Annotated in this window: 81 protein-coding genes and 3 tRNA genes (1 of these 84 cut by a window edge); 41 read left to right on the forward strand and 43 right to left on the reverse strand. The window is 67.4% G+C overall.

The annotated features are described in order from the left end of the window. From ACYU8W_RS01305 to ACYU8W_RS01320, 4 genes are all read right to left on the reverse strand, one after another. On the reverse strand, nt 1-18 hold the beginning of the coding sequence (locus ACYU8W_RS01305; protein ID WP_499466005.1) for a Nif3-like dinuclear metal center hexameric protein. It extends 867 nt beyond the left edge of the window; 18 of the gene's 885 nt are visible here — the first part of the coding sequence; the start codon lies at nt 16-18; its stop codon lies beyond the left edge, outside the window. Nucleotides 19-332: 314 nt separating this feature from the next. Further along, nucleotides 333-405, reverse strand: a tRNA-Val gene (locus ACYU8W_RS01310). A 46-nt stretch (nt 406-451) separates the two neighbouring features. Next, nucleotides 452-919, reverse strand: a complete 468-nt coding sequence (locus tag ACYU8W_RS01315) for a peroxiredoxin (protein WP_499466007.1) — start codon at nt 917-919, stop codon at nt 452-454. Between the two features lie 13 nt (nt 920-932). Further along, nucleotides 933-1352: a DUF3052 domain-containing protein gene (locus ACYU8W_RS01320; RefSeq protein WP_129626654.1), complete on the reverse strand. Its 420-nt coding sequence runs from the start codon at nt 1350-1352 to the stop codon at nt 933-935. Nucleotides 1353-1574: 222 nt separating this feature from the next. Here ACYU8W_RS01320 and aceE point away from each other — a divergent pair, with 222 nt between their 5' ends. Then, complete coding sequence (aceE, locus tag ACYU8W_RS01325) at nt 1575-4340, forward strand: pyruvate dehydrogenase (acetyl-transferring), homodimeric type (RefSeq protein WP_499466009.1); 2766 nt, start codon at nt 1575-1577, stop codon at nt 4338-4340. 73 nt (nt 4341-4413) lie between these two features. On the opposite strand, the gene ACYU8W_RS01330 is transcribed toward aceE, so the two are convergent. Continuing rightward, nucleotides 4414-5535 (reverse strand): glycerophosphodiester phosphodiesterase, encoded by a 1122-nt coding sequence (locus ACYU8W_RS01330; protein ID WP_499466011.1) that lies wholly within the window; start codon nt 5533-5535, stop codon nt 4414-4416. Between the two features lie 103 nt (nt 5536-5638). Here ACYU8W_RS01330 and ACYU8W_RS01335 point away from each other — a divergent pair, with 103 nt between their 5' ends. The 6 genes from ACYU8W_RS01335 (at nt 5639) to ACYU8W_RS01360 (ending at nt 12248) form a co-directional block, all read left to right on the forward strand. Further along, entirely contained in the window at nt 5639-6793 is a 1155-nt protein-coding gene (locus ACYU8W_RS01335; RefSeq protein WP_499466013.1) for a PucR family transcriptional regulator, read from the forward strand. 82 nt (nt 6794-6875) lie between these two features. Then, nucleotides 6876-8051 (forward strand): acyltransferase domain-containing protein, encoded by a 1176-nt coding sequence (locus ACYU8W_RS01340; protein WP_499466014.1) that lies wholly within the window; start codon nt 6876-6878, stop codon nt 8049-8051. Then, nucleotides 8051-9100, forward strand: coding sequence for a beta-ketoacyl-ACP synthase III (locus tag ACYU8W_RS01345; protein WP_499466016.1), 1050 nt, complete (start codon nt 8051-8053; stop codon nt 9098-9100). Before ACYU8W_RS01340 ends, ACYU8W_RS01345 begins: the two co-directional genes overlap by 1 nt. Nucleotides 9101-9189: 89 nt before the next feature. Then, the gene (locus tag ACYU8W_RS01350; protein ID WP_499466018.1) at nt 9190-9438 is read left to right on the forward strand and encodes an acyl carrier protein; all 249 of its coding nucleotides are present in this window, start codon (nt 9190-9192) and stop codon (nt 9436-9438) included. Nucleotides 9439-9555: 117 nt separating this feature from the next. Continuing rightward, nucleotides 9556-10800 (forward strand): beta-ketoacyl-ACP synthase II, encoded by a 1245-nt coding sequence (gene fabF, locus ACYU8W_RS01355; protein WP_499466020.1) that lies wholly within the window; start codon nt 9556-9558, stop codon nt 10798-10800. Beyond that, nucleotides 10800-12248, forward strand: coding sequence for an acyl-CoA carboxylase subunit beta (locus ACYU8W_RS01360; protein WP_499466022.1), 1449 nt, complete (start codon nt 10800-10802; stop codon nt 12246-12248). The genes fabF and ACYU8W_RS01360 overlap by 1 nt, the downstream gene beginning before the upstream one ends. A gap of 57 nt (nt 12249-12305) precedes the next feature. On the opposite strand, the gene ACYU8W_RS01365 is transcribed toward ACYU8W_RS01360, so the two are convergent. Both ACYU8W_RS01365 and ACYU8W_RS01370 read right to left on the reverse strand, forming a co-directional pair. Next, nucleotides 12306-12818: a DUF3145 domain-containing protein gene (locus ACYU8W_RS01365; protein ID WP_129626636.1), complete on the reverse strand. Its 513-nt coding sequence runs from the start codon at nt 12816-12818 to the stop codon at nt 12306-12308. Nucleotides 12819-12992: 174 nt separating this feature from the next. Beyond that, nucleotides 12993-14447, reverse strand: a complete 1455-nt coding sequence (locus tag ACYU8W_RS01370; protein ID WP_499466024.1) for a protein kinase domain-containing protein — start codon at nt 14445-14447, stop codon at nt 12993-12995. Nucleotides 14448-14735: 288 nt separating this feature from the next. Between ACYU8W_RS01370 and ACYU8W_RS01375 the strand changes: the two genes are divergently transcribed. Next, nucleotides 14736-14809, forward strand: a tRNA-Ile gene (locus tag ACYU8W_RS01375). Between the two features lie 157 nt (nt 14810-14966). Here ACYU8W_RS01375 and ACYU8W_RS01380 read toward each other — a convergent pair. The 3 genes from ACYU8W_RS01380 to ACYU8W_RS01390 all read right to left on the reverse strand — a co-directional run bounded on the left by ACYU8W_RS01380 (nt 14967) and on the right by ACYU8W_RS01390 (nt 18900). Then, a complete protein-coding gene (locus ACYU8W_RS01380) occupies nt 14967-16400 on the reverse strand; it encodes an HNH endonuclease signature motif containing protein (RefSeq protein WP_499466026.1) in 1434 nt (477 codons plus the stop codon). A gap of 202 nt (nt 16401-16602) precedes the next feature. Then, the gene (locus ACYU8W_RS01385; RefSeq protein WP_499466028.1) at nt 16603-17790 is read right to left on the reverse strand and encodes a fatty acid desaturase family protein; all 1188 of its coding nucleotides are present in this window, start codon (nt 17788-17790) and stop codon (nt 16603-16605) included. 24 nt (nt 17791-17814) lie between these two features. After that, nucleotides 17815-18900 (reverse strand): ferredoxin reductase, encoded by a 1086-nt coding sequence (locus tag ACYU8W_RS01390; RefSeq protein ID WP_499466030.1) that lies wholly within the window; start codon nt 18898-18900, stop codon nt 17815-17817. Between the two features lie 95 nt (nt 18901-18995). Between ACYU8W_RS01390 and ACYU8W_RS01395 the strand changes: the two genes are divergently transcribed. From ACYU8W_RS01395 to ACYU8W_RS01415, 5 genes are all read left to right on the forward strand, one after another. Next, nucleotides 18996-20180, forward strand: a complete 1185-nt coding sequence (locus ACYU8W_RS01395; protein WP_499466032.1) for a PucR family transcriptional regulator — start codon at nt 18996-18998, stop codon at nt 20178-20180. 114 nt (nt 20181-20294) lie between these two features. Next, a complete protein-coding gene (locus ACYU8W_RS01400; RefSeq protein WP_499466034.1) occupies nt 20295-20849 on the forward strand; it encodes a Dps family protein in 555 nt (184 codons plus the stop codon). A gap of 86 nt (nt 20850-20935) precedes the next feature. Next, a complete protein-coding gene (locus ACYU8W_RS01405; protein WP_499466036.1) occupies nt 20936-22525 on the forward strand; it encodes a phytoene desaturase family protein in 1590 nt (529 codons plus the stop codon). A gap of 36 nt (nt 22526-22561) precedes the next feature. Then, nucleotides 22562-23011 carry an SRPBCC family protein gene (locus tag ACYU8W_RS01410; protein WP_499466038.1) on the forward strand — a complete coding sequence of 150 codons (450 nt, stop codon included), beginning with the start codon at nt 22562-22564 and terminating at the stop codon, nt 23009-23011. 129 nt (nt 23012-23140) lie between these two features. Next, nucleotides 23141-25309 (forward strand): acyltransferase family protein, encoded by a 2169-nt coding sequence (locus ACYU8W_RS01415; RefSeq protein WP_499466040.1) that lies wholly within the window; start codon nt 23141-23143, stop codon nt 25307-25309. A gap of 62 nt (nt 25310-25371) precedes the next feature. Here ACYU8W_RS01415 and ACYU8W_RS01420 read toward each other — a convergent pair whose 3' ends face one another. Further along, entirely contained in the window at nt 25372-27330 is a 1959-nt protein-coding gene (locus ACYU8W_RS01420) for a PhoX family protein (protein ID WP_499466138.1), read from the reverse strand. Between the two features lie 284 nt (nt 27331-27614). On the opposite strand from ACYU8W_RS01420, the gene ACYU8W_RS01425 reads away from it, so the two are divergent. Beyond that, the gene (locus ACYU8W_RS01425; protein ID WP_499466042.1) at nt 27615-28667 is read left to right on the forward strand and encodes a nitronate monooxygenase; all 1053 of its coding nucleotides are present in this window, start codon (nt 27615-27617) and stop codon (nt 28665-28667) included. Nucleotides 28668-28710: 43 nt separating this feature from the next. Here ACYU8W_RS01425 and ACYU8W_RS01430 read toward each other — a convergent pair. The 7 genes from ACYU8W_RS01430 to ACYU8W_RS01460 form a co-directional block, all read right to left on the reverse strand. Beyond that, a tRNA-Asn gene (locus ACYU8W_RS01430) sits at nt 28711-28783 on the reverse strand. Between the two features lie 75 nt (nt 28784-28858). Further along, complete coding sequence (locus ACYU8W_RS01435) at nt 28859-29389, reverse strand: hypothetical protein (protein ID WP_499466044.1); 531 nt, start codon at nt 29387-29389, stop codon at nt 28859-28861. 33 nt (nt 29390-29422) lie between these two features. After that, complete coding sequence (gene dnaG, locus ACYU8W_RS01440; protein ID WP_499466046.1) at nt 29423-31300, reverse strand: DNA primase; 1878 nt, start codon at nt 31298-31300, stop codon at nt 29423-29425. A 97-nt stretch (nt 31301-31397) separates the two neighbouring features. Then, nucleotides 31398-32627, reverse strand: a complete 1230-nt coding sequence (locus ACYU8W_RS01445) for a deoxyguanosinetriphosphate triphosphohydrolase (RefSeq protein ID WP_499466048.1) — start codon at nt 32625-32627, stop codon at nt 31398-31400. Then, nucleotides 32624-33100 (reverse strand): hypothetical protein, encoded by a 477-nt coding sequence (locus ACYU8W_RS01450; RefSeq protein WP_205744736.1) that lies wholly within the window; start codon nt 33098-33100, stop codon nt 32624-32626. The genes ACYU8W_RS01445 and ACYU8W_RS01450 overlap by 4 nt, the downstream gene beginning before the upstream one ends. Nucleotides 33101-33111: 11 nt before the next feature. Then, on the reverse strand, nt 33112-33537 hold the full coding sequence (locus ACYU8W_RS01455; RefSeq protein ID WP_499466050.1) for a DUF3806 domain-containing protein: 426 nt from the start codon (nt 33535-33537) through the stop codon (nt 33112-33114). Further along, the gene (locus ACYU8W_RS01460; protein WP_129625678.1) at nt 33534-33812 is read right to left on the reverse strand and encodes a DUF2277 domain-containing protein; all 279 of its coding nucleotides are present in this window, start codon (nt 33810-33812) and stop codon (nt 33534-33536) included. Before ACYU8W_RS01460 ends, ACYU8W_RS01455 begins: the two co-directional genes overlap by 4 nt. A gap of 69 nt (nt 33813-33881) precedes the next feature. Between ACYU8W_RS01460 and ACYU8W_RS01465 the strand changes: the two genes are divergently transcribed. After that, complete coding sequence (locus ACYU8W_RS01465) at nt 33882-34727, forward strand: sulfurtransferase (RefSeq protein WP_499466052.1); 846 nt, start codon at nt 33882-33884, stop codon at nt 34725-34727. Nucleotides 34728-34730: 3 nt separating this feature from the next. Here ACYU8W_RS01465 and dusB read toward each other — a convergent pair whose 3' ends face one another. Next, entirely contained in the window at nt 34731-35933 is a 1203-nt protein-coding gene (gene dusB / locus ACYU8W_RS01470) for a tRNA dihydrouridine synthase DusB (protein WP_239701658.1), read from the reverse strand. Between the two features lie 75 nt (nt 35934-36008). Between dusB and ACYU8W_RS01475 the strand changes: the two genes are divergently transcribed. From ACYU8W_RS01475 to ACYU8W_RS01495, 5 genes are read left to right on the forward strand one after another with little or no spacing between them, the layout of a single operon-like run. Beyond that, on the forward strand, nt 36009-36332 hold the full coding sequence (locus ACYU8W_RS01475) for a DUF6703 family protein (RefSeq protein ID WP_499466054.1): 324 nt from the start codon (nt 36009-36011) through the stop codon (nt 36330-36332). Nucleotides 36333-36364: 32 nt separating this feature from the next. Continuing rightward, a complete protein-coding gene (locus tag ACYU8W_RS01480; RefSeq protein WP_499466056.1) occupies nt 36365-37333 on the forward strand; it encodes a metal ABC transporter substrate-binding protein in 969 nt (322 codons plus the stop codon). Then, on the forward strand, nt 37330-38166 hold the full coding sequence (locus ACYU8W_RS01485; protein WP_129625674.1) for a metal ABC transporter ATP-binding protein: 837 nt from the start codon (nt 37330-37332) through the stop codon (nt 38164-38166). Before ACYU8W_RS01480 ends, ACYU8W_RS01485 begins: the two co-directional genes overlap by 4 nt. After that, entirely contained in the window at nt 38159-39163 is a 1005-nt protein-coding gene (locus ACYU8W_RS01490; protein ID WP_499466058.1) for a metal ABC transporter permease, read from the forward strand. The genes ACYU8W_RS01485 and ACYU8W_RS01490 overlap by 8 nt, the downstream gene beginning before the upstream one ends. Beyond that, entirely contained in the window at nt 39163-39543 is a 381-nt protein-coding gene (locus ACYU8W_RS01495) for a Fur family transcriptional regulator (RefSeq protein ID WP_129625672.1), read from the forward strand. Before ACYU8W_RS01490 ends, ACYU8W_RS01495 begins: the two co-directional genes overlap by 1 nt. A 105-nt stretch (nt 39544-39648) precedes the next feature. On the opposite strand, the gene ACYU8W_RS01500 is transcribed toward ACYU8W_RS01495, so the two are convergent. Together ACYU8W_RS01500 and recO are read right to left on the reverse strand one after the other, a co-directional pair. After that, nucleotides 39649-40428, reverse strand: a complete 780-nt coding sequence (locus ACYU8W_RS01500) for an isoprenyl transferase (RefSeq protein WP_499466060.1) — start codon at nt 40426-40428, stop codon at nt 39649-39651. Next, the gene (gene recO / locus ACYU8W_RS01505; protein WP_499466062.1) at nt 40425-41183 is read right to left on the reverse strand and encodes a DNA repair protein RecO; all 759 of its coding nucleotides are present in this window, start codon (nt 41181-41183) and stop codon (nt 40425-40427) included. Before recO ends, ACYU8W_RS01500 begins: the two co-directional genes overlap by 4 nt. A 63-nt stretch (nt 41184-41246) precedes the next feature. Between recO and ACYU8W_RS01510 the strand changes: the two genes are divergently transcribed. Together ACYU8W_RS01510 and ACYU8W_RS01515 are read left to right on the forward strand one after the other, a co-directional pair. After that, nucleotides 41247-42797, forward strand: coding sequence for a phytoene desaturase family protein (locus tag ACYU8W_RS01510; protein ID WP_499466064.1), 1551 nt, complete (start codon nt 41247-41249; stop codon nt 42795-42797). Between the two features lie 56 nt (nt 42798-42853). Next, nucleotides 42854-43495, forward strand: a complete 642-nt coding sequence (locus tag ACYU8W_RS01515; protein WP_499466066.1) for an alpha-ketoglutarate-dependent dioxygenase AlkB — start codon at nt 42854-42856, stop codon at nt 43493-43495. Nucleotides 43496-43498: 3 nt separating this feature from the next. Here ACYU8W_RS01515 and ACYU8W_RS01520 read toward each other — a convergent pair whose 3' ends face one another. From ACYU8W_RS01520 to ACYU8W_RS01530, 3 genes are all read right to left on the reverse strand, one after another. After that, nucleotides 43499-44785 (reverse strand): MFS transporter, encoded by a 1287-nt coding sequence (locus ACYU8W_RS01520; RefSeq protein ID WP_499466068.1) that lies wholly within the window; start codon nt 44783-44785, stop codon nt 43499-43501. Further along, nucleotides 44785-45117, reverse strand: a complete 333-nt coding sequence (locus ACYU8W_RS01525; protein WP_499466070.1) for a hypothetical protein — start codon at nt 45115-45117, stop codon at nt 44785-44787. Before ACYU8W_RS01525 ends, ACYU8W_RS01520 begins: the two co-directional genes overlap by 1 nt. Before the next feature lie 155 nt (nt 45118-45272). Then, nucleotides 45273-46511 carry an aminotransferase family protein gene (locus ACYU8W_RS01530; protein ID WP_205744735.1) on the reverse strand — a complete coding sequence of 413 codons (1239 nt, stop codon included), beginning with the start codon at nt 46509-46511 and terminating at the stop codon, nt 45273-45275. 98 nt (nt 46512-46609) lie between these two features. Between ACYU8W_RS01530 and ACYU8W_RS01535 the strand changes: the two genes are divergently transcribed. Continuing rightward, entirely contained in the window at nt 46610-47407 is a 798-nt protein-coding gene (locus ACYU8W_RS01535) for a maleylpyruvate isomerase N-terminal domain-containing protein (RefSeq protein ID WP_499466072.1), read from the forward strand. 1 nt (nt 47408) lies between these two features. Here the strand turns inward: ACYU8W_RS01535 and leuA are convergent, their stop codons facing one another. Then, a complete protein-coding gene (gene leuA / locus ACYU8W_RS01540) occupies nt 47409-49154 on the reverse strand; it encodes a 2-isopropylmalate synthase (RefSeq protein WP_499466074.1) in 1746 nt (581 codons plus the stop codon). Between the two features lie 368 nt (nt 49155-49522). Between leuA and ACYU8W_RS01545 the strand changes: the two genes are divergently transcribed. Next, nucleotides 49523-50167 carry an NAD(P)-dependent oxidoreductase gene (locus ACYU8W_RS01545; protein ID WP_499466076.1) on the forward strand — a complete coding sequence of 215 codons (645 nt, stop codon included), beginning with the start codon at nt 49523-49525 and terminating at the stop codon, nt 50165-50167. Nucleotides 50168-50349: 182 nt separating this feature from the next. Next, nucleotides 50350-51474: a M4 family metallopeptidase gene (locus ACYU8W_RS01550; protein WP_499466078.1), complete on the forward strand. Its 1125-nt coding sequence runs from the start codon at nt 50350-50352 to the stop codon at nt 51472-51474. A gap of 13 nt (nt 51475-51487) precedes the next feature. On the opposite strand, the gene ACYU8W_RS01555 is transcribed toward ACYU8W_RS01550, so the two are convergent. From ACYU8W_RS01555 to hrcA, 7 genes are all read right to left on the reverse strand, one after another. Further along, entirely contained in the window at nt 51488-52225 is a 738-nt protein-coding gene (locus ACYU8W_RS01555; protein ID WP_499466080.1) for a class I SAM-dependent methyltransferase, read from the reverse strand. 7 nt (nt 52226-52232) lie between these two features. Further along, complete coding sequence (gene era, locus ACYU8W_RS01560) at nt 52233-53144, reverse strand: GTPase Era (protein WP_499466082.1); 912 nt, start codon at nt 53142-53144, stop codon at nt 52233-52235. A gap of 78 nt (nt 53145-53222) precedes the next feature. Beyond that, nucleotides 53223-53711: an rRNA maturation RNase YbeY gene (gene ybeY, locus ACYU8W_RS01565; protein ID WP_129625659.1), complete on the reverse strand. Its 489-nt coding sequence runs from the start codon at nt 53709-53711 to the stop codon at nt 53223-53225. Continuing rightward, nucleotides 53708-54763 (reverse strand): PhoH family protein, encoded by a 1056-nt coding sequence (locus tag ACYU8W_RS01570; protein WP_499466084.1) that lies wholly within the window; start codon nt 54761-54763, stop codon nt 53708-53710. The genes ybeY and ACYU8W_RS01570 overlap by 4 nt, the downstream gene beginning before the upstream one ends. Before the next feature lie 66 nt (nt 54764-54829). Then, nucleotides 54830-55576 (reverse strand): 16S rRNA (uracil(1498)-N(3))-methyltransferase, encoded by a 747-nt coding sequence (locus ACYU8W_RS01575; protein WP_499466086.1) that lies wholly within the window; start codon nt 55574-55576, stop codon nt 54830-54832. Then, nucleotides 55573-56691, reverse strand: coding sequence for a molecular chaperone DnaJ (gene dnaJ / locus ACYU8W_RS01580; RefSeq protein WP_499466088.1), 1119 nt, complete (start codon nt 56689-56691; stop codon nt 55573-55575). The genes ACYU8W_RS01575 and dnaJ overlap by 4 nt, the downstream gene beginning before the upstream one ends. A 9-nt stretch (nt 56692-56700) precedes the next feature. Next, nucleotides 56701-57711 (reverse strand): heat-inducible transcriptional repressor HrcA, encoded by a 1011-nt coding sequence (gene hrcA, locus ACYU8W_RS01585; RefSeq protein WP_499466091.1) that lies wholly within the window; start codon nt 57709-57711, stop codon nt 56701-56703. Nucleotides 57712-57843: 132 nt separating this feature from the next. Between hrcA and ACYU8W_RS01590 the strand changes: the two genes are divergently transcribed. The 5 genes from ACYU8W_RS01590 (at nt 57844) to nadC (ending at nt 63122) form a co-directional block, all read left to right on the forward strand. Further along, a complete protein-coding gene (locus tag ACYU8W_RS01590; RefSeq protein WP_499466093.1) occupies nt 57844-58719 on the forward strand; it encodes a DUF3097 domain-containing protein in 876 nt (291 codons plus the stop codon). 27 nt (nt 58720-58746) lie between these two features. Next, nucleotides 58747-59649 carry an NUDIX hydrolase gene (locus ACYU8W_RS01595; protein ID WP_499466095.1) on the forward strand — a complete coding sequence of 301 codons (903 nt, stop codon included), beginning with the start codon at nt 58747-58749 and terminating at the stop codon, nt 59647-59649. A 156-nt stretch (nt 59650-59805) separates the two neighbouring features. Next, a complete protein-coding gene (gene nadA / locus ACYU8W_RS01600; RefSeq protein ID WP_499466097.1) occupies nt 59806-60792 on the forward strand; it encodes a quinolinate synthase NadA in 987 nt (328 codons plus the stop codon). Nucleotides 60793-60801: 9 nt separating this feature from the next. Beyond that, nucleotides 60802-62241 (forward strand): L-aspartate oxidase, encoded by a 1440-nt coding sequence (locus ACYU8W_RS01605; protein ID WP_499466099.1) that lies wholly within the window; start codon nt 60802-60804, stop codon nt 62239-62241. Then, on the forward strand, nt 62238-63122 hold the full coding sequence (gene nadC, locus ACYU8W_RS01610) for a carboxylating nicotinate-nucleotide diphosphorylase (protein ID WP_499466101.1): 885 nt from the start codon (nt 62238-62240) through the stop codon (nt 63120-63122). The genes ACYU8W_RS01605 and nadC overlap by 4 nt, the downstream gene beginning before the upstream one ends. Nucleotides 63123-63167: 45 nt before the next feature. Here the strand turns inward: nadC and ACYU8W_RS01615 are convergent, their stop codons facing one another. The 3 genes from ACYU8W_RS01615 to ACYU8W_RS01625 form a co-directional block, all read right to left on the reverse strand. Then, on the reverse strand, nt 63168-63764 hold the full coding sequence (locus tag ACYU8W_RS01615; RefSeq protein WP_499466103.1) for an MOSC domain-containing protein: 597 nt from the start codon (nt 63762-63764) through the stop codon (nt 63168-63170). A 30-nt stretch (nt 63765-63794) separates the two neighbouring features. Next, a complete protein-coding gene (hemW, locus tag ACYU8W_RS01620) occupies nt 63795-65018 on the reverse strand; it encodes a radical SAM family heme chaperone HemW (RefSeq protein ID WP_499466105.1) in 1224 nt (407 codons plus the stop codon). A gap of 132 nt (nt 65019-65150) precedes the next feature. Further along, on the reverse strand, nt 65151-66188 hold the full coding sequence (locus ACYU8W_RS01625; RefSeq protein WP_499466107.1) for a YeiH family protein: 1038 nt from the start codon (nt 66186-66188) through the stop codon (nt 65151-65153). A gap of 70 nt (nt 66189-66258) precedes the next feature. Here ACYU8W_RS01625 and ACYU8W_RS01630 point away from each other — a divergent pair, with 70 nt between their 5' ends. Beyond that, nucleotides 66259-67161 (forward strand): LysR family transcriptional regulator, encoded by a 903-nt coding sequence (locus ACYU8W_RS01630; protein WP_141928833.1) that lies wholly within the window; start codon nt 66259-66261, stop codon nt 67159-67161. Here the strand turns inward: ACYU8W_RS01630 and ACYU8W_RS01635 are convergent. The 4 genes from ACYU8W_RS01635 to ACYU8W_RS01650 all read right to left on the reverse strand — a co-directional run bounded on the left by ACYU8W_RS01635 (nt 67145) and on the right by ACYU8W_RS01650 (nt 71650). Further along, nucleotides 67145-67609 carry a hotdog fold domain-containing protein gene (locus ACYU8W_RS01635; protein ID WP_141928834.1) on the reverse strand — a complete coding sequence of 155 codons (465 nt, stop codon included), beginning with the start codon at nt 67607-67609 and terminating at the stop codon, nt 67145-67147. The two genes, ACYU8W_RS01630 and ACYU8W_RS01635, sit on opposite strands and share 17 nt — an antisense overlap. A 53-nt stretch (nt 67610-67662) precedes the next feature. Further along, a complete protein-coding gene (trmB, locus tag ACYU8W_RS01640) occupies nt 67663-68469 on the reverse strand; it encodes a tRNA (guanosine(46)-N7)-methyltransferase TrmB (RefSeq protein ID WP_499466110.1) in 807 nt (268 codons plus the stop codon). 4 nt (nt 68470-68473) lie between these two features. Continuing rightward, nucleotides 68474-70318 carry a translation elongation factor 4 gene (gene lepA / locus ACYU8W_RS01645; RefSeq protein WP_129625696.1) on the reverse strand — a complete coding sequence of 615 codons (1845 nt, stop codon included), beginning with the start codon at nt 70316-70318 and terminating at the stop codon, nt 68474-68476. Between the two features lie 102 nt (nt 70319-70420). Then, nucleotides 70421-71650 carry an MFS transporter gene (locus tag ACYU8W_RS01650; RefSeq protein ID WP_499466112.1) on the reverse strand — a complete coding sequence of 410 codons (1230 nt, stop codon included), beginning with the start codon at nt 71648-71650 and terminating at the stop codon, nt 70421-70423. 222 nt (nt 71651-71872) lie between these two features. On the opposite strand from ACYU8W_RS01650, the gene aceB reads away from it, so the two are divergent. The 7 genes from aceB to ACYU8W_RS01685 all read left to right on the forward strand — a co-directional run bounded on the left by aceB (nt 71873) and on the right by ACYU8W_RS01685 (nt 80794). Further along, nucleotides 71873-73471: a malate synthase A gene (gene aceB / locus ACYU8W_RS01655; protein WP_499466114.1), complete on the forward strand. Its 1599-nt coding sequence runs from the start codon at nt 71873-71875 to the stop codon at nt 73469-73471. Nucleotides 73472-73474: 3 nt separating this feature from the next. After that, complete coding sequence (locus ACYU8W_RS01660) at nt 73475-74947, forward strand: FAD-linked oxidase C-terminal domain-containing protein (RefSeq protein WP_499466116.1); 1473 nt, start codon at nt 73475-73477, stop codon at nt 74945-74947. Then, nucleotides 74947-76152, forward strand: coding sequence for an FAD-binding oxidoreductase (locus ACYU8W_RS01665; protein ID WP_499466118.1), 1206 nt, complete (start codon nt 74947-74949; stop codon nt 76150-76152). The genes ACYU8W_RS01660 and ACYU8W_RS01665 overlap by 1 nt, the downstream gene beginning before the upstream one ends. 65 nt (nt 76153-76217) lie before the next feature. Then, the gene (locus ACYU8W_RS01670) at nt 76218-77528 is read left to right on the forward strand and encodes a (Fe-S)-binding protein (protein WP_499466120.1); all 1311 of its coding nucleotides are present in this window, start codon (nt 76218-76220) and stop codon (nt 77526-77528) included. 4 nt (nt 77529-77532) lie between these two features. Continuing rightward, entirely contained in the window at nt 77533-78069 is a 537-nt protein-coding gene (locus tag ACYU8W_RS01675; protein ID WP_499466121.1) for a type II toxin-antitoxin system PemK/MazF family toxin, read from the forward strand. Nucleotides 78070-78210: 141 nt separating this feature from the next. After that, nucleotides 78211-79539 carry an acyl-CoA dehydrogenase family protein gene (locus ACYU8W_RS01680; RefSeq protein WP_499466123.1) on the forward strand — a complete coding sequence of 443 codons (1329 nt, stop codon included), beginning with the start codon at nt 78211-78213 and terminating at the stop codon, nt 79537-79539. 10 nt (nt 79540-79549) lie between these two features. Next, nucleotides 79550-80794, forward strand: coding sequence for an acyl-CoA dehydrogenase family protein (locus ACYU8W_RS01685; RefSeq protein ID WP_499466125.1), 1245 nt, complete (start codon nt 79550-79552; stop codon nt 80792-80794). A gap of 87 nt (nt 80795-80881) precedes the next feature. On the opposite strand, the gene ACYU8W_RS01690 is transcribed toward ACYU8W_RS01685, so the two are convergent. Together ACYU8W_RS01690 and ACYU8W_RS01695 are read right to left on the reverse strand one after the other, a co-directional pair. Beyond that, nucleotides 80882-81247: a GntR family transcriptional regulator gene (locus tag ACYU8W_RS01690; protein WP_168990228.1), complete on the reverse strand. Its 366-nt coding sequence runs from the start codon at nt 81245-81247 to the stop codon at nt 80882-80884. 122 nt (nt 81248-81369) lie between these two features. Next, nucleotides 81370-81516, reverse strand: a complete 147-nt coding sequence (locus ACYU8W_RS01695; RefSeq protein WP_168990227.1) for a hypothetical protein — start codon at nt 81514-81516, stop codon at nt 81370-81372. A 206-nt stretch (nt 81517-81722) separates the two neighbouring features. Between ACYU8W_RS01695 and ACYU8W_RS01700 the strand changes: the two genes are divergently transcribed. Together ACYU8W_RS01700 and ACYU8W_RS01705 are read left to right on the forward strand one after the other, a co-directional pair. After that, nucleotides 81723-83414, forward strand: a complete 1692-nt coding sequence (locus tag ACYU8W_RS01700; protein ID WP_499466127.1) for an ABC-F family ATP-binding cassette domain-containing protein — start codon at nt 81723-81725, stop codon at nt 83412-83414. An 80-nt stretch (nt 83415-83494) separates the two neighbouring features. Next, a complete protein-coding gene (locus tag ACYU8W_RS01705) occupies nt 83495-84163 on the forward strand; it encodes a trimeric intracellular cation channel family protein (protein WP_499466129.1) in 669 nt (222 codons plus the stop codon). Here the strand turns inward: ACYU8W_RS01705 and ACYU8W_RS01710 are convergent. Together ACYU8W_RS01710 and ACYU8W_RS01715 are read right to left on the reverse strand one after the other, a co-directional pair. After that, on the reverse strand, nt 84142-85149 hold the full coding sequence (locus ACYU8W_RS01710) for a helix-turn-helix domain-containing protein (protein WP_499466130.1): 1008 nt from the start codon (nt 85147-85149) through the stop codon (nt 84142-84144). The genes ACYU8W_RS01705 and ACYU8W_RS01710 overlap by 22 nt on opposite strands. A 119-nt stretch (nt 85150-85268) precedes the next feature. Beyond that, entirely contained in the window at nt 85269-86237 is a 969-nt protein-coding gene (locus tag ACYU8W_RS01715; protein WP_499466131.1) for an alpha/beta hydrolase, read from the reverse strand. A gap of 162 nt (nt 86238-86399) precedes the next feature. Between ACYU8W_RS01715 and acmB the strand changes: the two genes are divergently transcribed. Beyond that, complete coding sequence (gene acmB, locus ACYU8W_RS01720) at nt 86400-87602, forward strand: methyl acetate hydrolase AcmB (RefSeq protein ID WP_499466132.1); 1203 nt, start codon at nt 86400-86402, stop codon at nt 87600-87602. The last annotated feature ends 455 nt before the right edge of the window (nt 87603-88057 follow it).

Here is an 88057-nt window from a genome sequence, read left to right on the forward strand (position 1 = left end):
CGTCAGGTCGGAAGTCATGGGTTCCTTCGAGCGGTTCGGGTTTGCGGGCGTCGCCAAGCCTACGGGTCGGGCGGCCGTCGAGTGTCACCGTGGTTTCGACCCTGGACGCTGCTGCTTCGTCGCTGGATCCAGGCTCAACCAGCGGGAAAGGTGGGCCCCTGCGCCACGGAGCAGCGAAGGCGTGTGTAGCGATCGAGGTTGGACCGCGAAGCCGGTGGTGGCACCTGGGCGACCACGCTGGAAGGCTCACGCCGCGGAACGGCGAAGGCGGGCAGCCGCTACGAAGTGAGCGGCTGCCCGCCTTCACGCCGAGGGAGCGGCAAATGTAATTGTGGGCCCGGCCGGTCTCGAACCGACGACACCCGCGGTGTAAACGCGGTGCTCTACCAACTGAGCTACAGGCCCTCGCCACGCACCGTCGGGTGCGGGGCTCGGTCAAGGGTAATGGGGTTCAGGACAGCTTCGCGACGGCCTCGTCGTAGCCGGCGAAGTCGCGGGCTTCGCCCGGACCGTTGACCTGCGACCAGGTGATCGTGGCGCTGCCGTCGATGAGGAAGGTGCCGCGGATGGCCATGCCGGCGTCCTTGTTGAACACGCCGTAGTCCTTGGCGATCGAACCGTGCGGCCAGAAGTCGGACAGCAACGGGAAGTCGTAACCCTGGTCGTCCGCCCAGGCGCGCTGGGTGAACATCGGGTCGCAGGAGATTCCGACGACCTGCACCTTGTCGTTCGCGAAGCGAGACAGGTCATCGCGGATGGAGCACAGTTCGCCGGTGCAGATGCCGGAGAACGCGAACGGGTAGAACACCAGCAGCAGTGCTTTTTCGGAGGTCAGACCGGTGAGGGTCTGCTCCTGGCCGAACTGGTCCTTGGCGGTGAACGCGGGAGCCTGTTCGCCGACCTGCTTGGGGGAAGTCATGTGTCGCCTCTTCTCAGCGTTGCTTCTGGTGGCCGCCCTGGACCAGTTTGGTGGCGATCCAGTCGCCGGCTTTCGCGGTCGAACTCGCCTTGAGTCCAACGGTTTTCGCCGCCTCTTCGATGTCTGCGGCCTGAACGTGTTCCGGGTGGCCGGCCTTCGGCACCAGCACGACCAGGAAACCCTTGTCGGCCAGCATGGCGAGTGCGTCGACACAGTCGTCGATGAGGTCACCGTCGCCGTCGCGCCACCACAGCAGTACCGCGTCGACGACGCCGTCGAACTGGTCCTCCTCGAGGGCCGATCCGATGAGGTCCTCGACGTTCTCCCGGAGGGCGTCCTCGACGTCCTCGTCCCAACCGATCTCGAGTACGACCTGTCCTTCGGTGAACCCGATGCGGTTCGCCCAGGTGCCGCCGCCTGCGTCGTTAGCCATGTTCCTTCCCAGAGTGTTCGATTGCACCGCCCGCTCGATCGTGCGCCGGTGATGCCGCCCCACGGTAGTGGACGAGCGGCGCCGACTGCGATCACCGCACGAATCGGGTCAGATGCGGGCATATGTGCCCACGTACTAGAAGGTAACCGGACTCGCTTGTACGTACATGCCTTCCGCGGTGTTTGATGGAGATTGCGAATCATGTACGCGAAGGAGCCAATCGTGTCACCAAAGCCTGCCAAGGGCCCGATCCTCAACGGTCTACCCAGCCAACTTCCGGACGTCGATCCGGAAGAGACGCAGGAATGGTTGGAGTCCCTCGACGGGATCATCGACGCCGGCGGTCGCAACCGCGCGCGTTACGTCATGCTCAAGTTGCTTGAGCGAGCTCGCGAACGCCAGGTGGGCATCCCGTCGTTGACGACGACCGACTACATCAACACCATCCCGCCGGAGGGCGAACCGTGGTTCCCCGGTGACGAGGAGGTCGAGCGCCGCTACCGCGCCTGGCTGCGCTGGAACGCTGCGATCATGGTGCACCGCGCCCAGCGTCCTGAGATCAGCGTCGGTGGACACATCTCGTCCTACGCATCGGCCGCCACGCTGTACGAAGTGGGCTTCAACCACTTCTTCCGCGGCAAGGACCACCCCGGCGGCGGCGACCAGGTCTTCTTCCAGGGCCACGCCTCCCCCGGCATGTACGCCCGCGCCTTCCTCGAAGGCCGCCTGTCCGAGGACCAGCTCAACGGATTCCGCCAGGAGAAGTCGCACTTCATCGACGGCAAACCGTTCGGTCTGCCGTCCTACCCGCACCCACGGAACATGCCCGACTTCTGGGAGTTCCCGACGGTGTCGATGGGTATCGGTCCGATGAACGCGATCTACCAGGCGCAGTTCAACCGCTACCTGCACAACCGCGGCATCAAGGACACCAGCGACCAGCACGTGTGGGCGTTCCTCGGTGACGGCGAGATGGACGAGCCGGAATCGCGCGGTCTCCTGCAGCTGGCGGCCGGCGAGGAGCTCGACAACCTGACGTTCGTCGTCAACTGCAACCTGCAGCGGCTCGACGGCCCGGTGCGCGGAAACGGCAAGATCATCCAGGAGCTCGAGTCGTTCTTCCGCGGCGCCGGCTGGAACGTCATCAAGACGGTCTGGGGACGCGGCTGGGACCCGTTGCTCGCTGCCGACCGTGACGGCGCCCTGGTCAACCTGATGAACACCACGTCCGACGGCGACTACCAGACCTTCCGCGCCAACGACGGAAAGTACGTCCGTGACAACTTCTTCGGACGCGACCCTCGTACCAAGGCGATGGTCGCCGACTGGAGCGACGAGGACGTCTGGTGGCGCCTCAAGCGTGGTGGCCACGACTACCGGAAGGTCTACGCGGCGTACAAGGCTGCGACCGAGCACCACGGTCAGCCGACGGTCATCCTCGCCAAGACGATCAAGGGCTACAGCCTGGGCACCCACTTCGCGGGGCGCAACGCGACCCACCAGATGAAGAAGCTCACGCTGGACGACCTCAAGATGTTCCGCGACTCGCTCAAGATCCCGATCTCGGACGCGCAGTTGGAGGAGAACCCCTACCTGCCGCCGTACTACCACCCGGGCGAGAACGACGAGGCGATCAAGTACATGCGTGAGCGCCGCGCTGCCCTCGGTGGTGGCCTGCCCTCGCGCCGCACGAAGTCGAAGGAGATCAGCCTTCCGGCCGACTCTGCGTACGCCCAGGCCAAGAAGGGCTCGGGCAAGCAGATGGTCGCAACGACCATGGCGTTCGTCCGCATCCTGAAGGACATGATGCGCGACAAGGAGTTCGGCAACCGGATCGTGCCGATCATCCCGGACGAGGCACGCACGTTCGGCATGGACGCGTTCTTCCCGACGCTGAAGATCTACAACCCGCACGGCCAGAACTACAAGTCGGTCGACGCCGAGCTGATGCTCGCGTACAAGGAGTCGGAGCAGGGACACATCCTGCACACCGGCATCAACGAGGCGGGTTCGGTGGCTGCGTTCACGGCTGCCGGCTCGGCCTACGCGACGCACGACGTGCCGATGATCCCGATCTACATCTTCTACTCGATGTTCGGGTTCCAGCGCACCGGAGACAGCATCTGGGCGGCCGCCGACCAGATGGCGCGCGGGTTCATGATCGGCGCCACCGCCGGTCGTACCACGCTGACCGGCGAGGGTCTGCAGCACGCCGACGGTCACAGCCTGCTGCTGGCGTCGACCAACCCGGCCGTCGTGGCTTATGACCCTGCGTACGCGTACGAGATCGCGCACATCATGCAGAACGGTGTGGAGCGCATGTACGGCGCCGAACCGGAGAACGTCATTTACTACATGACGGTCTACAACGAGCCGATGCAGCAGCCGGCCGAGCCGGACGACCTGGACGTCGAAGGTCTTCTCAAGGGCATCTACAAGGTGTCCGAGGGCAGCACCGAGGGTGTCGGTGACGACGCACGTCGCGTGCAGTTGCTCGCGTCCGGTGTCGGTGTGCCGTGGGCGCTCGAGGCGCAGCAGTTGCTCAAGGACGACTGGGGCGTCGTCGCCGACGTCTGGTCGGTGACCTCGTGGGGCGAACTGCGCCGCGACGGCCTGGCCGCCGACGAGCACAACTTCCTGCACCCGGACGAGGAACCGCGGATCCCGTTCATCACGCAGAAGTTGCAGGGTGCTCCGGGTCCGGTCGTGGCAACGTCCGACTGGATGCGCACCGTGCAGGACCAGGTTCGCCAGTGGGTTCCTCAGGAGTTCGCCTCGCTGGGTGCCGACGGGTTCGGTTTCTCCGACACCCGTCCGGCTGCACGACGTTTCTTCCACATCGACGGTCCGTCGATGGCGGTGCGTGCGCTGCAGATGCTGGTCGAGCGCGGTGAGCTGGACGAGAGCTACCCGAAGAAGGCCGCCGAGAAGTATCAGCTGCTCGACGTCCGCGCGGGTACCTCCGGCAACGCGGGCGGCGACGCCTGACTTCGCGACACCGATCGATGAAGCCCCCCGGCACATGCCGGGGGGCTTCATCATGATCGACCGGGACCGGGGGTCAGGGTGCCTCGACGCCGAGCGTCAGTTCACGCGAGAGCACACCGAGGTCGGGGTTGTCGGTGAAGATGCCGTCGATGCCGGTCTTCCACAGTTGCGCGAAGAAGTCGAGCACGCGACCGTAGTCGGCCGGGTTCGTGCCGGTGCGGTAGTCGGCGGGAAGGAAGGTGTTCTCCGCGCGGACCGTCCACGGGCAGACCGTGAGGCCGTTGGCGTGCGCGTCGGCGACCAGCAAGGTGGGCTTGCCGAGGGTGCCGTCGGAGTTCCAGGCGATGACGCGCTTGGTGTCCGGGCCGACGCCGTCGATGTATTTGGCCCACTCCTTCATGCCCGAGCGGGACAGCAACTGGTCGTAGCTGCGGGTGTCACCGTACGGCGTGCCCTTGACCGTGGCGAGGAAGACCAACGGAGCCTTGACCCGCATCTCGGTCCGCAGATCGATCAGGTTCTGCAGTTCGAACGACTGGATGAAGATCGGGGCCTTGGGCGAGTCGAGACGGAAACGACGGATGAGACGAACAAGCTTCTCCTCCAACGGGTTTCCCATCTCCCGGAAGTACGTCGGGTGCTTGGTCTCGGGGTAGACCCCGATGACACGACCGAGCTCACGCGACAGTTTCTCGCGCAGCTTCAGCACCTCCTCGAAGGTCGGGATCTGCCACAGACCGTCGTACGCGGTGTTCTCCTGCCGCAGTTCCGGCAGGCGCTCCACCGCTCGCAGCGTGCGCAGTTCGGCGAGGGTGAAGTCCTCGGCGAACCATCCGGTGACCGGGACACCGTCCAGACTCTTGGTGGTCTTGCGGGAGGCGAACTCCGGGCGTTCGGCAACGTCGGTGGTGCCACCGATCTCCGGCTCGTGCCGACAGACCAGCACACCGTCCTTGGTGATGACCAGGTCGGGCTCGATGAAGTCGGCGCCCATCCGCGCGGCGAGGGTGTATGCGGCAAGTGTGTGCTCGGGGCGATAGCCGGACGCACCTCGGTGTCCGACGACGATCGGACCCTTGCGGCGCGGTCCACGTCGGCGACCGGAGTCGGCGTACGCGGGGTCGGTCAGGGCGGGGGCAGCAACAGCGGATGAGGCGCCGGCGGCGACGAGGCCGGCGAAAGAACGTCGATTCATGAATACATGCCAGCCCATCAAGTCGCAGTAGGGGTGACATCGAGGTGTCCAATCGACGAACGGTCGCCCGTTTTGGTAAAGGTTCTACAAATAAGCTGGCCCCATGCCCCAGCCCCGCAGCACCCAGCGCCGACTCGAGGCCGCAGCCGGTGGCCTCGCAACGACCGCGGTGCAGCGGATGGAGGACGAACTGCCTTGGTACCGGGCGCTGCCCGCCGAGGACCGGTCCTGGGTGGGCATGGTCGCCCATGCGGGCATCGCGGCCTTCATCGCCTGGCACGCCGACCAAGACACGTTGCCCCCGATCGCGGCCGACGTCTTCGGCACCGCGCCGCGGGAACTCACTCGATCGATCACGCTCCAGCAGACCCTCGACCTCGTCCGCACCACGATCGATGTCGTCGAACAGGCCGTGCCCCAGGTCGCTGAGCCGGACGAACGAGTCGAGATGCGCGCCGCGGTGCTCACCTATTCACGCGAAGTCGCGTTCGCGTGCGCCCACGTGTACGCGCAGGCAGCTGAGACCCGCGGCGCGTGGGACGCGCGACTGGAATCGTTGGTGCTCGACGCGGTGCTGCGCGCCGAGGCCGACGAGGCGTTGCGCTCGCGGGTGTCGGCGCTGGGCTGGGACGAGGTCAAGGACATCGTGGTGATCGCCGGGAACGCACCCCCCGGTGCGGGCAGCGAGACGGTGGACGCCGTTCGCCGGGTCTCGACCCGGATCGGTGCCGAAGCGCTGGCCGCTGTGCAGGGACGCAGGCTCATCGCCATCCTCGGCAATGTCGCCGACCCCATGCCGGTCGCCGGTGACCTGGCCGACCTCTGGGCGCCCGGCCCGGTAGTCGTCGGCCCCCTGGTTCCGCATCTGTACGCGGCCGGACGCAGTGCCAGGGCCGCGCAATCCGGGTATGTCGCGGCGGCCGCCTGGCCGAATGCACCGCGTCCCTGTCACGCCGAAGAATTGCTCGCCGAACGCGCACTCGGCGGCGACCACCGCGCCCGCCGACAGCTCACCGACCGGGTCGACGAAGCACTCGAACGACGTGCCGGCACCCGGGAAACCGTGATGGCCTACCTGGTGAACGGCAGTCTCGAGGCGACCGCCCGTGCGCTGTTCGTGCACCCCAACACGGTCCGCTACCGGCTCGGCAAGTTCGAGCAGGACAGCGGCTACGACATCACCGATTCCCGGGACGCCTTCGCCGTCCGGCTCGGTGCCATGTATGCCGTGTTGCCATCCCCGTCCGAGCGTCGTTGACGATTCCTACAAAGACGGACCGCCGACTTTCGTCGGTTTCGGTGATCTGCTCCCCCACGGTCGGCAAGGGAGAGTTGAGGACGTGCTCGCAATCGTCTGCCCTGGACAGGGCTCCCAGACCCCCGGCTTCCTGGCTCCCTGGCTCGAACTGCCCGGCTTCCAAGACCGGCTGAACTGGCTCTCCGCCGTCGCCGCAGTGGACCTGGTGGAGCACGGCACGAAGTCCGACGCCGACACCATCAAGGACACCGCCGTCGCGCAGCCGCTCATCGTCGGCGCCGGCCTGGTCTCCTTGTTGGCCCTGTTCAGTCACCCGGCCGACGGCTTCCGCCTGGTCGGGGCCGGCGCCGGTCACTCCGTCGGTGAGATCACCGCCGCATCCGCTGCGGGCGTGCTGTCCGCGGAACAGGCAATGGTGTTCGTCCGTGAGCGCGGCAAAGGCATGGCAGCCGCGAGCGCGGTCCAGCCGACCGGGATGGCCGCCGTCGTCGGTGGCACAGAGGATGATGTGTTGTTGGTGCTCGGCAAGCACGGGCTGACACCGGCCAACCGCAACGGTGGCGCACAGATTGTCGCCGCCGGCACGATGGAGCAGTTGGACGCGCTGAAGGCCGACCCGCCGGCCAAGGCTCGCGTGATTCCGTTGCAGGTCGCCGGTGCATTCCACACCGAGCACATGGGGTCGGCCGTCGAACAACTCGGCGGATACGCCCGTGCGATGTCGACCCACGACCCCCGCGTCGCCCTGGTCTCGAACAAGGACGGGCAGGTCGTGCACAGTGGCGTCGACGTGCTGCGCCGCCTGGTGACCCAGGTCAGCAGCCCGGTGCGCTGGGAGCTCACGATGGAGACGCTCGTCGGGATGGGTGTCACCGGCATCATCGAGATCCCGCCGGCAGGCACCCTGGTCGGTCTCGCCAAACGCGGCATGCCGGGCGTCGAGGCACTGGCCCTGAAGTCGCCCGACGACCTCGACGCCGCTCACCGGATGATCCGGGAGCACGGGGACCCGCAGCAGGCGATGGACCCCACCTGGCGCCTGGTCATCTCGCCCGCCAAGGGCACGGTCACGATCGCCGACCTCACCGCCGGCGAGGACGTCCGACCCGGCACCGAGATCGCGACGGTCAACACCCTGCGCGACTCCTACCCGGTCAGCGCACTGCACGGCGGACAGGTGCTGGAGTGGCTGGTCGACGACGGCGATCCCGTCGCACCCGGCCAACCAATCCTTCGCCTCTACCCGACGGAACTGTGATGAATTCCCCTGTGTCCCAACCCAAGAAAACCGGCAAACTCCAGGTCGCCGACAGCGTCCAACACTCGCGCATCCTCGGCGTGGGCGCCTACCGCCCCGACCGAGTGGTCACCAACGACGAGATCTGCCAGTTCATCGACTCCTCCGACCAGTGGATCCGTGAACGCTCGGGCATCATCACCCGACGCATCGCCGGTGACCACGAGACCGTCACCTCGATGGCCGAAGCCGCATCACGCGAGGCGGTCGCGAACGCCGGGATGGACATGAGCCAGATCGACGCGGTGCTGGTCGCAACGGTCAGCCACCCGTACCAGACACCCGCCGCGGCACCGTTGATCGCGACGAACCTGGGAATCAACGGTGTGCCGGCCTTCGATATCTCCGCAGCGTGTGCCGGGTACTGCTACGGCATCAGCCTGGCCAACGACATGGTGCGCTCGGGCAGTGCCCGCAACGTCCTGGTGATCGGCGTGGAGAAGCTGTCGGACTTCACCGACAAGTACGACCGCGGCACCGCCTTCATCTTCTCCGATGGAGCCGGTGCAGCGGTGGTCGGCGCGTCCGACACCCCGGGCATCGGACCCACCGTCTGGGGATCGGACGGGGAACAGTGGGATGTCATCTCCCAGCGTGAGTCCTGGCTCGACATCCGGCGTTCGTGGGAGAACGAACCCGGCGACCAGCGCACCTGGCCGACGATCGGAATGGCCGGCCAGTCGGTGTTCCGTTGGGCGGTGTGGGGCATGGCCCCGGTTGCTCAGAAGGCATTGGACGCCGCCGGCATCACCGCCGACGACCTGGACGCGTTCATCCCGCACCAGGCGAACATGCGGATCATCGACGCGATGATCAAGCAGTTGAAGCTGCCCGCCGACATCCCCGTCGCCCGCGACATCGCCGAGCAGGGCAACGCGTCCGCCGCCTCGGTCCCGCTCGCGACCGAGCGCATGCTGCGCGAGGGCGAAGCCCCCCACGGTGGGCTGGCACTGCAGATCGGATTCGGTGCCGGTCTGGCCTATGCCGCCCAGGTGATCGAACTCCCGTAAACCCCCGTCGGCTCGGCGGGCAAACCGGGTCAGCCCCGAGTTTCCTTGAACCACAAGGAAACACATCACGAAACAAGGAGTTGTCGAAGATGGCACAGAGCGACCAGGAGATCCTCGAGGGCCTCGCTGAGATCGTCAACGAGGAGACCGGCCTCGACACCAAGGAGGTGCAGGTCGACAAGTCGTTCACCGAGGACCTCGACATCGACTCGCTGTCGATGATGACGATCGTCGTCAACGCCGAGGAGAAGTTCGGTGTGCGCATCCCCGACGACGAGGTCAAGAACCTCACCACCGTTGGCGACGCCGTCACCTACATCAAGGACGCCCAGGGCTGACCGGTCGGGGGAGCCGGTCGGCGTCTTCGGGCCGGCTCCCCCACCAGCTGCCGCACCACTCACCGAACCACGCACAGCACTCGCACGCGCGCCACAACCACGAGGAGTACGCACCCCATGAGCGCAGACAAGCGCATCGTCGTCACCGGAGTCGGCGCCACCACACCCCTGGGTGGCACGGCGAGCCAGACGTGGGACGCACTGCTGGCCGGACGTTCCGGAGCCCGCACCATCGAAGCCGACTGGGTGAAGCAGTACGAGCTGCCCACCACTTTCGCCGCGTCCATCGCCCAGGATCCTGGTGAGGTGCTCGCCCGTGTGGAGACGCGCCGCATGGACCCGTCCGCGCAGTACGCACTCGTGGCGACCCGTGAGGCCTGGGCCGACGCCGGCAAGCCCCAGGTCGACCCGGAGCGTCTCGGCGTCGCGATCGGCACCGGTATCGGTGGCGTCCACACGCTGCTGTCGCAGTACGACGTGATGAAGGAGAAGGGCGCGCGTCGCATCTACCCCCTGACGGTTCCGATGCTGATGCCGAACACGGCGTCCGGCAATGTCTCGCTCGAACTCGGTGCGCGCGCCGGAGCACACACCACGGTTTCCGCCTGCGCGTCCGGAGCTGAGGCGATGGGTTACGCCGCGGAGATGATCCGTGCGGGCCGCGCCGATGTCGTCGTCGCCGGTGGCACAGAGGCCGCGATCCACGCATTGACCATCGGCGGTTTCAGCGCGATGCAGGCATTGTCCAAGCGCAACGACGACCCGGCGGCTGCATCGCGGCCGTACGACGTCGATCGTGACGGCTTCGTCATGGGTGAAGGTGCTGCGGTGATCGTGCTGGAGACCTACGAGCACGCGAAGGCACGCGGCGCGAAGATCTACGCCGAGTTCGCATCCATCGGGATGTCCGCCGACGCACACCACATCACCGCACCCGAACCGGAAGGTTCCGGCGCCAGCCGTGCGATGAACGAGGCTGTACAGCGAGCAGGCCTGTCGCACAAGGATGTTGCGCACATCAACGCGCACGCCACCTCGACTCCGGTCGGTGACATCGCCGAGTCGAACGCGATCCGTCGCACCTTCGGCGATGCGACCGACAACATCGCCGTCACCGCCACCAAGTCGATGACCGGCCACCTGCTGGGTGCTGCCGGCGCACTCGAAGGACTGCTGACTGTCCTGTCGGTGCACCACCGCCTGGTTCCGGCCACGATCAACGTCGACAACCAGGACCCCGAGATCGTCCTCGATGTCGTCAAGGGCGAGCATCGCAAGCTTCCGGACGGCGACATCGCTGCCCTCAACAACTCGTTCGGATTCGGCGGTCACAACGTCGCCATGATGGTGAAGAGCCTCTGATGGCACGTCAGCCCAACGAAGCGTCCGCCGCCGCGTCCGCATCGGCCAAGCCGAAAGTCGACCGGGAGAACGATCCCCGTAACCCGCGCAAGCGTCTGGAGCAGTTCTTCGACGCCGGCACGCTCGAACTGATCACCGACGAGGACACCAGTGGTGTGTTGGTCGGTGTCGGTGACGTGAAGGGTGCGCGCGCCGTGGCTTTCGCCTCTGACGCCACCATCCAGGGCGGCGCGATGGGCGTCGAGGGTTGCAAGGCGATCCTGGTGGCCTACGAGCGTGCGCTGGCCGACGAGGTGCCCGTCGTGGGGTTGTGGCACTCCGGCGGCGCCCGCCTGGCCGAAGGCGTCGTATCGCTGCACGCGGTGGGCGAGGTCTTTGCGATCATGACCCGTGCGTCCGGCAAGATCCCGCAGATCTCGATCGTGATCGGTCCTGCTGCGGGCGGTGCCGCGTACGGTCCCGCGCTCACCGACATCGTGATCCTGGGGCCCGACGGACGCGTGTTCGTCACCGGCCCGGATGTCGTGCGTTCGGTGACGGGCGAGCAGGTGGACGCGCTACGCCTGGGCGGCCCGGAGCCGCACGGACGTCGTTCCGGTGTCGTCCACGTCGTCACCGACTCGACCGAGGAGGCGTACGAGCGTGGCCGCCAGCTCGTGGATCTGCTTGCCGCACAGGGCGAGATGGACGTGGACAGCGTGGAGGACCGCGACCTCGCTGCCACGCTGCCTGAGTCTGCGAAGCGTGCGTACGACGTTCATCCGCTGATCGCGGACCTGCTGGACGAGGGTGCCGATTCCCTCGAGTTGCATCCGCGTTGGGCACCGAACATCGTGACGACCCTCGGCCGCCTCGGCGGTCGGACCGTCGGTGTCATCGCGAACAACCCAATGCGCTTGGGCGGGTGCCTCGACTCCTCCTCGGCGGAGAAGGCGGCCCGGTTCGTGCGGATGTGCGACGCGTTCGGCGTGCCGCTGGTCGTGCTGGTCGACGTGCCCGGCTACCTGCCCGGCGTCGGCCAGGAATGGGATGGCGTCGTGCGCCGCGGAGCCAAGCTGCTGCATGCGTTCGCCGAAGCCGTGGTGCCTCGGGTGACGCTGGTGACCCGCAAGACCTACGGCGGCGCGTACATCGCGATGAACTCCCGATCGCTTGGTGCGACAAGGGTTTTCGCCTGGCCCGACGCCGAGATCGCGGTCATGGGCCACGTCGCCGCAGTACGCATCCTGCACCGCCGCCGACTGGCGGAGGTCGACGAGGCCGAGCGCCCCGGCGTCGAGAACCAGTTGGCCGACGAGCACGCCAAGCTCGCCGGCGGGCTCCCCCGCGCGATGGAGATCGGCGTGATCGACGAGGCGGTCGAGCCCTCCGCGACCAGGTCTGCGCTGGCTGCGGCCATCGCGTCCGCACCGGCCCGACGGGGGCAACACGGCAACATCCCGCTCTGAGTCATTGCACACAGAAGCCCTGCACCGGATCTCGGTGCAGGGCTTCTGTTTTCACGCTCAGCTCACGCGGTGCAGCCAGCGGACGGTCGCGCCGTCACCGGCGTACCGGAAGGGTTCGAGCTCTTGGTCCCATGCGACTCCCAGGAGTTCGGCCATCTCGGCACGGAACTGGTCGGGGTCGCCCTTGCTCGCGGCGAGCGCAGAGCGCAGCCGGTCCTCATTGACGACGGCGTCGCCGTTGGCCGAGGTCCAGGTGTGGTGGATGCCGAGGGCCGGGGTGTGAGACCAGCGCGAGCCGTCACAGCCGGGGCTGGGTTCCTCGGTGATCTCGAACCGCACGTGCTCCGAGCCGCGCAGAGCACTGGCGAGTTTGGCGCCGGTACCGGGTTCCCCCATCCAGGACAACTCGGTGCGGACGAGGCCGGGCGCCATCGGCTGGCCGGTCCAGTCGATGCGGACGGCAGAACCGAGGACGTTCTCCAACGCCCAACTGATGTGTGGGCACAACGCAGTCGGAGTCGAGTGAATGAACACGACTCCGCGCGTGACACGCGAATTCACCGCAGACATCCGGGCCTCCTAGCTGTGCGAGGGACGTCTTCCCCAACGGCCTCGCAGTGGCCCATGTCAACGGCAGTGAAGTTGTTGTGGCCATTGTGCCCCAAATTCGTAACTTCCGCACCATCGGTCACAGCCGATGACCTTAACGGCGCTCAGCTCGACGTCCGATCCGGCGCGCCGACGTCAGCGTCGTTTGGCGAGCGAGGCGATGGCGGTGCCGAACACCACCAACCCCGCAATCCCGCAGAACGTGAGTCCGGCCCCGGCATCGAGCGGACTCGGTTCGTCGTCCGTGCCGGTCACGTATCCCATCATCGCCGCCCACAACAGTCCACCCAGCAGGCACACGAACAGCGCGACGATGCCCCACGCCACATGTCCCTTGCCGAGTGCTTGAGGCAGGCCCAGCATCAGCAGAACGACCGTGACGCCGAGTATTACCTCTGCCAGCCCTGCGGACGCCGGCTCGACGTTGTAGTTGAGCTCGGCCCATTCGAGATTGAATGCGTTCCAGCTCTGCCCGTTCATCGACGCCCACGGCATGAAGAGGCTGGCGAGGATCACCACACACATGATGATCCAGGCCCAGCCGATTCCCTTGGCCGTGCCGTCGGCCGGGCGCTCCCCGTTGATCGGTGGAGCGAATCCGTGCGCCGGTTGCCCGTACGGTGCGCCGTACCCGTGGCTCGCAGCGGCCGAGCCGCCGTGCATTCTCGGATCCGATGACGGGCGGTAGGTCTGCGCCGCAGACGACGGCATGGACGGCGGCATGGACGGCGGTCCGGCGTACGGCGCATGGGTCGGCTGAACCGGAAACCGGCCGGGCGTCGAACTGAGGCCACCCCGCAGTGCGCGGGCGTACTCCCCGACCCCGTGTGGACGCTGGTAGGCGCCCTTGGCGAGACCGTGCATGACCGCGTCCCGGACTCCGGACGGGACGTGCGCAGGCAACTGCGGCGGCGATTCGTTGATGTGCTTCATCGCCAGTGTCACAGCCGAATCGGCCTGGAACGGTCGACCACCGGTGAGGGCCTCGTACGTGACGACCGCGAGCGCGTACAGGTCGGCCTGGCCGTCGACGTCGTGTCCGAGCGCCGCTTCCGGCGCGAGGTACTGCGCGGTGCCGAGCACCTCTCCGGTGCGGGTCATCTTCGCCTCGCCGAGTGCGCGGGCGATGCCGAAGTCGGTGAGTTTCACCGTGCCCTTCTCGGTGACCAGAATGTTGGCCGGCTTCACATCACGGTGGACCACACCTGCCTCGTGCGCCGCCTCGAGCCCTGCGGCTGCCTGGCCGACGAGTGATACGACCTGCTCGGGCGGTAGTCCACCTCGACGATCGATGAGGTCTGTGAGGGATGTACCGCGGACGTACTCCATGACCAGGTAGTCGGTGCCGGCGTCACGTCCGAAGTCGTGCACCTGCGCGATGTTGGGGTGGCTCAGCCGAGCGGCGGTGCGCGCTTCGTGATGGAAGCGCTGTGCGAACTCAGGGTCTTCGGCAAGCTCGCGTCTGATGACCTTCACCGCAACCGTGCGATCGAGCACGGCGTCGTGCGCCACCCAGACCTCCCCCATGCCACCGCCGGCGATCCGCGAACGCAACTCGTACCGTCCGCCGAGCGTCTCCCCCGGTCTCACGATCGCGCCTCCCCGTCGTGGCTGTCTTTGTGCCCAAGCATGCACCACGCGGGCGTGCCTACCCGGCGGCACGCTGAGACCGCAAACCGATTGAGCTCCTCCGTTGCGAGCTGTGCTCAACGCCCCGACCCGACGCCGCCTGACCTGGGATCCACCGCACGGCACCGGCTGACGTCCGCCGTCGGCGCTCCCGTACCCTCGTCTACCGGTCAGGTTCTCGTCGGCTCATCAAGGCACCGGCTGTCCCGAGGCGGACGGAGGATCTGACCGGCCCGGATCTCCGGGCGCGGGGCGGTAGCTCAGCCGGTCAGAGCAGCGGACTCATAATCCGTCGGTCCTGGGTTCAAGCCCCAGTCGCCCTACAGACGTCGCATTGCGACGTTTGGTACCTGCCGTGCGGGCTTCGGTTGATGCAAGCAGTTCGACCAGGCCCGGATCTTCGTGCGCGCCGACGAGGCGACCTGGATCAAGGCAGGCATCGAACACAGCGACGGGACGAACTGCGTCGGTGCCGTTGCCCTAAGCGGCGATGTTGCCGTCTTCGTCGACCCAGAGTGCGCCGCCATCGACCCAGTCTCGGAACTGTTGCCAGGCTTGATCGTCTCCTGGCGGCGGTGGGCCGAACCAGGGTCGCTGATCCTGTTGGGCCACAGCCGAATCGGCCTGCAGGTCAGGGGGCGGGTGTTGTTCCCGCCATTCGTTCAAGTGACGGTCGTAGGAGCCGGCGGTGTAATCCCACACCACCTGTCCGTCGATGAGACGGCCGGCGAGCCGGTCGCGATGCACGACCGTGTGGTGACCGCCGCACAGCAGGGCGGAGTTGTCCAGGCTGGTCGGGGCACCGTCGGCCCAGTGGATCAAGTGGTGACCGTCGCACCAGAACGCCGGCGCAGTACAGCCGCCGAAGGTGCACTGCTGATCACGTACCCACAAGGCCTTCAACATCTCCCGCGTGATGTATCGCTGCGAACGGCCCGCGTCCAGAATCCGCCCGAACGCGTCCCGCACCAACGGCATCACGTGACCGTCGCACGCCAGCTTGCGGACGGTCTCCGACCCGAGCAACATCCCGGCATCAACACCGCCGAGCACCCGCCCGGCGCCACGGCCGTCGCGCAATCGCTCCTCGTCCACCACGACAACCACAGTGGACTTCGTCGAGGCTCCCGGTAGCACCGCCGACGACAACCCACGACGCAGAGCCTCGATCAAGGCCTGACCGCGACGCTGGGCGAACGTACGCGTGTCCCGTTCACCATCCGGACCAGGGACCGGTTTGCTCAGCGGCCCTATGGCCGCTTCGAGGATTGCCCGTGACTCGTTGTCGAGCGCCAGGTCGTACTCGGTGATGCCGTCGTTCTCCACACCTCGGCTGAGTTCCACCCGGGTCCGGCGCTTGTCCTGATCCCGCTGGAACTCCCGCGACCCGAACCTGGACAACAGTTCCGGGCGCACCATCTTCACGCCGTCCGGACCGTGCCGGCGCCCCATGATCAACAGAGCTTCGGTGACCGACTCCATCGCACCGGGGATGACCTCGGCCCGCAGCTTCTCCATCTCACGCAGGATCGTCGCGCCCGTCCTGGCAGAGAACGCCGCATCGATCACCGCTGCACCGACGCGCTGCCGATCCCCTCGAGTGTTCGCGGCCAGGGCACACGCCGCCACGTCCGCTGCACCACCCTCGGCAGTCGTCGGTGCGTGTTCCCGCACCCACGCCGTCGTCCCCGGTGAGGTCGATGCGACGATCTCACCCCGCCCCGCAGCCTCCGCCGTAGCAGCGACCCGAGCAGCCGCGGCGACCCGCATCAGGTCGTCGAGGTCGCCGACGAACTCGGTCAGCTCCGCACCCGATGCCTGGAAAAGCCACGACGCGACATCCCTCAGGGCGACCCGGGCATCGCCGATCGAATCGCGTCGATCCGCGAAACCGGTGACCTGTCCGACCTGCATGAAACCACCCTAGGCGTCACCACCGACAACCTCCTGACCTGCGAAAACGCATCTTCACAGCCAAGCTGCGCCGCGCAGGACACCGTCCGTGACTCGTCCCATTTCGGCGTCCGACAGCAGTCGCTCGATACGTCCGGAGTCCAAGTCACCATCGGCGCTCCGTGCTCCACCCCACCCGATCGTCACCGATCACGAGGCCGAATCAGGCTGCGGCTGAGGCGTTTTCGGCATCGCGCAAATGGCTCGGGAGCGCGGTCGGCTCGACCACCGAACGACGCGGCGCCGGGGCGAACTTGGCCGCGATGTGGTTCGGCAGCGACAGGCGGATGACCTTGCCCCACGCCGAGGCGACCTGCTTGTGCAGCGGACCGGTGACGTACTGCAAGCCGTAGCGCTCGCAGATATCGCGGATCTTCGGCGAGATCTCCTGGTAGCGGTTGCTCGGCAGGTCGGGGAACAGGTGGTGCTCGATCTGGTAACTGAGGTTGCCGGTCGCGATGTGCATCGCCTTCGAGCCGTCGATGTTGGCCGAGCCGATCATCTGGCGCAGGTACCAGTCTCCGCGGGTCTCACCGTCGATGGACGTCTTGGTGAACGTCTCGACACCCTCCGGGAAGTGGCCGCACATGATCACCGAGTGCGTCCACAGGTTGCGGCCGAGGTTGGCGATGTAGTTGGCCAGCAGCGTCCGACGCGCCGAGCCGAGCGGCAGTGCGAGCACCGGGTGGATGACGTAGTCCTTGGTCATCTGCTGGCGGATCTTGTTGAGCACCTTGCGACCGTCGGTCTTGAATCGCTCCTTGTCCTTGCGCCCGGCGAAGTACTTGCCGATCTCGAGGTCGTACGCGGCGATGCCGTATTCGAAGAAGCACGCGTTGATGAAGTTCCAGGCCGGCTGGCCGAGGTAGAACGGCGCCCACTTCTGGTCCTCGTCGACGCGCATGATGCCGTAACCCAGGTCGTTGTCGCGGCCGAGCACGTTGGTGTAGGTGTGGTGCAGTTCGTTGTGGCTGTGCTTCCACAGGTCCGCGGGCGAGGCGTTGTCCCACTCCCAGGTGGTCGAGTGGATCTTCGGGTCACGCATCCAGTCCCACTGGCCGTGCATCACGTTGTGCCCGATCTCCATGTTCTCCAGGATCTTGGAGACCGTGAGCCCGACGGTGCCGAGCACGAACGCCGGCTTGTACTTGGAGAACAACAGCAACCCGCGCGAGCCGAGCTCGAGCTTGCGCTGGACGTCGATCGTGCGGCGGATGTACGCGGCATCGCTCGCGCCACGCTGGCAGATCACGTCGTCGCGGATCGCGTCCAACTCCTTACCCAGGCACTCGATGTCGTACGCGGTGAGGTGCGCGATCGGGTTGGTTTCCTTCTTCTGCAGCGCAGTCATGAGTTTCTCCTGATCGTTCGTGGACTAGAGGTCGATGTCGCAGCGCCCGGCCGCGGCCGAGATGCAGGTCTGGACGAGCACGCCGTCCCCGGGGCTCGCCCTGGTGAGCTCACCGGTGCGCAGGTCGCGGACGGCTCCCTCGCGCAGGGGAAGGACGCAGCCGTAACAGATGCCCATGCGGCAGCCGGACGGCATGAGGATCCCGACTTCCTCGCCCTGGTCGAGGATCGGTCGTGCACCGTCACATTCGAGCTCGCGGTCGAGTCCGGTGAAGTGGACCGTGCCGCCCTCACCCGGTTCGACGAGCGCAGGACGGAAGCGCTCGGTGTGCAGCTTGTCGGCGAGTTCGGCCGATTCCCAGTGGGATTCGACCATCTCCAGCATTCCTGCCGGGCCGCACGCCCAGGTCTCGCGCTCACGCCAATCGGGCACGAGACGCTCGAGTTCGTCGGTGTCGAGCATGCCGTGGACGTCGGTGTGCCTCTCCTGCAACGAGATTCGGCCTGATGCAGCCAAGTCGCGCAGCTCGGAGGCGAAGATGACGTCCTCGGGACGCGGCGCCGAGTGCAGTAGGACGACGTCGTCCATCTCGTCGACGGCGTGACGCAGGATTCCCATGACAGGGGTGATGCCGCTTCCACCGGTGAGCAACAGGATCTTGGCCGGAAGCGTCGCAGGGAGCACAAAGGTACCTTCAGCCTGCTCCATCTGGACGATCTGACCGACCCTGAGGTGCTCGACCAGATATGTGCTGACCGCTCCACCCGAGATCGCCTTGACAGTGATCGAGATGCAGCCGTCGGTACGCGGACCGGATGTGATCGAGTACGCCCGCCACATCCGGACGCCGTCGATGTCGACTCCGATACGCATGTACTGACCGGGCGTGTGCCCACGCCACCGCTTGCCAGGACGGATCGTGACGGTCAGTGCGTCCTGGGTCTCCGATCGAAGATCCTCCACCCGCCCGCGCAACACAGTGCTGGTGCGCAGTGGGTCGAACAGATCGACGTAGTCCTCGGGAAGCAACGGCGTGGTGACTGCCTTCGCCAATCGGAAAGCGCGCGAACGCCACGGCGAGGGCGCGGCATCGGGCGTCGTTGTCGGCATAGGTCCAGCCTGCTTGACGATGAGAGTTAATCTCTTGACCAGGAGACGTGAAAACGTCGCTCTGATTTGTTCGAGTCGAACAAGAACGGACCGAAATGGCTCAGTTCAATCCGCCCCGGCTCCCTGATGAGGCTGTTGCCGGCCTTGCCGACCAGCTCCCTGAGGTCGCCGAACGCTGTGTCGCCGCCATCACGGCCGAGGTTCCGGGGTACGCCGGCGCCCTGAGTGGCGAACCCGGCGAAGTCATCGAAGAGGCCGTCCAGCAGGCGCTGGCCGGTTTTCTACGGCTGGCCGGCGGTCCACAGGGCAGCGACCCGTCCACCCCGATGCGCCCGGCCCTCGACGGTGCCTATGCCTTGGGTCAGGGCGAGGCACGCAGTGGTCGTTCGATGGACGCTTTGCTCGCCGCGTACCGCGTCGGCGCCAGAGTGTCCTGGCGCGAACTGTCCACTGCAGCAGTCGACGTCGGTATCGATGCTGCGACGATCGCGCGCTTCGCCGAGTTGGTGTTCGCCTACATCGACGCGCTCTCGGCGGCCAGCGTCGCCGGGCACTCCGACGAACTCGCCACCGAGGGACGTGTCCGCGAACGCAGGCGGGAACGACTGGCGGGAGAACTCCTCGCCGGGCGTGAGCAGGAGGTGCTCGTGACGCTCGCCGAACGCGCTGAATGGCCGCGGCCCCTGTCACTAACGGCAGTCCTGCTGCCGGCCGACGCAGCCGCATCCGTGATGTCGACGTTGGGCGCGAACTGCCTTCGGGCAGCGGACGATTTCTCGGACGCCGACCTCGCCGTCCTGCTCGTGCCCGACCTGCACGGTCTCGCACGTCGGCGCTTGCTGAAAACATTGCGCCACACGTCCGCGGTCGTCGGCCCGACCAGACCCTGGACACACGTCACGTCCTCGTGGCAGCGCGCCGTGAAGGCGCACGAACTCGGTCTCGCCACCGGACAGACACCGCTCGACACCGAGGACCACCTGGCCGACCTCGTCCTCCAGTCGGACCGGGATGCATTGCAGGACCTGAGGATTCGCGCGCTCGCTCCGCTGACTGACCTACCGCCGGCCACCGCCGATCGGCTCGGGGAGACGCTGCGTTCCTGGCTGTTGCACCAAGGACGTCGCGACGCCGTCGCAGCCGATCTGCATGTTCACGCTCAGACGGTGCGCTACCGGATGACACAGATCAGGGAACTGTTCGGTGACCGTCTGGACGATCCGTCAACGGTCCTGGACATTCTGATCGCGCTCCAGCCGAAGACTGTCGACAACCCCTGATCGAGTGATCCCACCCTGATGAGTCAGCCCGGGGAGGCCATGACAGCCGTTCGCGGTGCTTTGATGAAAACAAGTGCCTGACCGGCACCTACGCGATCAACGGAAGGACATCTCGTGGTTGAGAAGTCGACCTTCACATTGCCCGGTCTGACGAAGAAGAAGTCGGACGAGATCATCAAGATCCTGCAGGTGCGCCTGTCGTCCTACAACGACCTGCACCTCACCCTGAAGCACGCGCACTGGAACGTGGTCGGCGCTCACTTCATCGGCGTCCACGAAATGATCGACCCGCAGGTGGAGCTGGTACGCGGGTACGCCGACGAAGTGGCCGAGCGCATTGCCGCAATGGGCGCCTCCCCCGGCGGCCGCGTCAGCGACATCGAGCGCGACCGCACGTGGGACGACTACGCCATCGAACGTGACACCGTCGGTGCACACTTGGGCGCCCTCGACAAGGTGTACGACGGAGTCATCACCTCCAACCGCAAGGCGATCGAGGAACTCGACGACCTCGACCTCGTCACGCAGGACCTCATCATCGGACAGACCGGGGAACTCGAGAAGTTCCAGTGGTTCGTGCGCGCTCACCTCGAGTCGTTCGCCGGAGAGCTCAAGGACGCCGGTACGACCACCGAGAAGGACGCTGCCGCAAAGACCCGCAAGGTCTGAGCACGGCTGATCACGTCTGAGAACCATCTGGATCACCGGTCGCACTCGCGGCCGTCCACCGCCGACCCGATGAGAGTTCGTTCCGCATGAATGCATACGACGCAGTCGTGGTCGGCGGTGGCCATCATGGCCTGGTCGCCGCCATCGAACTGGCCGACCACGGCCGTCAGGTTCTGCTGTGCGAGAGCCGGCCGGAGGTGGGCGGCGCAGTTGCCGACCGGACGATCGGCGACTTCGTCGTGGACGAGTTCAGTGCCTTCCACCCGCTGGCTGCGGCATCACCCGTCCTCCAGGGGCTCGGCCTCGACAAGCACGGGCTGCAGTGGGCGCGCAGCGAGCGGGTCGTCGCCCATCTCGGCCGGCCCGACGACACCTCGGGTGCCTTGCTGCACGCCGATCCCACACACACGGCGGCCCGTCTGGACGCGGACGCTCCGGGTGACGGAGCAGCATGGCTCGAACTGGTCGACAGCTTCGCCTCGCTCAAGGATCCGCTGCTCGACGCCCTCCTGCTGTCCTGGCCGCCGGTTCGCCACGCACCGAAACTGGCGAAGGCAGTCGGCGCGACGAATCTGCTCGACTTCGTCCGCTTCGCGCTGCTACCCGTCGAGCAACTGTCGGTCGAACGATTCCGTGGTCGAGCGGCGCGAGATCTGCTGTCCGGCAACGCGATGCACGCCGACATCCCACCTGAAGCGCCCGGCAGTGGCGTGTACGGCTGGATCATGACGATGCTCGCCCAGGACGTCGGTTTCCCGACCCCGGTCGGGGGCGCCGGCGCCCTGGCCCGCTCACTGCGTTCCCGTGCTGAAGCAGCCGGCGTCGAGATCAGAACCGGTACGCCTGTCGTCCGGATCAGAGCCGAGCACGCACGCGCCTCGGGCGTCGACCTCGCGTCCGGAGAGTTCATCAAGGCACCGGTCGTCATCGCCGACACCAGCGCACCGATGCTGTACGGCACGTTGCTCGAGGACGTACCGGCCGGACTCCGGGCACGGATGGAGCGCTTCACCTGGGATCTGCCCACCATCAAGATCAACCTCGGTCTGTCGGGTGCGATGCCGTGGACCGCGGAAGCCGGGCGGTCGACCTCGGTGGTCCACGTCGGCGGTGGTCACAGCGACCTCGTGCGCTGGAGTGCCGATCTGGGCTCCGGACGCATCCCTGAGCACCCGTTCGCCCTGGTCGGACAGATGACGTCGACCGATCCGCTGCGCTCCCCCGCCGGCACCGAGTCGATGTGGGTATACAGCCACCTCCCGCGCGGCGTCACCGACGACGACGGCACCGAACACTTGATCCGCAACTGCGAGCGCATGCTCGAGGAGTTCGCGCCGGGGTGGCGTGATCTGGTGGTCGAACGCTGGGACCAGACACCGCGATCACTACAGGACTCGAACGCCAACCTGGGTGAGGGTGCAGTGGGCGGAGGCACCATGCAGTTGTTCCAGCAGGCGTTCTGGCGACCCGCCACCGGACTGGGTGGACCCCGCACATTTTTGCCCGGGCTCTACCTCGGCAGCGCCGCGATCCATCCCGGCGGCGGCGTGCACGGCGGGGCCGGCCACATGGCGGCGCGCGCCGCGTTGGCCGACAGCGGTCTCGCCGGCAAAGTTCGAGGCGCACTCGAACGCCGTGTGCGCCGCTCCATCGACACCACCCTGCCCCGATTCTGAACCCCCCCTAAACCACGCTGAACCACAGGAGACTCCATGCGCACCATCTCGGTCGAACACACCACGCCCGCTTCGCCGGAAGCCGTCTGGTCGGTGCTCGCCGACGGGTGGGCCTATCCGTCGTGGGTGGTGGGAGCCTCGCGCATGCGCGCCGTGGAGGCCGGATTCCCTTCACCCGGAACAAAATTGCATCACAGTGTCGGCAACTGGCCGTTGCTGCTGGATGACGAGACCGCGGTACGGGACTGCGAACCGGGCAAGTCCTTACGGCTGGAGGCGAAGACCCGTCCGTTCGGCACCGCCATCGTCGCCATCCACCTCATCGCCACTCCGGACGGTGGCACCGTGATCAGCATGGAGGAGGACGCAGTCTCCGGGCCGCTCGCGCACACGCCCAAGCCCGCACGGCAGGTGGGCATCGCCGCTCGCAACAGGGAGACTCTGCGCCGCCTGGCTCTACTGGCCGAACGCGCCGACCAGGCCTGAACCGAACACGGCACCAGCGGGCGCTTCCGACTACCGGCGCCGGCCGAAAGCCGGCTGCTTGGGCGTGCCGTGATGCGCACGGGTGTGATCTACGTCATCCTGACCTCCGACGTATCGAGGGGGTCATGCATGCAGGACACGTCGAAAACGGCGGCCGCGCGCACGTCGCATCACGAAGGACCGACCGAAGCCGCCGCCACGGCAAGCGCTCTGGCCCACGCCAAGTTCCGGCCGGACATCGAGGGACTTCGTGCGATCGCCGTGGGGTTCGTCCTGCTCGCCCATGCTGGTGTGCCGGGGATGCACGGAGGGTTCATCGGAGTCGACGTCTTCTTCGTGATCTCCGGGTTCCTGATCACCGGACTGCTGCTGCGCGAAGTCGACCGCACCGGTCGAATCTCGTTCGCCGACTTCTGGGCACGACGAGCCAAGCGTCTGCTCCCGGCGGCATCGATCGTCCTGGTGGCATCGATGTTGCTCACCTGGTGGGCAATGCCAGTGACGACCTGGCGTCAGATCTGTGGCGACATCCTGGCCTCGGCTACCTACGTCATCAACTGGCGCTTGGCGTCCCAGTCGGTCGACTACTTCGCCGGCACCGAGCCTTCACCTGTCCAGCACTTCTGGTCGCTCGCAGTCGAAGAGCAGTACTACCTGGTCTGGCCATTGCTGATCGGCCTGGTCGTCCTGGCGACCCGCCGTGCTGTTCACCGACGCCGGCTCGCCATCGGCATGGCCCTGCTGTGCGTCATCGTCCCGTCGCTCGCCTGGTCGATCCATGCGACCACGACCGACCCCGCGAAGGCATACTTCGTCACGCACACCCGGCTGTGGGAGCTCGGGATCGGTGCGCTGGTTGCCGTCACCGCCACGTTCTGGAACCGCCTGCCCGTGCGGGTCGCCACTGCTGTGATGTGGGCCGGTCTCATCGCGCTGGTGGCCGTCGCGATTCCGTTGGCCGACGAGCAGAACTGGCCGGGCTCGAGGGCATTGATCCCGACACTCGCCACCACGGCGGTGATCGCCGGGGGGTCGCGTGGCGTACCTAACCTGCCGTTGCGCCTGCTGGGCAGCAAGCCGTTCCTGTTCGTCGGAGGACTGTCGTACGGCGCGTACCTGTGGCACTGGCCGTTGCTGGTGACGTTCGACGCGAAGTACGGGCCGCTGCCGTGGCCGGTGAAGCTGCTGATCAGTCTCGGGTCCCTCGTTCCTGCCTGGTTCACGTTGAAGTTCGTCGAGAACCCTGTGCGTTTCGCCAGTGTGCTGCGCCGGCCGGCCCGGCGGGCACTCGCGGTCGGCGCTCTGTGCACGGTGGTCGGCATCGGAGCGGCGGGCACCCTGAACACCCTTGCCGTTGCACAGGTCCAGCAGGTCGACACGTCCGAGGCCAGGGGGCTGGGGAGCGCGCAGACACCTGCCCCGACCGTGCATCGCAAGGACGGGGCGAGCCCGAATCCGGACCCCTACCTGCGTCCGCCGGAGCCCGGATCCCTGGATCTGAAGCCGACGTCGATCAGTCCCGACCCACTCGTCGTGAGCAAGAACAAACCCGAGCACACCTGCCTGTCGACCATCGAGACGACCGCGCCGAAGATCTGCACAGCCGGCGATGAGAACAGCAGCACCACGATCGCCCTCGTCGGCGACTCCAAGGCCGACCATTGGGCGGACGTCCTGCACACGGTCGGCAAGGAGAAGGGCTGGAAGGTCGTCGTCATCACCAAGGCATCCTGTCCGCTGACCGCGCAGACCATCTACCGCAGCCGCTCGGCGGGGAACAACTACCGCGAATGCTTCACCTGGAACAAGGCGGTGATGACGCTGCTGACGAAGGACATCAGACCGGCAGCGGTCGTCACCTCGGGGTACGCGAGTGACGCTCTGACGAACGACGGCCGGCCGAGCAGCGAGTTGATGACCGCCGGGTACGTCGCGCAGTGGAACCTGCTGAAGAAGGCAGGCATCCGGGTTGTGGCACTCGCGGACATCCCGAACTCACCGGACGACATCATCGCGTGCGTCGCGTCGGCTCGTCTGACGGCGAACTCCGACTGCGCCTTCGGACGCAACGATGGGAACGGCACCGCCAATCTGAAGCAGGGTGCGCAGCAAACAGCAAGCAGCTTCGTGAACTTCAACGACTGGATCTGCCCCACCGAGAACTGTCCCCCGGTGATCGGGAACGTGCTGGTCTATCGCGACGACAAGCACGTGTCCAAGCTGTTCGCCGACTCGATGCTTCCGATCGTGCGGGCACGGCTGGTGCCCCATCTGGCCGCCGCAGCGAACACTCGCTAGCCCCTGCACCACATGCGTTCGGCCCCGCTCACCACGACGGTGAACGGGGCCGAACGTCGGCCTCAGTGACGTCCCGGCTTGCCCGGTCGCCCCTGCTTGCCCGGCTTGCCCGACTTGTCACGGAACACCTGGATCACCGACGGACGCGGCTGACCGGTGCCGTCGTACGGGAACAGGCTCGCGGGCGCCGACGGGCTCGCCCCGTCGACCTCACCCGGGTGCTGAACCGCGCAGAACACCGTCTTGTCGTCGACGATCAGCGGGCCCGCCGACTCCGCACCGTGAGGCACGGTGTGGAACTGCTTGAGGTGACCAGCGTCGGCACCGTCGAGCGGCATCATGAAGAACGCGTCCGCGTTGCCCAGAGCGTTGCCGTCGGTCGAGATCCACAGGTTGCCCTCGGAGTCGAAGGCCACGTTGTCCGGGCACGAGATCGGGCTGACCTCGCTCTTGTCGAACCCGTCGAAGTACGTGGTCGGGTCCTCCGGGTCACCGCAGATCAGCACGAGCTTCCAAGTGAAGGTCGTACCGGTGTGGTCGCCGCGGTCCTCGACCAGCTCCAGCACCTGACCGTGCTTGTTGCTCGGACGCGGGTTGGCCTCGTCGACCTCGGCGGCGGTGCGCTTGGAGTTGTTGGTCAGCGCGACGTAGACCTTGCCGGTGACCGGGCTGGGCTCGACGTCCTCGGGGCGGTCCATCTTGGTCGCGCCGGCCTTGTCGGCGGCCAGGCGCGTCCAGACCAGGACCTCCTCGACCGACATGCCGGCGATCTTCGACTTGCCGCCGACCACCAGCGGCAGCCAGGTGCCGGTGCCATCGCAGACGCCGTCCTGCTGACCGTCGCCGGTGAACTTGGCGACGTAGAGGTCGCCCTCCTCCAGCAGCGTCATGTTGTGGCGGCGGTCGCCCACGCGGTACTTGCGCTTGGAGACGAACTTGTACAGGTAGTCGTAGCGCTCGTCGTCACCGGTGTAGGCGACCACGTGTCCGTTGCGCGCGATCTGGACGTTGGCGCCTTCGTGCTTGAGGCGGCCGAGGGCCGTGTGCTTGCGCGGGGTGGACGTCGGGTCGGTCGGGTCGATCTCGACGACGTAGCCGAATCGGTTGACCTCGTTGGGCTCCATCGAGGTGTCGAAGCGCGGGTCCACGGAGTCCCAGTTGCGGCCCTTGCTGCCGGTGATGCCATACCGCTTGTACGCGGCTTCCTGCCCGGCCGGCGCGGACGCCGTTTTGAAGTAGCCGTTGAAGTTCTCCTCGCCGGACAGGACGGTGCCCCACGGAGTGGTGCCACCGGCGCAGTTGGCGAACGTGCCGTACACACGGCGGCCGGTCGGGTCGGCCTTGGTGCGCAGCAGCTTGGATCCGGCAGCAGCGCCGGTGATCGCGAACTCGGTGTTCGGGGTGATGCGGCGGTTTTTACGAGCGCCCATCTTGGCTTCCCACTCGCGTCCCTTGCGGGCGACCTCGACCACGGACATGCCGTGCGCGGCCATCGCGATCTTGATCTGCTCCTTGGTCATCGAGGAGTAGCCGGTGAATCCCCGGAACATCAATTCGTCGTTGGTGTACTCGTTGTTGACCACCAGCAACCCGCGACCCGAGCGCCCGTGCCGGACCAGGCCGACGTAATCGCAGTTGTAGCCGAACTGCTTCTCCTGAGCGGCCGCCGTCTGGTTGTCGAAGTCGAACTCCGGCGCGCCGGCGATGATCGGATCGCCCCACTTGACCAACGGCTTCCAGGTGAATCCCTCAGGGGTGACGACCTTGTCGGTCTCGAACGGGATCGGCGGCGTCGACTCGAACTCGTAGACCTTGTGACCGAGGGCGTGACCGCGTCCTTCACCGGCGGCAGCGGGACCCGCGACGGCTACGGCGGCGCCGGCCACGGCGGTGGTGGCACCGACGGCCTTGAGGAAGGTACGGCGGGAGGTGCCGGCGACGATATCGCCGAAGTACTTGTTGTCGCTCTCGTTGGCGACGGGCTGGAAGCAGCTGTCGGCGCAACGGTAGTGACAGGTCATCAGCGACCGGCTGCCGTTGTGGGGGCGATCGGTGGCAAGCGGGATCAGGCGCCGGTGTTCAGGCTGTGCAGGGGTCAAGGTTCACACCTTCCAGGCGGATCGTTCGATGCGTCCGCGGCGGGGTGCACGGACGCGTGGCCGCCGCGAGGACGGGCCGCCTCCCGACGCTAGGAGCGGGTGCCACCGACGGGGTGACGCTCGGGTGAACGAACGATGATGGTTCGGTTAGGAATGGCAAGACCGCCCGGGCTCAGGCGGGATCGCGCCGCTGTCAGGATGGAACGGTGAACTCGTTCGAAACACTCGCCGCCCGTCTGCCTGTTCCGATCGTCGCTGCCCCGATGGCCGGTGGGCCCTCCACGCCGGCTCTCGTCGCTGCTGTTGCCGACGCGGGAGGTTCCGGGTTCCTGGCTGCCGGGTACCGCACCGCGCAGGAGATGAGTGCGCAGATCGCCGAGGTGCGGTCGCTGACCGAGCGCCCGTTCGGCGTCAACCTCTTCGTGCCGAACGACGACCCGGTGGACGATGCGGCACTGGAGGTCTACCGCCGCTCCTTGCTGCCCACGGCGTCCGAATTCGGACTCGACGAGCTCCCGTCCCACAAGGCTGAGACGGAGGACTGGGACGCGAAACTTGCTGCGCTGCAGGAAGATCCGGTGCCGATGGTCTCGTTCACGTTCGGCCTCCCAGATGCGGACGTGGTCGGCGCCTTGCAGGCCGTGGGCACCTGCGTCCTGGCCACGGTCACGTCCTTGTCGGAGGCTCGTGCTGCCGAGCAACTCGGGTACGACGGGCTGGTCGTGCAGGGTCCGGACGCCGGCGGCCACCGGGGCACTCACCACACGTCGACCGAACCCGACAGGACGACGCTGCTGTCGCTGCTCGCGCACATCGTCCAGTCCGTCGACCTGCCGATCATCGCCGCGGGTGGCCTGTCGGCCGGCTCATCCATCGCCGACGCCCTGGCTTTCGCGGACGCCGTCCAACTCGGGACGGCCTTCCTGGACGCCGACGAGGCCGGCACGTCCGCCATTCACCGCGCCGCGCTGCGCGACCCGCGTTTCACCGAGACGGCGGTGACGCGCTGCTTCACCGGGCGCTTCGCCCGCGGTTTGCGCAACGATTTCATCGACCGCTTCGATCACGCCGCGCCGGCGGCCTATCCCGCGGTTCACCAGGTCACCCAGCCGTTGCGGAAAGCGGCAACGGCAGCCAACGATCCGCGGTTCGTCCACCTGTGGGCCGGCACCGGGTGGCGCGACCTGCCGAGCGGCGGTGGCGCGCAGATCACGAACGACCTGTGGCGAGCTGCGCAGGAACAGATGCACGATGCCTAGGCACGAAGAAGCCCCGACCAGCGAACTGGTCGGGGCTTGTGTGCTCCCCCGGTTGGACTCGAACCAACAACCTGCCGGTTAACAGCCGGCTGCTCTGCCAATTGAGCTACAGGGGAATGTGTCCCTGGTGGGCGCGAGACGAAACTCTAGCAAATCGGGCGCCCAACCACCGAATCGAGTCAGGCACCGATTCAGCTGCGCTCCGGTGGGAGTCCTACCTGGTCGCGTAGGTGCGCGCCGACCTGCTCGACAGCCTGCGCGACGGCGGGATCGGACGCTGCGGTTCGGCGTCCGAGGACGACCTGCTCGAACAATTCCCCCGTGCGCAGATCCTTGCGAATCACCACTCGTCCGGACTGTCCCGGACCGGTCGTCGGCAAGGCCGCGGACAGCACGACGGACGCCTGCACGCGTTCGTGGAAGACCTCGGGCAGGCGGGTGTCGGTGTCCTTGAAGGTGAACTGGACACCTTTGCTGCGATCGATCCAGGTGATGGTCAACGTCCAGGTGTCCGAGCTCCATTGACCGGTGTCGACGCAAGACCAGGGCTTGCGCCACAGCACCGCTGTGTCACGGACGATCGCAAGTTCGGCGGTGCACGCCGCGACGGTGTGGCCGGTGTTGTCGTCGACGGCATACGCCAGCACCTTGTGTCCGCGCGGCAGGTCGAGCGCATCGGTCAGATCGGCGGGAGCTTTGGGGTCGCGCCCGAACATGCGCATCAGGTTCTCCTCGGTCGTTGGATGGTCGATGGGTCACTCGGTGGCCATGCGCGCGTGCGCGGCCTGCAACTGCAGCAGGCGCGCTGACAACTGCCGGGCCATCTCGGCGTCGCCGGAGTGTTGACGTAGTTGAGCCATCACGTCGTCGATCCGGCGCCGCATCGCCGCATCGCGCACGCGGGCGATCAGCGAGGCGGCAAACCGCGGTTCGGGCAGCCCGGTGTTGCGGTCGATGCGGGTGGGCAGTTCGGTGACCGAGAGTCGCGCCACGTAGCCGCCGATCTCCTCGGGGGCGGCGGCTCGCACCGCATCACTCCAGGCCCGCAACGACTTCGTCGATGGGTCGCCGACCTGCATCACCGCTTCGAAGATCTTGCCGTGCGCCGGCGCGAGGAAGTCGTCGACGGACAGTTCCATCAGCTGCGGGCCGGGCACCGCCGACGGGAACTGGAGCATGCACGAGAGCAACTGCATCTCCGCGACAACGAGCGGGTTCCTGAAGTCGGGCAGCGCGATGCCCGGCGTCTCCTGCTCGGGCTCGGGCTCGGGTTTACGGGCCGGACGTTCGTCGACCTTGATCGCGGAGGCCTTGTGCACCTCGAGTTCGAGCTGGTCGAGCGGCACACCGATCCATCCGGCGACCTCTCGGGTGTACGCCGGACGCATAGCGGAGTCGCGAATTCCCTTGATGATCGGGGCAACTGCACGCATTCCGCGGACGCGGCCCTCGACGCTGCCGAGGTCGAACCGGTCGAGCGTCGTGCGCACCGCGAACTCGAACATGGGGATCGCCGACTCGATCAGCGACTCCACTCCCGGCGTGCCTTCGGCCAGTCGAAGCTCACACGGGTCCATGCCGTCGGGGGCGACGGACACGTACGACTGCGCAGCCCACTGCTGGTCCATGTCGAAGGCCTTCATCGCCGCCTTCTGCCCGGCGGCATCGCCGTCGAAAGTGAACACCACACGTCCGGGCGCCTGTCCCGCTTCGTCGCGGATCAGCCGGCGGATCGACTTGATGTGTTCGGTACCGAACGCGGTGCCGCAGGTGGCCACGGCATGCGGCACACCGGCAAGGTGACAGGCCATCACGTCGGTGTAGCCCTCGACGATCACGGCTCGACGGTCCGACGAGATCGACTTCTTGGCCAGGTCGAGACCGTAGAGGACGTGGGTCTTCTTGTAGATCGGCGTCTCGGAGGTGTTGAGGTATTTGGCCTCGATGCGGTCGTCGTCGAAGATCCGTCGCGCGCCGAACCCGATCGTGTCCCCGGTGATGTCGCGGATCGGCCAGACCAGGCGTCCGCGGAACCGGTCGTACAAGCCCCGTCGACCTTGCCCGACCAGCCCGGCAGTGACGATCTCCTCAGCGGTGAAACCCTTGCGGCGCAAGAGATCTGCGAGCGCCTCGCCGCTTCGTGGTGCGTAGCCGACCCCAAACGGTTTGCACTGCGCGCTGTTGAAGTCGCGGGCGCGTAGGAAGTCGCGGGCGGTTCGTGCCTCGCCCGACGAGATGAGCGACTCCTGGTAGAACTCGTCCGCAACCCGGTGCGCCTCGAGCAGCCGGGTCCGTCGGCCGATGGATTCCGGACGTGGCCCGACGCCCTGCTCGTAGTGCAGTTCGACGCTGTATTTCGCGGCCAGCCGCTCGACGGTCTCGGCGAAGGTGAGGTGCTCGACCTCCATCACGAAGTTGATGACGTCGCCGCCCTTGCCGCAGCCGAAGCAGTTGTAAGCGCCGACGGCCGGCCGGACGTAGAACGACGGGGTCTTCTCGTCGTGGAACGGGCACAGGCCCTTCAGCGAGCCGGGACCGGAACGACGCAGCGTGACGTGTTCGCCGACGATCTCGTCGATCGCCGCCTTCTCCTTGACGAGAGCGATGTCGTCTTCCTTGATCAGGCCCGCCATCGTTCACCACCTCTCGTCGTTCGCCCGCGACTTCGAAGTCTATGTCGCTGCCTGCCTGCGCTCGACCGCCCTCCGCAGGGCCCGAGCAACGGGTGAATCAGAGTTGGGTGCGGGCCAGCAGCCGGGCCCGCAGGTCGGTCATCGACGCCACCTGGTCGACGACCACCCGCAGGCGGGTGCCATCGTCCGTCGCCAGGTCGTACTCCTCGGCGAACAGCGGATCCAGCAGGTCGGGGCGGGCGCTCAGCAGATCGACGAGTCCGATCAGTTCATCGCGCTGTCGAGCCATCAGTTCATTGCGCTCGTCGGTGAACATCACGAACCGCGCAGCGGTCGCCTTGAGCAGGACGCACTCCGCGACCACGTTGTCGGGCACCACCAGATCGGCGGCGTATCGCAGCAGCCTGCCCTCGCCGTGGCGATCGGTGGTGGCTCGCACTGCCTCGCGCACGAACCATCCGATGAGCCTGCTGGTCATGTCCTTCAACGAGGCGACGGCGGCCCGGCCGCTGCCTCGCTCCGCGGGCACCGCGCCGCTACCGAGCAATGCCGTTGCCGCACTTTCGATCTCGGCGACCGACAGGTGTGGTGCGTACAACCGCTGCGCCAAGTGGGCAAGCTCGTTGACCTCGGTCGCCGACCCCAGCACTCGCAGGTCGATGAGGCCCGAGGTGACGCCGTCCTCGACGTCATGCACCGAGTAGGCGACGTCGTCCGCCCAGTCCATGACCTGCGCTTCGAGACAGCGAGCCTTCGACGGGGCATCGGCTCGCACCCAGCCGAAGATCTCCCGGTCGTCGGCATAGCAGCCGAACTTGCGGGTCCGCGCCGGTCCGTCGCCGCGCGTCCACGGGTACTTCGAGGCCGCGTCCAGGCTGGCGCGGGTGAGGTTGAGGCCCACCGAGCGTCCCTGCGGGGTCGAGCGTTTCGCCTCGATACGGGTCAGCAACCGAAAGGTCTGCGCATTGCCCTCGAAGCCACCGATGTCGGACGCGATCGCATCCAGTGCGGTCTCACCGTTGTGGCCGTACGGCGGGTGACCGAGGTCGTGGGCCAGACATGCGGTGTCGACGACGTCCGCGTTGCAGCCGAGCGCGGAGGCGATCTCGCGTCCGATCTGCGCGACCTCGAGCGAGTGGGTCAACCGGTTGCGAATGAAGTCGTCCGAATCCGGCTGTAGCACTTGTGTTTTGGCAGCCAACCGACGCAAGGAGGCCGAATGCAGGATCCGGGCCCGGTCGCGCGCGAAATCGTCGCGGTCGGCGCTCTTCTGCGCAGGATCCTCCCCGACGAAGCGTTCGCGATCCCGGGGCGAGTACCCACTCATCGGCCTCTCCTGCCGGCGAAGACGCGCAAGGGCGAGCGCATGCTGTGTTCGGTGTAGCCGCCGATCGCCAGACCCGCGCCGCGCTCGAACCGGTTGCGTGACCAGTGATCGCCGGTGAGCAGCTTCGACCACGCGCACGCCGCGAGGTACAGCGGGATGAACGGCAGGCCGCCGCACCGCTGGTACTGGAACGAGTGCCACTCCTCATGGCGCAGCAACCATTCGCGGTGCTCGAGGATCTCCGGCCACTCCTGGCGGGTGATCGCGACGCTACCCACGGTGAACGCGCCCGCGGCAGGGAATCCGAAGCGGTACCGGTCGGCGAGCCACATCCCGCGCGGACCCCGAGTGATCCGACACCGGCCGATCCGGGCGACGAGGAGCCCGAAGGCAGTGGATCCGTTCCGCTTGTTCGCGCGGTTCTTCGCATCGATGCGACCCTGCTCGAACTCCTGCACGAAGGGGTCCGACATCAACGGATGGGTCACTGCTGCGCCTGGAACATCTGCGGGACGACGTCGACGAACTGCACCAACCAGCCGCGTTGCTGGGCTGCCCAGTTGTCGGCGATCGGGTCGACCGGGAACAGGATGGATGCCTCGTCCGCGCTCACCAACGCCAGGTCACGGCCCTGGTCGTCGGTGACGATGCGCCAGTCGGCATCGGTGGTGCGGCGCAGGTGCTCGCCGAGTGCCATCCCGATCGCGGTGAGCGTCGCAGTGGGGTCGGTACGAGCATCCTCGTCGGTCGCGAGCACCTCGTCGAAGTACTTCTCGTACGCGGCCTCGATGCTGTCGGCCGACTCGACGTCGATCCCGAGACGCGCGGCGTCACCGAGCCAACCGCGCAGCACGATGCGGGACTGGGTGTCGAGTTGTTCGATCGTCGGGGCGGTCGAATCGGCGGTCATGAGGCGGTGGCGCCGTACCTCGCCTGCGCGCGGGCGCGAGCCTTGGCAGCTTCGACCTCACGGTCCTTGGGCGGCGCGGTCGTCACCAGGGCGTCCAGCAGGTGCCGGCTGGCGTGTGCGATCTGCTCCACCGCTTCGTCGAACGCTGCCTGGTTGGCGGCGGACGGCTTGGTGGTGCCGGCGATCTTGCGCACGTACTGCAGTGCAGCAGCCTGCACCTCGTCGTCGGTCGCCGGCGGTTCGAAGTTGTTCAGCGGACGGATGTTGCGGCACATGTGCCCAGGTTCCCATACCACCCGATGGTGCGAGCCCGGTCGAGCCCGCCTGCGCTCTACGCTCGTGTCATGAACCGCAGGAACCGCCCGCTCGTCAGCGCCGAACGCCTGAAGCAGGTCATGGACGAAGGATCCCTGGATCCGGTGCTGCTCGACGTCCGTTGGCAGTTGAACGCGCCGTCGCAGCGCGCGGCGTACGACGAGGCGCATCTGCCCGGCGCGCAGTGGATCGAGTTCGAGGAAGTGCTCAGCGGTGAGCCCGGCGACGACGGCCGCCACCCGATGCCCGATCACGAAACCTTCGAGCGGGCGATGCGCGCGGCCGGCGTGACCGACGACCGTCCGGTCGTTGCCTACGACCAGGCGAATTCGCTTGCCGCGAGCCGCGCCTGGTGGCTGCTTCAACACTTCGGCCACACCGACGTATACGTGCTGGACGGCGGTTTCGAGGCGTGGGTCGCAGCCGGTCATCCGGTGACCTCGCAGGTCGACCCGGTGGTGCCCGGCGAGTTCGTCGCCACCCCGGGCTGCACGCCGGTCCTCGACGCGGACGAGGCGGCCGACCTGGCCTACCGTTCGGTGCTGCTGGACGCTCGTCCGGCCGACCGGTTCCGCGGTGAGAACGAGACGATCGACCCGGTCGCCGGCCACATCCCGGGTGCTGTGTCAATGCCCGCGTTGGCCAACGTGGGTCCCGACGGACGCTTCCTGCACCCGGACGATCTGGCCATGCGCTTCACGGCGGCCGGGGTGCGACCCGACAGCGAGGTCGGCGTCTACTGCGGGTCCGGCGTGCAGGCGTCCCACCTGGCGCTGGCGCTGCAGGCGAGTGGCATCAATCCCCGCACCGGCGTCTACGTGGGGTCGTGGTCGCACTGGATCACCGACCCGGACCGTCCGGTCGAGACGGACTGATCCTCAGCCGCCGCTGGCGTCGATCTCGGCGGCCGCGATCGTGGCGCGCTGTTGCGGCGAGAGTTCCTGGCTGTCGAGCCAGCCGTCCGGCAGGATCACGCGCCGCTCGGAACCGGCGCGTCCACGCTGGCCCTCTGCGGCCTCGCCCGGCCACGGCTGGTCGAGGTCCATGGTTGCGATGAGGTCGTCCAGCGCGGCCAGACTGTCGACGAGCGCCAGGCTGCTGCGGATGTGCGAACCGGCCCGGAATCCCTTGAGGTACCAGGCGATGTGCTTGCGGATGTCGCGGCACGCCTTCTGCTCGGACTCGTAGAACTCGACGAGGTACTCGGTGTGCAGGCGCAGCGTCTGCGCGACCTCGCGCATGGTGGGCTCCACCCGGTGCGACGAACCGGAGAATGCGGCGGCGAGATCGGTGAACAGCCACGGCCGGCCCAGGCACCCGCGGCCGACGACGACTCCGTCGCAGCCGGTCTCGGCGACCATCCGGACCGCGTCCTCGGCCGACCAGATGTCGCCGTTGCCGAGGACGGGGACCGAGGTGACCGTCTTCTTGAGTGTTCGGATCGCCGACCAGTCGGCGGTGCCGGAGTAGGCCTGTGCGGCCGTGCGCGCGTGCAGGGCAACCGCGGCGGCGCCCTCGCCTTCGGCGATCCGTCCGGCTTCGAGGTAGGTGAGGTGGTCGTCGTCGATGCCCTTGCGCATCTTGACCGTCACCGGAATGTCGGCCTTGGCGGCTTCACGAACGGCGTTGCTGACGATGCCGCGGAAGAGTTCGGTCTTCCACGGCAGCGCTGAGCCGCCGCCCTTGCGGGTGACCTTGGGCACCGGGCAACCGAAGTTGAGATCGATGTGGTCGCAGCGGTCCTCCTCGACGAGCATCCTTACCGCAGCTGCCGTCGTGGCCGGGTCCACGCTGTACAGCTGGATCGAGCGCGGCGACTCGTCCGGGTCGTGCTCGATCAATCGCATCGTGATCGGGGTTCGCTCGACCAGTGCGCGGGAGGTGATCATCTCGCTGACGTACAGGCTGCTCGCACCACTGGCACCCGCCGCGTCCGAGCCGGCATTGCCGTATTGACGGCACAAGCGACGGAACGCGCGGTTGGTGATGCCGGCCATCGGGGCGAGCACCACCGGCGTCTCGATGCGCTGGTTGCCGATCTGCAGGGCAGGCAGCACGGGAGCGGGAACGGTCGTAGTCATGGCGTCCACCATCGTCTCAGGCCGGTGCAAATCGGCGGGTTCGTCGCACGGACAGGTCGCCGTTAGGCTCGTCGGGTGCAGGATCAGACCCCTTCCGTTTCCGTGTCGCCTTTGCGCGCGAAGATCGAACACCGCAGCAACCCGATGGTCGAGACGCTCAGCCGGACGCCGCGAGCGCTGCCGATCGTGCTGTTCGCCGTTCTGGTCGCGGCGGGTGTGCTGTTGCGGGGAGTGCTCGGCGGGATCCTCCTGGTGGTCGCGGCCACATTCGTCGGTTGGCTGGCCTATCTCCTCTGGCCGCGGTTGTCGCTGCCCGAACGGGTGATGCGGTGCGCCGTGCTGCTCCTGGTCGCTGCGCTGGCCGTCGTCTGCTTCGCCGCCGAAGGTCTGCTGATTTGACAACGATTCTCAACTGATTGAGAATCGTTCTCATGCTTCGTCTCGCCGTCCCTCTCGTCGCCGCCGCTCTCGCCACGTCCCTCGCCGCCTGCGGCTCCGACCCGAGCACTGCGGACGGCGCCGCGAAGAAGGACGGCGCGACACTGAACGTGGTGACGACGTTCTACCCGTTGCAGCATGCGGCCGAACGGGTCGGCGGCTCCACGGCGTCGGTGACCAATCTGACCAAGCCGGGCGCCGACGCGCACGACCTGGAACTGAAGCCGAAGGACGCCGCGTCCATCCAGCAGTCGTCGCTGCTGATCTACCTCAAGGGCTTCCAGCCGTCCGTCGACGCGAGCGCGTCCTCGGCGCCCGAGTCGTTCGACGTGTCGTCGACGGCGAACCTGTCCCTGCACGCGGATGACGTGACGAAGGTCGGCGGCGATGCTCACGACCACGGTGACGAACAGGGTGATCACGAGGGCCACGACCACGGCATCTACGACCCGCACTTCTGGCTCGACCCGGTGCGGTACGCGTCCGTGGTGGCTGCGATCGGTGAGCGCTTCTCGAAGCAGGACCCGAAGAACGCGTCCCGATACCGTTCGTCCGCAGCGACTTTCGTCAAGGAGCTCACGTCGCTCGACGGGTCGTTCTCCTCGACGCTGGCGACCTGCACCAGCCGCGAGTTGGTGACCGCACACACGGCGTTCGGCTACCTCGCCGATCGTTACAAGCTGCACCAGGTCGGGGTGACGGCGATCTCACCTGAGCAGGAGCCGACCCCCGGACGCCTCAAGGCAGTCGCCGATTACGTCCGCAAGCACAAGGTCACCACTATCTACACCGAGGTGTTGACGTCGCCGGCCGTCGCTGAAACCGTCGCCAAGCAGACCGGGGCGAAGGTCGCACTGCTCGACCCGCTGGAAGGACTCACCGACAAGTCCCCCGCCAAGGACTATGTCTCGGTGATGAAGGCCAACCTTCAGGCGCTGAAGAAGGGACAATCGTGCCGATGAGTCCCTCAGCGCTACGACTGAACGATGCGGCCTTCGGATACGGGGGCCGCGTCGTCGTCGACGGACTGACCTTCGACGTGCCGACCGGACAGGTGATGGCCGTCGTCGGGCCGAACGGATCCGGGAAGTCCACCTTCGTCAAGGGCCTGCTCGGCCTGGCCGACCAACTCGGTGGTGACGCCGCCGTTTTCGGTGATCCGCCGCGCACCCGCGAGGTGCGACGCCGCATCGGTTACGTCCCGCAGCGGCACACCCTGTCTGCGTCCGTACGCGCCACGGTCCGCGAGATCGTCGAGACCGGGCGCCTCGCGCACCGGCCCTGGTACCGGCCGGCCGGCGCCGACGACCGGGCCGCCGTGGACGCAGCACTCGCTCAGGTCGGGCTGGGCGATCGGGTCGACGCGGAGGTGTCCGACCTGTCCGGCGGCCAGCAACGCCGGGTACTCATCGCCCGTGCGCTGGCCGGGCGCCCGGACCTGCTGATCATGGACGAACCCACGGCGGGCGTCGACACCGCCAGCCAGACCGTGCTCGCGGAGGTGCTGCACCGGCTCGCCGACGAGGGCACCACCATGTTGATCGTCACCCATGAACTGGTCGCACTGCGCGGCATCGTCGACCGGATCGTCGAGATCGCCCAAGGCGGACTGGCCTTCGACGGGACTCCCGTGGAGTGGGCGGAGCAGGAGCGCGGACGCATCCTGGCGACCGCGTCCCACGACGGTCACTGCGGCCCCGGCGATCCCGAGCGGTCCACGTACGCAGTCGGCCCGTGGGACGGCATCACTCCCCCGCCCGCAGTGTCACGCCGCGTAGGAGGCCGTCGTGCTTGAGATGTTCGAACTCGACTTCATGCGCCAGGCGTTCATCGCTGCTGTGCTCGTCGGCGCCGCGGCGCCCGCCGTGGGTGTCTTTCTGGTGCAACGGCGGCTGTCGTTGATCGGGGACGGACTCGGTCACGTCGCACTTGCCGGCGTCGCGATCGGCGTGCTCACCGGCGCCGCGCCGACCTGGACCGCGCTGGTCGCGGCGATACTTGCTGCCTGCGTGATCGAGGCAATTCGCTTGCGCGGCAAAACGAATGCGGACGTCGCTCTCGCCGTGATGTTCTACGGCGGCATCGCGCTCGGTGTCGTGCTGCTGGCAAAGGCGCCGGCCGACCAGGGTGCATCGATGTCGACGTACCTGTTCGGTTCGATCCTGACCACGCAGGCGGACGAGCTCTGGCAGTTCGCGGTGTTGGCCGTGATCGCGCTCGGTGCCACGACCGTCCTGCGCAAGCGGTTGTTCGCGGTGGCGAACGACGAGGAGTTCGCCCGGGCGGTCGGCCTGCCGGTCATGCGGACCAACCTGTTGCTGTCGGTGCTCACGTCGGTGACCGTCGTGTTGTCGATGCGCGTGATCGGTCTGTTGCTGATCAGTGCACTGATGATTCTGCCCAACGCCACCGGCCAGTTGCTCGGCCGAAGCTTCCGGGCGTCCACCACCTGGGCTGTCGTCGTCGGGGTGCTGTGCGGCGCTGTAGGAGTCGCGGCGTCGTACCAACTCGACACCCCGTCCGGGGGCACCGTCGTCCTCACCGCCGTCATGATCTTCATCGTGGTGTCGCTCGTCGCCGCGGCGCGCCGAGCGATCATCCTGCGCCGTGCGCGCGCCGGCACGCACCCACACCGGCACTACGACGGCTGCGGACATGACGCAGTGCTGCACGCCGACCATGTCGATTACCTCCACGACGGGCACCACCACGCTGCGCACGACGACCACTGGGATGAACACGCGCCGACGCGTGAGACGTCCGGCAGAACCACCCACGAGGAGCACGTCTGATGAGCCGCAAACCGACCCGCCAGCAGACCGCCGTCGCCGAGCAGCTCGCCTCCCGCGGCGACTTCGTATCAGCGCAGCAGTTGCATGCCGCGCTCACCGCCAGCGGCGCATCGGTCGGTCTCGCGACGGTGTACCGGACACTGCAGACGATGGCCGGCGACGGCACCGTCGACGCGCTGATCACCCCCGAGGGCGAGACCATCTACCGACGGTGCGAGACCACCGGCCACCACCACCACCTGGTCTGCCGCCAGTGCGGCCGCACCGTCGAGGTGGAGGGCCCCGCCGTCGAGCAGTGGGCCGACCGGGTCAGCTCCGAGAACGGTTTCCGCGACGTCGAGCACACCCTCGAGATCTTCGGGGTCTGCGCCGAGCACTGACCCTTTGTGTTTACAGCGAGGTCATGCAGGGCGCGCTGCCAGCATGTGTCATACGTAGCGCGCTACATTCGACGCGCTCTGCATGACACGGTCGCTTGGTCCAGGTCAGCTGGACGCAGCGTCGACGGCACCACCGAAGCGGCGGTCGCGGTCGGCGTAAATCTGCACCGCTCGCCAGAGGTCCTGGCGGGTGAAGTCGGGCCACAGCGTGTCGAGGAAGACCATCTCGGCGTACGCCGACTGCCACAGCAGGAAGTTGCTGGTGCGCTGCTCGCCGGACGAGCGGACGAAAAGGTCGACGTCGGGCATGTCGGGCCAGGTGAGGTTGCGGGCGATCATCTTCTCGTCGATGGACGAGGGCTTGATCCGTCCCGCCTTCACCTGCTCGGCGATGCGCTGACAGGCCTGCGCGATCTCCGCGCGTCCGCCGTAGTTGACGCACATCTGCAGCGTCATGCCGGTGTTGTTCGCGGTGAGTTCCTCGGCACGCTTGAGTTCCTTGAGCACCGACAGCCACAATCGCGGACGCTGCCCGGACCACCGGCAACGCACGTTCCACGAGTGCAGCAGGTCGACCCTGCGACGGATGACGTCGCGGTTGAAGCCCATCAGGAAACGCACCTCGTCCGGCGATCGCCGCCAGTTCTCGGTGGAGAACATGTACGCCGACAGGTTCGGAATGCCGAGTTCGATACACCCGGCGATCACGTCGATGAGTTGCGCCTCGCCGGCCTCGTGCCCCTTGGTGCGCGGCAGTCCCCTCTGATTGGCCCAGCGCCCGTTGCCGTCCATGACCATTGCGACGTGCTGCGGGACGAGTTCGGCCGGGATCTTCGGCGGGTCGATCCCGTCGATGTGCAGCGGCGAGACGTCCGGGACGGTCACTGGCGAACTCCTTCGGGTAGCACGGTCGGGGTGCGATCGACCAGCCGCAACGATCTCACGCCGCGCTCGAGGTGCCATTGCACGTACGCCGCGACCAGACCGGTCGCCTCGTTGCGCACCTCGGGTGCGCTGGCGTCGGCGACGTCCCAATCGGCTGCCAGCAGCGCACCGAGCAGCAGGAAGGTGTCCGGACGCGGGGCGCCGGATCCCGGGGTACGGCACGAGGAGCACACCGCTCCCCCACTGGCGAGATTGAACGCACGGTGCAGCCCGGGGTCGCCGCAGCCGGCGCACCGGTCGAAGGTCGGCGCCCAGCCGGCGATCGCCACGGCCCGCAAGAGGTAGCTGTCGAGCACGAGCCCGGACTCGTGGGCCGAACTCGCCAGTGCCGCAAGGCCGCCCGCCAGCAGGTTGAACTGCTGAATCTGCTGCTCACCGTCCTCGCACAACCGCTCGGCCGTCTCCAACATCGCGGCAGCGGCGGTGTATGCACCGTAGTCCTGCGCGATGTGATGGCCGTACGCCGCGACCAGTTCGGCCTGTGTCACGGTGTCCAGATTGCGTCCTTCGTAGCACTGCACCTGGACGATCATCGCCGGCTCGAGCCGCGACCCGAACTTCGACTTCGTGCGGCGAACCCCCTTCGCCACCGCACGCACCTTGCCGCGTCCGCGGGTCAACAGCGTGACGATCCGATCGTGCTCGCCCAGCTTGTGGGTGCGCAGCACGATCGCGACGTCGTTGTAGGTGGGCATGGTGTCGTCCATTGTCCCCCAACCCGAGCAACCGACACCGCACCGACACCTAGGATCGGGCACATGCACAACACCACGTCGCACGACGTCGTCATCGTCGGTGGAGGGCACAACGGCCTCACTGCCGCCGCCTACCTCGCGAAGGCAGGCAAGTCGGTCCTGCTGCTGGAGCGGCAGTCCGATCTCGGCGGCGCGACTGTCTCGGCGGACGCGTTCGACGGCATGGGTGCTCGGCTGTCGCGGTACTCCTACCTGGTCAGCCTGATGCCACGCCGGATCATCGAGGATCTCGGCCTGAATCTGCGACTGGCCCGCCGCCGCTACTCCTCCTACACACCCGTACCCGGTGCCGCCCGCGGGCTGCTCGTCGACAACGGCGACGCGGACGCGACCAAGGCATCCTTCGACGCGATCGGCGCCGCCGAGGACTTCGAGCGATGGAATGAGTTCTACGGCCGCACAACCGAACTCGCCCGGAAGTTGTGGCCGACGATGACCGAACCGCTGATGCGCCGGTCGCAGATGGAACAGCTGGTCGGGGACCCGACGTTGGTGCGGGACTTCATCGATCGTCCGCTCGGCGAGGTCATCGAGAACACTTTCACCGACGACCTGGTACGCGGGGTCGCGCTGACCGACGGTCTGATCTCCACGTACGCGTCCGCGCACCAGGCAGACCTGCGCCACAACATCTGCTTCCTCTACCACGTGGTCGGTGGCGGCACCGGCGACTGGGACGTGCCCATCGGTGGAATGGGCCAGGTGGCAACGCAATTGGCCGAGGTTGCACGCGCCGCAGGCGCGACGTTGACGACGGACGCAACGGTCACGGGCGTCGGGCACGGCGCCGTCAGCTGGACCGACGCCGCCGGGGACGAACACCGTGCCACCGCAGGGACCGTCCTCTGGGCTGCCGCACCCGCCGTTCTCGATGACCTGGTCGGGGCCCGCGGCGACCGGGTCGAGGGTGCGCAGGTGAAGGTCAATCTGCTGCTGTCCCGGCTGCCGCGGCTGAAGGAGACGGACGTTGCACCGGAGGCGGCGTTCGGCGGCACCTTCCACATCAACGAGCTGTATTCACAGCTCGAATCCGCCTACAGCACAGCAGAATCCGGATCGATTCCCGACCCTATGCCCGCGGAGATCTACTGTCACTCGATCACCGATCCGAGCATCCTGTCCCCCGAGCTGCAGGCGTCCGGGGCCCAGACACTCACGGTCTTCACGCTCCAGACGCCCGACCGTCTGCTGGACGACGCGGACGCCGACGTGCGGGACGACCTGCAGCGCCGGGTGCTCGATTCGCTCAGCTCGGTACTCGCCGAGCCGATCGACGACGTCGTCATGCGCGATCGGGGCGGCAACCTCTGCATCGAGACGAAGACCACGCGCGATCTGCAGGACGTGCTCGCGATGCCGGGCGGCAACATCTTCCACGCACCGCTGACCTGGCCATGGGCCGAGGACGACGCCTGCCTCGAGACTGCTGCGCAGCGCTGGGGAGTCGCGACGGCGTACGACGGCATCCTGCTGGCCGGCGCCGGTTCGCAGCGCGGTGGTGGAGTCAGCGGACTCGGCGGCTACGCGGCTGCGATGGCGGTGCTCGGACGCTGATCAACGTTCGTACATATGTTCTAGACATCGGCGGTCCGATCGCCTAGCGTCGGACTATGTCCTACGCACTTCAGGGTTCGCTGCTCGACCAGGAGGAGCAGATCGGGCTGCGCAGCCTGGGTGTCGCCGTCCGACGTACTCCTTTGACTCGCGGAGCATGGGTCGACCTGCGTCCGGGTTGGCTCACCGGGGCCGACGAGTTGTTCAGCAGGCTGATGCCGGGTGGCAGCGGCGGCGTCGACTGGCGCGGCGAACGACGGATGATGTACGACCGCGAGGTGGCCACTCCCCGCCTGTTGCGGTTCTATTCCGAAGCCGAGAGCTGGCCGGATCCCGTCCTGCAGCAAGCTCGTTCGGCACTCTCGTCGCACTATGCCGACGAGCTCGGAGAGCCTTTCACCACCGCGGGCATGTGCCTGTACCGCGACGGACGCGACTCGGTGGCGTGGCACGGAGACCGGGAGGGACGCGCATCTACGCAGGACACGATGGTTGCGATCGTCTCCGTCGGTTCACCGAGAGCGTTGTTGATGCGACCCGCCGGCGGCGGCGAATCGGTGCGCTTCGTCCTCGGCCACGGTGATCTCGTCGTGATGGGTGGTTCACATCAGCGCACCTGGGAGCACGCCATTCCGAAAACCAGCAAGCCGGTCGGCCCGCGCATCAGCATCCAGTTCCGGCCACACGGAATCCGCTGAGGCTCACGCCTTTCGGGACCGCATTCCCGTCACGGCCAAGACGACGATGAACAACGCGATCACCGCCGAGAACCATCCCAGCTGGTTGTAGCCCATCCGATCGACGATGACACCGGCGACCGCCCCGCCGCCTGCTCCGCACAGCCCCATGACCAGGTCGGCCAGACCCTGGGTGGCGGGACGCTCCGCAGGCGAGATCGCATTGGTGAGCATCGTCGAACCGGAGATAAACGCGCACGACCAGCCGAAGCCCAGCACGGTGAGCGCGATCAACAACAGCACCGACCAACCGCTGGCCGACAGTGCCGACAGCACCGAAGCACCGATCAGGACGAACCCGCCGAAGCCGGCGACGATCGGCGCACCGAGGCGATCGACGGCCCAGCCGACGAGCGGTGACAGAACGAACATGCCGGCGATGTGCATCGAGATGACGAAGCCGATCACCTCGAGTTCGGCGTGCCCGTGCTTCATGTGGATGGGCGTCATCACCATCACACTGACCATCACGAAGTGGCCGAGCGCCACGATCGCGATTGCGATCGCCGCGGTCGCGTTGGAACGCACGACCTGGAGCCCGCGACCGATGGAGCCGTCCTCGTCACGTTTCGCCCCGGTGACGGGCACTGTGCCGACGCCCACGACGTCCGCGGGAACCGACGCCGCAGCAGAAGCACGCGCGGTCAGCAGCGGATCGGGATGCAGAAAGGTGCGGATGACCAGCATCGCCGCCGCGAAACCAGCGATCGAGAAGACGAACGTACCGACCAACTGCGGAAGGTGCAGGATGCCGGCGAGGGCCTTGCCCGGTCCGACCAGGTTCGGACCGACGACGGACCCGATCGTCGTCGCCCACACCACCATCGACAGGTCGCGGCCTCGTCGTTCCGGTGGGGACAGGTCGGCGGCTGCGTAACGCGACTGGCTGTTCGCGGTGGTCCCGCCGCCGAACAACATCATGCCGAGAAGCAACAACAGGAACGACCGGACGACGGCTGAGATCACGATCAGGACGGTGCCCAGGAGAGCGAGCCCGAGAGCGACCTGCAGCCCGGTCCCCCGCCCACGGCGCGCCATGATGCGTGCCGTCGGGATAGCGAGCAGCGCACCGCCGAGGACCTGGAAGGTCGTGCCCAGTCCGGCCAACGATTCCTTGCCGGAGATGTCCTCGGCCAGCAGCGCACCGACCGCTATTCCGGCGGCCATGCCGACACCGCCGAGCACCTGCGCACCCATCAGAGTGCGGACGATGCGCGGTTGGATGTCGGCGTGCGCCGCGGTGGTCGTCATCAAGCGAGCAGCGCGCCGATCACGATCACCAGGATCACCAGCACCGCGAACCCGAGTGCACCGAACATGCAACCCTTGCCCTTCGCCTTCTGCGGCTCGTGGCCGATGCTCCCGGTGGTGAACTGGTGCAACGGTCCACGGTAGAACACCGGAACCTGTTGCCCCGGAACGATGTTCAGCGGCATTTCGGCCTGCCCGTAGCGACGCAGCCATTGGCAGTAGATCGACAGGTGGTGCTGGCCGGGCGGGAGCGGGAAGGTGAAGGACCCGTAACCCGACGGCACCTGCCGCCCGTCGATCAGCACGACCGGCGGCACCATGTTCGAGGTCATCGCGCTGCCCTGAACGGTCAGGTGCAGGTATCCCGGGGGCGGTCCCTGATACGGGCTTTGCTGCGGCGGATGCTGCCCCTGCTGAGGCCCGGGGCCACCCCAGCCGGGCGGAGGCGGACCGGTAGGGCCCGGCGAGTGCCCGGGCGGCTGTCCGCTCACAGCGCGACGTCCAGCGCCTGTCGGGTGACCTGGGCCAGCTGGTTCACCTGCTCGTCGGTCATCACGAACGCCGGCGAGTACTGGACGCCGCCCGCACCGACGGCACGAGTGGCGACACCGAGTTCACGCATCTTGGCCACCACCGGGGCGGCCTTGGCGATGTCGTGTAGTTGAACTGCAGCGACGGCTGCCGTCCCGCAACGCACCTCGGCGACCGCCTCGTGCTGCTCGAGCGGCTTCAAGGCTGCGGCCAGCGAACCCTCGAGGCGAGCGGCCTCGTCCAGCAGGCCCTCGGCCTCGATGAGGTCGAGGTTGGCGTTCGCGACGGCGGCCGCGACTGCGTGCCCGGAGTAGGTGTATCCATGGCGCAGCCAGCGTCCGGCGCCCTGTTCGAAGAACGGCTCGGCGATCTTCGGTGCGACGAACACGGCACCCATCGGGATGTAACCGGACGTCAGGCCCTTCGCCGTGGTGACGAAGTCGGGTTCGAGGCCGAACTTCGCCGAAGCGAACCACGCGCCGCCGATGCGACCGAACCCGGTGACGACCTCGTCTGCGACGAACAGGATGTCGTGCTCGGTGCAGATCTTGCGGACCGCCATGAGGTAGTCCTCGGGCGGCGGATACACGCCGCCGGCACCCATCACCGGTTCGGCGAAGAACGCCGCGATGTTCTCGGGGCCGATGCGCTCGATCGTCGCACGTAGGTCCTCGGCGTCATCCCAGGCGACGTGCGCCTGGTCGTCGACAAGGACGCCGTAGCCTTCCGTGTTGCCCTGGATGCCACCCAATGACGTTCCGGCGTAATGCATTCCGTGGTACGCCTTGGAGCGGCCGATGATGTACCGCTTGCTCTCACGGCCCATCTCGAACCAGTAGCGGCGCGCGATCTTGGCCGCGGTCTCCACCGAGTCGGAGCCTCCGGAGGTGAGGAAGATCTTGGATCCGGGCACCGGCGCTATCCCGGCCAGTCGCTCGGCGAGCTCGATCACCGGAGGGTTCGCGTAGTCGCCGAAGGTGCTGTACGCGGCGAGGGTCTCCGCCTGCTTGGCTGCGGCGGCGGCCAACTCCTTGCGTCCGTGTCCCACGTTGGCGAACCACAGGCCCGCCGTCGCGTCGAGATACTCCTTGCCGGTGTCGTCCCAGACGTGCACACCCTCACCACGCGCGATGACGAATTCGCCGTTCTGCTCGACGACTCCCATGTCCGAGAACGGATGCCACAAAGCGCCCACGGCGCACCTCCTGTTGCTGTCTTCCTGGCTTCTGTTTCACCCTAACCGCGGCCACATCACCCGGGCCGGGCCGTCCCACCAGGCACTACGGTCGACGCATGAGTCTCGACTTCCGCGCCCAACTTGAGCATCAATCGCAGCTGTTCCGCACGGCGCTCGAAGCGTCCGAGCCGAGTGCGCGAGTGCCCACCTGCCCGGACTGGAACGCCGATGATCTGTTGGCGCACCTGACCGAGGTGCAGTGGTTCTGGTCGACGGTCCTCGCCACGCCGGTCCGTCACGCGTCGCAACTTGCAGAGATCGAGCGTCCCGAGCGAGCCGACGGCCGGGATGCGTTGTTGTCCGCGTTCGACGACGCCCACGCGAAGCTCTGCGATGCGCTCGCTTCGACGGACGCCGGTGCCGCTCGTTGGATGTGGACGCGTGACCCAGGTCTGCATACCGCCGGTTACATCGCGCGCCGTCAGGCACACGAAGCGCTCATCCACCGCGTTGACGCCGAACTGACCGTTGCACAACCGATTTCGCAGATCGACCCGGTGCTGGCGGCCGATGGAGTCGACGAGATCCTTCGCGTCATGCTCGGCGGTCACCCCGAGTGGACGACGTTCGCCGCGCAGGACGGCATCGTCCGATTCGAAGCCGTCGACACCGGTGACGACTGGACCGTGCATCTGGGCAGGCTGACCGGGACGCATCCTGAGTCGGGTGAAACCGTGGACGAAACGAGCCTGCTGCCGATCGACTCGGGTGAGCCGATCGCCACCATCAGCGGTCGCGCCTGGGAGCTCGACCTGTGGCTGTGGAACCGCGGCGATTTCGACATGCTGGAGCGCTCCGGCGACACCGTCGCACTCCAGCACGTCGTCGACGCGCTTGCTGAGGGTCTGAACTGAATCAGCCTGCGACAGTGTCGCGTTCGGCGCGGTTGACGGCCGACAGGATCGCGGTCAGCGATGCCTTGACGATCGATCCGTGCACGCCGACGCCCCACAGGACGCGCTCACCGATCGCGACCTCCACGTACGACGCGGCCTTCGCGTCGCCACCGGCCGACATCGCGTGCTCGGCATAGTCGAGCACGCGCAGGTCGATACCGACGGTCGACAACGCGTCCACGAACGCGGCGATCGGTCCGTTGCCCCAACCCTCGATCATGATCTCCTCGCCGCGGTCGAGCAGCTGGGCCTTGATGTGGTCACGCCCCTCTGAGCCCGACTCGATCGTGTGCCCGATCGGACGGAAGCGTCCCCAGCCGTCGGAGGTCGGGTCGAGCGAGGGCAGGTACTCGTCGCTGAACAGTTGGTACAGCTGGGCCGGGCTGACCTCGCCGCCCTCACTGTCGGTGCGCTTCTGCACCACGCCGCTGAACTCGATCTGCAGACGCTTGGGCATGTCCAGGCCGTACTCCGACTTCAGGATGTACGCCGAGCCACCCTTGCCGGACTGCGAGTTCACCCGGACGACGGCCTCGTAGCTGCGGCCGATGTCGTGCGGGTCGATCGGCAGGTAGGGCACACCCCAGACCAGTTCGTCGAGCTGCTTGCCGGACTCGGAGACCTGGCGGTCCATGTCCTCGAAGCCCTTCTTGATCGCGTCCTGGTGGGAGCCGGAGAACGCGGTGTAGACCAGGTCGCCGCCCCACGGGTGACGCTCGGGCACCTTCAACTGATTGCAGTGCTCGACGGTGCGGCGGATCTCGTCCATGTCGGAGAAGTCGATCTCGGGGTCGACGCCCTGGCTGTAGAGGTTCATGCCGAGGGTGACCAGGCAGACGTTGCCGGTGCGTTCGCCGTTGCCGAACAGGCAGCCTTCGATGCGGTCGGCGCCGGCGAGGTAGCCCAACTCGGCTGCGGCGACGCCTTCACCACGGTCGTTGTGCGGGTGCAAGGAGACGACGATGGACTCGCGGCGCTCCAAGTGGCGGATCATCCACTCGATCGAGTCGGCGTAGACATTCGGCGTTGCCATCTCGACGGTCGCCGGCAGGTTGATGATCATCTTGTGGTCCGGCGTCGGGTCGATGATGTCGACGACCTCGTTGCAGACGCGCACCGCGAACTCGAGTTCGGTACCGGTGTACGACTCGGGCGAGTACTCATAGAAGACCTTGGTCTCGGGCACCGCCTCCTCGAGCTTCTTGCACAACCGCGCGCCCTGCAGGGCGATGTCGACGATGCCGTCCTGATCGAGGCCGAACACGACACGACGCTGCAACACCGAGGTCGAGTTGTAGAAGTGGACGATCGCGGTCTTGGCTCCTTTGATCGCGTCGAAAGTGCGCTCGATCAAGTGGTCGCGACACTGGGTCAACACCTGGATCGTCACGTCGTCCGGAATGTGACCGCCCTGGATCAGTTCGCGGCAGAAGTCGAAGTCGGTCTGGCTGGCCGAGGGGAAACCGACCTCGATCTCCTTGTAGCCCATCCGGACCAGCAGCTTGAACATGCGCATCTTGCGCTCGGAGTTCATCGGGTCGATGAGTGCCTGGTTGCCGTCACGCAGATCGACGGCGCACCAGCGCGGCGCCTTGGTGATCAGCTTGTCGGGCCAGGTGCGGTCGGGCAGTTCGACCTTGATCTGCTGGTCGAAGGGGACGTACTTCGCGGTGGGCATTCCGGACGGCTGCTGCGGGAAGATCATCTGTCTCTCACTTGGGGTAGGAGCGGGGCTCGGCCCGGGCATCACAACCTCCGCGGCGAGGAAGGCCGATTACGAGGCCTCGCCGCGGCAGCCAAGCAGGAGGCTCATCCGCACGTGAGCAGTTTAGACCCGGGCATTCGGGCGCGTCCTGCCCGATGGGCCGGGTGTCCGCGATACGGACGGCTGCAGGGAGGACCCGGGGCCCGCAGGGCACGGCAGGCGTTCAGCCGGCCCTTCTGTCACCGTGGGTCTCCTCGACCGGTCGAGGCCGCGCGGATCGCGTCCCTCTGGGAATAGTTGACCTGCGCAACCGAGTTGGCCAGAAAGGTTTCGGTTGTCGGGACCACACGGCTGAAGGGAACACGCACATGGCACGCATCACCGTCCTCGGAGGAACCGGCTACGGCGGCAGCGCCGTCGTCCGAGAGGCCGCGCGCCGCGGACACCAAGTGCTTTCGCTCAGCCGCACCGCACCCGACTCCCCGACGCCCGGGGTCACCTACGTGACCGGTTCGGTACTGGACGCCGACGTGCTCGAGCGCGCCGTGGTCGGCGCCGACGTCGTGTTCGAGGCCCTCTCCCCTCGCGGCGACATGGCCGGTCAGGTCGAGGGCGTCTTCGACGCACTGGTCACCCTCGCCCGTCAGCACAGCGTCCGGCTCGGCGTCCTTGGGGGCGCCTCGTCCCTGCTCGTCTCTGAAGGAGGGGCGCGGCTCATCGACGTGACGCCGATGCCCCCCGAGGCGCGCGCCGAAGTTGAGCTCGGCATCCACAAGCTCGAGACCCTGCAGCAGTCCCCCGACGACCTGGACTGGTTCTACGTCAGCCCGGCCGCCGAGTTCGGTGCGTGGGAGCCCAGTACCGAGACCGGGCAGTACCGGATCGCCGACGACGTCCTCCTGCGCGGCCCGGACGGCACGTCGCAGATCTCGGCCGCCGACCTCGCCCTGGCCGTTCTCGACGAGATCGACAGCCCCGCCCATCAACGGCGCCGCTTCCACGTCGCCCACTGAGCAACCCGTCCACCCGGGGTTCGACGTCGTCGAACGGCTACAGCTGGCATCGCTGAACGGTGGAAGGCAAGTCGCGACCGGCCGCCTGCATGACGACTTTGCCGCATGAAGACGAAGTCTTTGCCAGCTCTAGAAACTGTTCCCTGACCCAAAGGGCGCCTGATCGGACGCATGATGAAGGCATGAGCACTTCGCCGGCCCTGTGCACGATCGTCCCGCCGCACATCCTGCGCGCCCTCGCGCAGTCGTCCGACGAACGGGTGGCACGCGCGGCAGAGCGCACATTGCGGATTCGGGTGACCATCACCGGAATGCGGGAGGCGAGGGCCAACCGTCCCCGCCCTGGTCAGCCGCGTGCAGGCGGGTTGATTCCGCCCGACCTGCAGGCGCGGGTGGAGGAGACGTCGATCAGGCGTCCGGTAAGCCTTACGGCTGCTCCGAAGCGTTCGGTGCACGACGCGCAGCAGGGCACGACACTTCCGGGAACACTCGTGCGCGGCGAAGCCGACGGTCCGTCGTCCGACGAGTCGGTCAACGAGGCGTACGACGGACTGGGTGCCACTTGGTCGTTGTTGCACGATGAGTTCAGTCGCGATTCGCTCGACGACGAGGGACTCCCGTTGATTGCGACCGTGCATTACGACCGCAACTTCGACAACGCGTATTGGGACGGCGAGCAGATGGTGTTCGGCGACGGTGACGGGGTCTACTTCAGCTCGTTCACCGACAGCATCGACGTCATCGGTCACGAACTCGCGCACGGCCTCACCCAGTACACCGCCGGCCTGGTCTATGTCGGCCAGTCCGGAGCGCTCAACGAGTCGGTCTCCGACGTCATCGGCTCGATGGTCAAGCAACGTGAGCGCAATGAGACCGCGGCGCAGGCTGATTGGCTGATCGGTGAGGGACTGTTCACCGACAAGGTGCAGGGCATCGCGTTGCGATCGATGAAGGCACCGGGCACCGCGTACGACGACCCGAAGCTGGGCAAGGACCCGCAACCAGCGTCCATGGACGACTACCAGGACCTGCCCCACGACGACTCCGGCGACAACGGCGGCGTGCACATCAACTCCGGGATCCCCAACCACGCGTTCTACCGTGCCGCCGTGGCGCTCGAGGGCAACAGCTGGGAGACGGTGGGGCCGGTCTGGTACGACGCGCTCACCGCCGGCAGGTTGCCCAAGGACGCCGACTTCGTGGCATTCGCCCAGGCGACAGTCAAGGCGGCATCGGCCAGGTACGGCGACGGGTCCGCGCAGGAACAGGCCGTCGATCAGGCCTGGCGAGACGTGAAGGTGTTCTGAGCGCCGCGGCGGCTCAGCGCTTGATGTCGGGTAGGCGCCGGATCGCGAAGTAGCGGTCGTTGATCTCCTCGATGCCGAACTTCCCGATCGGGATCTCGTCCAGCACCATGTCCTCGTCCAGTCCCCAGGCCGCGAACTTGGTGGTTTCTTCGCGCATCTTCTGACCGTCACGCAGGACGACGAAGGTGTTGGTGATCTCCATCCGGTTGTCGCGTCCGGGTTGCGCCTCGAACCAGCGCTGGTACTCGTTGCGGCCCATCATCGCGGTGCTGAGGAGTTTGCGCTCGACCGACTGCTCCGGCACACCGCCGTACGACCGGCTCATCAGGATGGGTGCGCCGGGCACGAGCACATCGGCCATGCGCTGCCAGAAGCGGTCGCGGGCGCGCCCACCAAGGAAGTAGATCACGTTGAACAGCAACGCTCCACCACATTGCTCGGGCAACCAGGTGGAACCGATCGTCTCGTGCAGAACCGTTGTGCGCGAACGAATCTCGGAACGTTCTGCAATGCGGGACATCAGGATCGCTCGCATCATCGGGTCGGGCTCCACCGACAGGATCTCGGCATCCGGGTACTGCTCACCGAGGGTCAGGGTGGTCAGGCCGCTTCCCGAACCGATGTCGATCATCGGGAACTGCGGCATGAACGCCGCCTTCTCCCAGGGGATGTCGCGGACGTAGTCCTTGTCGTCGATCGGCAACCGCAGGGTGTCGCCGAACTCTGCCCACGCGAGGTTCTCGTCGGTCATGGCGTACTCAGAATCCCAACTTCGACAACTGGTTCGGGTCGGTCTGCCAGTCCTTGGCGACCTTCACGTGCAGGTCGAGGAACACCCGCTGGCCGAGCAGCTTCTCGATGGCCTCGCGAGAATTGGTGCCCACCTCACGCAGGCGTGAGCCACCACGTCCGATGATGATCGCCTTCTGCGAGGGACGTTCGACGAAGACGTTGACGCGGATGTCCATCAGCGGCTTGCCTTCCGGACGGTCCTCGCGTGGAGTCATCTCCTCGACGACGACGGCCAGGCTGTGCGGCAACTCGTCCCGCACACCTTCGAGGGCGGCTTCACGCACGAGCTCGGCGATCATCACCATCTCGGGCTCGTCGGTCAGCACGTCGTCCGGGTACAGCTTCGGCGAGTTCGGCAGGTAGGACGTCAGCAGTTCCGCGACCGTGTCGACCTGGGTGCCGTCGACCGCGGAACAGGGCACGATCTCGTCCCAGTCGCCGAGTTTGTCCATCGCGAGCAGGTGCTCGGTGATCCGGTCGCGCGGCACCTTGTCGATCTTGGTGGCGATCGTGATCACCGGCTTGCGGCGTCCACGGCGCAACTCGGCAAGTTCGTTGGCGATGAACTGGTCACCCGGGCCGATCTTCTGGTCGGCCGGCAGGCAGAAGCCGATGACGTCGACGTCCATCAGCGTCTCACGGACGACGTCGTTGAGCCGCTGACCCAGCAGCGTGCGCGGCTTGTGCAGACCGGGGGTGTCGACCAGCACCAACTGCGAGTCATCGGTGTTGTGGATACCGCGGATCGTGTGCCGCGTGGTCTGCGGCTTGCTCGAGGTGATCGCGACCTTCTGGCCGACCAGGGCGTTCGTCAACGTCGACTTGCCTGCGTTCGGTCGACCGACCAAGCAGGCGAACCCTGCCTTGAACTCACTCATTCCGAACTCATTTCCAACCGATTGCGTGCTGCTCGCGTCCGTCCGGGGCGCAGTCGAAGTATGTCCGACGCTGCCGCGTCAGTCTCCCGACGGTGGGGTGATGCTCGTCGCGGCCGGCCTGCGGGCCAGGAAGGTCAGCAGCAACGTGCGCTGCAGGTCGAACATCTCCTTGCGCTCGTCCGGCTCGGCGTGGTCGAACCCGAGCAGGTGCAGGATGCCGTGCACGGTCAGCAGCAGCATCTCCTCGGCAGGTGTATGACCGGCCTCCTCGGCCTGCTTCGCCGCGACCGTGGGGCAGAGCACGAGGTCGCCGAGGATGCCTTCCTCGGGATCGACCCCGTCCCGGCCGGGACGCAGCTCGTCCATGGGGAAACTCATCACGTCGGTCGGACCGGGCAGGTCCATCCACTTCACGTGCAGCACCTCCATCGCGTCCTCGTCGATGACGGTGATGGCCAGTTCGGCCTCGGGGTGCACGCGCATCTCCTGCAGCACCCACCCCGCGCACTCGCGCAGTTCCTCGAGGTCGACCTCGACGTCGGTCTCGTTGGCGACGTCGATGCTCACGCCTTCTTCTCCGCTGCTCCAGCACGACGCGGACCCTGCCCGTCACGCTTGTCAGGGGTGCGGCGGTGGGCATCGAAGCGGTCGTACGCCTCGACGATCTCGCTCACCAGGCGGTGACGGACGACGTCCTGCGCGGTGAGGTGGGCGAAGTGGACGTCGTCGACCCCCTTGAGGATGTCCTGGACGACCCGCAGCCCGGAGGTGGTGCCGCCGGGCAGGTCGACCTGGGTGACGTCACCGGTGACGACCATCTTGGAGCCGAAACCGAGGCGGGTGAGGAACATCTTCATCTGCTCGGCGGAGGTGTTCTGGGCCTCGTCCAGGATGATGAACGCTCCGTTGAGCGTGCGGCCACGCATGTAGGCCAGCGGTGCGACCTCCACTGTGCCGGACGCCATGAGCCGGGGTATCGAGTCGGGGTCGACCATGTCGTGCAGTGCGTCGTACAGCGGACGCAGATAGGGGTCGATCTTCTCGTTGAGCGACCCGGGCAGGAAGCCAAGACGCTCGCCGGCCTCGACCGCTGGACGGGTCAGGATGATCCGGTCGACCTCCTTGGCCTGCAGGGCGGCCACCGCTTTCGCCATCGCGAGGTAGGTCTTACCGGTGCCGGCCGGGCCGATGCCGAACACGATCGTGTTCTCGTCGATCGCGTCGACGTACTCCTTCTGCCCCAGCGTCTTCGGGCGGACGGTGCGGCCGCGACTGCTGACGATGTTCATCGTGAGCACGTCGGCCGGGCGCTCGCGGGTCTTGCGGCGCAGCATGCCGATCGAGCGTTCGACGGCGTCACGATTGAGCGGGTGACCGGCGTCGACGATCGCGATGAGTTCGTCGAGCAGATCCTCGACCAGAGCCATGTCGCCGGGATCGCCCTGCAGCTGGATTCCATTGCCGCGGACCGCGATCACCAGCTTCGGGAACGCGCGCTCGATGGTGGTGAGCAATTCGTCGTTCGGCCCGAGTAACTGCACCATCGGCACATCCGGTGGTACTTCGACGGCGTGGGTCGCCTGGACGGTGTGCGGGGTGCTGTTGGTCGAATCTGTCATCGTGCGTTCCAGTCTACGTGCGGGTCCGATGGGTCTCATCCGAAATTCACGCCGGCTTCGAGTGGGTCAGTGGTGCGCCCAGCGGGTGCCCGACATGACGACCGCGAGAGCTGCCGGACCGGCGCTTGACGAGCGCAGTACATGCGGTCCGAGACGGACGATCCGTGCCCCGGCGTCCTCGAGCACCGACAGTTCGGCGGGGCTGATGCCGCCCTCGGGTCCGACCACGATCGCGAGTTCTTCCACTCCGGCGAGGTCGACATCGGCCAAGGCAGTCGTTGCGTCCTCGTGCAGGACGAACACGGTGCGGCCGTTCGCCAGGCCGGCGAGCCCCTTGCGATCGAGCAACGGACCGACGACCGGGACGGTGGCCCGGCGGGACTGCTTGGCCGCCGCACGAACGACCTGCTCCCACTTGCGCGCAGCCTTCGCGCCGCGCTCGCCCTTCCACTGCACGATGCTGCGCTCGGCCTGCCACGGCACGACCTCGTCGACACCCAATTCCGTTGCGGCTTCGATGGCTTGGTCGTCGCGATCGCCCTTGGCGAGCGCCTGGACGAGGGTCACATGCGGCAGTTGCGGAGTCTGTTGCTCGGTGCTGACGACAACCAGATCGAGCCGGTCCTTGTACGCCGCCGCCACCGTGCACTGAGCGACCGTCCCGGAGCCGTCGGCGACCAAGACGGTTTCCCCCGGCTCGATCCGCTTCACGGTGGCCGCGTGTCGCCCCTCCGGGCCGTCGAGCACCAGCGGGGCACCGTCAGTGACACCGTCCAGGCGTCCGGCGTCGATCAGGAAGAGCGCAGCGGTCACTTGAACGCGTCGCGCAGCTTGCCGAACAGTCCCTTGTCGGCTCGCTGGAAGTTGCCCTCCGGACGCTCTTCGCCGCGGGCCGTGGCGAGCTGACGCAGCAGATCGCGCTGCTCGTCGGACAGGTTCATCGGCGTGCGGACGTTGGTGTGCACCAGCAGGTCGCCGCGCATGTTCGTGCGCAGGTGCGTGACGCCGAGGCCCTTGAGCGTGATGACATCGCCCGGCTGGGTGCCGGCCTTGATCTCCACGTCGCGCGGGCCGTCGAGGGTCTGTAGCGGCAGGTTGGCACCGAGGGCGGCCGCGGTCATCGGGAGTTCGACCGAGCAGTGCAGATCGTCGCCCCGACGTTGGAAGGTCTCGTGCTTGCGGACCCGCACCTCGACGTAGAGATCGCCGTTCGGGCCACCACCGGGGCCCACCTCGCCCTCGCCGCTCAGTTGGATGCGGGTGCCGGTGTCGACCCCCGCGGGCACCTTGATCTTCAGCGTGCGGCGGTCACGACGGCGTCCCTCGCCGGAGCAGTCCGGGCACGGCGACTCGACGACCTCGCCGTAACCGTGACAGGCACCGCACGGACGGGTGGTCATGATCTGGCCGAGGAAGGAACGCTGCACCTGCTGCACCTGACCGGCGCCCTGGCAGACGTCGCAGGTGCGGCGTCCGGTGCCCGGGCGGGAGCCTTCACCGTCGCACGTGTCACACAGGATCGCGGTGTCGAAGACGAGGTCCTCGGTGCCACCGAAAACGGCGGTCGACAGGTCGATCTGCAGCGGGACGAGGGCGTCCTGTCCGTGCTGGACGCGAGACCTCGGGCCGCCCTGCGCACCGGCCGCGCCGGCACCGAAGAAGGCGTCCATGATGTCGGTGAAGCTGAAGTTGCCGCCGAACCCTGCGTGCTGGCCGCCGAACGGGTCGGCGCCCATGTCGTACTGCTGACGCTTGTTCGGGTCGGACAGCACCTCGTAGGCCTGCGAGATCTTCTTGAACTCGGCCTCGGCCTCCGGCCCCGGGTTGACGTCGGGGTGCAACTTGCGGGCCTGCTTGCGGTAGGCGCGCTTGATGTCCTCCGCCGAGGAGTCGCGGGACACGCCGAGATCGGCGTAGTAGTCGTTCAACGAAGTTCCTTACTGCTCGAGAATTTCCGAGACGTAACGGGCGACCGCGCGAACCGCGGCCATGGTGGTGGGGTAGTCCATGCGGGTCGGACCCAGCACACCGATGCCACCGGCGGTGTACGGAGCGCTGACGATCGATGCCGTCCGGAATCCGTCGATGGCGTTCTCGCCGCCGATCCGGACGTAGACGTCGTCGCCTTCCATCTGCTGCAGCAAACGCAACAGAACGACGTGTTCTTCCAAGGCGTCCAGCACCGGTCCGATGGTCTCTGGGAAGTCCTGCCCGGAGCGCACCAGGTGGGAGGTGCCGGCCATGACGACGCGCTCCTCACGCTCCTCGGCCAGGAAGTCGCGGATCACGCCGACGGACGTGGGAGTGGAGTCGTCGGGGTGCGACTCAGGCCTCGCCCCCGCGCGGCGCTGCTCGGCCCAGGCGTCCAGCCGGTCGGCGGCGTGAGCGCGGGTGCGCCCTTCGGCGGCCTGGTTGACGACGTCGCGCAGGCTGAGGAGCTGGTCTGCGGTGTGGGCGATGGTCAGCACCCGCTGCTCCACCCGTCCGGTCGACATGATCAGCACGACCATCACCTTGGTGTCGGCGAGGCTGACGAGCTCGATGTGACGGACGGTGGCGGTGCCGATCGACGGGTACTGCATGACCGCGACCTGGTGGGTGAGCGACGAGAGCAGCCGGACGGTGCGGTCGACGACGTCGTCGAGGTCGACCGCCTGCTGCAGGAAGGTCTCGATGGCCACGCGCTCGGAGCGTGACAGCGGCTTCATGTGGCCGAGTTGGTCGACGAACCGGCGGTATCCGGCGTCGGTGGGGACACGTCCGGCGGAGGTGTGTGGGGCACTGATCAGCCCCTCCTCCTCGAGGGCGGCCATGTCGTTGCGGATCGTTGCGGCGCTGACGCCGAGTTGGTGACGATCAAGCAAGGCCTTGGACCCGACGGGCTCGGAGGTGGCGACGTAGTCCTGCACGATCGCGCGCAGCACGTCGAGACGGCGTTCTTCGCTCATCGGTCCTCCTCACTGGTACGGGCTCGCCCGCGACTTTGGCACTCCGAGGGCACGAGTGCCAATTCTACGACCCGGCGCGAACCGCGCGTGTCACCCACGACGTGACCTGCGCCGCCGTCTACCGTGACGGCCGTGACAGACCGATACGGCTCCGATGTGCTCTCCTCCGACTGGCGCGCGCCCAAGCGTGGACGATCCCAGGAGGTCGCCGCGGAGCCCGACACGGTCGTCGAGGAGGTCGACACCGGGTTCGTCGGCGCCGTCGTCCGGGTGGAGAAGGTCGGCGGGATGCACGTGGTGCACCTGGAGGACCGACGCGGCGAGGTGCGCGCGTTCCCGCTCGGCCCGGGCTTCCTCATCGACGGACGCCCGGTGATCCTGACTCCCCCACGCCCGGCGGACGCGGCCGCGCTGGCGGCCGCACGCGCCACCACCACGCGTACGGCGAGTGGGTCGGTCGCCGTGGTCGACCAGCGGGCGAAGGTCGCGCTCGGCTCACGGATCTTCGTCGAGGGCCGACATGACGCCGAACTGGTCGAGAAGGTGTGGGGCCACGATCTGCGGGTCGAGGGCGTGGTCGTCGAGATGCTGGACGGCGTGGACGACCTGTCGGCCGTGATCCGCGATTTCGCCCCCGGGCCGGGGCGGCGCATGGGCATCCTCGTCGACCACCTGGTGCGGGGTACCAAGGAGCAGCGCATCGTCGACGCCGCGCGGGCGCTGCCTCAGTCGCGCGACCATGTGCTGATCCTCGGCCACCCGTACGTCGACGTGTGGCAGAGCGTGCGTCCGCAAAAGCTGGGTTGGACCAAGTGGCCGGTGATACCGCGCGGCACCTCGTGGAAGCACGGCATCCTTGCCGAGCTCGGCTGGCCGCACGCCTCTCAGGCTGACGTCGCGCGCGGGTGGAAGCGCATTCTCGGCACGGTCGACAACTACGCCGATCTGCAGCCGGAGCTGCTCGGCCGCGTCGAGGAGCTCATCGACTTCGTCACCGCTCCGGTCTGATCCGATTCACCTTGTAGGTTCTGCGTCATGACCTCTCGCCCGGCCGCGTCGCTGCATGCCGACCTGGTGGCGGTCGTCGTCTCGGTCGGCACCTGCGCGGGCGCGCCCGATCAGGGACCGATGGTGCTCGCCGCCGGCGATCCACTGCACCTTCCGGCGGGCCCGTTGCGCACCGACCACCACTCGCTGCAGAACGGCGCGCGAGCGTTCGTTGCCGAGCAGACGGGGCACTCCCTGGGCTTCGTGGAGCAGCTCTATACGTTTGCCGACCTGGGCCGCGACGGTTCCGCCGGTCGGGCGGTGTCGATCTCCTACCTGGGGCTCACGCGGGCGGCCGCCGACGACGGCTGGCGCGACGTCTACGACCTCCTGCCGTGGGAAGACCGCCGGTCGGAGACCTCGATCGCGTTGTGCGACAAGCTGATGAGCGAGCTGCGCAGGTGGTCGACCGATGCGTCCGAACGCATCGCGCACATCTTCGGTGATGGTGAACTGCCATGGCGTCCCGAGCTGGCGCTGCAACGTTACGAGTTGCTCTGGGAGGCCGGACTGGTCGCGGATTCGCCCAACGCCGCTGACGGCGTCGACGGCCTCACCGGCCCCGCGATGCACTCCGACCACCGCCGCATCCTCGCGACGGGTCTGTCCAGGCTGCGCTCGACGATCCAATACCGCCCACTCGTGTTCGAGCTCATGCCCCCGACGTTCACCCTGGGCGAGCTCCAGGCGGTGGTCGAGGCATTGGTCGGCGCCGGCCTGCACAAACAGAACTTCCGCCGCTCGGTCGAACAGCAGGCGCTGGTGGAGCCGACCGACGACACCTCTCGCGCCACCGGCGGACGACCGGCGCGGCTCTACCGCTTCCGTCGCGAGGCCATTGCGGCCCGCGGCCAGGTGGGCACCAAGGTGCCGATCCCCCGATCGCGCTGACCCGCGTCCGCCGCTGCGGGTACGGCCCACCCTCCGCAACCACTGCGCCTCTCACTGCAACTACTGCGCGTGCTCGCACGCGCAGTAGTTGCAGTGAGCGATGTTATGCTCACTCCAAGCATTTACTCAATGTGAGCAAATAGGATGGAGCCGACGATGTCGACAGCCACGTACGAGAAGGTCCGCCACCTCATCCCCGAGGTCGAGTGGGCCGTCTTCGAGCCGGAGATCGAGGCGATCGCAGCGCTGAAGCGCGAGCACGACGCCGTGATCCTGGCGCACAACTACATGACGCCAGAGGTCTTCCACGGCGTGGCAGATATCGTCGGCGACTCCCTCGCCCTCGCCCGCGAGGCGCAGCACGTCACGGCCGGCACGATCGTGCTCGCCGGGGTGCACTTCATGGCCGAGACGGCCAAGCTGCTCAACCCGGCCAAGCGGGTGCTGCTGCCCGACCTGCGTTCGGGTTGCTCGCTGGCCGAGAGCATCACGCCGGACGACATCGCCGAGCTTCGCCGGCAACACCCGGGTGTGCCGGTGGTCACCTACGTCAACACCAGCGCGGCGGTGAAGGCCGCCAGCGACATCTGCTGCACCTCCGGCAACGCCGTCGAGATCATCGAGTCGCTCGGGGTCGACCGGGTCATCATGATCCCCGACCAGTACCTCGCCCGGAACATCGCTGCCCGCACCGGCGTCGAGGTGATCACCCACCCGGGTGCGTGCGAGGTGCACGAGCGCTTCACCCCCGCCGAAATCGACGACATCCGCTCGGGCAACCCCGGCGTGACGGTCATCGCCCACCCCGAGTGCCCGCCGAATGTGGTTGCCGCGTCGGACTTCTCGGGTTCGACCGCCCAGATGATCGACTTCGTCGGCCAGGTGTCCCGGGCGGGCGTGCCCGACGCCGGCGGACGCCGCAAGGTCGCCCTCATCACCGAATGCTCGATGAGCGACAACGTGGCCGCCGAGCACCCCGACGTCGACTTCGTGCGCCCGTGCAACCTGTGCCCGCACATGAAGCGCAACACGCTCACCGCGATCCGTCGCTCGCTCGAACTCGGCCAGCACGAGATCACTCTCGACCCCACCCTCGAAGCACCCGCGCGCCGCGCCATCGAGCGCATGCTCGCGGTCAAGTAGGAGCACACCATGAACAAGCCGGTCATCATCGGCTCGGGCCTCGCGGGTCTCACCGCCGCTTGGGCCCTCTCGCCCGCCGAGTGCGTGCTCGTCACGCCGGGCACGCTCACCGACAACGCGGCGAGCATGTGGGCCCAGGGCGGCATCGCGGCAGCTCTCGCCGACGACGACACCCCCGAGTTGCATGCGGCCGACACGGTGCGGGCGGGCGCGTTCGTCGGCGATGCCCGCACCATCCGGCGCATCACCGACGCGGCGCCCGACGTGATCGCACTGCTGGCCGAACTCGGCGTGCCGTTCGACCACACCGACGACGGACGACTCGACCTCGCCCTCGAGGGCGGACACAGCCGCAGCCGCGTCGCTCACGCCGGTGACTCGTCCGGAGCTGCGATCACCCGCACGATGGCGGCTGCCGTACGCGATCTGCCGAGCGTGCACACGCTCGATCGACACACCGCACGCCGCCTGCTGACCGATTCGGACGGCGCGATCTGCGGTGTCGAGGTGCTCGACGCCTCAGGCGCGGTGCTCGTGCTCGAGACCGACGCCGTCGTGCTGGCGACCGGCGGGATGGGTGCGCTGTGGCCGTGCACGACGAACCCGGCGACCGCGCTGGGGCAGGGTGTCGCGATGGCTGCGCGGGTGGGTGCCCGCACCGACGATCTGCACCTCGTGCAGTTCCACCCCACCGCTCTCGACGTGCCGGCCTTCCCCAACCCACTGCTGACCGAAGCGCTGCGTGGCGCCGGCGCGATCCTGACCGCCGACGGCGAGCGATTCGTGCACGAACTCCAACCGCGCGACGTGGTTGCTGCCGCCGTGTGGGAACAGCTGCGGGCGGGGCGTCAGGTTCGTCTCGATTGCCGCGATATCCCTTCTGTTGTAACGCGTTTCGCTGCGGTTGCCGAGCTGTGCGGGGCGCACGGATTCGACCTCGCCGGCGACCTGCTGCCGGTGCGGCCGGCCCTGCACTACGCCATGGGTGGCGTCACAGTCGACGCCCAGGCGCGCACCTCGGTGCCCGGCCTGTGGGCCGTCGGCGAGGTGTCGCGCACCGGCCTGCACGGCGCCAACCGACTGGCGTCCAACTCGTTGCTCGAGGCGGTCGTGACCGGCCGGGCCGCGGCCGACTCGATTCGCGGCGCCGATACTCGCTGGACCCCACGGGTGCTTCCCGTCGACCCGGGCACCGTCGTGTCCGCGTCCGCCGCACCTGCTGTCGACCTCGCTGAGGTGCGCGCCGTGCTCGGCGACAGCTGCGGAGTGTTGCGCGAGGGTGACACGCTCGAGCGCGCCGTCGACCGGCTCGCCGGACTACGCCACGACGATGCCGGCTACGTCGCCTGGCTCGTCGCCCGCTCGGCGCTGTTGCACCCGCACACCGTCGGCGCGCACCGCCGCGTCGACTCCATCGAAACCGTTGCTGCACAGGAGGTTCCGGCATGATCGACAGCCATATCAGCCTTGAGGTCGACCGCATCGTCCGCACGGCCCTGGCCGAAGACCTCGGTCAGGCCGGCGATCTCACCACTGCCGCCACGGTTTCCCCGGATGCTCAGGGCACTGCGCACCTGGTCGCGCGCGAGCCGGGCGTTCTCTCCGGCATCGTCGCGGCCCAGCACGCCTTCGACCTCGTCGACCCGACTCTCGACGTGGAATGGTTCGTGGCCGACGGTGTGGCCCTCGCGCCCGGCACGCGCATCGCAACCGTGACGGGTCGCGCGGCGTCGATCCTCACCGCCGAACGCACCGCGTTGAATCTGCTCGGTCACCTGAGCGGCATCGCGACCCGGACCGCCGGGTTCGCGCGGCTTGTCGACGGCACCTCGGCCCGCATCGCCGACACCCGCAAGACGACGCCGGGGCTGCGCGCGTTGGAGAAGCGAGCCGTCGCCGACGGCGGCGGAATCAACCACCGTTTCGGGCTGCACGACGCAATCCTGGTGAAGGACAACCACATCGGGCTCGGCGGCGGTCTCGACAAGGTGCTCGCCAGGCTTGCCGAACGCTCGGGTCACCTGGTGCGGGTCGAGGTGGAGGTCGACACTCTCGACCAGTTGCGCGAACTGCTCGCCTTCGATGCCGACCGTCTCGGGCGCCGCCTCCCGCCGGTGGTGCACGGTGTGCTGCTCGACAACATGACGCCCGACCTCATCCGCGAGGCCGTCGGCCTGATCGACGACCACCCTGCACCGCTGGTCATCGAGGTCTCCGGCGGCGTCGACGAGACGACCGTGCGCGGGTTGGCCGAGGCAGGTGCGCAGATCATCTCGATCGGTGCCCTGACCCACAGCGTCCGGACGCTCGACATCGGCCTCGACCTGTAAGCAGACCGGTTGGGTGGCGCCGGTCGTTGCCGAGTCGCCGCGCGCTCAGACGGGACCCAATGCGACCGGGGCGCCGTCCGGCAGCTCGACCGTGATCGGGTCACCCGCTCGCACCATCCCACTGCGCTCGACGACCGACATCACCCCGGCCCGGCGAATGACCTGCACCGTCCGCACCTCGGGTGAGGCCGTCGACGGGGCGGGTTCGTCGGTTGGGGTGCCGTCGGCCCTGGAGAGCACCACTTTGAGCAGACCCGGCTTGAAGTCGTTGATCTGCGCGCACGGGTTGCGCAGGCCGGTGAGCCGCACGACGGCCTCGTCGCCGAGGTGCAGGCGGGTGTCGACCGGGAGCGCATGCAGGTCGACACCGCTGGTCAGCACGTTTTCGCCGAGGTCGCCCGAGGCCAGGGTGTAGCCCATGCGCTCGGCGGTCTCGAACACCTCGCTGGGCACGAGATGCACCTGCCGCAGGTTGGGTTGGTTCGGGTCGCGACGCACCCGGGACCGATGTTGCACAAGGGTTCCCGCGTGCGCGTCACCTCGCACCCCCAGGTCGGCGACCAACTCGATCGCCTCCACCGGCGCCTTGGAGAAGCGGTGCAGCTCGTCCCGGCTGACGGCGGCCACACGAGGCTGGTTCATGGGTCGATCCTCGCATCAACCGGTTATGGGTCAGAAGTCGAGCAGCCGGCGGACGACGGTATCGGCGAGCAGGCGACCGCGCAGGGTGAGCACGAGCCGGCGATCACGCAGGGTGGTCGGTCCGTCGACCAGCCCGTCGCCGATGAGCCCGGCGACGGCGGCGCGGCCCGCGGGTTCGAGGTCATCGATCGCCAGACCGACGTCCCGACGGACCCCGAGGACCACTCTCTCCTCGTACCGCTGTGTGGCAGTAAGCAGTTCGCGTCCGGCGCCCGGCGAGTGTGCGTCGGCGAGCACCGAGGCGTACGCCGCAGGGTGCTTGCGATTCCACCAGCGCACCCCGCCCACATGACTGTGCGCTCCCGGCCCGATCCCCCACCAGTTGGCGTCCGACCAGTACAGCTCGTTGTGCCGACAACGCAGCGCCGGGTCGGTTGCCCAGTTCGACACCTCGTACCAGGAGTAACCGGCCACGGCGAGCATGGAGTCGGCAAGCTCGTACTTGTCGGCTTCGTCGTCGTCATCGGGCATCGTCACCTGGCCGCGACGCACCTGAGCTGCGAGCTTCGTGCCCTGTTCGACTACGAGCGCGTAGGCACTGATATGCCCGGGTTCCAAGGCAATTGCCGCGTCCAGCGAGGTGCGCCAGTCGGCGAGCGACTCCCCCGGTGTGCCGTAGATGAGGTCGACACTGGTCGCCAGCCCGGCCGCCTTCGCCGCCTCGACGCTGCGCCCGACATTGGCGGGGTCGTGGGTGCGCTCGAGCGTGTGCAGCACGTGCGGCACCGCCGATTGCATCCCGAACGACACCCGGGTGAAACCGCCGTCCGCCAGCACCTCCAGCGATTCGGGAGTCACCGAGTCGGGGTTGGCTTCGGTCGTGATCTCGGCATCATCGGCAAAGCCGAACCGGTCGCGCAGGGCGCCGATCATCCGCACCAGGTCGTGCGCCGCGAGCATCGTGGGCGTGCCGCCCCCGACGAACACCGTCGAGATCGGCGGCGCCTGGTCACCCAGCACCCGTGCGGCGAGGTTGATCTCCCGAATCGCGGTGTCCGCGTACGAACCCACGCTCGCGCCAGGGCCGAGCTCGGTCAGGGTGTAGGTGTTGAAGTCGCAGTAGCCGCACCGCACCCGGCAGAAGGGCACGTGCAGGTAGACCCCGAAAGGCTTGTGCGGCAACGCCTCCAGCGCCGTCGCCGGCAGGTGTCCGTCGGTCGGGACAGGTTCACCATCGGGCAGCGCGCTGGGCATTGGTCCATTCTCGCCGACGTCGACCCGCACGCCGAATCGCTGCACCAACCGCCACAGGCGCTGCACCTGCGTCCAGTCACTGCTGGTGCACCACCAGTGGCTGGCGAGTAGCGCAGCGTTTGCGGGCGGGGGTCAGAGGGTGCCGGTCAGGGCCTGCATGGCCAGGCTGGTCGAGGCGACCAGCACCGACAGGATCGCGCCCAACAACAACGGCCGCAGGCCGGTGCGGCGCAGCTGCGCCGGGCGCATGGACAGCCCGATCGCGGTGAGCGCCAGGGTGATTCCGAAGGTGCCGATCCTCGACAGGCCAGGGTGCCAGCCGGTCGGGATGACTCCGATCGAGTTGACCGCCGCCGCCACCACGAACCCGACGAGGAACCACGGCACCACCTGACGCAATGGAATGCGCACCGTCGACGGACCACCGGGCGACGTTGACGCGGCGCGACGCGCTGTCAGGTAAGCCAGCACGATCGTGATCGGGATGATCATCAACGAACGGGTGAGCTTGACGACGATCGCGTGATCGCCGGCCCCGTCACCGAAGCCGTACGCCGCGGCCACCACCGACGACGTGTCGTTGATCGCCGTGCCCGCCCACAGGCCGAAGCTCTCACCGGTCATGCCGAGCAGGTGACCGATCGCCGGGAAGGTCAGCACGCCGATCACGTTGAAGACGAAGATCGTGCCGAGGGCGTACGCCGCATCGGCCTTCTTGGGGCGCATCACCGCGGTGCTGGCCGCGATCGCCGACGCACCACAGATGCCGGTGCCGACTCCGATGAGCGTTCGCACATCGCGCCCGACACGCAACCAGCGCCCGATGAGGGCGGCGCCCCCGAGCGCGACCGACAGGCTGGCGAGCATCACCGGCAGCGAGGACGACCCGACCTGCGCCACCTGGCGCAGCGACAACCCAGTGCCGAGCACCACCACGGACGCCTGCAGCACCTGCTTGGAGCAGACCTCATATCCGCCATCCAGGTGGTGCGACCGCAGCCGCGGCACAGCGACACCCGCGGCAAGGCCAAGGACGATGCCACACACCGGACCGCCGAGCACGGGCACAAACTGGCCGAAAACCGTTGCCACACAGCCGATGAGCAGCACAACCGCCAACCCGGCGACAAGGCCGCGGCGAGAGGTGCGGATGGGCGCAGCGTGCAACATGCTTCAACCATCCGCCCTGCGAACACTTCTCGGTAGACGGCGATTGAGTAGTACCGCATATCCTTCGCATATGACCGCGCGCCCCGACCCACTCGCACTTGAACTGCTCGTCGCGGTGGCCGCAACCGGCAGCGTCGGCGCCGCCGCACGAACTGTCGGCATGGCTCAACCCAATGCCACCCGCTCGCTCGCCCGGCTCGAACGCCAACTCGGCCTGGACCTGGTGGTGCGCTCTACCCGAGGATCGACCCTGACCGATGCCGGCGCCGTGCTCGTCGACCAGGCTCGCCAGGCGCTGGCCGCTATGGACGCGGTCACCGATTCGGCCGCGACCCTGCGTGGCGACTCCACGCGTCCGCTGCCGGTCGCGGCCAGTCAGACTATCGCCGAACACCTACTACCCCGATGGCTTTCGACGCTGCGCAGCCAGCAACCGAACAGCGCCGTGGCCGTGCACGTGCACAACTCCCACGATGTCGTCGATGATGTGCGATCCGGTCGCACCGCCCTGGGATTCGTCGAAGAGCCCACGGTGCCCGGCGACCTGCACAGCACTGTTGTCGCGCACGACGAGATGGTGCTCGTAGTCGCCCCGCATCACGTCTGGGCCGGCCGGTCGCGCGCGGTCCGCGCCGACGAACTGGCTCGCACCGCACTCATCACCCGCGAACCCGGCTCCGGCACCCGCATGGCCCTCGACGAGGCGCTCGATCAGCAGGTGCGACCGCACCTGGAGCTCCCGAGCAACGCCGCGGTGCGGGTCAGCGTCGCTTCGGGCGCAGCACCCGCGGTGCTCAGTCGGCTCGCGGTCGCCGACGCCCTGTCGGCCGGCACCTTGGTGACCGTGCCGCTCGGGCTGCAGTTGCGGCGTCCGCTGCGCGCAGTCTGGACCGGATCACGACGTCTCTCGGGGCTCGCCGCAGACCTGGTGTCGATCGCCCGCGACGAAGGCGAAATCAGCTCTTCGCAGTGACCCACACCGGGATGACGCCCGAGACGACCTCACTGCCGTCATCGACATAAGCGGTGCACCGCACGTCGACCTGGAACGGCGGCTGCTTGTCCCAATCGGCGATGTCTGTGCGCGCCTCGCACCGGACGTCGGTGGGTACCTTGGCGATGTAGTCGAGCTGAATTCCCCTGGGAATCCAGCGCATTCCCTTCGGGGTGGTCGCTTCGCAGAGCAGACCCATCGCCGCTTCGAGACCGTTCGCGACGGCGATCGCGTGCACGGTACCGATGTGGTTCTGCACGCCGCGCCGCTTGCGGATCGTGACGACGCCGTGGTGCGGCTCCATGACCTCCACTTTCGGGCGCACCGTTGCGAAGTACGGCGCCTTCAGCATGAAGGCGAGCGAGAACGCGCTCTTGCCGAGCGGCTTGCTTTCGAGCTGTCGATACATCTGGAAGGTCGAGGCCATACGCAGATATTACTCGCAGGTAACTTCGATGCGCCACCCTCCCGGGCACGCGGTCAGCGCCGGGTCACCGCAACATCGCGCACGATGCGCTCGACCCGCAGACCCTTCTTCTCAAAGCGGGTCATCGGACGGTCCTCGAACCGCGGAGCGAATCCGCCGCGATCGCCCTCCGGGTCGACGTCGGGGTCGCCCGGGTCGGCGAGTCGCCCGGCGTACGGGTTCGTGAACTCCTCACACCCTTCGACGACGTCGCGGATCTGCCACGCGTAGTCGGCCCAGTCGGTCGCGAGCCGCCACACACCGCCCGACTCGAGCAACGCAGCGACCTGCGTCGCGAACGCCGGCTGCACCAGACGGCGCTTGTGGTGCTTGGTCTTCGGCCACGGGTCGGGGAAGAAGGTCCAGATCTCGTGCAACGTCCCTGGTTCGAACATGAGCGGCATCGACCAGGCCGCATCGGCGATCGCGATGCGCAGGTTGGTGACGCCCGCCGAGACCGCTTTGGTGATGGTGTGCGCGACGCCCGGGCGCCATACCTCGAAGGCGAGGAAGTCAACGTCCGGGTGCAATGCCGCAGCGTGCACGACGGCGTCGCCGGCGCCCGACCCGATCTCGGCGATCAACGGCGCCGACCGCCCGAAGACCCCTTCCTTATCGAAGCGGTAGTCGGGGTCGAGCGTGGTGTCGGTGCCGTTGAGCGGCAGATCGAGCAGGTAGATCGGCCCGTGCTGCTCCATCGCCCGCTCGTGCCGATCGGGCATGCGTCCGCCGCGGCGCGTGAACGATCGGGTGCGGGCCAACGGACGACCGTCGGGGCTCGTCGGAACAACCGGGTCGAAGCCCGAATCGCGTTGTGCCACGGCGCTATTTCTTCGCCTTCTCAGCCGAGGCGTCCTGGGAGAGCGCAGCGATGAAGGCTTCCTGCGGCACCTCGACGGAGCCGACCATCTTCATCCGCTTCTTGCCTTCCTTCTGCTTCTCCAGCAGCTTGCGCTTACGGCTGATGTCACCGCCGTAGCACTTGGCCAGGACGTCCTTGCGGATCGCGCGGATGTTCTCGCGGGCGATGACGCGGGCGCCGATCGCGGCCTGGATCGGCACCTCGAACTGCTGCCTCGGAATGAGCTCCTTGAGCTTGCCGGCCATCATCACGCCGTACGCGTACGCCTTGTCGCGGTGCACGACGGTGCTGAACGCGTCGACCTTGTCGCCCTGGAGCAGAATGTCGACCTTGACCAGGTCGGCCTGCTGCTCGCCGTCGGGTTCGTAGTCGAGCGAGGCGTACCCACGGGTGCGCGACTTCAGCGAGTCGAAGAAGTCGAAGACGATCTCGGCGAGCGGCAACGTGTACCGCATCTCGACGCGGTCCTCGGACAGGTAGTCCATGCCGCGCAGCGTGCCGCGTCGACTCTGGCACAGCTCCATGATCGCGCCGATGAACTCGCTCGGCGCCAGGATCGTCGCGCGGACGACGGGCTCGGTGATCGAGTCGACCTTGCCCTCGGGGAACTCGGACGGGTTGGTCACCACGACCGTGCGGCCGTCGTCCAACTTCACGTCGTACACCACGGACGGCAGTGTCGAGATGAGGTCGAGGTCGAACTCGCGCTCGAGGCGTTCGCGCACGATCTCCAGATGCAGCATGCCGAGGAATCCGATGCGGAAGCCGAAGCCCAACGCGGCCGAGGTCTCGGGCTCGTAGACCAGCGCGGCGTCGTTGAGCTTGAGCTTGTCGAGGGCATCACGCAGCACCGGGTAGTCGGAACCGTCGATCGGGTACAGACCGGAGAAGACCATCGGCTTCGGGTCGCGGTAACCACCGAGGGCATCGGTGGCGCCGTCGCGCGCGGAGGTGATCGTGTCACCGACCCGCGACTGGCGGACGTCTTTCACTCCGGTGATGAGGTAGCCGACCTCGCCGACGCCGAGCCCCTTCGCAGGCACCGGTTCCGGCGAGATGACGCCGATCTCCAGCAGTTCGTGGGTCGCCTTCGTCGACATCATCTGGATCTTCTCGCGCGGGTTCAGATTGCCGTCGACCACGCGAACGTAGGTGACGACGCCGCGGTAGGTGTCGTAGACGGAGTCGAAGATCATCGCGCGGGCGGGAGCATTCGCATCGCCCACCGGAGCCGGGAACTGCTGGACGATCTGGTCGAGCAGCGGTTCGACGCCGACGCCGGTCTTGCCCGACACCCTGAGGCAGTCCTCCGGCTCGCAGCCGATCAAGCCGGCGAGTTCCTCGGCATACTTCTCCGGCTGCGCCGCCGGCAGGTCGATCTTGTTCAGCACCGGGATGATCGTGAGGTCGTTCTCCATCGCCAGGTACAGGTTGGCGAGCGTCTGCGCCTCGATGCCCTGCGCCGCGTCGACGAGCAGCACCGCTCCCTCACACGCGGCGAGCGACCGGGACACCTCATAGGTGAAGTCGACGTGCCCGGGCGTGTCGATCATGTTGAGGCAGAAGGTCTCCCCATCCATCTCCCACGGCATGCGCACGGCCTGGCTCTTGATCGTGATGCCGCGCTCACGCTCGATGTCCATGCGGTCGAGGTACTGCGCCCGCATCGCGCGGTCGTCGACGACGCCGGTGATCCCCAGCATGCGATCGGCGAGGGTGGACTTGCCGTGGTCGATGTGCGCGATGATGCAGAAGTTTCGGATCTGCGAAGGCGGCGTCGCGGCTGGTTGCAGCGCGGTGCGTGCCATGGGTGCCACAGATGGTTCCTTGCGTTGTTCTCGGCCGGACAGGTATTCGTCCCAGTCTCCCACGCCTGCCGAGGTATCCCGACAACGCTTCGAGACGACGTTCTAGGCGCGAGCGGCCGCGTCCCGACGTCCGAGGGTGGCGGACACGATCGTGATGAGGATGCCACCGACGGCGAGCAGCGCGCCGATCCGGCTCGGCCATTCGTAGCCCAGACCGCGGTCCAGGACAATGCTGCCCAGCCATGCGCCGAGCGCGTTCGCCATGTTCAGGGTGGAGTGGTTGAGGGCCGCAGCGAGCGACTGACCCTCCTGCGCGACGTCCATCAGCCGGGTTTGCAGCATAGGCACGAGCATCGTGGGCAGGAAGCCGAGCAGGAAGACCGCGATCACGGCGGTGACCGGGTGGTGCGCCATGAAACCGAACACGGCCAACAGGGTCGCGATGAGCACCAGCGACCCCAGGATGCCGCGCATCAGACCGAACTGTGAGACGCGTCCGGCGACGGTCGCGCCGATCGTCATGCCGACGCCGTAGACGACGAGGATCAACGGGACGGTGCTCTCGGCGAAGCCGGCCAGGTTGGTCATCGTCGGGGTGATGTAGGAGAACGTGGCGAACATCCCGCCGAAACCGACGGTGCCGATACCGAGCGCCAACCACACCTGAGGACGGGTGAGCGCCTTGAGTTCATTTGCGGCAGAGGCGTTCTCGTCAGCCGGCTGACGCGGCACCCAGGCGAGCACCGCGGCGACACAGGCCAGCGAGATCACTCCGACGAACACGTACGGGTATTCCCAGCCGAACCGTTGACCGAGGACGGTGGACAGCGGGACGCCGATGACATTCGCGACCGTGAGCCCGGCGAGCATCATCGAGACGGCCCAGGTGCGTCGGTGCGGAGCGACCATGGACGCGGCCACGACGGACCCGATGCCGAAGTAGGCGCCGTGCGGCAGTCCGGACAGGAAGCGGGTGATCAGCAGGGTGCCGTACGAAGCGGCGAGCGCCGAACCGATGTTGGCCAGGGCGAACGCGATCATCAGCCAGATCAACTGAGCCTTGCGTGGTGCACGGGCGGCCAGCGTTGCGATCAACGGGGCTCCGACGACGACGCCCAGCGCGTACGCGGACACGACGTGGCCGGCCTTCGGGATCGAGATGTCGACACCGTCCGCGATCTGCGGCAGCAGACCCATCGTGACGAACTCGGTCGTGCCGATCGCGAATCCGCCCAAGGCCAATGCGAAGAGCGCGAGGCCGACATGATGCGCGCGGGCCACCGCCTGATCGCCGTCGACGTCGATGGTCTGCGGGGCGCTGGCTCGGATCACCGATCGAGTCTCCCGGCAATCGGAAGTCGTCGGCGAATCCCCGCGCTGGTTCGTGAGCAACATCACCCGTTGCGGTGGCGACTGGTGGCGACCGGCGGCGACGATTGGCGAGCACTCACCCACCCGCAGCGTCGATGTCATTGCTAGGGTATTCCACACAGAAGGAGCCTCATTCCGCGATGCGGAATGCCGTGTTGCACGTCAGACAGACAGAGGAGTCGCATGTCCACTTTGAACCTGCCGGATGGCGTCGAAGTCACCGGTCCGGTGAAGGACCGTTACGACGAGATCCTTTCGCCCAAGGCGCTCGAACTGGTCGCCAAGCTGCACCGCGAACTCAACTCCCGCCGACTCGAACTCCTCGCCGCACGCGAGGACAAGGTGAAGAAGGTCGCCGCGGGCGAAGACCTCGACTTCCTGCCCGAGACAAAGCACATCCGCGAGGACGACAGCTGGAAGGTCGCCCCGCTCGCGCCGGGCCTCGAGGACCGCCGCGTCGAGATGACCGGCCCGACCGACCGGAAGATGGTCATCAACGCCCTCAACTCCGGCGCCGCTGCCTGGCTGGCCGACCAGGAGGACGCGAACACCCCGATGTGGGAGAACGTGGTCGAGGGTCCGATGAATCTGATGGACGCCGTCGACGGCAACATCGACTTCACCAGCCCGGAAGGCAAGGAGTACAAGCTCGTCGCGCCGCAGAAGCAGCCGACGATCATCGTCCGCCCGCGTGGCTGGCACCTGCCGGAGAAGCACATCCTGGTCGACGGCCAGGAGACCTCGGGTTCGCTGGTCGACTTCGCGCTCTACCTCACCGCGTGCGGCCAGAAGCAGATCGACCGCGGCAAGGGTCCGTACTTCTACTGCCCGAAGATGGAAAGCCACCTCGAGGCCCGCCTCTGGAACGACGCGTTCGTCATCGGCCAGGACTTCCTCGGCATCCCGCAGGGCACCATCCGCGCCACCTGCCTGATCGAGACCTACCCGGCCGCGTTCGAGATGGAGGAGATCCTCTACGAACTGCGCGACCACTCCTCCGGCCTCAACGCCGGCCGCTGGGACTACCTGTTCTCGGTGATCAAGACCTACCGCACCCGTGGCGCCGACTTCATCGTCCCCGACCGCAACACGGTCACCATGACGGTGCCGTTCATGCGGGCCTACACCGAGCTGCTCGTGCGCACCTGCCACAAGCGCGGCGCGTCGGCGATCGGTGGCATGGCCGCGTTCATCCCGAGCAAGGACGAAGCGGTCAACAAGAACGCCTTCGAGAAGCTGACCGCCGACAAGACCCGTGAGGCGAACGACGGCTTCGACGGTTCCTGGGTCGCCCACCCGGGCATGGTGCAGGCCTGTGACGACGTGTTCTCCGCGAAGTTCGCCGAGGGCAGGACCAACCAGCTCGACAACCTGCGTGAGGACGTCCAGGTGACCGCCGCCCAGCTGCTCGACGTGAAGTCGACGCCCGGTGAGGTCACCGAGGCCGGTCTGCGCTCGAACATCGACATCGCGATGCAGTACCTGCGCTCCTGGCTGGCCGGCCGCGGCGCCGTCGGCATCCACAACCTGATGGAGGATGCCGCGACCGCGGAGATCTCCCGTTCGCAGATCTGGCAGCAGATCAAGAACGAGGTCACCACCGCCGACACGAACAAGCTCATCACCAAGGAGCTCGTGTTGGAGCTGGTCGACGAGGTCATCGCCGAACTGCCCGGCGACGCGAGCGACTACGACGACGCCAAGGCAACCTTCCTCGAGGTCGCCGTCGCCGACGACTACGCCAACTTCCTCACCCTGCCGGCTTACGAGCGGATGAAGTAGCCGATGGCCACTTCGAGCGGGTCGATCGCAGCCGTGATCGAACGGTTGCGGTCGGCCCTGCCGCGTGAGGCGGTCATCACCGACCCGGCGCGTCTGGCGACCTACGACTGTGACGGGCTGCTGGTTCACCGGGTGACCCCGGCCGTGGTCGTGCTCGCCTCGGACGCTGAGCAGGTGCGCCTCGCCGTCCGAGCATGCGCGGAAGCCGGGGTGCCCTTCGTCGCGCGCGGTTCGGGCACTGGGTTGTCCGGTGGCGCGCTCCCCCACGCCGATGGCGTCCTGATCGTGATGAGTGGGTTCCGGGAGATCAAGGAGATCTCCCGCGCCGATCAGCGTGCGGTGGTCGACCCAGGCGTCATCAATCTTTCTGTCACTCAGGCGAGTTCGCCGGAGGGTTATTACTTCGCGCCGGACCCCTCGAGCCAGCAGATCTGTACGATCGGCGGCAATGTCGCCGAGAACTCCGGCGGCGCGCATTGCCTGAAGTACGGCTTCACCAGCAACCACGTGCTGTCGGCTGAGGTGGTCATGCCCGACGGTTCGCAGGTGACGCTCGGTCAGCGAGCACCCGACGCGCCCGGCTACGACCTGCTCGGTGCGTTCGTCGGCTCGGAAGGCACCCTCGGTGTCGCGACCGAAGTGACGGTGAAACTGCTGCGCTCGACCGAATCGGTGCAGACCTTCTTGGCCGGGTTCGAATCGACCGACGCCGCCGGTGCCGCAACCTCCGCGATCATCGCGGCCGGCATCGTGCCCGCCGCGATCGAGATGATGGACGCACTCGCGATCGAGGCCGCCGAGGCGGCGGTCGCGTGCAACTACCCGGACGGCGCGGGCGCGGTGCTGGTCGTCGAGCTCGACGGACCGACGGCCGAGGTCGAGGCGGAATCGGCTGCCGCGCAACGGATGTGCCAGGAGGCGGGCGCCTTCGAGATCCGCCTCGCCGCCGATGCCGAGGAGCGGATGGCGATCTGGCGGGGCCGCAAGTCGGCATTCGCCGCGGTCGGTCGTATCTCGCCCGATTACATCGTGCAGGACGGCGTCATCCCGCGCACGAAGCTGTCGCAGGTGCTGGGCCAGATGGGTGAACTCGCTGCCGAAAAGGGAGTTCGCGTCGCGAACGTGTTCCATGCGGGGGACGGGAACCTCCACCCTCTGGTGCTCTTCGACGGCAGCGTGCCCGGCGAGAGCGAACGCGCTGAGGAGGTGTCCGGAGCGATCCTCGACCTGTGCCTGGAACACGGCGGATCGATCACCGGCGAGCACGGTGTCGGCTTCGACAAGGCGAAGCACATGCCGAAGATGTTCACCGAAGTCGATCTCGACACCATGCAGCGGGTGCGCTGTGCCTTCGATCCGCACGGACTGTCGAACCCCGGCAAGATCTACCCGACGCCGCGGCTGTGCGGCGAGGTGCCGCGCAAGCGGTCGGCGAACGATCCGAACCCCTACGAGGGCAAGGCGGAAATCTTCTGATGAGCTTGCGAGAAACATTGCAGCACCGTGGAATCGATGTCGAGCAGGGCACATCGGCGACGCTGTTCGACGGACGCGCACCGAGTTGTGTCGCTCGGCCGACGTCGACCGAAGAGGTAGCCGAAACAGTCCGAGCCGCTCGTGAGCACGGCGCGGTCGTCGCGGTGCGGGGTGCCGGCACGAAACTGACGTGGGGTTCCCCCGCCGGCCACTACGACCTGGTCCTCGACCTGTCGGCGATGAACCGGGTGCTCGAACACCAGCCCGGCGATCTCATCGTCAGCGCGGAGGCCGGTTGCCCGCTGAACGTCGTCCAGAGCACCGTCGCTCGGGCGGGCCAGCGGCTCGCGCTCGACGAAATGGTGCCGGGCACCACTGTCGGTGGGCTCATCGCAACCAATACGAGCGGGCCGCTGCGTGTGCTCGCGGGCTCCGTGCGCGACCTGCTCATCGGGGTGACGGTCGTGCTGGCCGACGGCACCGTCGCCCACGCAGGCGGCAAAGTGGTCAAGAATGTCGCTGGCTACGACCTCGGCAAGTTGATGGTCGGCTCGTACGGCACGCTCGCGATCGTCACCGAGGCAACCTTCCGGCTGCACCCGGTGCCGCAGGCGTCCGAGTGGGTCGTCGGTCAACACCCGATCGCCGAATTGCCGCACGTACTCAACGACCTTTTGCATAGTCAAGACGCACCGAGCGCGGTCGAGATCCGTTGCGAGACTGCGGATTCGGTAGTTCTCGCCGTGCTGATCGAAGGCACTGAGGGGGGCGTTTCCGCCCGCTCCGGGCGGATCCGCGCGACCGTCGCCGGCGAGACAGCGCCAGCACCCGGGTGGACCGGCACCTACCCGTGGCCCGTGGGCGAAGGCATCGGACTGAAGATCACCGCGCAACTGTCCGCTGTGCCGAATGTCGTTGCGGCAGCGGCCGAACTCGGCTGGACGATCCAGGGATCAGCCGGTGCGGGAGTGCTGTACGCATCTCCGTCCGGCGCAGCCGAACCGGATGATGTCGAGGCCGCCGCAGCACGTTTTCGTGAGGTCGCCCTCGGCGGCAGCGTGATCGTGCTCGATGCTCCGAAGGAGATGCGCGGGCAGGTCGATGTGTGGGGTCCGATCCCGGCCATCGACATCATGCGCCGTGTGAAACAGCAGTTCGATCCGGAAAACCATTTGGCTCCAGGCCGATTCGTGGGAGGAATCTGATGCCCGACCCCCGCACCGCCTCTGAACCGGCGATCACGCCAGGCGTTGACGTAAATGTCGAACCGATGTCGCGGATCACTGGGTTCGACGAGCACAACCCACCCGACCCGAGCCTGCTGTCCGACTGCGTGCACTGTGGTTTCTGCTTGACGACCTGCCCGACGTATGTGCTGTGGGGCGAGGAAATGGACTCCCCGCGGGGACGGATCCACCTGATGAAGAACGTCACCGAGGGCGCACCGCTCGACGACACGGTTGTCGGCCACATCGACGCCTGCCTCGGCTGCATGGCCTGCGTGACGGCGTGCCCGAGTGGGGTGCAGTACGACCGCCTGCTCGAGCAGACCCGGGCCCAGGTCGAGCGCAACACGACCAGGTCCAGGTCGGAACGGGCACTTCGTGCTGCGGTCTTCAGCCTGTTCCCCTACCCCAAGCGGCTCAAGGCGTTGCGTGGACCACTGCGCCTGACGCAGAAGGTCGGCCTCGACCGCGCGATCAACAAGTCCGGCCTGCTGGAACGCATTTCGCCGTCGCTGGCGATGCTGCAGAGCCTCACCCCCGAGCTGACCAAGCCGGAAAGGCTGCCCGAACGCATCCCGGCCAAGGGCACCAAGCGGGCGACAGTCGCGATGCTCACCGGCTGCGTGCAGGACGCGTTCTTCTCCGGGGTCAACGCCGCTACCGCGCGGGTGCTGGCCGCCGAGGGCTGCGACGTGGTGGTGCCACAGGGCCAGGGTTGTTGCGGTGCGCTGTCGAGCCACTCCGGCCGTGAGCCCGAGGCGCAACACTTCGCTCGAACGCTCATCGACACCTTCGAGCGCTACGAGGTCGACTACATCGTGGTCAACTCCGCGGGCTGTGGCAGCGCGATGAAGGAGTACGAATTCCTGCTCGCCGACGACTCAACCCACCAAGCCGACGAGCGCGTGCGGAGCTTCCGCGAGAAGGTGCGCGACGTGAGCGAGCTGCTGGCCGAACTCGGCCCGGTCGCCACCTATCACCCGCTGCCCCTCACCGTGGCTTACCACGACGCGTGCCACCTCGGTCATGCGCAGGGCATCCGCAACCAGCCGCGTGAGCTGCTGCGCGCGGTGCCGGAGCTGACCGTGAAGGAGATCAAGGACGCGTCGATCTGTTGCGGGTCGGCAGGCATCTACAACGTGCTGAACCCCGAGCCGGCCAAACAACTCGGCGACACGAAGGCCGCCAACGTGATCGCGACGGGTGCGCAGTTGCTGGTGACGGCCAACCCGGGGTGCATCATGCAGATCGCCCAGGGTGTCGAGAGAGCGGGCGGACGCATCGGCACGGCCCACATCGTCACCGTGCTCGACCACTCGCAACGCGGACTGTCGGCGGACGAACTGCTGAAGTAGTCGCATGCGGTTCTGGGTCAACAGCGCCCTACGGGTGACCCGGCAGATCCTCGACGCCACCCGTGCGGCCGCGCCGTCCGATCGATCACGCTCGGACACTGCGAGCCGGACGCCGGCTGCCGAACCTGCTTCCGAACAACACCCTTATCCGGGCGACTTCTGCGGGACCCCCGACTTCGATTACGCCCCGAAGCCGGACGGCAGACCCGACCCGGGCGAGATCGTGTGGACCTGGGTGCCGTACGAGGAGGACCACTCCCGCGGCAAGGACCGTCCGGTGCTCCTGGTCGGGTGGGAGGGTGAGTGGCTGCTCGCGCTGCCCCTCACCAGCAAGGACCACGATCGCGACGCCGACCAGGAGCGTCGGGCCGGCCGCGAGTGGGTCGACATCGGATCCGGTCCGTGGGACCGGCGCGGTCGGCCCAGCGAGGTGCGCCTGAACCGGGTGCTGCGGGTCACCCCCAGCGCCGTCCGGCGCGAAGGAGCCGTACTCGACCAACGCCTCTTCGACGGGGTCGCCCGAGCCTTCACCGGACGCTGACAAGACCACCCTGGGAAATCGGCGGGTTTCCCGGTACGGGTGGTTTCCGGTACTTCGAGTATCAGTTTCAGTTAGGCTCGGCGCGGACGCTTTGAACGAGCGTCCGAAGACCTGCACGAGAAGCTGCACGGGAAGGCTGAGATGTCGCTGCACGGCAAGACGTCCATCGCCGATCGGGGTCAGGCGTTCGGGATGCGCCTGATCACCATGGCGGGTGGACTCGAAGCACTGAAGAACCCGGTACTGCGGGGACGGGTCGAAAAGGTCCTGTATCGCAGTGCGAAGTCCGGGTTCAAGGCACAGACGGTCGCCGGTAAAGCCTTCGCGAAGAAGTCCGGGTCGGGTTCGCCCACGCGGGCCGCATCGACCAAGCCGCGGCGGGAGTTCGACCTGAGCCCGACCGAGGATCAGCAGATGATCCAGGAGGCAGCGCGCGAACTCGCAACCGAGGTGCTACGCCCGGCGGCTGCCGGGGCCGACACCGAGCGTCGAGCTCCGGCGCAGGTGCTCGAACAGGCCGCCGCCATGGGCATGACCCTGCTGAGTGTTCCGGCGGAGCTCGGCGGAGTGGCCGAGGAGCGTTCCGCGATCACCGGCGTGCTGGTCATCGAGGAGCTGGCGCACGGTGACATGGGGCTTGCCGTCGCCATCATGGCCAGCGGAGCAGTCGCCAATGCACTTGCGAACTATGGCGATTCGGATCAGCAGGCTACGTTCCTGCCGCCATTCACCCAGGAACAGGAACCAGCCACGGGGGCACTGGCGATCCAGGAGCCGCAACCGCTGTTCGATCCGCTCGCGCCGTCCACGACGGCGCAGCGCGATGGTGACCACCTCGTGCTCGACGGCGTGAAGTCACTCGTGCCGGGCGCAGAGGACGCCGACCTGTTCATCGTGTCGGCATTGGTCGACGACGAGCCTCGCCTGGTCATTGTCGAGCCCGGCACCGACGGGCTGTCGGTCTCCCCCGACCCGGCCATGGGTCTGCGCGCAGCCCGCACCAGTGCTCTGCACCTGAAGGCCGTCCGGGTGCCGGCCGCCAACCTGCTCGGCACCACCCAGGACCACCTGGACGCGGTCCGCCGGGCCCGCCTCGCCTGGGCAGCCGCCGCGGTGGGCACCGGGCAGGCCGTGCTGGACCACCTGAAGACCTACACCGTCGAGCGCAAGGCGTTCGGTGAACCGATCGCCTACCGTCAGGCCGTCGCCTTCACCGTTGCGAACATCGCGATCGAAGTGGACGCCTTGCGCCTGGTCGTGTGGCGCGCCGCCGCGCGACTGGACGAGGGCAAGGATGCGTCCGCGCTCATCGCACAGGCACGCGCGCTTGCTGCCCGGCACGGCGCCCAGATCGGCAGTGACGGCGTCCAACTGCTCGGCGGACACGGCTTCGTCAAAGAATTCGACAACGAGCGCTGGTTCCGTGACCTGCGCGCGACCGGCGTGCTCGAGGGCATGCTGCTGGTCTGAGGAGCAACCGATGATTGACCTCGAGGTCCCCCGCAAGTTCACCCCGCTGCTGAAGCAGGCCGGCGCGCTCGCCGACGAGGTGTTCCGCCCGATCAGCCGAAAGTACGACATCGCCGAGCACGAATACCCCCAGGAACTCGACCTGCTGTCGGCCCTCATCGACGGCATGAGCGACTCCGGCGCCGGACAGGGGGCGGGCGCGTCCGGCTCGGCCAAGGCCAAGACCGACGAACAGCCGAAGGGTGTGGGCTCTGGACGAAACGCCGGCAAGGCGAACCGCAACGGCACCAACCTCTCGTCCGTCCTGTCGATCATGGAGACCTGCCGCGGCGACGTCGGCCTCACCCTGTCGATCCCGCGCCAAGGACTCGGCAATGCCGCGATCGCTGCCGTCGCGAACGACGAACAGAAGGCTCGGTACGCAAACCGTTGGGCCGCAATGGCGATCACCGAGCCCGACACCGGGTCCGACTCCGGCGCGATCCGGACGACGGCCGTCAAGGACGGTGACGAGTACGTGCTGAACGGGGAGAAGATCTTCGTCACCGCCGGCGAGCGCGCCGAACTCGTCGTCGTCTGGGCGACCCTCGACCGCGCACTCGGCAAGCAGGCGATCAAGTCGTTCGTCGTCGAGCGGTCGAACCCGGGCATGAAGCTGGTGCGCTTGGAGCACAAGCTCGGCATTCGCGCGTCGGACACCGCTGCGTTCAGCCTGCAGGACTGTCGAGTGTCGGCCGACGATCTCCTCGGCGACCCGGAGATCAAGATCGAAGGCGGCTTCGGCGGTGCCATGCAGACCTTCGACAACACGCGTCCGCTGGTCGCGGCGATGGCGGTCGGTCTCACCCGTGCCTGCCTCGACACCGCCACCGAACTGCTGGCGAAGGCAGGTGTGACGCCGGACCCGGATCGTCCACTCGCCGGTCAGTCACTCGCTGCGGCCAAGCTGATCCAGTTCGAGGCCGAGTACCAGGCTGCCTACCTGCTCGCGTTGCGCGCAGCGTGGATGGCCGACAACGGCAAGCCGAACTCGATGGAGGCGTCCATGGCGAAGGCGAAGGCCGGTCGCACCTGCGTCGACGTCGCTCTCGGCTGCGTCGAGCTCTGTGGCGCTACGGGTTATGCAGAGACCGAGTTGCTGGAGAAGTGGGCCCGCGACTCCAAGATCCTCGACATCTTCGAGGGCACCCAGCAGATTCAATTGCTGGTGGTGGCGCGCCGCCTGCTCGGCTTGAGTTCGGCGCAACTGAAGTAGGACCCGCACAACGCGTATGGCCCGTCACCGACTTTCGGTGGCGGGCCATTTCCGGCCGGTCCGATACTTCGGGTTCCGAAGTACCGGTCAGTTGATTCCGTCCTGCTTGAGCGCTTGTTCGACGACGGCGAGGACATCGGCGCGGGCGGGATTCCACCGGCGCACCCGCACGACGAGCTCGCGAGCCGCTCGCTCGAGTTCCTCGGCAGCGGTGTCCTGACCGGCGCAGATGAAGGTGCCGGCCCGTCCGCGCGTGACGATCAGACCGGATCGTTCGAGTTCGGTGTAGGCCTTCGCGACCGTGCCCGGCGCGATCCGCAGGTCGGCGGCAAGACCGCGGACGGTGGGCAGCTTGCTGCCTACGACGAAGTCGCCTACCCGGACGCCCTCGGCGACCTGATCGCAAATCTGCTCGTACGTCGGCTGCGCGCTTTCCCGATCAATCGTGAACACCTTTGCATTCTCCCCCGTGACTGCAGAGTTTCGCTGCGGAATGAACATTCATCAACACAATTAGGTTGCGAACAAAAAAATACCCCCGCCCCGGAGGGGCGGAGGTATCAGTACGTTCTGCGTCAGACGCGCTCGGCGGAACGCTGCCAGGCCATGATCAGGTCGTCGCGCGAGGCCGGAGTGCCGGCGTTCTCGACCGCCTTGTTGAACGCGCGGCGGGCGCGGGCGTTCTCACGGTGGCTCTTGATCGACTTCGCGAGCGAGGTCATGGCTGGTGGCTCCTTTGCCGTTGCATGAATGCTTGATGTGGTTCAGGTCTCAAAGTTCTAAGTAGAACTATTCGATACCGAAATGTTACGCCTGTCAGGACGGCCGTCCAAATCCTGCACCCGGATGGTGAGGGAACTCACAACGGCGTCGTTCCGGCGCAAAATCGAAGTGACGGATGCCCTGCGATGCAGCAAGCTTGAGCCTCGTGGGACACATCGAAGCCAACTCCGTCGACTACTTCCTGCCCGACGGCAGGCCGCTGCTCGGCGGGGTGAGTCTGCGCGTGGGCGACGGCGCGAAGGTCGCACTCGTCGGTCCGAACGGCACCGGCAAGACCACGCTGCTGCGCATCATCTCCGGCGAACTCGACGCGCACGACGGGGCGATCACCCGCAGCGGAAGGATCGGCGTGATGCCGCAGTTCATCGGCAAGGTCGGGCGCGAGGGCAAACAGGTGACCGTCCGGGATCTGCTGCTCACCGTCGCTCCCCTGCCGATCCGTGAAGCGGCCGCCACTGTCGACCGCACCGAACTGACGATCATGGAACGCGACGACGAGTCCGACCAGATGGCGTACGCGCAGGCGTTGGCCGACTGGGCAGAGGTCGGCGGGTACGACTGGGAGACGCTCGCCGATGTGTGCACCGTTGCGGCACTGTCGATTCCGTTCGACCAGGCACAGTGGCGCGACGTCAACACCCTCAGCGGTGGCGAGCAGAAGCGACTCGTGTTGGAGGCGCTGCTTCGCGGGCCGGAGGATGTCCTGTTGCTCGACGAGCCGGACAACTACCTGGACGTGCCGACCAAGCGCTGGCTCGAAGCTCAACTCAACGCGTCCCCCAAGACCGTCCTGTTCATCAGCCACGACCGGGAACTGCTGAGCACCGTCGCGACCCGGATCGCGACCCTGGAACCACAGGCGGCCGGCGCCGTGTGCTGGGTGCACCCCGGATCGTTCGACACCTATCAGCAGGCGCGTATCGACCGGAACGACCGCCTCGAGGAGTTGCGGCGCCGCTGGGACGAGGAGCACACCAAGCTGAAGACGCTCGTGCTGAACCTGAAGGTGAAATCGACCTTCAACGACGGCATGGCCTCGCGCTACCACGCTGCCCAGACCCGGTTGGCCAAGTTCGAGGCAGCGGGCCCGCCGCAGGCGATCCCCTTCGAGCAGAAGGTGACCATGCGGCTGCGCGGTGGGCGCACGGCCAAGCGCTCGGTGATCTGCGACGGACTGGAGCTCACCGGATTGATGAAGCCCTTCGACTGCGAGATCTGGTACGGCGAGCGAGTCGCCGTCCTGGGCTCGAACGGGTCCGGCAAGTCCCACTTCCTTCGGTTGTTGGCCGCCGGTGGTTCCGACCCGGACATCGAGCACCGCCCGGTGGGCGACTTCGTCCCGGACACGGTGCAGCACAGCGGAATTGCCCGCCTGGGCTCGAGGGTGCGCCCGGGCTGGTTCGCACAGACGCATCAGCACGCCTCACTGACCGATCGGACGCTGCTCGACATCCTGCATCGTGGTGACGAGCACCGCGAAGGCATGCCGCGGGAGCAGGCGTCGCGGGCACTCGACCGGTACGAGTTGGCTCGCAGCGCCGAGCAGACCTTCGGGTCACTCTCCGGTGGGCAGCAGGCGCGCTTGCAGATTCTGCTACTCGAACTCAGCGGTGCGACGCTGCTGCTGCTCGACGAACCGACCGACAACCTCGACCTGCACTCGGCCGAGTCGCTCGAGGAGGGCCTGGACGGCTTCGAAGGCACGGTCATCGCGGTGACCCACGACCGTTGGTTTGCAAAGGGATTCGACCGGTACCTCGTGTTCGGCGGCGACGGCCGGGTCTACGAGACGCCCGCACCGGTGTGGGACGAGACGCGGGTCGTCCGCGCTCGCTGACCGGTCCCGGACCCGTGGGCTGGGTACGGCACACTTGTCCGGTCGGCCGCCGGTGCCGGCCCGATTGAGGAGGCGACAGGGTGACCACCGACCTCGGTGACATCGTCCGCACGGTCGACCTCATCGGCGTCGCCGTGAACGGCCTGCTGGGTGCGGAGATCGCCCGCCGCGAGCGCCTCGACCCGGTCGGATTCGCTGTGCTGGCAATCCTTTCCGGCCTCGGCGGCGGAATGATCCGCGACACCCTCCTGCAGCAGGGGACGCCGGTCGCCCTCACCGACTCCTGGTACCTCGTCGTCGCGATCGCCGCAGCCGCCGTCGGTTACACCCTGCAGTTCGAGGGACGCCTGTGGAGCCGGGTCTACCCGGCGCTCGACGGTCTGGCCCTCGGCACCTGGGCGGCGGTCGGTACGCAGAAGTCACTCAGCGCGGGCCTCGGGTGGTTGCCCTCGTTGCTGCTCGGCACGATCACCGCGGTCGGCGGCGGGATGGTTCGTGATGTCGTGCTCGCCCGAAGGCCGGCCTTCCTCGGCGGAAACACGCTGTACGCGACCTGTGCGATCATCGCCAGCGGTGTCGCGATCATGCTCAACGGTCTGGTGACCGCCGAGGTGGGCGTGCTCGCCGCTACCGCCGTGGGCGCGCCGATGGTGCTCATCGCCAAGGCGAGAGGCTGGACGCTCCCCGGCGAGTCGGCCCGAGTCGGAGTGCAGGCGATCAAACGCCGCTACCCGCGCCAATCCTCCTGAACCACAGCGGATCCGCTCACCCCCGTCATGGCGGCCGGGGCGGGCAGGTCGAGCACAGTCGACCGACTGAGTCGGTGCATGAGGAAGGCTGTGCCAAGACGGGTGCGGCCAAAACCCTGCAACGGATCGAAGCCGAGGCCGGTCCTGAGCGTGTCGCAGCGGGCTTGCAGTGTGCTGTGGTGAATGTTCAGTTCACGGGCCGCTTCCCGAACCGTCTGCGTCGTCACCAGCGCCTCGACGGTCTCCAATGCCCACGGATGCTGTTGCGCGACACGGGTGAGACTGTCGGCGTCACCATGCTGGACGTCGTCGTCAGCGTCAGCCAACAGGTCGATCAGGCCGCCGTAGTCGTCGGCCACGACCATCGGCTCACGCGCCCGATCACACAGCCGCAGCGCGACGAGCGCGCTGCGGAACGACCGGTCGAGCCCGTGCACGGAAGCGGCGATCCCGATGCCGCCCGGCGCGGCCTGGAACGGCTCGAAGATCTCCGGGACGACGACGACATGGATCGGGCCGAAGCGGGTGCCGATCACGTCCTCGGGCCCGGACGGCCGACCCTCCCAGACAGCGAACAGCGGCGCGGCGACGATGCGGTAGCGGCGCGCGGCCACCACTCCGAGCGCCCCGGCGGCATCGAGCCGTTCCTCGATACTGCTGGTGCGCTCGGTCAGCACGCCGAGGTGGCGACGGTTGTCGATTTCGCGCTGACCGCGTCCGTGTCTGATGCGCACGGCGAGCGCGAGCCGTTCGAGGATGATCGCATCGTTGGCAAACGGCGCTTCGTCCCGCTCGAGCCAGACGAGCATGTCGTCTCCCGCGCGGGCGAGGAGATCATCGCGCGGCGTGGGCGCCTGCGATCGGTCGATCTCGCCCCGCGGCGAAACCCGCATGGCGGCCTGCGACCCGCTTTCACGAAACCCGGCCGTGCATCCGGCCAGCGAGGCCGCCGCGGCCAGCAGTGCTCGGGTGTTGACGTTGCCCACGATGAGCTCGTCGAAGCAGGCGATGACTCGCAGGCCGAGGCTCGAATTGGGGTCGAGGCGCGCGATGCGTCCGAGGAGTTCTTGCATCTCAGGGCTCCTGGCGAGGTCGGGTCGGCCGATCAGTCGGCAAGGATCTTCTCCACCCAGGCGTTGCGGGTGCGGATCATCGATCGCCCCACGCTGGTGTGCGGCGCGAAGATGTCGCACGCGTGAAAGGCGCCCGACCACACGTGCAGTTCGGCATCGCCCCCTGCCGCCCAGATGCGTCCGGCATAGTCGATGGCCTCGTCGCGGAAGATCTCGGCAGCGCCGACGTCGATGAACGCCGGCGGCAGTGCGCTGAGGTCGCCCGCTCGGGCCGGTGCGGCGTAAGGCGACACGTCGTCGCCACCGCGGCGATCGCCGAGCATCGCCTGCCACGCGGTTTGATTGCTCACCCGGTCCCATACGCCGATGCCGTCGAACTGTGCGGTCGACGCGGTGATCAATCGGTCGTCGAGCATCGGGTAGTCGAGCAGTTGGCCGCAGGGCCGCGGGCCGCCGCGGTCACGTGCGGCTAGAGCGATGCCGGCCGCGAGCCCGCCACCGGCACTGGCGCCGGCGACGAGAATGCGATCGCGACGTACGCCCAGATTTCCCGACTCGGCGGCGACCCATTCCAAGGCTGCGTACATGTCCTCCCACGGGTACGGGTCGGGAAACTCCGGCGCCAGCCGGTAGTCGACCGTGATGACGGTCGCGCCCAGATCGCTGACCCAATCGAGCACAAGGTCGAGACCGCTGAACTTGTCGCCGAACATCAACCCACCCGAATGCGCGTAAAGCACCGTCGGACGCGGGCCCTGTGCGTCGCGCGGTCGGAGAACGGCGGCCGTGAGGTCGGCGCCCTGGTAGCCGGGCAGGACGACGTCCGTCACATCAATACGATGCTGCCGGAACAGGTCGGTCATCGGCGGGGACGCGTACGAGACTCGCATGAAGTCGATGAGTTCAGGGGTGATGGTCGGCGGGAACATGCCACCCACGACCGCCAATCCGGCGCGTAGCTCGGCGTCGAATCCGGGCCGCGGCACCGCGTTCACCGTCATGAGGCCTCCTTTGTGCCGACGATTCTTCGAAGTCTATTGCGGTGTCTCGCACCGCACCCCGCCATTTGGCGGGATGGGTTCGTCGATTTGCGACGCCGCGTCGGTTGTGGTCTACGTCACACTTAGGCGAGGGTTGAGCTTCACCGAACGAGAGGAAGACCAGTGAGCGACAACCTGACTACCGCGGTCGACGCCGTCGTCCAGCGCGCTTCGCAGGGCCCGAATTCCGGGGAAGGACGAGTGCCGGGCGTCGTCGCCGGTATTACCGACCGGGACAAGGACATCTACCTCGGCGCGTCCGGCGTGCGCGACCTGTCGTCCGACGCCGAAATGACGACCGACACGTCCTTCAACATCTGGTCGACGACGAAGGCGATCACCGCAACCGCCTGCCTCCAGCTGGTGGAGTCGGGCGACCTCGACCTGCAGGCGCCGGCGAAGGAGTACGCGCCCGCCCTCGCCGACGTCAAGGTCATCGACGGCTTCGACGCGAACGGTCAGCCGATCCTGCGTGCGCCGGCCAGCGACGTCACCACCCACCACCTGCTGACGCACACCGCGGGCTTCGGGTACGACTTCTTCAACGAGACCTACAACCGCCTCGCCGAGGAGCACGGCCAGCCGAGCGTGGCCACCGCGACGCGCGCCGCGCTGAACTCTCCGCTGCTGTTCGACCCTGGCACCCAGTGGGAGTACGGCAGCAGCATCGACTGGGCCGGCCAGGTGGTTGAAGGCATCACCGGCAAGCGCCTCGGCGAGGTGTTCCAGGAACGCATTTTCGCCCCTCTGGGCATGACGTCCTCAGCCTTCGCGCCGACCGAGGAGATGCTCTCGCGACAGGTCCGGCACCACCAGCGCGAGGACGACGGCACGCTCACCCCGAGCGAGTTCGCGACCCCCACCACGCCCGAGGTCGACTTCGGCGGGCACGGTCTGTTCTCGACCGTGCCCGACTATCTGAAGTTCATCCGCATGTGGCTCAACGAGGGACGCAGCGCCTCCGGCGAGCAGGTGCTGTCGCCGGCGTCTGTCGACCTCGGCTTCACCAACCAGCTTCCCGACAATCTCCAGGTCAAGCTGCTGCCGGGCGTCATCAAGTGGCTCTCGAACGACGCTGAGTTCTTCCCCGGTCTGAAGAAGACGTGGTCGTACAGCTTCCAGTACACCGAGGACCCGTTCCCGACCGGACGACCCGCCGGCGCCATCGGCTGGGCCGGCTTGGCCAACCTCTTCTACTGGATCGACCGCGACAACGGCTTCGGAGGCTACTGGGCGACGCAGATCTTCCCGTTTGGCGACGGTCCCTCGTTCACCGAGTACCTCGACTTCGAAACCGCTGCGTACCAAGCGTTTACCAGCAGCTGATCGTTCGGGCGTCCGGGCGACCGGTCGACCACCGTTGGTCGATCGGTCGTCTTGGCGCCGCGTTCGTCGCAGGTTGTCTGCGAGCGCCCCCGCCGGTGCGCTGAGGGCGGTGCTGGCAGTATCCGAAGCAACAGCCAACACCCGGAGCGCACCGACTGAAGGATCTGCGGCGCCGGGGGCCGCCTACGAAGCCGAGCGTCAGACTGTTACGCGCCGTCCGCAACGCACTACTGCTGACACTCGGGAAAGCGCGGCGGGACGGCTCATCGGCCAGGCGACGAAGGAGCCGGCGATGAACGCCGAAGGAGCCACCCAACGACATGTGTCCGTGGTGGCACCCAAGTAACCAGAGCAAAAGGCTCACGGCGGCGGGACGGCTCATCGGCCAGGCGACGAAGGAGCCGGCCGATGAACGCCGAAGGAGCCACCCAACGACATGTGTCAGTGGTGGCACC

Source organism: Yimella radicis, assembly GCF_054778255.1.

Excerpts from the sequence above, each read along its gene's own strand:
- ACYU8W_RS01455 (WP_499466050.1), bottom strand. The coding sequence starts at position 33,537 with ATGACCGCCGATTCGACCGCCCCGACGATCGAACAACTCGACACCCAG.
- ACYU8W_RS01315 (WP_499466007.1), bottom strand. The coding sequence starts at position 919 with ATGACTTCCCCCAAGCAGGTCGGCGAACAGGCTCCCGCGTTCACCGCC.
- recO (WP_499466062.1), bottom strand. The coding sequence starts at position 41,183 with ATGCCCACCTACAACGACGTCGCGATCGTGCTGCGCACCCACAAGCTG.
- ACYU8W_RS01680 (WP_499466123.1), top strand. The coding sequence starts at position 78,211 with ATGTCGCTGCACGGCAAGACGTCCATCGCCGATCGGGGTCAGGCGTTC.
- ACYU8W_RS01605 (WP_499466099.1), top strand. The coding sequence starts at position 60,802 with ATGAACAAGCCGGTCATCATCGGCTCGGGCCTCGCGGGTCTCACCGCC.
- ACYU8W_RS01495 (WP_129625672.1), top strand. The coding sequence starts at position 39,163 with ATGAGCCGCAAACCGACCCGCCAGCAGACCGCCGTCGCCGAGCAGCTC.
- fabF (WP_499466020.1), top strand. The coding sequence starts at position 9,556 with ATGAGCGCAGACAAGCGCATCGTCGTCACCGGAGTCGGCGCCACCACA.
- hemW (WP_499466105.1), bottom strand. The coding sequence starts at position 65,018 with ATGCCCAGCGCGCTGCCCGATGGTGAACCTGTCCCGACCGACGGACAC.
- ACYU8W_RS01380 (WP_499466026.1), bottom strand. The coding sequence starts at position 16,400 with ATGCAGGTCGGACAGGTCACCGGTTTCGCGGATCGACGCGATTCGATC.
- ACYU8W_RS01450 (WP_205744736.1), bottom strand. The coding sequence starts at position 33,100 with ATGTCGGACCCCTTCGTGCAGGAGTTCGAGCAGGGTCGCATCGATGCG.
- ACYU8W_RS01335 (WP_499466013.1), top strand. The coding sequence starts at position 5,639 with ATGCCCCAGCCCCGCAGCACCCAGCGCCGACTCGAGGCCGCAGCCGGT.
- nadA (WP_499466097.1), top strand. The coding sequence starts at position 59,806 with ATGTCGACAGCCACGTACGAGAAGGTCCGCCACCTCATCCCCGAGGTC.
- era (WP_499466082.1), bottom strand. The coding sequence starts at position 53,144 with ATGAGTGAGTTCAAGGCAGGGTTCGCCTGCTTGGTCGGTCGACCGAAC.
- ACYU8W_RS01685 (WP_499466125.1), top strand. The coding sequence starts at position 79,550 with ATGATTGACCTCGAGGTCCCCCGCAAGTTCACCCCGCTGCTGAAGCAG.
- ACYU8W_RS01595 (WP_499466095.1), top strand. The coding sequence starts at position 58,747 with ATGACCTCTCGCCCGGCCGCGTCGCTGCATGCCGACCTGGTGGCGGTC.
- ACYU8W_RS01465 (WP_499466052.1), top strand. The coding sequence starts at position 33,882 with ATGAACCGCAGGAACCGCCCGCTCGTCAGCGCCGAACGCCTGAAGCAG.
- ACYU8W_RS01320 (WP_129626654.1), bottom strand. The coding sequence starts at position 1,352 with ATGGCTAACGACGCAGGCGGCGGCACCTGGGCGAACCGCATCGGGTTC.
- ACYU8W_RS01550 (WP_499466078.1), top strand. The coding sequence starts at position 50,350 with ATGAGCACTTCGCCGGCCCTGTGCACGATCGTCCCGCCGCACATCCTG.
- ACYU8W_RS01395 (WP_499466032.1), top strand. The coding sequence starts at position 18,996 with ATGGCTCAGTTCAATCCGCCCCGGCTCCCTGATGAGGCTGTTGCCGGC.
- ACYU8W_RS01625 (WP_499466107.1), bottom strand. The coding sequence starts at position 66,188 with ATGTTGCACGCTGCGCCCATCCGCACCTCTCGCCGCGGCCTTGTCGCC.
- lepA (WP_129625696.1), bottom strand. The coding sequence starts at position 70,318 with ATGGCACGCACCGCGCTGCAACCAGCCGCGACGCCGCCTTCGCAGATC.
- dnaG (WP_499466046.1), bottom strand. The coding sequence starts at position 31,300 with ATGGCGGGCCTGATCAAGGAAGACGACATCGCTCTCGTCAAGGAGAAG.
- ACYU8W_RS01480 (WP_499466056.1), top strand. The coding sequence starts at position 36,365 with ATGCTTCGTCTCGCCGTCCCTCTCGTCGCCGCCGCTCTCGCCACGTCC.
- ACYU8W_RS01635 (WP_141928834.1), bottom strand. The coding sequence starts at position 67,609 with ATGGCCTCGACCTTCCAGATGTATCGACAGCTCGAAAGCAAGCCGCTC.
- ACYU8W_RS01570 (WP_499466084.1), bottom strand. The coding sequence starts at position 54,763 with ATGACAGATTCGACCAACAGCACCCCGCACACCGTCCAGGCGACCCAC.
- ACYU8W_RS01615 (WP_499466103.1), bottom strand. The coding sequence starts at position 63,764 with ATGAACCAGCCTCGTGTGGCCGCCGTCAGCCGGGACGAGCTGCACCGC.
- ACYU8W_RS01695 (WP_168990227.1), bottom strand. The coding sequence starts at position 81,516 with ATGACCTCGCTCGCGAAGTCGATCAAGAGCCACCGTGAGAACGCCCGC.
- ACYU8W_RS01410 (WP_499466038.1), top strand. The coding sequence starts at position 22,562 with ATGCGCACCATCTCGGTCGAACACACCACGCCCGCTTCGCCGGAAGCC.
- ACYU8W_RS01515 (WP_499466066.1), top strand. The coding sequence starts at position 42,854 with ATGTCCTACGCACTTCAGGGTTCGCTGCTCGACCAGGAGGAGCAGATC.
- ACYU8W_RS01665 (WP_499466118.1), top strand. The coding sequence starts at position 74,947 with ATGAGCTTGCGAGAAACATTGCAGCACCGTGGAATCGATGTCGAGCAG.
- ACYU8W_RS01345 (WP_499466016.1), top strand. The coding sequence starts at position 8,051 with ATGAATTCCCCTGTGTCCCAACCCAAGAAAACCGGCAAACTCCAGGTC.
- ACYU8W_RS01415 (WP_499466040.1), top strand. The coding sequence starts at position 23,141 with ATGCAGGACACGTCGAAAACGGCGGCCGCGCGCACGTCGCATCACGAA.
- ACYU8W_RS01510 (WP_499466064.1), top strand. The coding sequence starts at position 41,247 with ATGCACAACACCACGTCGCACGACGTCGTCATCGTCGGTGGAGGGCAC.
- ACYU8W_RS01405 (WP_499466036.1), top strand. The coding sequence starts at position 20,936 with ATGAATGCATACGACGCAGTCGTGGTCGGCGGTGGCCATCATGGCCTG.
- ACYU8W_RS01525 (WP_499466070.1), bottom strand. The coding sequence starts at position 45,117 with ATGACCTCGAACATGGTGCCGCCGGTCGTGCTGATCGACGGGCGGCAG.
- ACYU8W_RS01460 (WP_129625678.1), bottom strand. The coding sequence starts at position 33,812 with ATGTGCCGCAACATCCGTCCGCTGAACAACTTCGAACCGCCGGCGACC.
- ACYU8W_RS01555 (WP_499466080.1), bottom strand. The coding sequence starts at position 52,225 with ATGACCGACGAGAACCTCGCGTGGGCAGAGTTCGGCGACACCCTGCGG.
- dusB (WP_239701658.1), bottom strand. The coding sequence starts at position 35,933 with ATGACTACGACCGTTCCCGCTCCCGTGCTGCCTGCCCTGCAGATCGGC.
- ACYU8W_RS01445 (WP_499466048.1), bottom strand. The coding sequence starts at position 32,627 with ATGAGTGGGTACTCGCCCCGGGATCGCGAACGCTTCGTCGGGGAGGAT.
- ACYU8W_RS01660 (WP_499466116.1), top strand. The coding sequence starts at position 73,475 with ATGGCCACTTCGAGCGGGTCGATCGCAGCCGTGATCGAACGGTTGCGG.
- ACYU8W_RS01330 (WP_499466011.1), bottom strand. The coding sequence starts at position 5,535 with ATGAATCGACGTTCTTTCGCCGGCCTCGTCGCCGCCGGCGCCTCATCC.
- ACYU8W_RS01390 (WP_499466030.1), bottom strand. The coding sequence starts at position 18,900 with ATGCCGACAACGACGCCCGATGCCGCGCCCTCGCCGTGGCGTTCGCGC.
- ACYU8W_RS01420 (WP_499466138.1), bottom strand. The coding sequence starts at position 27,330 with ATGACCTGTCACTACCGTTGCGCCGACAGCTGCTTCCAGCCCGTCGCC.
- ACYU8W_RS01385 (WP_499466028.1), bottom strand. The coding sequence starts at position 17,790 with ATGACTGCGCTGCAGAAGAAGGAAACCAACCCGATCGCGCACCTCACC.
- leuA (WP_499466074.1), bottom strand. The coding sequence starts at position 49,154 with ATGATCTTCCCGCAGCAGCCGTCCGGAATGCCCACCGCGAAGTACGTC.
- ACYU8W_RS01520 (WP_499466068.1), bottom strand. The coding sequence starts at position 44,785 with ATGACGACCACCGCGGCGCACGCCGACATCCAACCGCGCATCGTCCGC.
- ACYU8W_RS01630 (WP_141928833.1), top strand. The coding sequence starts at position 66,259 with ATGACCGCGCGCCCCGACCCACTCGCACTTGAACTGCTCGTCGCGGTG.
- ACYU8W_RS01545 (WP_499466076.1), top strand. The coding sequence starts at position 49,523 with ATGGCACGCATCACCGTCCTCGGAGGAACCGGCTACGGCGGCAGCGCC.
- ACYU8W_RS01360 (WP_499466022.1), top strand. The coding sequence starts at position 10,800 with ATGGCACGTCAGCCCAACGAAGCGTCCGCCGCCGCGTCCGCATCGGCC.
- ACYU8W_RS01535 (WP_499466072.1), top strand. The coding sequence starts at position 46,610 with ATGAGTCTCGACTTCCGCGCCCAACTTGAGCATCAATCGCAGCTGTTC.
- ACYU8W_RS01715 (WP_499466131.1), bottom strand. The coding sequence starts at position 86,237 with ATGACGGTGAACGCGGTGCCGCGGCCCGGATTCGACGCCGAGCTACGC.
- hrcA (WP_499466091.1), bottom strand. The coding sequence starts at position 57,711 with ATGAGCGAAGAACGCCGTCTCGACGTGCTGCGCGCGATCGTGCAGGAC.
- ACYU8W_RS01435 (WP_499466044.1), bottom strand. The coding sequence starts at position 29,389 with ATGCGCATGTTCGGGCGCGACCCCAAAGCTCCCGCCGATCTGACCGAT.
- ACYU8W_RS01365 (WP_129626636.1), bottom strand. The coding sequence starts at position 12,818 with ATGTCTGCGGTGAATTCGCGTGTCACGCGCGGAGTCGTGTTCATTCAC.
- ACYU8W_RS01675 (WP_499466121.1), top strand. The coding sequence starts at position 77,533 with ATGCGGTTCTGGGTCAACAGCGCCCTACGGGTGACCCGGCAGATCCTC.
- nadC (WP_499466101.1), top strand. The coding sequence starts at position 62,238 with ATGATCGACAGCCATATCAGCCTTGAGGTCGACCGCATCGTCCGCACG.
- ACYU8W_RS01670 (WP_499466120.1), top strand. The coding sequence starts at position 76,218 with ATGTCGCGGATCACTGGGTTCGACGAGCACAACCCACCCGACCCGAGC.
- aceB (WP_499466114.1), top strand. The coding sequence starts at position 71,873 with ATGTCCACTTTGAACCTGCCGGATGGCGTCGAAGTCACCGGTCCGGTG.
- ACYU8W_RS01485 (WP_129625674.1), top strand. The coding sequence starts at position 37,330 with ATGAGTCCCTCAGCGCTACGACTGAACGATGCGGCCTTCGGATACGGG.
- ACYU8W_RS01350 (WP_499466018.1), top strand. The coding sequence starts at position 9,190 with ATGGCACAGAGCGACCAGGAGATCCTCGAGGGCCTCGCTGAGATCGTC.